Source organism: Mycobacterium sp. MYCO198283 (assembly GCF_021213805.1).
Classification (GTDB): Bacteria; Actinomycetota; Actinomycetes; order Mycobacteriales; family Mycobacteriaceae; genus Mycobacterium.
In genome coordinates, this window is sequence record NZ_JAJQJI010000008.1 from 168,252 (window position 1) to 264,694 (window position 96,443).

98 protein-coding genes, 4 tRNA genes, 1 pseudogene and 1 other annotated feature (1 of these 104 only partly in view) are annotated in these 96,443 nt (G+C 70.1%); of the genes and pseudogenes, 47 read left to right on the forward strand and 56 right to left on the reverse strand.

All coding sequences use genetic code 11. From position 1 onward, the window contains the following. Window positions 1-116, forward strand: partial view of a hypothetical protein gene (locus LV457_RS16405; protein WP_232172419.1) — the 3' end only. Its footprint begins 475 nt before the window's first position; 116 of the gene's 591 nt are visible here — the last part of the coding sequence; the start codon falls outside the window, past its left edge; it ends in the stop codon at window positions 114-116. Here LV457_RS16405 and LV457_RS16410 read toward each other — a convergent pair whose 3' ends face one another. Further along, a complete protein-coding gene (locus LV457_RS16410) occupies window positions 117-1,469 on the reverse strand; it encodes a DUF349 domain-containing protein (protein WP_232172421.1) in 1,353 nt (450 codons plus the stop codon). Between the two features lie 200 nt (window positions 1,470-1,669). Here LV457_RS16410 and LV457_RS16415 point away from each other — a divergent pair, with 200 nt between their 5' ends. The 6 genes from LV457_RS16415 to LV457_RS16440 all read left to right on the forward strand — a co-directional run bounded on the left by LV457_RS16415 (window position 1,670) and on the right by LV457_RS16440 (window position 8,095). Then, window positions 1,670-2,560, forward strand: a complete 891-nt coding sequence (locus LV457_RS16415) for a DMT family transporter (protein WP_232172423.1) — start codon at window positions 1,670-1,672, stop codon at window positions 2,558-2,560. Window positions 2,561-2,570: 10 nt separating this feature from the next. After that, the gene (locus LV457_RS16420) at window positions 2,571-3,287 is read left to right on the forward strand and encodes a hypothetical protein (RefSeq protein ID WP_232172425.1); all 717 of its coding nucleotides are present in this window, start codon (window positions 2,571-2,573) and stop codon (window positions 3,285-3,287) included. Further along, window positions 3,287-4,192 carry a tRNA (adenosine(37)-N6)-dimethylallyltransferase MiaA gene (gene miaA / locus LV457_RS16425; RefSeq protein WP_232172641.1) on the forward strand — a complete coding sequence of 302 codons (906 nt, stop codon included), beginning with the start codon at window positions 3,287-3,289 and terminating at the stop codon, window positions 4,190-4,192. The genes LV457_RS16420 and miaA overlap by 1 nt, the downstream gene beginning before the upstream one ends. A 4-nt stretch (window positions 4,193-4,196) precedes the next feature. Continuing rightward, window positions 4,197-5,069 carry a diaminopimelate epimerase gene (dapF, locus tag LV457_RS16430; RefSeq protein WP_232172427.1) on the forward strand — a complete coding sequence of 291 codons (873 nt, stop codon included), beginning with the start codon at window positions 4,197-4,199 and terminating at the stop codon, window positions 5,067-5,069. 45 nt (window positions 5,070-5,114) lie between these two features. Further along, window positions 5,115-6,530 carry a GTPase HflX gene (hflX, locus tag LV457_RS16435; RefSeq protein ID WP_232172429.1) on the forward strand — a complete coding sequence of 472 codons (1,416 nt, stop codon included), beginning with the start codon at window positions 5,115-5,117 and terminating at the stop codon, window positions 6,528-6,530. Window positions 6,531-6,763: 233 nt separating this feature from the next. Next, a complete protein-coding gene (locus LV457_RS16440; RefSeq protein WP_232172431.1) occupies window positions 6,764-8,095 on the forward strand; it encodes a DEAD/DEAH box helicase in 1,332 nt (443 codons plus the stop codon). A gap of 4 nt (window positions 8,096-8,099) precedes the next feature. Here LV457_RS16440 and LV457_RS16445 read toward each other — a convergent pair whose 3' ends face one another. Continuing rightward, a complete protein-coding gene (locus LV457_RS16445) occupies window positions 8,100-8,981 on the reverse strand; it encodes an SGNH/GDSL hydrolase family protein (RefSeq protein ID WP_232172433.1) in 882 nt (293 codons plus the stop codon). Then, complete coding sequence (locus tag LV457_RS16450) at window positions 8,978-11,269, reverse strand: molybdopterin guanine dinucleotide-containing S/N-oxide reductase (protein ID WP_232172435.1); 2,292 nt, start codon at window positions 11,267-11,269, stop codon at window positions 8,978-8,980. The genes LV457_RS16445 and LV457_RS16450 overlap by 4 nt, the downstream gene beginning before the upstream one ends. A gap of 104 nt (window positions 11,270-11,373) precedes the next feature. On the opposite strand from LV457_RS16450, the gene LV457_RS16455 reads away from it, so the two are divergent. Beyond that, complete coding sequence (locus tag LV457_RS16455) at window positions 11,374-12,531, forward strand: acyl-CoA dehydrogenase family protein (RefSeq protein ID WP_232172437.1); 1,158 nt, start codon at window positions 11,374-11,376, stop codon at window positions 12,529-12,531. 65 nt (window positions 12,532-12,596) lie between these two features. On the opposite strand, the gene lexA is transcribed toward LV457_RS16455, so the two are convergent. Next, on the reverse strand, window positions 12,597-13,286 hold the full coding sequence (gene lexA, locus LV457_RS16460; RefSeq protein WP_232172438.1) for a transcriptional repressor LexA: 690 nt from the start codon (window positions 13,284-13,286) through the stop codon (window positions 12,597-12,599). Window positions 13,287-13,460: 174 nt separating this feature from the next. Between lexA and LV457_RS16465 the strand changes: the two genes are divergently transcribed. Then, entirely contained in the window at window positions 13,461-13,916 is a 456-nt protein-coding gene (locus LV457_RS16465) for a LysM peptidoglycan-binding domain-containing protein (protein ID WP_232172440.1), read from the forward strand. 154 nt (window positions 13,917-14,070) lie between these two features. Then, complete coding sequence (gene nrdR / locus LV457_RS16470; RefSeq protein ID WP_232172442.1) at window positions 14,071-14,535, forward strand: transcriptional regulator NrdR; 465 nt, start codon at window positions 14,071-14,073, stop codon at window positions 14,533-14,535. Between the two features lie 63 nt (window positions 14,536-14,598). Here the strand turns inward: nrdR and LV457_RS16475 are convergent, their stop codons facing one another. Both LV457_RS16475 and sthA read right to left on the reverse strand, forming a co-directional pair. Further along, a complete protein-coding gene (locus LV457_RS16475) occupies window positions 14,599-15,555 on the reverse strand; it encodes a proteasome assembly chaperone family protein (protein ID WP_232172443.1) in 957 nt (318 codons plus the stop codon). A 127-nt stretch (window positions 15,556-15,682) separates the two neighbouring features. Continuing rightward, a complete protein-coding gene (gene sthA / locus LV457_RS16480; RefSeq protein ID WP_232172644.1) occupies window positions 15,683-17,089 on the reverse strand; it encodes a Si-specific NAD(P)(+) transhydrogenase in 1,407 nt (468 codons plus the stop codon). A 175-nt stretch (window positions 17,090-17,264) separates the two neighbouring features. Between sthA and LV457_RS16485 the strand changes: the two genes are divergently transcribed. Next, on the forward strand, window positions 17,265-18,344 hold the full coding sequence (locus LV457_RS16485) for a DUF4192 domain-containing protein (RefSeq protein WP_232172446.1): 1,080 nt from the start codon (window positions 17,265-17,267) through the stop codon (window positions 18,342-18,344). A gap of 4 nt (window positions 18,345-18,348) precedes the next feature. Here the strand turns inward: LV457_RS16485 and LV457_RS16490 are convergent, their stop codons facing one another. From LV457_RS16490 to LV457_RS16500, 3 genes are all read right to left on the reverse strand, one after another. Continuing rightward, window positions 18,349-19,038 (reverse strand): metal-dependent transcriptional regulator, encoded by a 690-nt coding sequence (locus LV457_RS16490; protein ID WP_232172448.1) that lies wholly within the window; start codon window positions 19,036-19,038, stop codon window positions 18,349-18,351. A gap of 124 nt (window positions 19,039-19,162) precedes the next feature. After that, on the reverse strand, window positions 19,163-20,119 hold the full coding sequence (locus LV457_RS16495; RefSeq protein WP_232172450.1) for a sigma-70 family RNA polymerase sigma factor: 957 nt from the start codon (window positions 20,117-20,119) through the stop codon (window positions 19,163-19,165). A gap of 137 nt (window positions 20,120-20,256) precedes the next feature. Beyond that, window positions 20,257-20,709, reverse strand: a complete 453-nt coding sequence (locus LV457_RS16500; protein WP_232172646.1) for a DUF3099 domain-containing protein — start codon at window positions 20,707-20,709, stop codon at window positions 20,257-20,259. A gap of 59 nt (window positions 20,710-20,768) precedes the next feature. Here LV457_RS16500 and LV457_RS16505 point away from each other — a divergent pair, with 59 nt between their 5' ends. Continuing rightward, window positions 20,769-21,008, forward strand: a complete 240-nt coding sequence (locus LV457_RS16505) for a DUF3039 domain-containing protein (RefSeq protein WP_232172452.1) — start codon at window positions 20,769-20,771, stop codon at window positions 21,006-21,008. On the opposite strand, the gene LV457_RS16510 is transcribed toward LV457_RS16505, so the two are convergent. Together LV457_RS16510 and LV457_RS16515 are read right to left on the reverse strand one after the other, a co-directional pair. Continuing rightward, window positions 20,995-21,954, reverse strand: coding sequence for a YihY/virulence factor BrkB family protein (locus LV457_RS16510; RefSeq protein ID WP_232172454.1), 960 nt, complete (start codon window positions 21,952-21,954; stop codon window positions 20,995-20,997). The genes LV457_RS16505 and LV457_RS16510 overlap by 14 nt on opposite strands. 76 nt (window positions 21,955-22,030) lie before the next feature. Then, on the reverse strand, window positions 22,031-22,225 hold the full coding sequence (locus LV457_RS16515) for a hypothetical protein (protein WP_232172456.1): 195 nt from the start codon (window positions 22,223-22,225) through the stop codon (window positions 22,031-22,033). A gap of 119 nt (window positions 22,226-22,344) precedes the next feature. Here LV457_RS16515 and LV457_RS16520 point away from each other — a divergent pair, with 119 nt between their 5' ends. After that, entirely contained in the window at window positions 22,345-22,707 is a 363-nt protein-coding gene (locus LV457_RS16520; protein WP_232172458.1) for a DUF952 domain-containing protein, read from the forward strand. Between the two features lie 91 nt (window positions 22,708-22,798). After that, window positions 22,799-22,996 (forward strand): hypothetical protein, encoded by a 198-nt coding sequence (locus LV457_RS16525; RefSeq protein WP_232172459.1) that lies wholly within the window; start codon window positions 22,799-22,801, stop codon window positions 22,994-22,996. A 54-nt stretch (window positions 22,997-23,050) separates the two neighbouring features. Here the strand turns inward: LV457_RS16525 and LV457_RS16530 are convergent, their stop codons facing one another. After that, window positions 23,051-24,493, reverse strand: a complete 1,443-nt coding sequence (locus LV457_RS16530) for an RNA polymerase sigma factor (protein WP_232172460.1) — start codon at window positions 24,491-24,493, stop codon at window positions 23,051-23,053. Between the two features lie 168 nt (window positions 24,494-24,661). Next, a complete protein-coding gene (gene ppgK / locus LV457_RS16535; RefSeq protein ID WP_232172461.1) occupies window positions 24,662-25,480 on the reverse strand; it encodes a polyphosphate--glucose phosphotransferase in 819 nt (272 codons plus the stop codon). Window positions 25,481-25,646: 166 nt separating this feature from the next. Between ppgK and LV457_RS16540 the strand changes: the two genes are divergently transcribed. The 4 genes from LV457_RS16540 to LV457_RS16555 all read left to right on the forward strand — a co-directional run bounded on the left by LV457_RS16540 (window position 25,647) and on the right by LV457_RS16555 (window position 30,627). Further along, complete coding sequence (locus LV457_RS16540) at window positions 25,647-26,495, forward strand: inositol monophosphatase family protein (RefSeq protein WP_232172463.1); 849 nt, start codon at window positions 25,647-25,649, stop codon at window positions 26,493-26,495. Window positions 26,496-26,699: 204 nt separating this feature from the next. Then, window positions 26,700-28,058, forward strand: a complete 1,359-nt coding sequence (locus LV457_RS16545; RefSeq protein ID WP_232172465.1) for a polysaccharide biosynthesis tyrosine autokinase — start codon at window positions 26,700-26,702, stop codon at window positions 28,056-28,058. After that, window positions 28,055-29,530: an O-antigen ligase gene (locus LV457_RS16550; protein ID WP_232172468.1), complete on the forward strand. Its 1,476-nt coding sequence runs from the start codon at window positions 28,055-28,057 to the stop codon at window positions 29,528-29,530. The genes LV457_RS16545 and LV457_RS16550 overlap by 4 nt, the downstream gene beginning before the upstream one ends. Next, window positions 29,527-30,627: a glycosyltransferase family 4 protein gene (locus LV457_RS16555; RefSeq protein WP_232172470.1), complete on the forward strand. Its 1,101-nt coding sequence runs from the start codon at window positions 29,527-29,529 to the stop codon at window positions 30,625-30,627. The genes LV457_RS16550 and LV457_RS16555 overlap by 4 nt, the downstream gene beginning before the upstream one ends. On the opposite strand, the gene LV457_RS16560 is transcribed toward LV457_RS16555, so the two are convergent. The 10 genes from LV457_RS16560 to cei all read right to left on the reverse strand — a co-directional run bounded on the left by LV457_RS16560 (window position 30,572) and on the right by cei (window position 41,216). Next, on the reverse strand, window positions 30,572-31,636 hold the full coding sequence (locus LV457_RS16560; protein WP_232172649.1) for a glycosyltransferase family 4 protein: 1,065 nt from the start codon (window positions 31,634-31,636) through the stop codon (window positions 30,572-30,574). The two genes, LV457_RS16555 and LV457_RS16560, sit on opposite strands and share 56 nt — an antisense overlap. Before the next feature lie 8 nt (window positions 31,637-31,644). Beyond that, the gene (locus LV457_RS16565; RefSeq protein ID WP_232172471.1) at window positions 31,645-33,627 is read right to left on the reverse strand and encodes a glycosyltransferase; all 1,983 of its coding nucleotides are present in this window, start codon (window positions 33,625-33,627) and stop codon (window positions 31,645-31,647) included. After that, a complete protein-coding gene (locus LV457_RS16570; protein ID WP_232172473.1) occupies window positions 33,617-35,104 on the reverse strand; it encodes a flippase in 1,488 nt (495 codons plus the stop codon). The genes LV457_RS16565 and LV457_RS16570 overlap by 11 nt, the downstream gene beginning before the upstream one ends. Continuing rightward, complete coding sequence (locus LV457_RS16575; protein ID WP_232172475.1) at window positions 35,097-36,002, reverse strand: WecB/TagA/CpsF family glycosyltransferase; 906 nt, start codon at window positions 36,000-36,002, stop codon at window positions 35,097-35,099. The genes LV457_RS16570 and LV457_RS16575 overlap by 8 nt, the downstream gene beginning before the upstream one ends. A gap of 4 nt (window positions 36,003-36,006) precedes the next feature. Next, entirely contained in the window at window positions 36,007-37,320 is a 1,314-nt protein-coding gene (locus LV457_RS16580; RefSeq protein ID WP_232172477.1) for an NAD(P)H-dependent oxidoreductase, read from the reverse strand. 2 nt (window positions 37,321-37,322) lie between these two features. Beyond that, entirely contained in the window at window positions 37,323-37,871 is a 549-nt protein-coding gene (gene rfbC / locus LV457_RS16585) for a dTDP-4-dehydrorhamnose 3,5-epimerase (RefSeq protein ID WP_232172479.1), read from the reverse strand. After that, window positions 37,871-38,917 carry an NAD(P)-dependent oxidoreductase gene (locus LV457_RS16590; RefSeq protein ID WP_232172481.1) on the reverse strand — a complete coding sequence of 349 codons (1,047 nt, stop codon included), beginning with the start codon at window positions 38,915-38,917 and terminating at the stop codon, window positions 37,871-37,873. Before LV457_RS16590 ends, rfbC begins: the two co-directional genes overlap by 1 nt. A gap of 28 nt (window positions 38,918-38,945) precedes the next feature. Beyond that, window positions 38,946-39,605 carry a PIG-L deacetylase family protein gene (locus tag LV457_RS16595; protein ID WP_232172483.1) on the reverse strand — a complete coding sequence of 220 codons (660 nt, stop codon included), beginning with the start codon at window positions 39,603-39,605 and terminating at the stop codon, window positions 38,946-38,948. Continuing rightward, complete coding sequence (locus tag LV457_RS16600) at window positions 39,602-40,399, reverse strand: glucose-1-phosphate cytidylyltransferase (protein WP_232172485.1); 798 nt, start codon at window positions 40,397-40,399, stop codon at window positions 39,602-39,604. The genes LV457_RS16595 and LV457_RS16600 overlap by 4 nt, the downstream gene beginning before the upstream one ends. Before the next feature lie 163 nt (window positions 40,400-40,562). Further along, the gene (gene cei, locus LV457_RS16605; protein WP_232172487.1) at window positions 40,563-41,216 is read right to left on the reverse strand and encodes an envelope integrity protein Cei; all 654 of its coding nucleotides are present in this window, start codon (window positions 41,214-41,216) and stop codon (window positions 40,563-40,565) included. Between the two features lie 161 nt (window positions 41,217-41,377). Between cei and LV457_RS16610 the strand changes: the two genes are divergently transcribed. Then, a complete protein-coding gene (locus LV457_RS16610; protein WP_232172489.1) occupies window positions 41,378-41,680 on the forward strand; it encodes a DUF4193 domain-containing protein in 303 nt (100 codons plus the stop codon). A 9-nt stretch (window positions 41,681-41,689) separates the two neighbouring features. Here the strand turns inward: LV457_RS16610 and LV457_RS16615 are convergent, their stop codons facing one another. Further along, window positions 41,690-42,166: a DUF3093 domain-containing protein gene (locus LV457_RS16615; RefSeq protein WP_232172491.1), complete on the reverse strand. Its 477-nt coding sequence runs from the start codon at window positions 42,164-42,166 to the stop codon at window positions 41,690-41,692. A gap of 25 nt (window positions 42,167-42,191) precedes the next feature. Here LV457_RS16615 and dut point away from each other — a divergent pair, with 25 nt between their 5' ends. Continuing rightward, window positions 42,192-42,656 (forward strand): dUTP diphosphatase, encoded by a 465-nt coding sequence (gene dut / locus LV457_RS16620; protein ID WP_232172493.1) that lies wholly within the window; start codon window positions 42,192-42,194, stop codon window positions 42,654-42,656. Further along, on the forward strand, window positions 42,657-43,373 hold the full coding sequence (locus LV457_RS16625; RefSeq protein WP_232172495.1) for a DUF3710 domain-containing protein: 717 nt from the start codon (window positions 42,657-42,659) through the stop codon (window positions 43,371-43,373). It abuts the gene before it with no gap. A gap of 12 nt (window positions 43,374-43,385) precedes the next feature. Here the strand turns inward: LV457_RS16625 and LV457_RS16630 are convergent, their stop codons facing one another. Beyond that, window positions 43,386-44,090, reverse strand: a complete 705-nt coding sequence (locus LV457_RS16630; RefSeq protein ID WP_232172496.1) for an alpha/beta fold hydrolase — start codon at window positions 44,088-44,090, stop codon at window positions 43,386-43,388. A 135-nt stretch (window positions 44,091-44,225) separates the two neighbouring features. On the opposite strand from LV457_RS16630, the gene LV457_RS16635 reads away from it, so the two are divergent. Both LV457_RS16635 and LV457_RS16640 read left to right on the forward strand, forming a co-directional pair. Beyond that, on the forward strand, window positions 44,226-44,594 hold the full coding sequence (locus LV457_RS16635; protein ID WP_232172497.1) for an OB-fold nucleic acid binding domain-containing protein: 369 nt from the start codon (window positions 44,226-44,228) through the stop codon (window positions 44,592-44,594). Continuing rightward, a complete protein-coding gene (locus LV457_RS16640) occupies window positions 44,591-45,277 on the forward strand; it encodes a DUF3159 domain-containing protein (protein ID WP_232172499.1) in 687 nt (228 codons plus the stop codon). Before LV457_RS16635 ends, LV457_RS16640 begins: the two co-directional genes overlap by 4 nt. A gap of 6 nt (window positions 45,278-45,283) precedes the next feature. Here LV457_RS16640 and LV457_RS16645 read toward each other — a convergent pair whose 3' ends face one another. Next, complete coding sequence (locus LV457_RS16645; protein WP_232172500.1) at window positions 45,284-45,946, reverse strand: TrkA family potassium uptake protein; 663 nt, start codon at window positions 45,944-45,946, stop codon at window positions 45,284-45,286. Continuing rightward, entirely contained in the window at window positions 45,947-46,612 is a 666-nt protein-coding gene (locus LV457_RS16650) for a TrkA family potassium uptake protein (protein WP_232172502.1), read from the reverse strand. A 104-nt stretch (window positions 46,613-46,716) separates the two neighbouring features. Between LV457_RS16650 and LV457_RS16655 the strand changes: the two genes are divergently transcribed. Genes LV457_RS16655 through dxs form a run of 4 tightly spaced genes read left to right on the forward strand, consistent with a single transcriptional unit; the run spans window position 46,717 to window position 53,132 of the window. After that, window positions 46,717-48,711, forward strand: coding sequence for an APC family permease (locus LV457_RS16655; RefSeq protein ID WP_232172504.1), 1,995 nt, complete (start codon window positions 46,717-46,719; stop codon window positions 48,709-48,711). Beyond that, a complete protein-coding gene (locus tag LV457_RS16660) occupies window positions 48,708-49,883 on the forward strand; it encodes a class I SAM-dependent RNA methyltransferase (RefSeq protein WP_232172506.1) in 1,176 nt (391 codons plus the stop codon). The genes LV457_RS16655 and LV457_RS16660 overlap by 4 nt, the downstream gene beginning before the upstream one ends. 4 nt (window positions 49,884-49,887) lie before the next feature. After that, complete coding sequence (nhaA, locus tag LV457_RS16665; RefSeq protein ID WP_232172508.1) at window positions 49,888-51,189, forward strand: Na+/H+ antiporter NhaA; 1,302 nt, start codon at window positions 49,888-49,890, stop codon at window positions 51,187-51,189. Between the two features lie 29 nt (window positions 51,190-51,218). Beyond that, entirely contained in the window at window positions 51,219-53,132 is a 1,914-nt protein-coding gene (gene dxs / locus LV457_RS16670) for a 1-deoxy-D-xylulose-5-phosphate synthase (RefSeq protein ID WP_232172510.1), read from the forward strand. Window positions 53,133-53,147: 15 nt separating this feature from the next. Here the strand turns inward: dxs and LV457_RS16675 are convergent, their stop codons facing one another. After that, window positions 53,148-54,341, reverse strand: a complete 1,194-nt coding sequence (locus tag LV457_RS16675) for a ribonuclease D (protein WP_232172651.1) — start codon at window positions 54,339-54,341, stop codon at window positions 53,148-53,150. Between the two features lie 118 nt (window positions 54,342-54,459). Next, a complete protein-coding gene (locus LV457_RS16680) occupies window positions 54,460-54,996 on the reverse strand; it encodes a DUF3000 domain-containing protein (protein WP_232172653.1) in 537 nt (178 codons plus the stop codon). A gap of 124 nt (window positions 54,997-55,120) precedes the next feature. Here LV457_RS16680 and hemE point away from each other — a divergent pair, with 124 nt between their 5' ends. The 4 genes from hemE (at window position 55,121) to LV457_RS16700 (ending at window position 60,623) form a co-directional block, all read left to right on the forward strand. Continuing rightward, a complete protein-coding gene (hemE, locus tag LV457_RS16685; protein WP_232172511.1) occupies window positions 55,121-56,170 on the forward strand; it encodes a uroporphyrinogen decarboxylase in 1,050 nt (349 codons plus the stop codon). Next, window positions 56,167-57,519 (forward strand): protoporphyrinogen oxidase, encoded by a 1,353-nt coding sequence (locus LV457_RS16690; RefSeq protein WP_232172513.1) that lies wholly within the window; start codon window positions 56,167-56,169, stop codon window positions 57,517-57,519. Before hemE ends, LV457_RS16690 begins: the two co-directional genes overlap by 4 nt. Continuing rightward, window positions 57,516-58,214: a hydrogen peroxide-dependent heme synthase gene (gene hemQ / locus LV457_RS16695; RefSeq protein ID WP_232172515.1), complete on the forward strand. Its 699-nt coding sequence runs from the start codon at window positions 57,516-57,518 to the stop codon at window positions 58,212-58,214. Before LV457_RS16690 ends, hemQ begins: the two co-directional genes overlap by 4 nt. Before the next feature lie 69 nt (window positions 58,215-58,283). Next, entirely contained in the window at window positions 58,284-60,623 is a 2,340-nt protein-coding gene (locus LV457_RS16700; RefSeq protein ID WP_232172517.1) for a bifunctional diguanylate cyclase/phosphodiesterase, read from the forward strand. Here the strand turns inward: LV457_RS16700 and msrB are convergent. The 4 genes from msrB to LV457_RS16720 are packed head-to-tail and all read right to left on the reverse strand — an operon-like array spanning window position 60,583 to window position 64,713. Further along, window positions 60,583-61,011, reverse strand: a complete 429-nt coding sequence (gene msrB, locus LV457_RS16705; protein ID WP_232172519.1) for a peptide-methionine (R)-S-oxide reductase MsrB — start codon at window positions 61,009-61,011, stop codon at window positions 60,583-60,585. The genes LV457_RS16700 and msrB overlap by 41 nt on opposite strands. Further along, entirely contained in the window at window positions 61,008-62,294 is a 1,287-nt protein-coding gene (aftC, locus tag LV457_RS16710) for an arabinofuranan 3-O-arabinosyltransferase (RefSeq protein WP_232172521.1), read from the reverse strand. Before aftC ends, msrB begins: the two co-directional genes overlap by 4 nt. Before the next feature lie 26 nt (window positions 62,295-62,320). Further along, window positions 62,321-63,883, reverse strand: coding sequence for an alpha/beta hydrolase (locus LV457_RS16715; protein WP_232172522.1), 1,563 nt, complete (start codon window positions 63,881-63,883; stop codon window positions 62,321-62,323). A gap of 23 nt (window positions 63,884-63,906) precedes the next feature. Then, window positions 63,907-64,713: a pyrimidine reductase family protein gene (locus LV457_RS16720; RefSeq protein ID WP_374198879.1), complete on the reverse strand. Its 807-nt coding sequence runs from the start codon at window positions 64,711-64,713 to the stop codon at window positions 63,907-63,909. Between the two features lie 25 nt (window positions 64,714-64,738). On the opposite strand from LV457_RS16720, the gene zapE reads away from it, so the two are divergent. Further along, the gene (gene zapE, locus LV457_RS16725) at window positions 64,739-65,773 is read left to right on the forward strand and encodes a cell division protein ZapE (RefSeq protein ID WP_232172526.1); all 1,035 of its coding nucleotides are present in this window, start codon (window positions 64,739-64,741) and stop codon (window positions 65,771-65,773) included. A gap of 4 nt (window positions 65,774-65,777) precedes the next feature. On the opposite strand, the gene LV457_RS16730 is transcribed toward zapE, so the two are convergent. Beyond that, window positions 65,778-66,365 (reverse strand): GNAT family N-acetyltransferase, encoded by a 588-nt coding sequence (locus LV457_RS16730; RefSeq protein WP_374198877.1) that lies wholly within the window; start codon window positions 66,363-66,365, stop codon window positions 65,778-65,780. After that, the gene (locus LV457_RS16735) at window positions 66,353-66,865 is read right to left on the reverse strand and encodes a DUF1942 domain-containing protein (protein ID WP_232172528.1); all 513 of its coding nucleotides are present in this window, start codon (window positions 66,863-66,865) and stop codon (window positions 66,353-66,355) included. Before LV457_RS16735 ends, LV457_RS16730 begins: the two co-directional genes overlap by 13 nt. A gap of 181 nt (window positions 66,866-67,046) precedes the next feature. Here LV457_RS16735 and LV457_RS16740 point away from each other — a divergent pair, with 181 nt between their 5' ends. Together LV457_RS16740 and LV457_RS16745 are read left to right on the forward strand one after the other, a co-directional pair. Beyond that, window positions 67,047-67,496, forward strand: a complete 450-nt coding sequence (locus LV457_RS16740; RefSeq protein WP_232172530.1) for an SRPBCC family protein — start codon at window positions 67,047-67,049, stop codon at window positions 67,494-67,496. Then, window positions 67,483-69,075 (forward strand): NAD(P)/FAD-dependent oxidoreductase, encoded by a 1,593-nt coding sequence (locus LV457_RS16745; RefSeq protein ID WP_308192213.1) that lies wholly within the window; start codon window positions 67,483-67,485, stop codon window positions 69,073-69,075. Before LV457_RS16740 ends, LV457_RS16745 begins: the two co-directional genes overlap by 14 nt. On the opposite strand, the gene LV457_RS16750 is transcribed toward LV457_RS16745, so the two are convergent. Further along, window positions 69,058-69,636, reverse strand: a complete 579-nt coding sequence (locus tag LV457_RS16750) for a restriction endonuclease (RefSeq protein ID WP_232172532.1) — start codon at window positions 69,634-69,636, stop codon at window positions 69,058-69,060. The two genes, LV457_RS16745 and LV457_RS16750, sit on opposite strands and share 18 nt — an antisense overlap. Beyond that, window positions 69,633-70,307: a hypothetical protein gene (locus LV457_RS16755; RefSeq protein ID WP_232172534.1), complete on the reverse strand. Its 675-nt coding sequence runs from the start codon at window positions 70,305-70,307 to the stop codon at window positions 69,633-69,635. The genes LV457_RS16750 and LV457_RS16755 overlap by 4 nt, the downstream gene beginning before the upstream one ends. Before the next feature lie 168 nt (window positions 70,308-70,475). On the opposite strand from LV457_RS16755, the gene LV457_RS16760 reads away from it, so the two are divergent. After that, window positions 70,476-70,646 carry a hypothetical protein gene (locus tag LV457_RS16760; RefSeq protein ID WP_232172536.1) on the forward strand — a complete coding sequence of 57 codons (171 nt, stop codon included), beginning with the start codon at window positions 70,476-70,478 and terminating at the stop codon, window positions 70,644-70,646. A 91-nt stretch (window positions 70,647-70,737) separates the two neighbouring features. Then, the gene (locus LV457_RS16765; RefSeq protein WP_232172538.1) at window positions 70,738-71,451 is read left to right on the forward strand and encodes a GAF and ANTAR domain-containing protein; all 714 of its coding nucleotides are present in this window, start codon (window positions 70,738-70,740) and stop codon (window positions 71,449-71,451) included. A gap of 21 nt (window positions 71,452-71,472) precedes the next feature. Here LV457_RS16765 and LV457_RS16770 read toward each other — a convergent pair whose 3' ends face one another. Further along, entirely contained in the window at window positions 71,473-74,004 is a 2,532-nt protein-coding gene (locus LV457_RS16770) for an RNA helicase (protein WP_232172539.1), read from the reverse strand. Between the two features lie 12 nt (window positions 74,005-74,016). On the opposite strand from LV457_RS16770, the gene LV457_RS16775 reads away from it, so the two are divergent. Next, window positions 74,017-74,169, forward strand: a complete 153-nt coding sequence (locus LV457_RS16775; RefSeq protein WP_232172540.1) for a hypothetical protein — start codon at window positions 74,017-74,019, stop codon at window positions 74,167-74,169. A 113-nt stretch (window positions 74,170-74,282) separates the two neighbouring features. On the opposite strand, the gene LV457_RS16780 is transcribed toward LV457_RS16775, so the two are convergent. From LV457_RS16780 to LV457_RS16790, 3 genes are all read right to left on the reverse strand, one after another. Further along, on the reverse strand, window positions 74,283-74,435 hold the full coding sequence (locus LV457_RS16780) for a hypothetical protein (protein ID WP_232172541.1): 153 nt from the start codon (window positions 74,433-74,435) through the stop codon (window positions 74,283-74,285). A 49-nt stretch (window positions 74,436-74,484) separates the two neighbouring features. Beyond that, entirely contained in the window at window positions 74,485-74,676 is a 192-nt protein-coding gene (locus LV457_RS16785; protein WP_232172542.1) for a hypothetical protein, read from the reverse strand. 448 nt (window positions 74,677-75,124) lie between these two features. Further along, window positions 75,125-75,919, reverse strand: a complete 795-nt coding sequence (locus tag LV457_RS16790) for a hypothetical protein (RefSeq protein ID WP_232172545.1) — start codon at window positions 75,917-75,919, stop codon at window positions 75,125-75,127. Between the two features lie 389 nt (window positions 75,920-76,308). On the opposite strand from LV457_RS16790, the gene LV457_RS16795 reads away from it, so the two are divergent. Then, entirely contained in the window at window positions 76,309-77,475 is a 1,167-nt protein-coding gene (locus LV457_RS16795; protein WP_232172547.1) for a site-specific integrase, read from the forward strand. A 97-nt stretch (window positions 77,476-77,572) separates the two neighbouring features. On the opposite strand, the gene LV457_RS16800 is transcribed toward LV457_RS16795, so the two are convergent. The 6 genes from LV457_RS16800 to LV457_RS16825 form a co-directional block, all read right to left on the reverse strand. Continuing rightward, entirely contained in the window at window positions 77,573-78,412 is an 840-nt protein-coding gene (locus tag LV457_RS16800; RefSeq protein ID WP_232172550.1) for a hypothetical protein, read from the reverse strand. Window positions 78,413-78,578: 166 nt separating this feature from the next. Then, on the reverse strand, window positions 78,579-79,841 hold the full coding sequence (locus LV457_RS16805) for a hypothetical protein (protein ID WP_308192214.1): 1,263 nt from the start codon (window positions 79,839-79,841) through the stop codon (window positions 78,579-78,581). Next, the gene (locus LV457_RS16810; RefSeq protein ID WP_232172554.1) at window positions 79,838-80,194 is read right to left on the reverse strand and encodes a hypothetical protein; all 357 of its coding nucleotides are present in this window, start codon (window positions 80,192-80,194) and stop codon (window positions 79,838-79,840) included. Before LV457_RS16810 ends, LV457_RS16805 begins: the two co-directional genes overlap by 4 nt. A gap of 582 nt (window positions 80,195-80,776) precedes the next feature. Then, on the reverse strand, window positions 80,777-81,742 hold the full coding sequence (locus LV457_RS16815) for an HNH endonuclease (protein ID WP_232172557.1): 966 nt from the start codon (window positions 81,740-81,742) through the stop codon (window positions 80,777-80,779). A 253-nt stretch (window positions 81,743-81,995) separates the two neighbouring features. Then, window positions 81,996-82,982, reverse strand: a complete 987-nt coding sequence (locus tag LV457_RS16820; RefSeq protein ID WP_232172559.1) for an LpqN/LpqT family lipoprotein — start codon at window positions 82,980-82,982, stop codon at window positions 81,996-81,998. Between the two features lie 52 nt (window positions 82,983-83,034). Further along, window positions 83,035-83,409, reverse strand: a complete 375-nt coding sequence (locus tag LV457_RS16825) for a hypothetical protein (protein ID WP_232172560.1) — start codon at window positions 83,407-83,409, stop codon at window positions 83,035-83,037. 575 nt (window positions 83,410-83,984) lie between these two features. Here LV457_RS16825 and LV457_RS16830 point away from each other — a divergent pair. From LV457_RS16830 to LV457_RS16845, 4 genes and pseudogenes are all read left to right on the forward strand, one after another. Further along, window positions 83,985-84,143 carry a hypothetical protein gene (locus LV457_RS16830; protein WP_232172563.1) on the forward strand — a complete coding sequence of 53 codons (159 nt, stop codon included), beginning with the start codon at window positions 83,985-83,987 and terminating at the stop codon, window positions 84,141-84,143. A gap of 44 nt (window positions 84,144-84,187) precedes the next feature. After that, window positions 84,188-85,307 (forward strand): annotated as a pseudogene (locus tag LV457_RS16835) (IS3 family transposase). Continuing rightward, window positions 84,463-84,580, forward strand: a sequence feature (AL1L pseudoknot). It overlaps the preceding pseudogene by 118 nt. A gap of 253 nt (window positions 85,308-85,560) precedes the next feature. Continuing rightward, complete coding sequence (locus LV457_RS16840) at window positions 85,561-86,046, forward strand: hypothetical protein (RefSeq protein ID WP_232172565.1); 486 nt, start codon at window positions 85,561-85,563, stop codon at window positions 86,044-86,046. 36 nt (window positions 86,047-86,082) lie between these two features. Next, window positions 86,083-86,241, forward strand: a complete 159-nt coding sequence (locus tag LV457_RS16845; RefSeq protein ID WP_232172568.1) for a hypothetical protein — start codon at window positions 86,083-86,085, stop codon at window positions 86,239-86,241. 25 nt (window positions 86,242-86,266) lie between these two features. Here LV457_RS16845 and LV457_RS16850 read toward each other — a convergent pair whose 3' ends face one another. The 7 genes from LV457_RS16850 to LV457_RS16880 form a co-directional block, all read right to left on the reverse strand. Further along, complete coding sequence (locus tag LV457_RS16850) at window positions 86,267-86,482, reverse strand: hypothetical protein (RefSeq protein WP_232172571.1); 216 nt, start codon at window positions 86,480-86,482, stop codon at window positions 86,267-86,269. Window positions 86,483-87,216: 734 nt separating this feature from the next. Next, complete coding sequence (locus tag LV457_RS16855) at window positions 87,217-88,182, reverse strand: hypothetical protein (protein ID WP_232172573.1); 966 nt, start codon at window positions 88,180-88,182, stop codon at window positions 87,217-87,219. A gap of 8 nt (window positions 88,183-88,190) precedes the next feature. Continuing rightward, the gene (locus tag LV457_RS16860; protein ID WP_232172574.1) at window positions 88,191-88,664 is read right to left on the reverse strand and encodes a hypothetical protein; all 474 of its coding nucleotides are present in this window, start codon (window positions 88,662-88,664) and stop codon (window positions 88,191-88,193) included. 205 nt (window positions 88,665-88,869) lie between these two features. Further along, a complete protein-coding gene (locus tag LV457_RS16865; RefSeq protein WP_232172576.1) occupies window positions 88,870-89,088 on the reverse strand; it encodes an excisionase family DNA-binding protein in 219 nt (72 codons plus the stop codon). 354 nt (window positions 89,089-89,442) lie between these two features. Beyond that, window positions 89,443-89,517 (reverse strand) — tRNA-Val (locus LV457_RS16870). Window positions 89,518-89,531: 14 nt separating this feature from the next. Continuing rightward, window positions 89,532-89,602: transfer RNA gene (locus tag LV457_RS16875), tRNA-Cys, on the reverse strand. Between the two features lie 27 nt (window positions 89,603-89,629). Then, a tRNA-Gly gene (locus tag LV457_RS16880) sits at window positions 89,630-89,702 on the reverse strand. Between the two features lie 172 nt (window positions 89,703-89,874). On the opposite strand from LV457_RS16880, the gene LV457_RS16885 reads away from it, so the two are divergent. The 5 genes from LV457_RS16885 to LV457_RS16905 all read left to right on the forward strand — a co-directional run bounded on the left by LV457_RS16885 (window position 89,875) and on the right by LV457_RS16905 (window position 94,765). Further along, window positions 89,875-89,946, forward strand: a tRNA-Val gene (locus LV457_RS16885). Between the two features lie 190 nt (window positions 89,947-90,136). Further along, the gene (locus tag LV457_RS16890; protein WP_232172577.1) at window positions 90,137-91,444 is read left to right on the forward strand and encodes an MFS transporter; all 1,308 of its coding nucleotides are present in this window, start codon (window positions 90,137-90,139) and stop codon (window positions 91,442-91,444) included. Continuing rightward, a complete protein-coding gene (locus LV457_RS16895) occupies window positions 91,441-92,427 on the forward strand; it encodes a LacI family DNA-binding transcriptional regulator (RefSeq protein ID WP_232172578.1) in 987 nt (328 codons plus the stop codon). The genes LV457_RS16890 and LV457_RS16895 overlap by 4 nt, the downstream gene beginning before the upstream one ends. A 71-nt stretch (window positions 92,428-92,498) precedes the next feature. Next, window positions 92,499-93,701 carry a cytochrome P450 gene (locus LV457_RS16900; RefSeq protein ID WP_232172580.1) on the forward strand — a complete coding sequence of 401 codons (1,203 nt, stop codon included), beginning with the start codon at window positions 92,499-92,501 and terminating at the stop codon, window positions 93,699-93,701. Next, window positions 93,698-94,765: an ecdysteroid 22-kinase family protein gene (locus tag LV457_RS16905; protein WP_232172582.1), complete on the forward strand. Its 1,068-nt coding sequence runs from the start codon at window positions 93,698-93,700 to the stop codon at window positions 94,763-94,765. The genes LV457_RS16900 and LV457_RS16905 overlap by 4 nt, the downstream gene beginning before the upstream one ends. On the opposite strand, the gene LV457_RS16910 is transcribed toward LV457_RS16905, so the two are convergent. Both LV457_RS16910 and LV457_RS16915 read right to left on the reverse strand, forming a co-directional pair. Beyond that, window positions 94,766-95,548 (reverse strand): SDR family oxidoreductase, encoded by a 783-nt coding sequence (locus tag LV457_RS16910; protein ID WP_232172584.1) that lies wholly within the window; start codon window positions 95,546-95,548, stop codon window positions 94,766-94,768. 34 nt (window positions 95,549-95,582) lie between these two features. Continuing rightward, the coding region (locus LV457_RS16915; RefSeq protein ID WP_232172585.1) for an HNH endonuclease signature motif containing protein at window positions 95,583-96,443 on the reverse strand (861 nt) is incomplete at its 5' end.

Consider the following 96,443-nt stretch of genomic DNA (forward strand, 5'->3'; position numbering starts at 1 on the left):
CCGCGGTGCAGCTGGCCGCCGAGCAGGAGCGCCGGCGGCTCGCCGCCGAGCAGGAGGCGACGACCCTGCTCGACGGGCTGCGGGAGCCCGATCCCCGCCGCGACGACGACTCCTAGCTACCGGCGGCGGTTCAGCGTCCGAGCAGCGGCGTCGGCCCACTCACGCCACTGCTTCGCGCTGGCCTGCGCGGCTTCGGCGTCCTTGGTGCGGCCCGCGGCCGCGGCCTTGGCGGCCTGCTTCTCGAATTGCTCGGCGCGGGCCCGGAACTGTTCGGCGCGCGCCTGCGCCTCCGGATCGCCGCGATCGGGTTCGGCCGCGTCGCGGATGCGCTTCTCGACGGCCTTCAGCCGCTTCTCGAGGTCGGCGGCGCGCTCCCGCGGCACCCGGCCGATGGCCTCCCACTTGTCGACGAGCGTGCGCAGCGCGGCGCGGGCGGCGTCCCGGTCGGACACCGCGACCTTCTCGGCTTGGGCCAACAGCGCCTCCTTGGCCTGCGCGTTCGCCACCAGTTCGGCGTCGCGGGTGGCGGTCGCGGCGTTGCGCGCCTCGAAGAACACGTCCTGAGCGGCCTTGAACCGGCGCCACAGCGCGTCGTCGGTGTCCTTGGCGGCGCGCCCGGCGGCCTTCCACTCCACCAGCAGCTGACGGAACGCCGCCGCGGTGTTCGCCCAGTCGGTGGACGACGAGAGGGCCTCGGCGCGCTCGCAGAGCTTCTCCTTGGCCGCCTTGGCGCCGGCCCGCTCGCGGTCGAGCTCGGCGAAGTGCGCGCCGCGGCGGCGGTTGAACGTCTCGCGGGCCGCCGAATACCGCTTCCACAGCGCGTCGTCGGTCTTGCGGTCGAGCCCGGTGATGGTCTTCCACTCGTCGAGGATCTGGCGCATCCGGTCGCCCGCGGCTTTCCACTGCCCGGTGGTCTGCGCGAGCGCCTCCGCTTCGACGGCCAGCGCCTCCTTGCGGGCGAGCAGCGCTGCCCGCTCCGCTTCCCGACGGGCCCGCTGCGCCTGCGCGGTCTCCTGCGCGTGCTCCTGGATCGCGTCGAGCCGGGCGGTCAGGGCGTCGACGTCGCCGAGGACCGCTGCCGTGGGCAGGGATTCGGCGAGCGCGGCCGCCGCTGCGCGGATCTTTCGGGCATCGCCGCTGCCCGAGGCCAGCCGCGCTTCCAGCAGGGCGATCTCGGTGCTCAGATCGTCATACCGGCGACCGAAGTGCGCGAACGCCGCCTCCGCATCACCGGCCTGCCACGAGCCGATGCTCCGTTCGCCCGCGGAGGTGATCAGCCAGACCGTGCCGTCGGGATCGACCCGGCCGAACCGGTGCGGGTCGCCGCTGGGCGCGGCGACGCCGACGACCGCGGCGGGCCGGGTCGGTCTGGGCACCGGGCGGGCGCCGGGGCGGGGCGCCGGCTTCGGGGTACCGCCGGTCGCCGGCGTGTCCTGCACGTCCTGCGCGCCCGGATCGGTCTCAGCCATGTCCCCACACCTCCGCACGGTCGACCCGCACCTCTGCCGCGCGTCGCGGCGCCCTGCGCACCAGCGGAAACCGGCTGGTCTCCGCACGCACCGCTATTGAAACAAATCGCCGACCGGGACGCCCGTGCGTTGCCGGGCGCGCTTGCGCCCGCCGGGCGCACTGGGCAGGCTGTAGCCCCCGGGGCGCGGTGGAGGTGCGGATGGCCAGGGCGGAGATCGCGGTCGTGCTGGCGCTGGCGGCGGCGCTGTGCCTGGCGATCGGCGACGTCACGCAGCAGCGGTCGGCGCACGAGGTCACCGACGAGCCGGTGGGCAACACCCGGCTGCTGCTGTCGCTCTTGCGCGATGTGCGGTGGTGGCTCGGCGGTGCGGTGGCCGCGCTCGGGTTCGGCCTGCAGGCCGCCGCGCTGGGGTTCGGCTCGGTGCTGCTGGTCCAGGCGCTGCTCGTCACCGCGCTGCTCTTCGCGCTGCCCATCAACGCCCGCATCACCGGCCGCCGCGTCACTCGCCGCCAGTGGTGCTGGGCGGTGGCGCTGGCCGCCGCGGTCGCGGTCGTCGTCACCGTCGGCAACCCCACCGAGGGCACCGCGCGCGGCTCGTGGCAGGACTGGTCGGCGGTGATCGCGGTGCTCGCGCCGGTGCTCTTGGCCTGCGTCGTCGGCGCCCGGCTGCGGCCCGGCCCGGCGGCCGCGGTGCTGCTCGGCGTGGTGTCCGGCGCGCTGTGGGGGGTGTTCGCGGTGCTGATGAAGGGCGTCGTCGACCGGCTCGCCGACGGGCTGGTCGCGCTGCTCACCACGCCGGAGCTGTACGCCTGGGCGCTGGTGGCGGTCGCCGCGACGGCCTGGCAGCAGTCGTCGTTCCGCGCCGGCGCGCTGACCGCGTCGCTGCCCACCATGACGGTCACCGAGCCGGTGGTCGGATCGGTGCTCGGCGTCGTCGTCCTCGGCGAGGCGTTGCGGCCCGACGGTGCCGGCTGGATCGCCCTCGTCGTCGCCGTCACCGTCACGGTCGTGGCGACCATGGCGCTGGCGCGCAGCGAGGCGTCGGACACCCCGGCCCGCGCAGCCGGTGCGGCGCCCGTCGCTCGCTAGCGTGATGGCCGTGCTCGTCGCCGTCGCCCTCGTGCCGTCCGCACCCGTGCTCGTGCCCGAACTCGCCGGCGCCGCGGCCACCGAGACCGTCGAGGTGCGGGCGGCGATCGCCGACGCGGTGGCGGCGCTGCCCGGCCGGTGGGTCGCCGTCGGCGTCGATGCCCGCGCCGGCTACGTCGCCCCGTCGGCGGTCGGGACGTTCGCGGGGTACGGGGTCGACCGCGTGGTGCGGTTGTCGCCGCAGGCCGACAGGCCCGCGGTGTTGCCCCTCGCGGCGCTCATCACCGGCTGGATCCGCGGCACCGCCGCACCGCGGGCCGCCGCCGAGGTGCTGCTCTATCCCGCCGAGCTGAGCGCCGACGACGCCGCCGCCGAGGGCCGCGCGCTGCGGTCCGCGCTGGACGACGCCGACGAGGAGGTTGGCTTGCTGGTGGTCGCCGACGGGCTGCGCACCCTCACGCCGCCCGCACCCGGCGGCTTCGACCCCGACAGCGTGGCCGTGCAGCAGCGGGTCGACGACGCGCTGGCCGCGGGGGACGGCGCCGCGCTGCGCGACCTGCCCGACGCGGTCACCGGCCGGGTCGCCTACCAGGTGTTGGCCGGCGCCGTCGAACACCCCGCCGCGGCGGTCGAGCGCTATCGCGGCGCCCCGTTCGGCGTCGGCTACTTCGTCGGCGCCTGGCGTCCGGCGGGCAGGAGCGAAGCGACCGGGGGATCGACCGAGTGATCCGTCCGGTGGCGATCGTCGGGCCCACCGGCACCGGCAAGTCGGACCTCGGGCTGGCGCTCGCCGAACGGCTCGGCGGCGAGATCGTCAACGCCGACGCGATGCAGCAGTACCGCGGCATGGACATCGGCACCGCCAAACTCCCGGTCGAACAGCGCCGCGGGATCCCGCACCACCAGCTCGACGTCCTCGACGTCACCGAGACCGCCACCGTCGCCCGCTACCAGGCCGCGGCGGCCGCCGACGTCGAGGCGATCACCGCGCGCGGCGTCGTGCCGGTGATCGTCGGCGGCTCGATGCTCTACCTGCAGTCGCTGCTCGACGACTGGCGGTTCCCCGCGACCGACGCGGGCGTCCGCGCCCGCTACGAAGCGCGGCTCGCGGACATCGGCGTGGCCGCGCTGCACGCCGAGCTGGCCACCGTCGATCCGGCCGCGGCGGCCGGCATCCTGCCGTCCGACGGCAGGCGCGTGGTGCGCGCGCTGGAGGTGGTCGAGCTCACCGGCAAGCCGTTCGCCGCGTCGGCCCCGTCGATCGGGGCGCCGCGGTGGGACACCGTCATCGTCGGGCTCGACTGGCCCACCGAACTGCTCGACGCGCGCCTGCGACAGCGCACCGACGCGATGTTCGCGGCCGGGCTCGTCGACGAGGTGCGACGGCTCGTCGCGGTGGGCTTGCGGGAGGGCGCCACCGCAGCGCGGGCGCTCGGATACGCGCAGGTGCTGGCCGATCTCGACGCCGGCGGCGACGGCTCGGGCGCCCGCGAACCGACGTTCGTCGGCACCCGCCGCTACGTCCGCCGGCAGCGGTCCTGGTTCCGCCGCGACCACCGCATCCACTGGCTCGACGGGGCCCGGAGCGGGCACGTGGACACCGTGTGGCGGCTGCTGCGCGCCGTAGTCTGACGGGATGGAATTCGCCAAGGGGCACGGCACGGAGAACGACTTCGTGCTCCTGTGCGACGTCGACGCGACCGTCGACCTGCGCCCCGGCGCCGTGGCCGCGCTCTGCGACCGCCGCCGCGGGCTCGGTGCCGACGGTGTGCTGCGGGTGACGACGGCCGCGGCCGCGCTGCGCGCCGGGGTGTTCGACGAGCTCCCCGACGGCGTCGACCTCGGCGACTGGTTCATGGACTACCGCAACGCCGACGGCTCGCCGGCGCAGATGTGCGGCAACGGCGTGCGGGTGTTCGCCCACTACCTGCGCGCCCGCGGGCTGGAGGACCGCGACCGGTTCGTGGTGGGCTCGCCGGCAGGTCCGCGGCCGGTGCAGCTGCACGCCGCCGACGGCGTCACCGCCGACGTGACGGTTGACATGGGCAAGCCCACCCTGCTGCGCCCGGGGACGGCGACGGTCGGTGGGCGGGAGGTCCGCGGGGTGGGCGTCGACGTCGGCAACCCGCACCTGGCGTGCGTGGTTCCCGACCTGACCGCCGCAGACCTCGCCGCGCTCGACGTCGCGGCACCCGTGGCGTACGACGCCGCCCAGTTCCCGGCGGGCGTCAACGTCGAGGTGCTCACCGCGCCCGCCAACGGCGCGGTCGCCATGCGGGTCCACGAACGCGGCGTGGGGGAGACCCGTTCGTGCGGCACGGGCACCGTCGCGGCCGCCGTCGCGGCGCTGCGCCACCAGGGCGCCGACACCGGCTCGCTGCGCGTGCGCATCCCCGGCGGCGAGGTCACCGTCACCGTCACCGAAGCGACGAGCTTTCTGCGCGGGCCGTCGGTGCTGGTCGCGCGCGGCGAGCTCGCCGAGGAATGGTGGCGCACGCAGGGACGTTAAACGGGATGCATGAACACCGAGCTGCGTGCGAACCTGTATTCGCCTATGACATCGCCCGAATCTTTCCTCGACGACCTCCCCAGCACCGGCGACATGGCGCTGGAGGAACGGTCGGCCCTGCGTCGCGTCGCGGGACTGTCCACCGAACTCACCGACGTTTCCGAGGTCGAGTACCGCCAGCTGCGCCTCGAGCGCGTGGTGCTGGTCGGCGTGTGGACCGACGGCAGCGCCGCGGACGCCGCCAACAGCCTGGCCGAACTGGCCGCGCTGGCCGAGACGGCGGGTTCCGAGGTGCTCGACGGCCTCGTCCAGCGCCGCGACAAGCCGGATCCGTCGACCTACATCGGCTCCGGCAAGGCGCAGGAGCTGCGCGAGGTGGTGCTCGCCACCGGCGCCGACACCGTCATCTGCGACGGCGAACTGTCGCCGGCGCAGCTGAATGCGCTGGAGAAGGCCGTCAAGGTCAAGGTGATCGACCGCACCGCGCTGATCCTCGACATCTTCGCCCAGCACGCCACCAGCCGCGAAGGCAAGGCGCAGGTGTCGCTGGCCCAGATGGAGTACATGCTTCCCCGGCTGCGCGGCTGGGGCGAGTCGATGTCCCGACAGGCCGGTGGCCGCGCCGGTGGCGCCGGCGGCGGCGTCGGCACCCGCGGTCCCGGTGAGACCAAGATCGAAACCGACCGGCGGCGTATCCGCGAGCGGATGGCCAAGCTGCGGCGCGAGATCAAGGACATGAAGAAGATCCGCGACACCCAGCGCAGCCGCCGGGTGACGTCCGACGTGCCGTCGATCGCGATCGTCGGCTACACCAACGCCGGCAAGTCGAGTCTGCTCAACGCGCTCACCGACGCGGGCGTCCTGGTGGAGAACGCGTTGTTCGCCACCCTCGAACCGACCACGCGCCGTGGCGTTCTCGACGACGAGCGCCCGTTCGTGCTCACCGACACCGTCGGGTTCGTCCGGCACCTGCCGACCCAGCTCGTCGAGGCGTTCCGCTCGACGTTGGAGGAAGTGGTGCACGCCGACCTGCTGATCCATGTGGTCGACGGCTCCGACGCCGACCCGTTCGCACAGATCAGCGCCGTGCGGCAGGTTCTTGCCGACGTGGTCGCCGACTACCGCATCGAGCCGGCGCCAGAACTGTTGGTGGTCAACAAGATCGACGCTGCCGACGAGTCCGCGCTCGCCGCCCTGCGCCGCGCGCTGCCCGCTGCGGTGTTCGTCTCGGCGCAGACCGGTCAGGGACTCGACGACCTGCGGCGGTGCATGGCGCAGTCCCTGCCCCCCACCGATGCGGCCGTCGACGTCACCATCCCGTACGACCGCGGTGACCTGGTGGCGCGGCTGCACACCGAAGGCCGTATCGAGGCCACCGATCACACCGGTGACGGCACGCGCATCACCGCCCGGGTGCCGGTGGCGCTGGCCGCCGCGTTGCGCGACTACGCATCGTCATGACGGCCGTCACATGGTGCCCGGCACCCGTCGTCGGTTAGGCTGAGACAACCCCGCAGCCGGACCTACGGCAGCGGTACCGTCGCGGAACGCTTCCCGCCCTCGCAGGCCGGTACGTGCGCATCGCATGAGTCTTCTCGCGGCGATCGACATTGCCGACCGGCAATCTCGCCCATCAGCCGCGCATCCGGTGCTCGCCGCACGCGCGCGGCTACCGAGCCGAAAGGCCCTTTTCGTTGTCTGACGTTTCGTTCTCTGCCCTTGGTGTGCCCGCCGAACTGGTCGGTGTCCTCACCGGCGGCGGCATCATCGCACCGTTCCCCATCCAGGTCTCGACCCTGCCCGACAGCCTCGCCGGGCGCGACGTGCTCGGCCGCGGCAAGACCGGCAGCGGCAAGACCTTGGCGTTCTCGATTCCGCTCGTCGCGCGGCTGTCCCCGAAGGGCCGCCGCCGCAACCACCCGACCGGGCTGGTGCTGGCTCCGACCCGGGAGCTCGCCAGCCAGATCACCGCGACGCTGCAGCCGCTCGCCGCGGCGCGCGGCCTGACCGTCACCACGATCTTCGGCGGCGTCTCGCAGCACCGCCAGGTGACGGCGCTCAACGCCGGCGTCGACATCGTCGTCGCCTGCCCGGGCCGGCTCGAAGACCTGATGGGCCAGCGGCTCATCTCCCTCGACGACGTGGCGATCACCGTCCTCGACGAGGCCGACCACATGGCCGATCTCGGGTTCCTGCCGGGCGTCACCCGCATCCTGTCGGCCACCCCGGCCGGCGGGCAGCGGCTGCTGTTCTCCGCAACGCTCGACAACGGCGTCGACAAGCTCGTGCGCCGGTTCCTCACCGATCCGGTGTCGCATTCGGTCGACCCGGTCGACGAGGTGCCCGCCGTGATGACCCACCACGTGTTCCACCTGGCCGGCGCCGACGCGAAGAAGCAGGTGGTGCACCAGCTCGCGTCGGGCACCGGTCGCCGCATCCTGTTCATGCGCACCAAGCACCAGGCGCGCAAGCTGGCCCGCCAGCTCACCGAGTCCGGGGTGCCGTCGGTCGACCTGCACGGCAACCTCAGCCAGCCCGCCCGTGATCGCAACCTCGCCGCCTTCAGCTCGGGCGAGGCGCGGGTGCTGGTGGCGACCGACATCGCCGCCCGCGGCGTGCACGTCGACGAGGTGGAGCTCGTCGTGCACGTCGACCCGCCCGTCGAGCACAAGGCCTACCTGCACCGGTCCGGCCGCACCGCGCGCGCCGGCAGCGCCGGTGACGTGGTGACCCTCGTGCTTCCCGAGCAGCGCCGCGACACCCAGCTGCTGCTGCGCAAAGCGGGGATCACCGTGGCGCCGTCGACCGTCGGCGCCGACTCGCCGCAGGTGCAGGCGCTCGTCGGTGAGGTCGCCGCCTACCGGGCGCCCGCGCCGCAACCGGCCCCGCAGCAGCCGTCGGGCGCGCCGCGGCGGCGTCGGCCCGCGAAGCCGGCGGGCGCTGTCCGCCAGCACAGTGGTCAGCCGGCCGCGGGTCCCCAGGGCGGCGGCCGGCGCCGCGCCCGTCGGCCGCAGCCGACGCGCTGAGTCCTCACCGCCGCAGGTGGTGCGCGAGCGCCTCGCCGACCGCCGCTGCACCGAACCGGTTCGGGTGCAGCGGCGCGGCGGCGTGCGCGAGCACAAAGCCCTCGATCCAGCGCTGATCCGGCGGGGCGCACATGTCGTGTCCCGCCGAGATCGTCCGCACGTCGAAGAAGTCGACACCCTCGTCGGCGGCGACCTGCCGCTGGCGGTCGTCCAGTTCGTCGACCTTCGCCTGGAAGTAGTCGGCGTCGGCGGGATGGACGGGCTGGGCGGGGAAGCAGCCGCCCGGCCGGATGAAGGTGCCGTACCCCACCAGCACGACGCGGGCATGCGGTGCACGTGCCCGGACCGCGTCCACCAGCTCCGACCAGCCGGCTGCCGCGGCGGTGATGGCCGCCGACACGACGTCGCCGTCGGCGAGTAACTCGGCGGCGCACGGCGGTGCGTCCAGGGCGTCGCGGCGGCACCGGCTGGCCGTCGATGCCAGGTCGACGTCGTTGCCCCCGATGGTGATGGTGACCAGCTGGGTGTCCGCGCCGACGGCGTCGAGCTGCGGCGGCACCGGTCCGGCGAAGGTGCGCTGTGCGCGGTCGACGAGGTCGGGCGTGCGGGCGCCGCTGCAGGTGACGTCGACGAGGCGCGCCGACAGCGCGCGGGCCAGCACCGACGGGTAGTTGTTCGTCGACTTCAGGCAGCCCGTCGGCGGCGCCCGGTCGGGCACCAGCGGCGCCGAGGCCGCCGAATCACCCAGTGCGACATACCGGATCGCTTCCGGTGCCACGGCCGACGACGGCGGCGGGGCCGGCTCGGATGGTGGCGACGGCTCGGGTCGCGGGGCGCTGCAGCCGGCCAGCAGCAGCGCGGCGGCCGCCGCGGCCAGGCGCCTCACGTCGCGGCCACGATCACCGGCGGATCGTGCGCCCGCACCGGCGGCAGCTCGCCGGTGAAGCGTTCGACCTGCACCAGGGTGTGCGCGCCGCTGCAGCCGCGAGCCAGCGACGAGGTGCCGGAATCGTCGGTCAGCACGTTCGGGTTGCCGTGCACGCAGAGCGCGTCGACGTCGACGGGATCGAGCGGGTCGTACCAGGCGCCGGTCGACAGCTGCACCACCTGCGGGCGGAGCCGGTCGTCGATCACCAGCCCGGCCAGGCAGGCGCCGCGGTCGTTGAAGACGCGGACCACCTCGCCGTCGCGCAGTCCGCGAGCCGCCGCGTCCATCGGATGCATCCGGATCGGTTCGCGGCCTTGCACTTTCGAGGCCTGGCTGACGGCGCCGCCGTCGAGCTGGCTGTGCAGCCGCGACGCCGGCTGATTGGCGATCAGGTGCAGCGGATAGTCGCGGGCGCGCGGACCGCCCAGCCAGTCGACGGGTTCGTACCACCGCGGGTGGCCCGCGCAGTCGGGGTAGCCGAAGCCGTCGATGGTGGCCGAGAAGATCTCGATCCGCCCGCTCGGGGTGGCCAGCGGATGGGTGTCCGGATCGGCACGGAAGTCGGAGAGCAGCGTCAGGCCGTGCTCGACGGGTAGCCGCAGCCGGCCTTTGCGCCAGAATTCGGCGAACGACGGCACCGTGAGGTCGAGCCCGGCGGCCCACTCTTCGTACAGGTGCACCAACCACTGGCGCGCCGTGCGGCCTTCGGTGAAGGTCTCGCCGAATCCGAGCCGATCGGCGAGGTCGCCGAACACCCGGTAGTCGTCGCGCGCCTGGGCGTACGGCGGGACCAGTGCCGGCATGGCGACGAGCAGCGGATCGTTGCGGGAACCCGAGAAGTCCTCGCGCTCATAAGGAGTCGTCGACGGGATCACGATGTCGGCGTGTCTGGCCATCGGTGTCCAGTACGGGTCGTGCACCACGATGGTGTCCACGCGGGCGAGCGCGCGGCGCAGCCGAGGCAGGTTCTGGTGGTGGTGGAACGGGTTGCCGCCGGCCCAGTACACCAACCGGATGTCCGGATAGCGCAAAAGCTGGCCGTTGTAGTCGAACGGTTCGCCCGGATGGAGCAGCAGGTCGCTGATCGCGGCGACCGGGATGAACGCCCGCACTGGGTTGACGCCCTGGGGTAGGCGGGGCAGGCGGTGCCGCAGCGGCGCGAGCCCCGCTTCGTTCATCGAGCCGTAGCCGTGGCCGAAACCGCCACCGGGAAGGCCGATCTGGCCGAGCATCGCGGCGAGCGTCAGACCCATCCACGGGGCCTGCTCGCCGAAGCGGGCGCGCTGCAGCGACCAGCTGACGGTGACGAGCGTGCGGTGTGCCGCCAGCCGGCGCGCGAGCGCGGTGAGCGCGTCGGCGGACACCCCGGCGATCGCCGCAGCCCACCGCGGCGTCTTCGGGACGCCGTCGTCGGTGCCCAGCAGATAGCGCTCGAACGCCTCGTAGCCGGTGCAGTACCGGCTCAGGAAGGCGCGGTCGGCCAGGCCTTCGGTCGCGAGCACATAGGCCAGCGCCAGCATCACCGCGACATCGGTTCCGGGCAGCACCGGGTGCCACTCGCAATCGCCGTCGACGTCGTCGCGCAGCGGGGAGAACGACACGATGCGCCCGCCGCGGGCCCGCAGCGCCGCCAGCGCGCCGCGCGCCGGATGTGCCGTGGTGCCGCCGTCGTTGATCGCGGTGTTGCGCAGCGGAAGGCCGCCGAAGCACACGAGCAGGTCGGTGTGCTCGACGATGACGGGCCACTCGGTGCTGCGCGTGAACAGGTCGTCGTGCGTACCGACGACGCGCGGCATGATGACGCCGGTGGCACCGAGGCTGTAGGAGTGACGCGAGGACGTATAGCCGCCCAGCTGGTTGAGGAACCGGTGCACCTGGCTCTGCGCGTGATGGAATCGCCCGGCACTCGACCAGCCGTAGGAGCCGCCGTAGATCGCCTCGTTGCCGCCGGTGTCGACCACGCGTCGTAGTTCGGCGGCGAGGCGGTCCAGCAGCTCGTCCCAGGGGACCGCGACGAAGTCGTCGGCGCCACGGGCGTCGGTGGGCCCCGGGCCGTCGGTGAGCCACCCGCGGCGGACCGCCGGCCCGGCCACTCGAGCACGGTGGCGCACCGAGCCCGGCAGGTTCCCGAGCAGCGGGGACGGGTCGGCGTCCTCGGCGATGGGCGCCACGGCCGCGATGTCCCCGTCGGCCACCTGGGCACGGAATGCGCCCCAGTGCGTCAGGCTCGTGGGGGCGGGGGACATGGCCGGAAGTCTACGGACGGGTCGCGCAGCGCCGCGGTTCGACCAACCGGACGGTTGGTATATCGTCGGGGGCAGATTCCTGACCGATCACCCGGAGGTCCGCCATGGGCGTCGTCAAGTACGAGCGCACCCTCTTCGATTCCGACCACGAGCTCTTCCGCGAGTCCTACCGCGCCTTCCTCGACCGCCACGTCGCGCCGTACCACGACAAGTGGGAAGAGGAGAAGATCGTCGATCGCGACGTCTGGCGGGAGGCCGGCAAGCAGGGCTTCCTCGGCATGGAGGTGCCCGAGGAGTACGGCGGCGGCGGCAACCCCGACTTCCGGTACAACGTGGTGCTCACCGAGGAAACCACCGCGGGCCGATTCAGCGGCCTCGGATTCGGCCTGCACAACGACATCATCGCGCCCTATCTCCTCAAGCTCGCGACCGAGGAGCAGAAGCAGCGGTGGCTGCCCGGCTTCTGCAGCGGCGACATCATCACCGCGATCGCGATGACCGAGCCAGGCACCGGCAGCGACCTGCAGGGCATCAAGACCCGCGCGGTCAAGCAGGGCGATCACTACGTCCTCAACGGCGCGAAGACGTTCATCACCAACGGCATTCACTCCGACCTGGTGATCGTCGTGGCGCAGACCGACCCCGACAAGGGTGCGCAGGGCTTTTCGCTGCTGGTGGTCGAGCGCGGCATGGCGGGCTTCGAGCGCGGCCGCAAGCTCGACAAGATCGGGCTCGACGCACAGGACACCGCAGAGCTGTCCTTCACCGACGTGCACGTGCCTGCGGAGAACCTGCTGGGCGAAGAGGGCCTCGGCTTCATCTACCTCATGCAGAACCTGCCGCAGGAGCGCCTCAACATCGCGGTCATGGCTGCGACCGCGATGGAGACCGTGCTGGAGCAGACCCTGCAGTACGCCAAGGAGCGCAAAGCGTTCGGCAAGCCGATCGGCAGCCAGCAGAACAGCCGTTTCCTACTCGCCGAGCTGGCCACCGAGGCCACCGCCGTGCGCATCATGGTCGACGAGTTCATCCGGCTGTATCTCGACGGCAAGCTGAGTGCCGAGCAGGCGTCGATGGCCAAGTGGTACTCCACCGAGGCGCAGGTGCGGCTGGTCGACCGGTGCCTGCAGCTGCACGGTGGCTACGGCTACATGCGCGAATATCCGGTGGCGCGCGCGTTCCTCGACGCTCGGGTCCAGACGATCTACGGCGGAACCACTGAGATCATGAAGGAGATCATCGGGCGCAGCCTGGGGGTCTGACCCGCTGCGGACGACCGACAGCGGGGCGGGCACGCGATGTGCCCGCCCCGCGTCGTCGTCTGCGCTCAGATCTTGCGGATGACGGTGACGACCTTGCCGAGCACCACGGCGTCGTTGCCCGGGATCGGTTCGAACGCCGGATTGTGCGGCAGGAGCCACACGTCGCCGCCGCGTCGCTTGAACGTCTTGACGGTGGCCTCGCCGTCGATCATGGCCGCGACGATGTCGCCGTTGTCGGCGACGTTCTGCTGACGCACGACCACCCAATCGCCGTCGCAGATGGCGGCGTCGATCATCGACTCGCCGACCACCTTCAGCAGGAACAGCGACCCTTCGCCGACCAGTTCGCGCGGCAGCGGGAACACATCCTCCACCGCCTCTTCGGCCAGGATGGGCCCGCCGGCCGCGATCCGACCCAGCACCGGGACGAAGGTCGGTTCCGGCAGCGCGTCCGACCCCGCGACGTCGGTCACCGGCGCGGCGGGCATCTCCTCGGCAGTCCGGACGTCGACCGCCCGGGGCCGGTTCGGATCGCGCCGCAGGTAGCCCTTGCGTTCCAGGACGCGGAGCTGGTGCGCCACCGAGGACGTCGACGTCAGGCCGACCGCGTCGCCGATCTCACGGATGCTCGGCGGGTACCCGCGGGTGGTCACCGAAGCGCGAATGACCTCGAGGATGGTGCGCTGACGCGCGGTCAGGGCGGCGCCGGCCTCCGACGGAGCTGCCGGCTCGGACGTGTCGCTGCGGTTGCTCATGCGCCGACTGTACTGCGCGTGCCCGACATGTTCAAACATGTGTTCGACGGCGTGTCGGAGGTGTCGGCACTTGTCGGACCCTGCTGTTACAACGAATCGATCACATGTTCGGACATCGAACACGTGATCGAGTACATTCGAACGCACGAGCGAAAGCGAAAGGCAGGCAGGCAGATGACCATTCTCGACGCGAAGCCCCGTCCCGTCCGCATCCCGGCCCGCGACGAGGCGCCGGGCACCGCCCGTCCGGTACGCCGCCCTGCGCAGCGCCGGCCCGGCGGCGAACCCCTCCGCCACCGCGGTCCCGGCGTGGCACGCTCCCGCGCACCGCACCGCCGACGGCCGGTCACCCCGGTGACGACCGTCGCGCTGGGGCTCATGGCGGCGGCGCTGACCGTCTGGCTGGCGGTGGTGGGGCAGTTCGGCCAGGCCGCGGAGCGGCCCACCGCGCCCGCTCCCGACCAGCTGGCCGTGGTGCAGGTGCAGCCGGGGGAGACCCTGTATCACCTGGCGGCCCGGGTCGCGCCGGACGCGCCGGCGGCGCAGGTCGCCGACCGGATCCGCGACTTGAACGAACTCGACTCCGCGGTACTCCGGCCCGGCCAGACGCTCATCGCGCCGATCGGCTGATCCGGTGCGGCCGCAAAGCCGGAGGCGCACAGGCCGGCTCGTAGGATGCGCGGACGCGGAGCGCACGGCGTCGGTCACCGCGCTGCGGGCGGCGCGGGTAGGCTCGGCGGAGTCCGATCCCCCCTCTGGCGCCCGCGGCGGTGAAGGAGCAGTCATGCACTGTCCGTTCTGCCGCCATCCCGATTCGCGGGTCGTCGACTCGCGGGAGACCGACGAGGGCCAGGCGATTCGGCGTCGCCGCTCGTGTCCGGAATGCGGTCGCCGCTTCACCACGGTGGAGACCGCGGTGCTGGCGGTGGTCAAGCGCAGCGGCGTCACCGAGCCGTTCAGCCGCGAGAAGGTGATCAGCGGCGTCCGACGTGCCTGTCAGGGCCGCGACGTCGACGAGCACGCGCTGATGCTGCTGGCGCAGCAGGTGGAGGACACCATCCGCGCCGGGGGTTCGGCGGAGGTGCCGAGCAACGAGGTGGGCCTCGCAATCCTCGGGCCGTTGCGCGAGCTCGACGAGGTCGCCTACCTGCGGTTCGCGTCGGTGTACCGCTCGTTCACCTCGGCCGACGACTTCGAGCGCGAGATCCAGGCGTTGCGTGCCCACCGGCGGGTGTCGGCCACCAGCTGAGCGGGCGACGGTTCGTCGGCCAGCCGCGGACGCGAGGACGGCCGACTCCGAGCCGCCGAACGATCAGGACGGGTCGTCGGCCTCGCCGGTCTGCTCGGCGAGGAACCGCTCGAACTCTGCGCCCAGTTCTTCGCCGCTGGGTAGTTCTTCCTCACGGACCAGCAGCGAGCGGTTCGCCTGTGCGTTGACGAAGGCGTCGAACTGCCGCTCGAGCGCCGTCACCACCTGGGCGACTTCGGGGTTCGACTCGACCTGCTCGTCGATTTTCGCGCGCACCACCGCGGCAGCTTCACCGAGCGCTCCCAGCGGCAGCTGCAGCGACGCACTCTTGGCGACCTGTTCGAGCAGCGCCTGCGCGGCGGCCGGGTAATCGGCCTGCGCCAAGTAGTGCGGCACGTGCACCGTGTAGCCGATCACTTCCTGCCCGTGCTGGGCGAGCCGGTACTCCAGCAGGTTGGACGCGCTGGCGGGCACCTTGACCTCGCCGATCCACGGCTCGTGGTCGGCGATCAGCTCGCGGTTGTTCGCATGAGCTGTCAGGGTCACCGGGCGGGTGTGAGGCACCGCCATCGGGATGGCGCCCAGCCCGATCGTGCGCCGCACGCCGAGCCGCTCGGCGAGCAGCCGGACGGCGGTGATGAACCGCTCCCACTTGAGGTCCGGTTCCAGGCCCGCCAGCAGGAGGAACGGGGTGCCGACGCTGTCGTGCAGGGCGTACAGGCTGAGCTCCGGGTCGTCGTAGTCGGTGAAGTGATCGGTCTTGAACGTCATCATCGGCCGCCGCGAGCGGTAGTCGAGGAGCTCGTCGATGGCGAACGACGCCACGAGTTCGGTGTCGAGCGAGTCCTTCAGGTGCTGCGCGGCCAGCCGGATGGCATGGCCGGCGTCGGAGAAACCCTCCAGCGCGTGAACGAGGACCGGTCCGCGACCGTCCGCGGCGGACAGCTGCGGGGCGGGGAATTCCAGCTCGTACATGCCGGAGTGGTCGGGCCGATAACGCTGCTCGTCGGGTTCTGACATCACTCACCTCCTGCGCCGCGCCGTGGACGCGTCGGGTGTCGTCGATCCGCCACGGCGTTGCCATCGGTATGCGCCGCGCATACCCGCATCACTTCAACGCGACACCTGGCCTCGGGTGTTCCTGCAGTCAGCCGCGGAATTGGGTGAGCGCCCGCAGCTTGTTCATGACGTCCAGGGCAGCGACCTTGTACGCCTCGGAGAACGTCGGGTAGTTGAACACCGCGTCGACGAGGTATTCGATGGTGCCGCCGCAGCCCATGACGGCCTGGCCGATGTGGACGAGTTCGGTGGCGTTGCTGCCGAAGATGTGCACACCGAGCAGCCGCAGGTCGTCGGTGGAGACGAGCATCTTGAGCATGCCGTAGGAGTCGCCGGCGATCTGGCCGCGGGCGAGCTCGCGGTACCGCGATACGCCGACCTCGTACGGGATGGACGCACGGGTCAGATCCACCTCGGTGGCGCCGACGTAGGACACTTCGGGGATCGAGTAGATGCCGATCGGCTGCAGTTCGGTCATGCCCTTGGTCGGCTCCCCGAAGGCGTTGTACGCCGCGAGCCGGCCCTGGTCCATCGATGTGGCGGCCAGCGCCGGAAAGCCGATGACGTCCCCGACGGCGAAGATGTGCTCGACCTTCGTGCGGAAGTCGTCGTCGACGGCGATCCGGCCGCGGTCGTCGACCTCCAGCCCGGCGTTCTCCACGTCGAGGTGCTCGGTCTGGCCCTGCCGGCCCGCCGAGTACATGACGGTTTCCGCGGGGATCTGTTTGCCGCTGCGCAGCGTGGTGACGGTGCCGGCGGATCCGACGTCGACGGCGGTCACCTCCTCGCCGAAGCGGAACGTCACCGCCAGGTCGCGAAGGTGGAACTTCAGCGCCTCGACGATCTCGGGGTCGCAGAACTCGAGCATCGAGTCACGCTTCTCCACCACCGTCACCTTGGTGCCGAGCGCGGCGAACATGGATGCGTATTCGATGCCGATCACCCCGGCCCCGACGACCACCATCGAGGTCGGGATGGTCCGCAGGTCGAGGATGCCGTCTGAGTCGAGCACCCGCTCCTCGTCGAACTCCACCCCCGCGGGCCGGACCGGCTTGGTGCCCGTGGCGATCACGATGTACCGCCCGCTGACGGTGATCCGCTCGGCGCGGGTCGGATCCTCGACCACCAGGGTGTGCGGGTCGAGGAACCGGCCGTGGCCGGTGTAGAGCTCGATGCGGTTGCGCATCAGCTGCGACCGGACGACGTCGACCTCCTTGCCGATGACGTGCTGCGTGCGCGCCAGCAGATCGGCCGGTGTGATCTTGTCCTTGACCCGGTAGCTGGCGCCGTACAGCTCGCGCTGGCTCATACCGGTGAGGTAGACGACGGCTTCGCGCAGCGTCTTCGACGGGATGGTGCCGGTGTTCACGCAGACCCCGCCCAGCATCCGGCCGCGCTCGATCACCGCGACGGACTTGCCGAGCTTGGCGGCCGCGATGGCCGCCTTCTGGCCGCCGGGCCCGGATCCGATCACCACCAGGTCGTATTCCAGCATCGATGCCATGACATAGACATCTACGCCCGTCGCAGATCACCCGTACCCCAACCGGGTCACATCCGCGTGAACAATCTGCGGGCACTCATCCCCAGCGGCGCCGTCATCCACAGCAGCGGTCACCGGGATGCGCCGGCGCCGGGTTCTTGACGGGGGTGGCCGCGACGGTGGCCCCATGACCTCATCACCGTTTCCTCCGCCGTCGGGCCCGTGGTCCGACTTCACCCTCACCAACCCGGCCGCGTTGATCGCCGCGCTGCCTGCCGTGCTCGGGTTCGCCCCGGAGCACTCACTCGTCCTCGTCACACTCGCGCGCGGTGAACTCGGGTCGGTGATGCGTGTGGGACTGTCCGACGACCTGCTCGCGGGCGTCGACCAGCTGGCCGAGGTGGCGTCACGAGCGCGGTGCGACGCCGCCATCGCGGTGATCGTGGACGCGGCCGGCGCCGACTGCACCGTCTGCGGCGATGACCACGCGGAGCTCGCCGCCGCGGTGAGCCGCGCGCTCTCACAGCGGGGCATCGCGCTGTGGGCGGCGCATGTCGTCGATCAGATCGCGCCGGGCGGCCGGTGGCACTGCGCGGACGGGTGCGGTGCCGGCGGCGTGATCGACGATCCGGCGGCGTCGCCGCTGGCCGCCGCAGCGGTGTTCGAGGGGCGTCGGCTCTACGGCCGGCGCGCCGATCTGGAGGCGCTCATCGCAGGCACGGACCCCGCCCGCACGGCGGGACTGCTGCCCGCGATCTCCGCGGAGGCGATGAGCCGCGCGGCGGCCGGCGACGATCCGGCGCGCACCCGCCGCGATGTGCGGACCGCGATGACGGTGGCGGCGCGGCTCGCCGACGGCCGCCGGCTGACCGACCGGCAAGCGGTCCGCCTGGCGTGTGCGCTCACCGACGTCGCAGTGCGCGACACCCTGTACGCGCTGGCGGTCGGCGTGGCGGCGGCTGCCGCAGAAGCGCTCTGGGCAGAGCTCACACGCCTGTTACCGGATCGCTGGCGCGTCGAACCGCTCGTGCTGCTGGCCTTTTCCGCCTATGTGCGCGGCGACGGTCCGCTGGCCGGGATTGCGCTGGAGGCCGCGCTGCGCATCGACGGTGCGCACCGGATGGCGGTGATGCTCGACAAGGCGCTGCAGTCCGGGATGCGGCCCGAGCAGATCCGAGAACTCGGCGCGACGGGATACGCGCTGGCGGAGCGCCTCGGCATACGGCTGCCGGGCCGGACGTTCGCGGGCCGTCGTCGCGCCGGCTGACGTGTCAGACCTTCTCGACCTTGACGGCGTGCGCCATCTCATGGGGGAGCTCCACCTGCTCATGACCGGGAATGAGGATGGCGACACCGCCATGTGGCTGGTTCTCCACGGTGACGCGGGCGTTCGGCACCACCCCGGCGTCCTTCAGGCGGGCAATCAGGTGAACGTCGCCCTGCACATGCTCGGTCAGTTGCCGCACCACCACCGCGACCGGAAAGCCGGACGGCAGCTCGGTCAGCCGCACGAGGTGGCGGTCCTCGGCGCCCAGCGCGTCGATGCCGAGGTCCGAGAGCCCGGGGATCGGATTGCCGAACGGAGAGACGGTCGGGTTGTCGAGCACCTGCACCAGCCGCCGTTCGACGTCCTCGCTCATCACGTGCTCCCACCGGCAGGCCTCGGCGTGCACGTCCTCCCACGGCAGGCCGATCACGTCGACCAGCAGCCGTTCGGCAAGCCGGTGCTTGCGCATCACGGCGATGGCGAGGGTGCGGCCCTTCTCGGTGAGCTCGAGATGACGGTCGCCGGCCACGTGCAACAGCCCGTCGCGCTCCATGCGTGACACGGTCTGGCTCACGGTCGGCCCGCTTTGCTCGAGCCGCTCGGCGATGCGCGCACGCAGCGGAACCACGCCCTCTTCCTCGAGGTCGTAGATGGTCCGCAGGTACATCTCGGTGGTGTCAACAAGGTCGTTCATGGCCGTCCTCCCGGTCGGCGCCAGTCTAATCGGCTGGCTGGCATTACGGACTTCCCTGACCGCGAAACCGGCCGTGTGCCGCCCGCGAGGGGGCAGCACACGGCCGGTTTCGTCGAAAGCGTCGTCAGCTGGCGTAGGAGCGGAGCCGGTCGGCGCGGTCGCCGTTGCGCAACTTGGCCATGACTTCGCGCTCGATCTGGCGGACCCGCTCACGGGACAGGCCGAACAGCTTGCCGATCTGGTCCAGCGTGCGAGGCTGGCCGTCATCGAGCCCGAAGCGCAGGCGAATGACCTGCTGTTCGCGCTCGTCGAGGGTGCTGAGCACGTGCCGAATGTCGGTGTGGAGCAACTCGGCGATGACGGCGTTCTCGGCGGACATCGCCTCGGCGTCCTCGATGAAGTCGCCCAGCGGCGCCTCCTCGTCGCTGCCGACCGGCATGTCGAGGCTCACCGGATCGCGGCTGTGTTCCAGCAGATCGTTGATCTTCTCGACGGGGATGCCCGATTCGGCGGCCAGCTCCTCGTCGCTGGCCTCGCGACCGAGGTGCTGGTGCATCTCACGCTTGATCCGGGCGAGCTTGTTGACCTGCTCGACGAGGTGGACCGGCAGCCGGATGGTGCGGCTCTGGTCCGCCATGCCGCGGGTGATGGCCTGCCGGATCCACCAGGTGGCGTAGGTGGAGAACTTGAAGCCCTTGGTGTAGTCGAACTTCTCCATCGCCCGGATCAAGCCGAGGTTGCCCTCCTGGATGAGGTCCAGCAGCGGCATGCCGCGGCCGGTGTAGCGCTTCGCCAGGGACACCACCAGACGCAAGTTGGCCTCCAGCAGGTGCCGTCGGGCGGCCTCGCCGTCGCGCACGACCATGGCCAGGTCACGCTTGCGGGATTCGCTCAGCCGCTTCTTGGTGTTCAGCAGGTGCTGGGCGTACAGGCCGGCCTCGATCCGTTTGGCCAGTTCCACCTCGTCGGCCGCGTTGAGCAACGCGGTCTTGCCGATCCCGTTCAGATAGACACGGACAAGGTCGGCGGCCGGGCTCTGGGCATCCAAATCTTGGTCGATGCGGCTGGTGGCGTTTGCCATGACGGCCTCCTGATCGGCTCGAAGTGTCAAGCGGTACAACGCTCGAACGGATCAATGAGTTCCCAGGGGTTCGGGCGTTCACACGTCCTGAACTGCGGAAATTCGTCGCCGACCTGAGAATGTCCTGAGAATGGAATTCAGGCGCTCTCATCTTTGGCGCCGGCGGTCCATTCACCGGGCTCCGGTTGCGGTACGGCGTCGACGCCGGCCGGAAGCGACGGGCGCGGTGCGGCGGAGAACAGTGACGGGGCGTCGCGGTGGTCGAAGCGCCGCGGCTCCTCGGCCCGGCGGGGCGGCCGGTCGTTGGCGATCAGCACCGCCATCCACGGCAGCGGGATGGACGCCGCCACGATGGCCAGCGAGATGAGGCCGTTCTCCCAGACGCTGTAGGCGACTGCCGCCAAGATCAGCGCCGGGATGCGGAACGCCATGAGCGACAGGTACTTGCGGACCCGCTGGCGGTGTTGTTCTTCGTAGGGCAGCGCGGCGCCGGTGATCAGAACCGGCTGGCCGTCGTCGTCGAACCGGTATTGCGGGGGATCGCCGAAACCCAGCTCGTCGCCGTGTTTCATCACTCCACTGTTCCACAATGCGGGGGTGAGCACCGCTTCGGTTTATTACGGTCGGCTGACCGGGCACAATTGAGCCCATGGCGACCCAGACCCTTGAGCGCACCGACACCGACGAACGCGTCGACGACGGGACCGACGACGACACCCCTAAGTTCTTCCACTACGTGAAGAAGGACAAGATCGCCGAGTCTGCGGTCATGGGCACCCACGTCGTCGCGCTCTGCGGCGAGGTCTTTCCGGTGACGCGCTCCGCGAAGCCGGGATCGCCGGTGTGCCCGGAGTGCAAGAAGATCTTCGAGAAGCTCAAGAAGGGCTGACCGGCTCGGCTTCGGGCGCCCGGTTCGCCGCCCGCCCGGGGTCGGTGGTACGCCGGCGCAGCCACCGGCCAACGCGGTGTGCATACGGTGCGGGCGCCGGCCACTGCTCCTCGATCGCCGCGTTGAGTTCCGCGCCGATGACGACGGCGAATCCGAGGAAGAACGCGAACAGCGAGAACGCGATGGGCGTCGCGAGCGCGCCGTAGGTGTAGCCGGTACTGGTGATCCACGTCAGGTAGACCCGCAGACCGAGGCTGGCGATGAGGAACACCGTGGACGCGAGCGCCGCGCCGAGCACCAGCCGATAGGACGGCAGCGGCCGGGGCAGCGCCACCCGGTAGAGCGCGGTGACGATCAGGATCAGGGTGCCGGCCAGCACCGGGTAGTAGCCGAATTGCCACACGCTGTCCCAGCTGTCGGGAATCAGGTCGGCGATCTTCTGCGGACCCAGCGCGATCACCGGCATCACGACGACGGCGAGGCCGAGCATCACCACGTAGAGGAACAGCGAGAAGAACCGCTGCCGGACGGGATGGCGGAGCGGCGTCTGGTCGTGGGCCTCGACCACCGAGTCGACGAACGACGAGATGGCCGACGAGCCGGCCCACAGCGAGATGACGAATCCGAAGGACACCACTTCGCCACGGGCGTCCTGCACGATGTCGGTGATGGTCGGCGCGATGATCTCGTTGACCACGCTGGGGGAGAAGAAGTGATCGGCGGCGCTGATCAACCGCTCCTGGATGGTCGCCAGCGTCGTGGGGCCGAACAGCGGGGCGATGTAGGACAGGCTCCCGAGCAGCCCCAACAGCAGCGGTGGGAGCGAAAGCAGGCACCAGAACCCCGCTTGTGCCGATTGCGCGAAGATCGAGTCGTCCCACGCCTTGGTGAGCGTGCGGACCACCACGTGCCAGCCGGGGTGCCGGGTGCGCGGTTCATCGGTCATGACTCGTTCAGCATGACCGATGAACCGCCCGCCACTGCACAGGCGCCGCCGGTGCGGTGCTGCGCGGCCGTCGAACTCAGTCCTGCGCCGCGGCGCTGGTCTCCAGCACGGCCGCCTGTTCGACGAGCTTGGCCTGGTACTCATTCGCGTGGTGCTGGCAGAACAACAACTCGAAACCGGACGGCAGGGTCGCCCGAACGCGAGCCGCGGCGCCGCACCGATCGCACCGATCGGCTTTGGTCAGCTCTGGTCTGGTCAGAGTGGCGGTCATGGCTCCTCCGTTCTCACGTGTCTTCACTGTGTCAGACACTCGGCCGTTCGGCCTTGTTCCCCTGGTGCTCACCGCTGTGGGATCTCTCACCGTCCCCACGTTGCGGCAAGCTGGTCGATGTGGAAGCCACATCCCCGCTCCTGCTACACCTCTGCGGCGCCGACGAGTGGGCCGCGGCCCAGCTGGTCGGTCACCACAGCCCCGAATCGTTGCGGTCCGTCGGGTTCATCCACCTCTCCGCGCCGTATCAGGTGCACCTGCCGGCGAACCGGCTCTACGCCGGCCGCACCGATCTGGTGCTCCTTCACGTCGACCCGGAGCGCCTGGACGCACCGGTGAGGTGGGAACCCGGGGTGGCCACTGACCCGGGAGCAATGGTGTTCCCCCATTTGTACGGACCCCTACCGACCGGAGCTGTGATCCGCGTCACGGATTTCCGTCCCGGCCCTGATGGGGCGTTCGCGCCGTTCACGCAGGGCTGAACTCCGCGATCGGCGATGGCGTCGGCCTCGATATCGATGAGCACGTCCGGTGCGACGAGCGCCGTCGGCAACCTCGGTAAGATCTTCGGCCGTGGGGCGATTCGGTTGGATCATCGGTGCCATCGCGATCATCGCGGCCTACGGCGCCGCCTGGTACTTCTTCAGCGAGCTCCTCAACCCCGCGCAATGGGCGTTCGCCGGCGCGGGGCTGCTCTTGGAGTACCTGATCGTCTGGGCCGCCGCACAGCGCCCACTGGCCGACCAGTCGGGCCGCGCGGTCGACCGCTGACGCGGCGATGTGGTGCCGACGGCGTCTTCGTGACAGCCGTCGGGTGATCGGCCGTCAGTCCAGGTAGTCGCGCAGCACCTGCGAGCGGCTGGGGTGGCGCAGCTTGCTCATGGTCTTCGACTCGATCTGGCGGATCCGCTCGCGGGTGACGCCGTAGACCTGACCGATCTCGTCGAGCGTGCGGGGCTGGCCGTCGGTGAGGCCGAACCGCAGCCGCACCACACCCGCTTCGCGCTCCGAGAGCGTCTCCAGCACCGACTGCAGCTGGTCCTGCAGCAGCGTGAACGAGACCGCGTCGACGGCGACGACCGCTTCGGAGTCCTCGATGAAGTCACCGAGCTGGGAATCGCCCTCGTCGCCGATGGTCTGGTCGAGCGAGATCGGCTCACGCGCGTACTGCTGGATCTCCAGCACCTTCTCCGGCGTGATGTCCATCTCCTTGGCGAGCTCCTCGGGCGTGGGCTCGCGGCCCAGGTCCTGCAGCAGTTCGCGCTGGATGCGGCCCAGCTTGTTGATGACCTCGACCATGTGCACCGGGATGCGGATGGTGCGGGCCTGATCGGCCATGGCGCGGGTGATGGCCTGTCGGATCCACCAGGTGGCGTAGGTGGAGAACTTGTAGCCCTTGGTGTAGTCGAACTTCTCGACCGCGCGGATCAGGCCGAGGTTGCCCTCCTGGATCAGATCGAGGAACGCCATGCCGCGGCCGGTGTAGCGCTTGGCCAGCGACACGACCAGGCGAAGGTTGGCCTCGAGGAGGTGATTCTTGGCCCGGTCGCCGTCGCGCTGGATCCACTGGTAGTCGCGGCGCATCGCGGTGCTCAGCTTTTCGCCCTTGCGGGCGAACTCTTCGAGCTTCTGCGTCGCGTAGAGGCCGGCCTCGATCCGCTTGGCGAGCTCGACCTCCTCTTCGGCGTTGAGCAGCGCGACCTTGCCGATCTGCTTCAGGTACGCCCGGACCGAGTCCGCCGACGCGGTGAGCTCGGCGTCCTTGCGAGCTTGGCGCAGCGCCTCGGATTCCTCTTCGTCCCAGACGAAGTCGCCGGATGCCTTGTCTTTCTCGCTCGGCTCGGCGATGTCCTCGTCGTCGGCAGCGGCGGCGGCCGGTACGACGGTCGCGGTCTCGGCGGGCTCGGCTTCGCGCGCCTCGTCGAGCTCGTCGATCTCGATGTCGCCGTCCACCTCGAGATCGGCGGGATCGGCGGCGTCGAGCTCCCCGCCGTCGAGTTCGGTGCTCTCGAGCTCGTCGCCGTCGTCCTTGGCCTTCGGCGCCGCCTTCTTCGCCCCGCGGGTGCGCCCACCGTCGGCGGCCTTCGCGGCGCGGGGCGCCCGCTTCGTGGGCTTGGCGTCCTCGCCGGCCGCGGTCTTGGGGGCGGCTTTGGCGGCCCGCTTGGCGGGGGCCGACCCGTTGGCCTTCGCCGGGCGCTTGGCGGGCGTCTTGGTAGCGGTGCGCTTCACCGGCTCTTCGGTCGCCGGGCTTGCTTTCGTCGCTGCCACGTCCACCCTTCCAAATCACTTCACGCGCGCCGGACGCCGCCGGGGCTGGTTTTCACCACAATCGGCTTCGTCGTGCGCTATGTCGAATGTCGGCGTCGATATCGGCTGGAGATATTCGCCGCTATCGCTGCAGCGGCCGCCGTCGACCATTGTAACGACCCGGCGGGCTCACGCCTGGCCGAGCGGAATCGTTCCGTGCGTCACGTCCGCCTCGGCGGCCATGGCGGCGCCGACGATTCCGGCGGTGTTCTGCAGCGTCGCGGCGACCACCGGGGTGCGGTTGGTCAGCAGCGGAACCCACTTCTCGGCCTTGCGGCTGATGCCGCCGCCGACAATGAACAGGTCCGGCCAGATCGCGTTCTCGATGGCGACGAGCACCTTGGTGACCTCCGGCGCCCACCGCCGGTAGCTCCAGTCGTTGCGCTCCTTGACCGACGACGCCGCGCGGTGTTCGGCCTCTTTGCCGTCCACCTCGAGGTGCCCGAACTCGGTGTTCGGCAGCAGCACGCCGTTGTGGATCACCGCCGATCCGATTCCGGTGCCAAAGGTGAGCAGCACCACCACACCGGTGTTGTCGCGGCCGGCGCCGAAGCGTTCCTCGGCGAGCCCGGCGGCGTCGGCGTCGTTGAGCACGGTGACCGGCTGTCCGCCGAGCGCTTCGGCGATGACCCCGCGGGCATTGGTGCCGATCCAGGCCTTGTCCACGTTGGCGGCGGTGCGCACGGTGCCGTTGGTGACCACCCCGGGATAGGTGACGCCCACCCGGTCTGTCCAGCCGAATTCCCGGACGACGGCGGCGACCGTGGCGGCGACGGCGTCGGGGGTGGCGGGCTGCGGCGTCGGGAGCTTGAACCGCTCGCCGACGAGCGTGCCGGTGCCGAGATCGACGATGCCGCCCTTGACGCCGCTCCCGCCGACATCGACCCCGAAGCCGCGGCGTTGTGGCAGGGCAACCGGGTCCGCGCTCGACGTGTTCATGGCGGTCATGGCGCTCCTCACGCGGGCTGCGAAAGCGGGCTCTCCGGCGGCCTGCGGCGGCGGTCGGCCCGCTCAACTGTAGTGCGTCGGCGCCCGCCCGGGGTGCTTGGCCGCGAAACCGCGCCGCGGCCCGGGCACCTGGTCCTCGGCGGCGCCGGTGTGCTGCGATGACAGCGTGACCGTGCTCCACGACCCCGCCGAACTCCGGGAAACGGCAGTGCAATTGGCCGCCGAGGCCGCCGCGCACGTGCGCCGGCGCCGACCCGAGGTCTTCGGCGCCGCGGCGGCCGGGGGATCGGTGCGGACCAAGAGCACGCCGACCGATCCGGTGACCGTCGTCGACACCGAGACCGAGCGGCTGCTGCGCGACCGGCTCGCCGCGACGCGACCGGGAGAGCCGGTGCTCGGCGAAGAGGAGGGCGGGCCGTCGGCGCCGGCGCGACCCGGCGCGGTGACGTGGGTGCTCGACCCCATCGACGGCACCGTCAACTTCGTCTACGGCATTCCGGCCTACGGGGTGTCGGTCGCCGCACGCGTCGACGGTGTCTCGGTGGCGGGCGCGGTGGCCGACGTGGCCGCCGGGACGCTCTACGCGGCCGCCCGCGGCGCGGGCGCCCGGGTGCGCGACGCCGACGGCGCCTGGCATCCACTGCGGTGCACCGCCGTCACCGACCTCGCGATGACGCTGGTCGGCACCGGCTTCGCCTACGCCCGCGACCGGCGCGCCCGGCAGGCCGCGGTGGTGGCCGAGATGCTACCGGCGGTGCGAGACATCCGGCGCATCGGCTCGGCCGCGCTCGACCTCTGCGCCGTGGCAGCCGGCCGCCTCGACGGCTACTACGAGCACGGGCTCAAGGAATGGGACTGGGCGGCGGGCGCGCTGATCGCCGCCGAGGCCGGCGCGGCCGTCCGCTTTCCGGCCGATCTGCAGGCCGGCGCCGTGGTGGCCGCCGCGCCGGGCGTCATCGAGGCGCTGACGGCGCTCCTGGCCGGCCGCGGCGCCCTCGACGGCCTGCCCGGATAAGCGCGCCGACCGCGGCGGACCGGTCGTCCTCCTGGTCTTTCCGCGCAAAGGTGCGTTTTCAGCAAACGTTTAGTACAGTGCTCCTCGGTTGCACCGTTTACCCGCTCAGCTGCGCTTACCCGGCTTGCGACCAGCATAATTCGTTTGCGAAGACCGTCACAGTGAAGGCTCAGCCGCCGCGGTGACGAACTGGGAGGAAAGCCGGTGGACTTCCGCACTTTCGTACGCATCGTGGCCGCTCGCTGGCGCGTCGCGGTCCTCGCGCTGGTGGTGTGCCTCCTGGGCGCCGGCGCGGTGACCGTCCTGCAGACCAAGACCTACGAGGCGTCGGCGACAATCCTGATGTCGTTCTCGGGCACCACCACGGTGAACGAGGCGTTCGAGGCCACCCAGGTCTCGCAGCAGCGGCTGTCGTCCTACGCCGACATCGCCGGTGGCCGCACCGTCGCGCAGCGCGCGATCGACCAGCTGGGGCTGCCGCTCTCGGTCGACGAGCTGATGAAGAAGACGACGGTCAGCTACGCGCCGGACTCCACGGTGTTCACCCTCACCGTCGCCGACTCCGACCCCGAGCGCGTCGCGATGCTGGCCAGCGCCATGGCCAACCAGTTCACCGCCCTGGTGCCCGAGATCGAGGCGACCGTGCGCGGTCAGCCGGCGGCGACCCAGGCGTCGGCCACCGTCGTCGAGCGGCCGGTCGTCCCGGAACACGCCGTCAGCCCGAACCCGGTGCGCAACCTGGCGCTGGGTCTCGTCGCCGGCGTGCTGGTCGCGATCATCGCCGCGCTGATCCGCAACACCACCGACCGCACCGTACGCACCCGCGAGCAGGTCGACGAGATCACCGGTCTGCCCACCCTGGCCGCGCTGCCCGGCCCCGACGGCGGCAAGACCGCCGACGCGTGGTTCGGCGCCGGCGGGCCGATGGACGAAGAGATGCGGGGCTTCCGCGCCCGGCTGCGCAACCTCTCCGGGCAGCAGACGCGCACCCTGCTCGTGACCGCGCCGGCCTGCGGTGCGGGCACCACCACCACGGCTCTGAACCTGGCGCTGGCCTTCGCCGAGACCGGCGAGTACGTGCTGCTGGTCGAGGGTGACACCCGGCAGGCGGTGATCGCCGACCTGGTGGGCGTGCGCAGCGAGAACGGCCTGGCCGACGTGCTGGCGAACCGCGACGCACTCGACTACGCGATCTGCTCCACGCCCTACGCCAACCTGTACGTGCTGGCCGCCAACGAGCCGGCCGGCACCGACCCGAACTTCGGCGCACCCGTGCTGCCGGAGATCCTGGAGAAGATGACCGGGCTGTTCGACCGGATCATCGTCGACGGGCCGCCGACGCTGGCCACCGCCGACTCCGGCCTGCTGTCGGCGGCGTGCCGCGCCACCGTGCTGGTGGTCCGGGCCGGGCGCAGCACGCTGGACGACGTCGAGACCACGCTGCACGACCTGCGCGCGGCGGGGGGCAAGGTCATCGGCACGGTGCTCACCGCCGCCCCCGTGCCCCGGCACACCAAGGCCGCCGCGCGCGCCTACCAGGCCCGGGTCGGCAGCACGGCGTGACCGCCGAACCGCAGCCCGGCCGCGGTGCGCTGCGGTCGGCCCTCGTCGCCGCGGGCTTCCTGGTGGCCTGCTTCACCGCGGGCGTCCTGGCGGTCCGCTCACTGACGCCGGGGATCATCTTCATCGGCGCGCTGGCGTGCTTCGCGGTCTTCCTGATCCGGCCGTTCGGGATGGTGTGGATCGCGGTCTTCCTCGCCTGCGCCTCGCTGCCCGCCGCCGTGCACGTCGGCAAGGTGATCGGTCCGTTCTCGGTGTACGTCTACCAGGCGGCGGTCCTCGCCGCGGTGGTGTTCCTGATCGTCGCGCTGCGCCCGCGCGCGTCGTGGTTCGTCCTCCCCGGCCTCATGGCGCTGACCGTCGGATACTTCGCGATCATGGGCGCGTCGGTGGGCAACGACGCCGAGCGGGTCGCCTACGAGGCGACCTACCTGCTGGAGATGGTCGCAGGCTTCGTGCTCGCCGTGTTGATCGTCGCCGACCGCGGTGAGCGGTCGGTCGCCGAGACCGCCAAGGTGCTGGCGGTGGTGCTGTGGTTCTCGGCCGGCATGATCGTCGCCAGCTCGCTGACCGGCCTCAAGCTCGCGGGCCGCACCGAAAGCCTGTCCGACATCACCGGCAGCGCCGATTCCGTGCGGCTGCTGACCGCCAGTCAGATCCCGGCCATGGCCGTGCTGCTGGCGCTGGTGGCAGTGCAGATCGTGGGGCGCGTGCGGCCCGTGTGGTTCCTCGCGCTCGGCGTCCCCGCGCTCGTCATCACGCTGCTGTCCTTCTCCCGCAGCATCCTCATCGGGCTGGCCGTCACCGCCATCGTCGCGATGCTCGCGCAGGCGGGCTTCGGCGCGGTCCGGCGCACCGCCGTCCTGGTGTTCGGCGCGGTCGTCGCCTTTGCGGTGACGGTGCCGCTGTGCTTGTTCCTGCTCCAGCACACCGAGCCCGGCGACTGGTTGGCCGGCCAGGTCGACGCGTTCAGCCACCGGGTGCTGGGCGGGGTGTCCTCGAACGCGCTGGCCGAGGACTCCTCGGCGCAGGCGCGCGTCGCCGAGAACGACAACCTGCTGGCGGCGTTCCAGGACGCGCCGGTGTTCGGTCACGGCATCGGCTACGCCTACCAGCAGCCCTTCGGCAAGCCCGGCACCTTCACGTCGACGCTGGGCACCACCTACGCGCACAACTTCTACCTCTGGTGGCTGGTGAAGGCCGGGGTCGTCGGCATGGCCGGCTTCGCCGTGTTCGCCCTCGTGCCGGTCGCCAAGGCGCTGCGCGCCGGGCGCCCGGCGGCCCGCAGCGCCGCGGCCGTCGGCGTGGGGCTGCTGGCGGTGTGCGTGGTCGACCCGTTGCCGCTCAACCTCACGAACGCCCTGGTGCTCGGCGTGGCGCTGGGGGCCTGCTTCGCGCTGGCGGACCGGCGCGACGACACGCCGCAGGACCTGCCGGCCGCCGGGGAGTTGACCCCCGCCGGCGGCTCGGCGTGAGCGCCCTGCGCGTCCTGGTCGTCGGGCCGGCGCCCGCGTCGGCGACCAGCCGCGGCGGCATGGCCACCGTGATGTCCCAGCTGCTCGACCACCCCGACCCGGGCGTGTCGATCCGGGTGGTGGCCACCTACGTCGATGCGCCCCCGCTGCGGCGGCTCGCGGTGGGCGTGGCGGGCATGATCCGGGCGGCCGCGCTGGTGCTCGCCGGCCGCGCCGACGTGCTGCACGTGCACCTGGCGCACGGCGGCAGCGTCGTCCGCAAGGCGGTGCCGCTGCTCGCGGCGCGGCTGACCGGGGTGGCCACCGTGGTGCACGCCCACAGCTACGACTTCCCCGGCTGGTTCGACCGGCTGCCGCCGGCGCTGCGGCGGCTGGTGGTGGCGGCGTTGCGGGCCGACCACTGGCTGGTGCTGGGGGAGCGGCTGCGCGAGGATTACCGCGGCCGGCTCCGGCTTCCGTCGCAGCGGATCTCCGTGCTGCACAACGCCGCCCCGCTGCCCGAACCGCGTCCGGCGCCCCGGCGGACCGGCGCGCAGCTGCACCTGGTGTCGCTGGGCCGCCTCGGCGCACGCAAGGGCAGCTACGACCTGGTGGCCGCCGTCGCCGCCCTGCCCGGGTCGGTGCGCGCGCGGTTGCGGGTGAGCCTGGCCGGGGACGGCGACGTCGAACGGGTGGCCGCCGCGGCGGCCACCGCCGGTGTCGGCGAGACGGTGTCCGTGCTCGGCTGGGTCGGCGCGTCCGAGCGACACCGATTGCTCTGCGACGCCGACCTTTTCGCGCTGCCCTCCTACGAGGAGGGTCTGCCGATGGCGCTCTTGGAGGCGATGACCTACGGGCTCGCGCCGGTGACCACACCGGTCGGCAGCATCGCCGAGGTGGTCCGCGACGGCGTCGACGGCCTGCTGGTGCCGCCCGGGGACCGTGCCGCGCTCACCGCGGCGCTGCAGCGGCTGGTCACCGACGACGCGCTGCGGCGCCGGCTCGGCGCCGCCGCGGCGGACCGGGCCGGGGACTTCGGCCTCACCGCCTGGTACCGGCGGCTCAGCGCGCTGTGGCAGGAACTGGTCGCCCGCGAGCGGCAGCCCGCGTCGTCTTGAGCACCGTGTGCAGCGCCTCGGCGGTGTGGTCGGCGGTGAACCGGCCGGCGTAGTGCCGGGCCGCGGCGGATCCGCGCCAGGCCGCGGTCTGCGGGTCGGCGAGGTCGTCGAACAGTGCGGTGAGCCCCGCCACGTCGTCGATCCCCACCGCGCGGCCGCCCGGCGGCTGGAACTCCGGCAACGCGCCGGCCGTCGACGCCAGCGGCGTCACGCCGAGCTGCATCGACAGCACCTGCACCCCGCTCTGGGACGCTTCGCGGTAGTGCACCACCGACCCCTTGGCGCGGGCAAGCACCTCGACCACGTCCCGGTAGCGGAAATTGCCCGGCAGCCAGCGCACGCGGCCCGGCAGCGAGCGGGTCACGCCGTCGCCGAGCAGCACCAATTCGTCGCCGCGCCAGCCGGGACCCGCGACGTGCGACGACCAGGCGTCGAGGACGACGTCGAGGTTCTTGTACGGGTTGAGCCGGCCGAACATGACGAAGTCGCGGCGCTGCGCGGCGGGCGCCAGCGGCGGCACCAGCGCCGGATCGAGGTCGCTGCACAGCGGCACCGGATACACCGGCATCCCCGCGACGTCGCGGCGGTCGGCGATCCGCGCTGCCACGTACCGGCTGTAGACGACCGTCGCCGTCGACGACGCCGCCCACCGGGTGAACACCGACTGCTTGAGGCTGGGAAGCCGCTCACCCGGATCGCGCAACACGTCGTCGTGGACGATCTGGACCCGCGGCAGCCGGCCGGCAAACGCGATCCACCGCGGGTCGTGCACCAGTTCGGTGACGGCGATGTCGGCGGCGAAGTCAAGGATCCGGCGCCGCGCCGCCAGGCTGGCCGGCCAGGTGGAAAGGGTGCGCAGCCGGGTGTCGAGCACCAGCTCGTAGTCGCGTGCGGTGTCGGACTCCGGGTGCGCGTCCGTCGTCACCAGCAGCACCTGCACGCCGCGGCGCTGCAGCGCTTCGGCCTGCACGCGTGCCAGGGGGCGCATCCACGGCGAGAGCCACAGCACGCGCAGCGTCACAGCACGCCGCCGATCGCGTCGACGTAGGCGTCGGTCATCGACTCGACGGTGTAATGGGTGCGCATGCGGTCGTAGCCGCGCCGGCCCAGCTCGGCGAGCGGCGAGGGATCGGCGAGCAGCGGGCGCAACGCGTCACCCCAGCCCGCGACGGACACCGGGTCGACGAGCACGCCCGCGCGCCCGGCGTCGAGCATCTCCGGGATGGACCCCACCGCCGATGCGGCGACCGGAACGCCGCGGGCCATCGCCTCGAGGATGACCATCGGGAACGCCTCCCACCGGCTCGGCACGCAGAGCAGGTCGGCGCCCGCCAACGCCGGTTCCGGGCCGGCGCACCAGCCGTGCCAGTGCACCCGGTCGCCCAGCTCCGCCGGCGTGGCCGCCTCCAGGCCGGCGCGGTCGGGGCCGTCGCCGTAGATCGACAGCGTCCACGGCAGCTCGGGCATCGCTGCCAGCGCCTCGATGAGCCAGTGCGGGTTCTTGTGCTCGTCGATCCGCGACAGCATCACCAGGTGCAGCGGATCGCCGGGCGCGCGCCGCGGACGTGCCGGCGGGTCGGCGGCCAGGTCGGCGGCGGCCGACACGCCGTTGGGCGCGACGAACATCGCGCCGGGCAGCCGTCGCCCGCCCGCCATCACCTCGGCGTGCGACGAGGACAGCGCCAGGTAGCCGTCGGCGCGGCGCATCCCCGCGGTCAGCGCCGAGGAGTTGTGGGCGGCGCACAACCAGCGCCGCGACCGGCCCGCGGCACGCCACAGCGTGGCGAAACCCGTTTCGGTGCGGGTGTTCCCGGTGATCACGACGGCGGGGCCGGCCGGGATGTCGAGCACCGGCGCCCACCACGGCTGGCGGACCAGCCGAACGCTGTGCGGCACGTCGCGGGCGACCGGGCCGAAGCGCTGCAGGCACACCAGCGTCACCGGGTAGCCGCGCCGGTCCAGTTCGGCCGCCAGCAGCGCTTTCTGCCGTTCCGCGCCGCCGTACCCCAGCCGGTTGGTGGTGATGACGATCTGCGGCAGGCCACGGCGACGGCGGGACCGGCTGCGGCGCAGCGCCGCTCGCTTCGAGCGCTGGATCCGCTCGAGCGCGGTGGTGCCGGCGAGGTAGGCGTCGGCATGGTGCACGCCGTGGGAGTGCTCGAGCAGCAGCGCGAGGTTGGCGCGCAGCAGGTCGTCGGCTCGGCCACGCTCGGCGCGCCGGACGGGTGCGCCGTGCGCCGATCCGCCGTCCCCGGGCTCGCAGCCGTGCTCGATGCCGAGTTCGTCGGCGAGCAGGACCCGCCACCCGGCTCGTCGTGCCCGCGCCTGCCAGTCGGTTTCCTCGCCGTAGAGGAAGAATTCCTCGTCGAACCCGCCGAGGTCGTTCCAGGCGTCGCGGTTGACCGCCAGGCAGGCGCCCGAGAGGTAGCCCTCGATCGGTTCGTCCTCGGCGGGTTGACGGGCATACAGGTGGGACAGCGGCGTCCCGCGCAGCCGGTCGGCATAGCCGGCGTCGGCGACGAGCGCGCGCAGCAGGCCGCGCCGGCGCATGGCGACGTCCCAGTTTGCGCCGCCGGCGCCGGCGTGGTCGCGCACCAGCGGTGACACCGCCGCCACGCCGGGCTGCTGCAGCAGCGCGCGGGTGCGGTCCAGCGGACCCAGCAGCGAGGCGTCGGGATTGAGCAGCAGCAGGTCGTGCGTCGGCGGGACGTGCTCGACGAGCGCGTTGACGGCAGCGGCGTAGCCGAGGTTGCGGGGGCCGAGCACCCAGTGCGCCTCCGGGTGACGCGCGGCGAGCTCGCGGCGGCCCGGGTAGCCGTCACCGGTGTTCTCGTAGACGTAGACCGGCAGCCCGGGCAGGTGTTCGGCCACCCCGGCCAGGCACTTCTCCACCAGGTCGTGGCTCTTGTAGGTGACGATCAGCACCGCCAGCGGGCGTTCGCGGCGCGGTGCGCGCGGCGACGGTGCCCGCAGATAGGCGCGCTCGAGGTCACGGGGCATGGTCGGCCTCCTGTCGGCGGGATGCGCGGCCGCGCACTGCGGCGGTGACGGTCGAGAGCCTGATGGGGCCGACCGCCAGCGTGGTGGCCGCGAAGACGGCGACGGCGGCGCCCGCCGACACCAGGACGTGCTGGTGGGCGAGCAGCACCGCGGCGGCCGCGGCAGCGGCGGCGGGCACCAGTACCCGCAGCGCGTAGCCGGCCGGCGGCCGGTACCCGCAGACCCGGTGCAACCGGGTGCTGGCGATTGCCATACCGAACAGCTCGGTGCAGATCAGCGCCGTTCCCGCGCCGAGCGCGCCGAAGCGGCCGACCAGCGCCAGGTTCAGCGTGACGTTGAGCGCAAGCGTCGCCACCGACAGCCGGAGCAGGAACCTCTGGTGGTGTGCGGCGAACAAGCCCTGCCCCAACGTGCCGGTGACGAAGCGCAGCGCGATCGCGACGAACAGCAGCGCCAGCGCGGGCGCCCCACGGTCGACGAAGTCGGCGTCACCCAGCCACGCGATCAGCGGCTCGGCCAGCGCCGCCCCGACCACGGCGACCGGGATGGCCAGCAGGTACATGGTCTCGACGCTGCGTCGCAGGAACGCCGCGAACGCCGCGCCGTCCCGTGCGTACAGCTCGGTCGCCGTCGACAGCGTCGACTTGAGGAAGAACGTGGACAGCACCTCGGTGTTGAAGGCGATGGTCAGCGCCAGCCCGTATACGCCGACCTCGGCGGGGTTGCTCAGCAGCGACAGGATCACCCCGTCGGCGCGCCAGTACAGCACCGCGATCACGATCACGCCGAGCTGCGCCAGGCTCTCCCGCAGCAGGCCGGCGGCTTCGCGCGGCGCGAACACCGGCCGCAGCGAAATGTGCCGGGAGGCCGCGACGCCCTGCACCACCAGCTGAACGGCCGGCGGCACGAGTTGTGCGACCGCGAACCACACCAGGCCCGCCCCGCTGTGGACGAACCACGCCACGGCCGCCAGCGTGCCGACGCGACTGACCAGATCGGACACCGCGACGGCGGTGAACCGGACCGTCACCATGAACACCGGCTCGAACCGGCTGGTCATCGTCGCCATCACCAGCGAGGACGCCAAGACGGCGAGCATCGCTCGCACATCGGTGTCGTCGTAGAGCAGCCAGCCCGTCCCGGCGGCGGCCACGGCCAGCGGCAGGCAGTACACCAGCGAGAGCCCGCTGTTGACAGCGGTCAGCCGCTGCAGGTCGCCGCGACCCGACGTCACCCGCCGCACGATCACGGTGCCGATGCCGAGGTTGGTGAGGCTCGTCCACAGGCCGATGAAGACGACGGCGGTGGTGAGCTGGCCGTAGCGGTCGGGGCCCAGGTACCGGGCGGTCATCGCCACCGACGTCACCGAGGCGACCATGCCGGCGCCGCGACAGAGCAGCTGCACCGAGAAGCTGCGGGCGACGCGCCCGTCGGAGACCGCCGCCGGGGTCACCGTGGCGGTGCCCGGTTCAGCCATGACGGGCGTGCGGAACCGGCTCGGCGACGGCGCGCCTGGTCGGCAGCGTGACGACGCGCTCGTCCGCCGGCTCGGGCTGCGATCTGGCCGCGACCGGGGCGGGTTCGCCGGCGTAGTAGACGCCCGGGTAGTAGATGAGCTGCGCCCGGCCGGCGCGCAGCAACGACACCGGCCCCTGGACGAGGTAGCGGCGGAACAGCCGGCGCGGTTCGCGGGTCAGCCGGTGCAACCACTCCAGTCCGACGCGGCGCATCCAGTCCGGCGCCCGCTGCGTCTTGCCGGCCATGAAGTCGATGGCCCCGCCGAACGGCAGGAAGATCCGGGCGCCGGTGGCCGTGCCGTACCGGTCCACCCAGTGCTCCTGGCGCGGCTTGCCGAGGCTCACCACCAGGATGTCGGTGCCCGCGGCCCGGATCTGCGCCGCCAGCAGCGGCGACTGCTTGTCCACCACCTCGGGGTCGGGTGCCCACATGCCCGCGATGTTCAGCGACGGGTACTGCCGGGCCAGCGCGGCGCGCAACAGCTCGTGGGTGTGCGGCGTGCCGCCGAAGAAGCCGACCCGGCACCCGCGGGCGCTGGCCAGCTCGAGCACGCGGGGCAGCAGGTCCGCGCCGGTCACCCGCGGCCAGGGCTGCGAGGTGAGCACCCTGCCGCGCAGCGCGACCGGCGCGCCGTCGGCCAGCAGCAGCCATTCGAGGCCGCCCGGTCCGGTGGCGCCCAGCCGGCGGAAATGGTGCAGGTGGTCGAGGTTGACCGAGCCGACGGCGAGCCCGCGCGCGGTCGCCGCCTGCAGGCGGGTGGACACGATGTCGAGCACCTCGTCGGCGTCGCGGCGCTCGACGATGGTGCCGCTGATCGCCATGCGGACGGTGACGGAGGAAGTGGCCGGAGCGGTCATGGCGTCAGGCGGTGACAGGGAGACCGGGCGGGGTGCCGACCGGCAGCCGGCGCTGCGCGTCGAGCAGCTCGTCGACGAGGCGGCCCGGCGGCACCGCGACGTCGTCGTAGGTGATCGTCGCGTCCTTGGGGACGTCGCGGGTGAGCACGCAGCCCTCCGCGGCGCCGATCGGCAGCAGGCGCTCGTCGCGCACGATGTGGGCCTTCTCGGCTTCGCCGTAGTAGTGGTAGCCCCCGAGCCGGTCGAGCACCGTGCCCGCCCGCAGGTCGGTCTTGGCGGTGGTGACGGCTTCGACGTGCCGGGTGGGCAGCGCCCGCACGGTCGGGTCGCCGAGCAGCACGGCCCGCGCCGCGGTGATCGGCACCTCGAAGTGGCACAGGTGGTAGGGCGTGTAGAAGCTGTACAGCGGGCCCTTGCCGAGCTTGTAGAGCTCCAGGTAGTGCTGCTGCTTCGGGTCGTCGTGCGCGCCGAGCACGTAGATGCCGGGGTTGGGGTTGGCGTACACGACGTAGTCGACGGCGCCGCCGAGTGCGCGGAGCTCGTCGACGTCGTAGCGCTCGGTCAGCTCGTCGACGTGGCCGTGGTGGTCGCGGCCCAGCATGCCGCGGCGGTGCACGCTCATGCCGGTGGCGTTGGCGACGATCGACTGCTCGACGCTCATCTTGGTGCCGTCGGCGAAGCTGGTCACCATCCACGGGTCCTGGCCCCAGCGCCGCGCGAACCCCTCCTGGGTGGTGGGGTTGCGGTACGGGTCCTGCAGGCCTTTGATGTTGCCGCTGACCAGCGGCGTCACCCCGATGCTGCGGACGAACCGGATCAGGTTCAGCTGCACTCCGGGCTGGTCGCCGTCGCAGCCGGTGAACACCACGCCCGCGGCGTCGGCCCGCCGGCCCAGTTCGGCGCCGACGGTGGCGTCGACCTCGGCGTTCATCAGCACCAGGTGCTTGCCGCCGGCGAAGCAGTCGAGCGCCAGCCGGCAGCCGAACTCCACGGCGCCGGTGACGTCGATGACGACGTCGATGCCGTCGGCCTGCGTGATCGCCCGGAAGTCCTCGGTGACGGCGGTGACGCCGCGCTCGATGGCCCGCTGCAGCTGGGGGAGCCCTTCGGCGGTGACGGCGTCGGTGTAGCCGGCGTCGACGAGCGCCGTGAACGCCTTGTCGGGGCGTCGCACTGCGATCGCGGCGAGCTCCATGCCCGGCACGCTGTTGACGATCTGGTTCACCAGCCCGCGGCCCATGAATCCGCAGCCGGCCATGGCGACCCGGACGGGCCTGCCCTCGGCGGCGCGCTGGGCCAGCAAAGTGTCGACGGCCATCATCATTTCGCGACGCTCCCTTCGTAGCGCACGACCGGCCAGGCGGCGTCCTTGTCGGAGATCACCGACACCGGCAGCGGCCAGGAGATGCCGAATTCCGGGTCGTCCCAACGGAATCCCTGTTCGCCGGCCGGGGCGTAGGGCCCGCTCACCTGGTAGATCACCTCGGTGTCGTCGGCAAGGGTCTGGAAGCCGTGCGCGACGTAGGGCGGCAGGAACAGCGCCCGGTGGTTGTCGGCGGTCAGCTCCACCATCACGTGCTTGCCGTAGGTCGCCGAATCCGGCCGCACGTCGACGGCGACGTCGACGATGGCGCCCCGGGTGCAGCGCACCAGCTTCGCCTCGGCGTACGGCGGCACCTGCCGGTGCAGGCCGCGCAGCGTGCCCCGGGTGCGGTTGAACGAGATGTTGGTTTGCGCCACCGCGGGGTCGAGCCCGTGGGCGGAGAACTCCTCGGCGCAGAACGACCGCGCGAAGAACCCCCGCTCGTCGCGGTGCGGTGCGATGTCGACGACGGTGACGCCGTCGACATCGGTGGGCGTGTAGCGCATCAGCGGTCCTTCCAGAAGAGTTGGTCGTCGACCTGGCCCGTCTTGAGCAGGTGTTCGATCTGCTTGAGGCGGGTGTGTCCGCGGCCGGAGAACGTCTCCGGCTCCATCGCGATCGCGGTGAACACCCGGTGCAGCTGCGCGGCGCCGGCGGCGACGTCCCACTGCGCGCGGAACTCCGGGAACACCTCGCGGATGCGCCCGAACGCCACCCGGTAACTGCGGTTGTCCGCGCTCGGGGGACCGAAGGTGACGTCGCAGCCCGGGAATTCGGCGGCCACCGTCTCGGCGATGTCGCGCACGGTGCGGTTGTTCTCGTCGCTGCCGACGTTGACCACCAGCGCGTGCACCACCTCGCGGTCGGCGCGCAGTGCACACCGGATGGCCTGGGCGATGTCGAGCGCGTGCACCAGCGGCCGCCACGGCGTGCCATCGGAGGTCATCGCGATGCGGTGCTCGGTCCACGCGAGCCCGGCGAGGTTGTTGAGCACGATGTCGAAGCGCATCCGCGGCGACGCGCCGAAGGCGGTGGCGTTGCGCAGGAAGGTGGGGGAGAAGTCGTCGTCGGCCATCGCGGTGAGGTCGCGCTCGACCAGCGCTTTGCATTTGGCGTAGGGCGTCAGCGGGTTGATCGGGCTGGTCTCGTCGACCGTGCCGTCGGCGATGCCGTAGACGCTGCAGCTCGACATGTAGACGAACCGCGTCACCCCGGCGCGTTTGGCGCATTGCGCCAGGTGCACGCTGCCGCGGTGGTTGACGTCGAAGGTGACGTCGCCGATCAGGTCGCCGATGGGATCGTTGGACAGTTCGGCCATGTGCACCACGGCGTCGAAGCCCCGCAGGTCGTCGGCGGTCACGTCGCGGATGTCGCGGACCAGGGTCTGCGGCGTGGTGGCCGGCGCGGCGATGCCGGTGAGGTGTTCGGCGGCCAGCCAGCCGTCGCGGTAGTAGCCGGTGTCGAGGCCGACGACGTCGTGGCCGTCGGCGATCAGGGTCGGGGCGAGCAGGCAGCCGAGGTAGCCCTCGGTGCCGGTGACCAGTACGCGCATGCGTCCTGCCTTTCGGTGGGTGCGCGCGTCAGCGCGGCGCGAAGTGGAGGGTCAGGACGGCCTTCTCGACGACGAAGGCCTCGGCGTAGCGCTGTTTGCACTGCACGCCGCGGGCGCGCATCAGTCCCAGGAACGCCTCGTCGTCGAACCAGTCGTGGCCGGTCTGCGACGGGTAGCTGTTGTGCAGCAGCGAGCACTTGCGGCGCGCGGTGTAGTCCGGAATCGGCTGGTAGACGGTGGTTGCGGGCAGGTCCGACTCCCACTTGAGGATCTCGTAGCCCAACACCAGGTGATCGCGGAACTCGGTGGGCACCAGCTCGCCGAGCAGCCGGTGGTCCTGGTGGCGGTCGCCGCGCTGCGGCGCGAACACCACGTCGGGCGCGCAGCTGCGGCGAAACGCGGCGAGCTGTTCCTTGACGTCGTTCCAGTGCTCGGGCAGCCGCCCGTCGGGAAACCCGGCAACCGTCAGGTGGACCTGCGCCGGGCCGCACATGGCGGCGAAGGCCTTGCGTTCCTCGGCCTCGCGGTCGGTGCCGCCCCCGCTCAACACCAGCGCGTGCACCTGCAGGTCGGGGCGGTGCCGGCTCAGCTCGATCAACGTCGCGCCCGCACCGATGGCGATGTCGTCGCAGTGCGCGCCGACGACGGCCACCGAGCTCACCGCCTGCGCGGTGGCCAGCGAGATCACGCGCCGGCTCCGACGGGTTGGCGCGCCTCCCACACCATCCACGGCCGGACGCCGTTGCGGTAGCTGGCATCGAGCTCAGCACGCTCTTTGAAGGTGTCGGCGGGCTTCCAGAAGCCGTCGTGGCGGTATCCGATGAGCTTGCCGGTGCCGGCCAGTGCGCCGCAGGCGTCGGCCACCAGGTCGCCGTTCTCCGGGATCAGGTCGATGACGTCTTGCCGCAGCACGAAGAAGCCGCCGTTCTCCCAGATCGGGAACTGGCTGACGGGCACGATGTCCTTCACCTGGCCGTCGGAGGCGACGTCCACGCAGTGGAACGACGACTGCGGGGGTACGACGAGCATCGAGGCACTCGCGCCGGCGCTCACCACGGTGTCGACGATGTCGTCGAGCGGGGCGTCGCTGAGCACGTCGGCGTAGTTCGCCAGGAAGTATTCGTCGTCGCCGAGGTGTTTGCGGATGCGGCGCAGCCGCTCACCGATCGGCGACTCCAGACCGGTGTCGGCAAAGGTCACCGTCCAATCGGAGATGTCGGAGTCGAGCAGCTCGACGTTGCTGCCGCGCAGCACGAAGTCGTTGGACTCGGTCTCGCGGTAGCTGAGGAAGAAGTCCTTGATCTTCTCGGCGCCGTAGCCGAGGCAGAGGATGAACTCCTTGTGTCCGTAGTGCGCGTAGTAGCGCATCACGTGCCACAGCAGCGGCCGCGGGCCGACCATCTGCAGCGGCTTGGGGATGACGTCGTCCTCGGCGGTGCGCATGCGCATGCCGTAGCCGCCGCAGAAAAGCACAACTTTCATGACGCGCTCCTAACCGGTTTCACCCGTGGCGGTGCAGGGGCGTCCTCGATCGGCCCCTCAGCGAGCGCGTGCACGTGGTCCGGGGTGCGCCGGAACGCGGTAACGCTACTTGCCGGTTAGGACTATAGCGATCACCGCGAAGTTTGCAAACTTTGCCAGAAACTCAGCAGGGCGACGAATGAATGTCCCTGATGAGCGCCGGGTCGACCGGCGTGGCGGACTCCGGGGCGAGCGCCGCGAGCACGGCGTCGACGTCGTCGCTATCGGCCAGCGCCTCGAATTGGGTGCCAAGTGCCAGGTCGACGGTGTCGTCGGGGCGATCGTCGCGAATCAGCTCGAAGCAGGGCGCGACCGTCCACACCGTGGCCGCCGCCGCCTGGCCGGTGGCGCCGAAGCGGATCTGACCCTGGCAGTTCAACCGCGAGTTCGCGTACCGGTCGTCATTTGCCGCGGTAGGCGGAGCGAAGCCCATTTCCTTAAGCGAGCCGGCCACCTCGGCCGCCTGGCCGCCCTCGCCGCTGGCGTTGAGGACGCGGACCTTGGTGTCGAGCAGCCGGGCCGGCATGACGTCGACCATCGTCGAGCGCGGTACCTGCTCGCCGAGCGGCACCGCCGGCGTTCCGTCCGCGGGCGGAGGCGGCGGATTGCAGGGGGTGGCCACGGCCACCTCCTCGGTCTGGGAGAGGGCAATCGCCCACACGACCGTCGTCAGCAGTGCGAGAACCGCCAGCGCGACGAGGCCGGGCAGGTAGTTGCGGCGTTTGAAGGGGCGGCCCTTGGCGTCGAAGGCCGAGCCCTCGGTGATCAGCGATACCACCTCTGCACTCTAGGACGGCTGCTAGCAGCCACCACGGCCAACTGGCGAGCAACTGTGATCCAAATCACAGATGACGGGGAGGTCATCCGGGCACGATCCGTTAGGCGGATGCGTTCGAGGCTGGTACAAACCTCTGCTGCAACACCTACGAGGGGATAGACATGGCGACCGACTACGACGCCCCGCGGCGCACCGAGACCGACGAGGTCTCCGAGGACTCGCTGGAGGAGCTCAAGGCGCGGCGCAACGAAGCGCAGTCGGCGGTCGTCGACGTCGACGAAACGGAGACCGCGGAGTCGTTCGAGCTGCCCGGCGCCGACCTCTCCGGTGAGGAGCTGTCCGTCCGCGTCATCCCCAAGCAGGCCGACGAATTCACCTGCTCGAGCTGCTTTCTGGTGCATCACCGCAGCCGGCTGGCGAGCGAGAAGAACGGCGAGCTGATCTGCACCGACTGCGCGGCGTGACGCCGCCGGTCAACTTCGCAGCGCCGCCAGCACCTGGTCGGGCCGGCGGCTGCTGACCAGCCAGTAGGGCGTGGGGTCCTCGGGGTCGTCGAGCACCACGAGCACCAGATCACCGACCCAGGCCCGGTGGAGCACGAACGCGGCGGGATCGAGCTGGCGGCCGAGCGCAGCGGACTTCGCGGTCCTGGGCACCACGGCGCACCGCTCGATGACGTCGGCCGGCAGGTGGGCCGGGCCGGCCTGCAGCTCGACGACGCCGTCGCGGCTGACCACCGCCACCTCGACGCGCCCCAGCCACACCAGCACCGCGGCGGCGACGGGCACAAGCACCGCGAACGGCACCCAGTCGGGCAGGGTCCGCACGCCCTGGTTGACCTCCAGTGCGATCACCGAGGCCACCCCCAGGGCCGGCGGCCACCACCACCACGGCACGGTGAGCCGCTCGCGGTACCGCACCGACACCGAGGCTGCACGCGTACCGGACACGCGGCTCAGAGTAGTCTTGCGCCTCGTGCCGACCCGCCTGCCGGTGGTCCGTCTGGACCCCGAGTTGCCGATGCCGGTGCGGGCGCACGCGGGGGACGCGGGGATGGACCTGTACAGCGCGACCGACGTCGAGCTGCGCCCCGGCCGGCGGGCGCTGGTCGGCACCGGCATCGCCGTCGCGATCCCCGAGGGCATGGTCGGGCTGGTGCACCCGCGTTCGGGGCTGGCGTCGCGGCTGGGGCTGTCGATCGTCAACGCGCCGGGCACCATCGACGCGGGCTACCGCGGCGAGATCAAGGTGGCGTTGATCAATCTCGATCCCGCGAGCACTATCGAACTACGGCGTGGTGACCGCATCGCGCAGTTGCTCGTGCAGCGGGTCGAGCTGCCCGAACTGGTCGAGGTCGCCTCGTTCGACGAGGCCGGGCTGGCCGAAACCACCCGCGGCGAGGGCGGGCACGGTTCCTCCGGAGGACATGCGAGTCTTTAGATGGCAGCAGCGAACGACGCAGCAGTGAACGATAGCGACGCGGACCCGACCGGCGACGACGTGCCCGACGGCCCGTTCGACATCGACGACTTCGACGATCCCGAACAGGCCACGATCGGCCGGCTGGACCTCGGGTCGGTGCTCATCCCCCTTCCCGAGGCCGGTCAGGTGCAGGTCGAGTTGACCCAGACCGGCGTGCCGAGCGCGGTGTGGGTGGTGACGCCGTACGGACGGTTCACCGTCGCGGCGTTCGCGGCCCCGAAGAGCGCCGGGCTGTGGCGCGAGGTGGCCGGCGAGCTGGCCGAGGCGCTGCGCAAGGACTCCTCGACGGTCAGCATCGAGGACGGCCCGTGGGGTCGTGAGGTGGTGGGCCGCGGCGAGCACGTCGTGCGCTTCATCGGCGTCGACGGGTACCGCTGGATGATCCGCTGTGTCGCCCACGGGACCGCCGAGGGCATGGCGCAGCTGGCCGAGATGGCCCGCGCCGCGCTCACCGACACCGTCGTCCGCCGCGGCGACACGCCGATGCCGGTCCGCACGCCGCTGCCGGTGCAGCTCCCCGAGCCCATGGCGCAGCAGCTGCGCGCGGCCGCCGCCCAGGCCGCCGCCCAGGCGGCCCACCAACCCGCGGAGCAGGCGCCGCCGCCGGAGCCCACCGCGCGGCGCAGCGCGCAGGGTGAGGCGATGCAGCAGCTGCGCACCATCACCGGCGGCTGAGCGCCGGTGAGATCAGCCGGCGGCGTCGGCCAGCGCGGCCAGGCACGCCGCCCCTAGCGCGGCCGGCTGCCGCCCGAACTCGTCGAGCGTGACGGTGCGCAACGCACCGCGCGGCGCGGCGGCCGCCCACTCGACACCCACCTCGAGGGGATGGACCGGGTCGTCGACCGCCGCCACCACCCCGAGCGGCGCGGCCAGCGCCGCCAGCTGCTGCGGGGTCGGCGCGCGGTAGGACGCGGCGGCCGTCATCGCGTCGGGCAGGTCCGGCCACTGGCCCACCCAGGAGCGGGTCAGTTCGTCGGCCAGCCACGGCGGGCTCGTCGCGCGCATCTGCTGCACCGCGGCGGTGAGCCCGTCGCGGCGCAGCGCCTCCGCCGAGTACCGGGCGGCCATGGCCGCGGGTGCGGTCACCGGCGACCCCGACCAGGCGGGCAACGCCGCCAGCACCGCGATCACCCGGCCCGGATGGCGCAGCGCCCACGCGCACGCCACCGCCGCGCCGATCGACACCCCGCCCACCGCGATCGGCTGCCCGAAGGCGGCCTCGTCGAGCGCGGCCAGGTAGCCCTCGATCAGCCGGCGCGGCTGCGGGCAGACGGCGACCACGACCGCGCCGACGTCGTGCAGCGGACCCGAAAAGGCCCGGTAGACGTAGTCGTCGTCGGACCCGGTGCCGGGCAGCAGCACCGCCGGGACCCCTCGCAGACTCACCGCCATCCTGCGATCGTGCCCGCCCCGTCGGGACCCGTCGCGACCGGGCCGGACCGGACGTGGAAATACCGCCGCAACAGGTCTACGGTGGCGGGAGCGGGCCCTCCTCGGGCCTGCTCGAACGATGTCTCAGGAGAGGCCATGGCTACGGCCGAACGGTATCTGCGGCGCCTCACCCGTCGGCTCACGGAGGACCCGGAGCAGCGGGACTGCGAAGAGCTGACCGAGGAGATCGCCAGCACCGGCGCGCAGCGCGCCATCGACTGTCACCGCGGCCAGGAGGTGACCATGGTCGGCACGCTGCGCAGCGTCGAAGCCAACGCGAAGGGCTGCGGCTGCGGCGTGCGGGCGGAGCTGTTCGACGGCACCGACACCGTCACGCTGGTGTGGCTGGGGCAGCGCCGAATCCCCGGCATCGAGTCCGGTGGCCGGCTGCGGGTGCACGGCCGGCTGGGCACACTCGACAACGGCGGCAAGGCGATCTACAACCCGCACTACGAAATTCAGTGACCGCCGGCCCGTCGGCGGCGGTCGTCCTCGAGCAGCTCGGCGGTGTGCGCGGCCTGGTGTACTCGTCGCTGCCGGTCATCGTGTTCGTGCCGGTGTCGTCGGTGTTCGGCCTCACTGCGGCCGTCGCGGCGGCGCTGGGCGTCGCCACCGTCATCCTGCTGGTGCGGCTGCTGCGGCGCGAATCGGTGCAGCCCGCCGTCTCGGGCTTCGTCGGCGTCGGCATCGCCGCGCTGATCGCCTACCTCGTCGGCGAGAGCAAGGGCTACTTCCTGCTGGGCATCTGGAGCTCGCTGCTGTGGGCCGTCGTGTTCGGGGTCTCGCTGGTCATCCGTCGCCCGCTGGTCGGCTACATCTGGGGCTGGGTCAGCGGTCACGGCGACGACTGGCGCCGGGTGCGGCGCGCCCGCTTCGCCTACGACCTGGCGACCCTGACGTGGGTCGCGATCTTCGCGTTCCGCTTCGTCCTGCAGCACTATCTCTACGACGCCGACGAGACGGGCTGGCTCGGGGTGGCCCGCATCGCCCAGGGCGTGCCGTTGACCGCCGTCGGTGCGCTGGTCACCTTTTTCGCGATCCAGGTGGCGCGCCGGGCGATGCCGGCCGCGGAGCCGGCCGTCGCGGACGGCGCCGATCACGGTGCTGACCACGACGACGACGCGACCGAGGCGCAGCGCCGGGTGTGAACCGCGTCAGCGGTCGTTCTGCAGCACGACGCCGAGCAGCGCGTCCTCGGACTCCGGCGCCGCCACGAACAGCAGTTCGTCGCCGCCTTCCAGCGGCTCGTCGGGTTCGGGCACGATCACCCGCGGGCCGCGCAGGATCGTCACCAGCGAGACGTCGCGCGGCAGCTGCAGCCGGCGCACCGGCTTGCCGCCCCACGGCGTGTCGCCGGGCAGCGTGATCTCGACGAGGTTGGCCTGACCCTTGCGGAACTCCATGAGCCGCACCAGATCTCCCACGGCGACGGCCTCCTCGACCAGCGACGCCAGCATACGCGGCGTGGACACCGCGACGTCGACACCCCACGCCTCGTCGAACAGCCACTCGTTGCGCGGGTCGTTGACGCGCGCCACCACCCGCGGCACCGCGAACTCGGTCTTGGCGAGCAGGCTCACCACCACGTTCACCTTGTCGTCGCCGGTCGCGGCGATGACGACGTCGAACTCCTCCAGGCGCACCGCCTCCAGCAGCGACAGCTCGCAGGCGTCGCCGAGCCGCCACTGCGCGGCTGGGATGGCGTCGGCGTCGACGTGGCGCGGATCGCGTTCCAGCAGGGTCACCTCGTGGCTGACCACCAGCTCCCGCGCGATCGACCGGCCGACGGCGCCCGCGCCCGCGATCGCTACCTTCACCTAGGGCTCCTCGCTCGGCGGCAGCGCGGCGATCGCCAGCGCTTCTGCGGCACGACCCGACACCGCCGCCACGTACACCTGGTCGCCGGCCTGGATGACGGTCTTCGGTTCGGGCAGCAGCCCGCTGCCGAACCGGATGAGGAACGCCACCCGGGCGCGGGTCGCCGCCTCCAGCTCGGTGACGCGGCGGCCCACCCAGCGCTCGTGGAGCGCCGCCTCGGCGACCGCCACGTTGCCCGACGGGTCCCGCCACTTCGTCGTCCCGCTCTCGCGGGTCAGCAGGTTGAGCAGCCGGTCGGTGGTCCAGGGCACGGTGGCGATGGTCGGGATGCCGAGGCGCTCGTAGACGGCGGCCCGCTTCGCGTCGTAGATCCGGGCGACCACGCGGTCGACGCCGAACGTCTCACGCGCCACCCGCGCCGAGATGATGTTCGAGTTGTCGCCCGACGACACCGCCGCGAACGCGCTGGCGTCCTCGATGCCGGCGCGCAGCAGCACGTCGCGGTCGAAGCCCATGCCGAGGACCCGCTCACCGGGAAACTCCGCCGACAGCCGGTTGAACGCGGTGGCGTCCCGGTCGATGACGGCGACCTCGTGCCCCACCCGCGACAGCGCGCCGGCCAGCGACGCGCCGACCCGGCCGCAGCCCATCACCACAACGCGCACCGACCCGTCCTCCCGGATGCCGCGGCTCGGTCTCCGATGAGCCTGTTCACGCCACTGCTGTGCACCGTACAGCGGCCCCACCGGTGGGCCTAGTCTTGGACCTCGTGTCCAAAGTATCGACCGCCGCCCGCCGGCTGGTCCTGGGTCGGCCGTTTCGCAGCGACCGACTGGCGCACACGCTGCTGCCCAAGCGGATCGCCCTGCCGGTGTTCGCCTCCGACGCGATGTCCTCGGTCGCCTACGCGCCGGAGGAGATCTTCCTGGTGCTCTCGGTGGCGGGCTTGACCGCCTATTCGATGACGCCGTGGATCGGTCTCGCGGTCGCCGGCGTGATGCTCGTGGTGGTGGCGAGCTACCGCCAGAACGTGCACGCCTACCCATCGGGCGGCGGCGACTACGAGGTGGTCACCACCAACCTCGGTCCGACCGCCGGGCTGACGGTCGCCAGTGCGCTGCTGGTGGACTACGTGCTCACGGTGGCGGTGTCGATGTCGTCGGCGATGTCCAACATCGGATCGGCAGTGCCGTTCGTCGACCACCACAAGGTGTGGTTCGCGGTGGCCGCGATCCTGCTGCTGATGGCGGCGAACCTGCGCGGGATCCGCGAATCCGGAACCGCGTTCGCGATTCCCACCTACGCCTTCATCGGCGGCATGTTCCTCATGCTCGGGTGGGGCTTCTTCCAGATCTACGCCCTCGGCAAGGACCTGCGCGCCGAATCAGCGGATTTCGAGATGCACTCCGAGCACGGCGAGGTGCTGGGGGTGGCGCTGATCTTCCTGGTGGCGCGCGCGTTCTCGTCGGGATGTGCGGCGCTCACCGGCGTGGAGGCCATCAGCAACGGCGTGCCCGCGTTCCGGAAACCGAAGTCGCGCAACGCCGCCACCACACTGCTCATGCTCGGCGGCATCGCCGTCAGCCTGCTGCTGGGCATCATCATGCTGGCCGAACGCACGGGCGTGCAGATCGCCGAACATCCGCACGAGCAGCTGGTGGGGGCGCCCGCGGACTACCACCAGAAAACGCTGATCGCGCAGCTGGCCGAGGCAGTGTTCGCGGGCTTCCCGCTGGGCCTGTGGCTGATCGCCGGTGTGACCGCGCTCATCCTGGTGCTGGCGGCCAACACCGCGTTCAACGGCTTCCCGGTGCTCGGCGCGATCCTCGCGCAGGACCGCTACCTGCCGCGGCAGCTGCACACCCGCGGCGACCGGCTCGCGTTCTCGAACGGCATCCTCTTCCTGGCCGCCGCCGCGGTGGCGTTCGTGGTCGCGTTCCGCGCCGAGGTGACCGCGCTCATCCAGCTCTACATCGTCGGCGTGTTCGTGTCGTTCACGCTCAGCCAGATCGGCATGGTGCGGCACTGGACGCGGCTGCTGGCCGAGGAGAACGATCCGGCCGCCCGCCGTCGGATGATGCGGTCGCGGGTCATCAACACCATCGGATTGCTGTGCACCGGTGCGGTTCTGGTGGTCGTGCTGGCGACGAAGTTCGTGGCCGGCGCGTGGATCGCCATCGTCGCGATGACGAGCCTGTTCGTCATCATGAAGCTGATCCGCCGCCACTACGACACCGTGGCGCGCGAGCTGGAGAACCAGGAGGCCGAGCGCGGCGACGTCGTGCTCCCGAGCCGCAACCACGCCGTGGTGCTGGTGTCGAAGCTGCACCTGCCGACGCTGCGGGCGCTGTCCTACGCCCGCGCGACGCGGCCCGACGTGCTGGAGGCCATCACGGTCAGCGTCGACGACGCCGAAACCCGCGAGCTGGTGCACAAGTGGGAGGACAGCGACATCTCGGTGCCGCTGAAGGTGGTGGCGTCGCCGTACCGGGAGATCACCCGGCCGGTGCTCGACTACGTCAAGCGGGTGACCCGCGAGTCGCCGCGCACCGTGGTGACGGTGTTCATCCCCGAGTACGTCGTCGGCCACTGGTGGGAGCAGCTGCTGCACAACCAGAGCGCGCTCCGCCTCAAGGGCCGGCTGCTGTTCGAACCCAACGTGATGGTGACGTCCGTGCCCTGGCAGCTGAACTCGTCGGAGCGGCTCAAGGCCCTCGAACCCCAGCACGCGCCGGGCGACGCGCGGCGCGGGTTCCTCGAGTGAGCGCCGAGCTCACGCTCGTCGTCGGGGATCCGGCCAACGGCGGCAGCTGCGTGGCCCGCCACGAGGGCCGGGTGGTGTTCGTCCGGCACGCGCTGCCGGGGGAGCGGGTGCGCGCGCGCGTCACCGATGCGCGCACGGCGTTCTGGCACGCCGATGCGGTCGAGATCCTGGAGCCCTCGGCCGACCGGATCGCGCCGCTGTGCCCGATCGCCGGTGTCGACGGGTCCGGTTGCTGCGACCTGTCGTTCGTCGACCCGGCCGCGGCGCGCACCCTGAAGACGGCCGTGGTGGCCAATCAGCTCGCCCGGCTCGGCGGCCAGCACTGGGACGGCCAGGTGCAACCGCTGGGCCCGTCGGCCACCGGCTGGCGCACCCGGGTGCGGCTCGCCGTCGACCCCGGTGGCCGGCCCGGTTTCCACCGCTATCACAGCGAGGAAGTGGTCACCGACCTGCGGTGCGGCCAGCTGGCGCCGGAGTTGCTCGACGGCCTGGCGCTGTGGCGGTTTCCCGTCGGCGCGGCGGTGCACGTGGTCCGCGACGACGACGGCCGGCGCCACGTGGTGCAAGCGGGCCGCGACGTGCGGACCGAGGTGGTCGAGGGCGGCTACGAGGCGACCCACCGCGTCGGCGGTCGCACCTGGCGGGTGCCGGTGACGGCGTTCTGGCAGTCCCATCCCGCCGCGCCCGCGCGCTACAGCGAGCTCGTCGGTGAGTGGGCCGAGCTGAGCGACGGCCAGACGGCGTGGGATCTCTACGGCGGCGCGGGCGTGTTCGCGGCCGTGCTGGCCGACGCGGTCGGCGAGCGGGGCAGTGTGCGCAGCGTCGACACCTCCCGGCTGGCGGGCCGCGCGGCCCGCGAGGCGCTCGCCGACAGCCCGCAGGTCGAGGTGGTGACGGATTCGGTGAAGCGGGTGTTGCAGCGCAACGAGCCGCCGGCGGACGTGGCCGTGCTCGACCCGCCGCGCACCGGCGCCGGCCGCGAGGTCGTCGAGGCGCTGGCGCGCGCCGGTGTGCCGCGCATCATCCACATCGGATGTGAGGTGGCCGCCTTCGCCCGCGACGTCGGCCTGTACCGCGAGCACGGCTACGCCGTCGCGCGACTCGAGGCGTTCGACGCGTTTCCGCTCACCCACCACGTCGAGGGCATCGCGCTGCTGACCCGGGAGCGCTGAGGGCGTGTCCCGCACCCTGCTGTCCCGCGGCTCCTGGCGCGAGACCTCGCGGGTCACCGAGATCCTGCGCCGCGAGACCGTCGGCGGCGCGGTGCTGCTGGTCGCCGCCGCGGCCGCGCTGATCTGGGCCAACTCGCCGTGGTCGGCGGCCTACCACTCGCTGCGGGACACCCGCGTCGGCGCCGACGTGGCGGGGCTGCACCTCGACCTCACGCTGGGCACCTGGGCCGCCGACGGGCTGTTGGCGATCTTCTTCTTCGTCGTCGGGCTGGAGCTCAAGCGCGAGTTCGTCGCCGGCGACCTGCGCAGCCCGGCGCGCGCGGCGCTGCCCATTGCGGCCGCGGTGGGCGGCATGGTGGTGCCGGCACTGTTCTTCGTCGGCTTCGCCACACAGGGCGATGACGGCGCGCTGCGCGGCTGGGCCATCCCGACGGCCACCGACATCGCGTTCGCGGTCGCGGTGCTGGCGGTGATCTCGACGCATCTCCCGTCGGCGCTGCGCACGTTCCTGCTGACGCTGGCGGTGGTCGACGATCTGCTGGCAATCACCGTGATCGCGGTCTTCTACACCGAGCGGATCGACGTCACGGCGTTGGCGCTGGCCCTGATACCCCTCGCACTGTTCGCGGCATGTGTCCGGCGCCGGATCCGCAGCTGGTGGCTGCTGGTGCCGCTGGCCGTGGCGACCTGGGTGTTCATGCACGAGTCCGGTGTGCACGCCACGGTCGCCGGGGTGCTGCTGGGGTTCACGGTGCCCGTGCCGAGAAGCGACGCCGCGGGCGGACCCGACGCCGGGCCCGGGCTGGCCGAACACTTCGAGCACCGCGTGCGGCCGATCTCGGCCGGCGTCGCGGTGCCGGTGTTCGCGTTCTTCGCCGCCGGCGTCACCATCGGCGGCCGCGACGGCCTGACGACGGCGCTGACCGACCCGGTCGCGCTGGGGATCGTGGCCGGGCTCGTCGTCGGGAAGACCGTCGGGATCTTCGGCACCACCCGGCTGTTGTCCGCCGCCACCCGAGCCACCCTGGACCCGTCGCTGCGGTGGGTCGACGTCTTCGGCGTGGCGCAGCTGGCGGGCATCGGGTTCACCGTGTCCTTGCTGATCGGTGACCTCGCCTACGGCCAGGGGTCGGCGCGCGGCGACCACGTGAAGGTCGCCGTGCTCGCCGGGTCGTTGCTGGCGGCGGTGCTGGCGGCCGTGGTGCTGCGGCTCCGCAACCGCCATTACCGCGCCGTCGCGGAGCTGGAGACCCGCGACGACGACCGCGACGGCACGCCCGACGTGTACCAGTTCCGGAACGACTGAACCCCGCCGCAGGTGCGTAGACTGGCCGGATGCTTGATCAGATCCGCGGTCCTGCTGATCTACAGCGCCTTTCGCAGCGGCAGCTCGGCGAACTCGCCGACGAGATCCGGCAGTTCCTCATCCACAAGGTGGCGGCCACCGGCGGGCACCTCGGGCCCAACCTGGGGGTCGTGGAGCTGACCCTGGCGCTGCACCGGGTGTTCGACTCGCCGCACGACCCGATCATCTTCGACACCGGCCACCAGGCCTATGTGCACAAGATGCTCACCGGCCGCAGCCGCGACTTCGACACGCTGCGCAGGAAAGACGGGCTCTCGGGCTATCCGTCGCGCACCGAGAGCGAGCACGACTGGGTCGAGTCGAGCCATGCCTCGGCCGCGCTGTCCTACGCCGACGGCCTGGCCAAGGCGTTCGAGCTCGCCGGGCACCGCAACCGCCACGTGGTGGCGGTCGTCGGCGACGGCGCCCTCACCGGCGGCATGTGCTGGGAGGCGCTCAACAACATCGCGGCCGCCAACCGGCCGATCGTCATCGTCGTCAACGACAACGGCCGCAGCTACGCACCCACCATCGGCGGCTTCGCCGAGCACCTGGCCGCGCTGCGGCTGCAGCCGGGCTACGAGCGGGTGCTGGAGAACGGCCGGCGGGCGGTGCGGGGCGTGCCCGTCATCGGCGAGGTGTGCTACCAGGCCATGCACAGCATGAAAGCCGGCATCAAGGACGCGCTGGCGCCGCAGGTGCTGTTCACCGACCTCGGCCTGAAGTACGTCGGCCCGGTCGACGGCCACGACGAGCACGCGGTCGAGGTGGCGCTGCGCAACGCCCGGCGCTTCAACGGCCCGGTGATCGTGCACGTCGTCACCCGCAAGGGGATGGGCTTCGCGCCGGCCGAGAACGACGTGGCCGAGCAGATGCACGCCTGCGGGGTCATCGATCCCATCACCGGTGCGGCCACCAAGGTGGCGGCGCCGGGGTGGACGTCCACGTTCTCCGACGCCCTCGTCGCCTACGGCGCGCACCGGCGCGACGTGGTCGCCATCACCGCCGCCATGCCCGGACCCACCGGCGTCGCCGCGTTCGGCGCCCAGTTCCCCGACCGGCTCTTCGACGTCGGCATCGCCGAGCAGCATGCGCTGACGTCCGCCGCCGGGCTGGCGATGGGCGGCCTGCATCCGGTGGTCGCCATCTACTCGACGTTCGCGAACCGGGCGTTCGACCAGATCATGATGGACGTCGCGCTGCACCGGCTGCCCGTCACGCTGGTGCTCGACCGCGCCGGGGTCACCGGCAGCGACGGCGCGAGCCACAACGGCATGTGGGACATGGCCATGCTCGGCATCGTGCCCGGCATGCGGGTCGCCGCGCCGCGCGACGCCACCCGGCTGCGCGAGGAGCTCGGCGAGGCGCTCGACGTCGACGACGGCCCCACCGCGCTGCGATTCCCGAAGAGCGATGTCGGCGAAGACATTCCGGCGCTGCAGCGGCGCCACGGCGTCGACGTGCTGGCGCTGCCCGCCGACGGGCTCTCCGACGACGTCCTGCTGGTGGCCGTCGGGCCGTTCGCCGGCCTGGCGCTCGCCGCGGCCACGCGGCTGCGCAAGCAGGGCATCGGCGTCACGGTCGTCGACCCGCGCTGGGTGCTGCCGGTGCCCGACGAGGTGGTCCGGTTGGCCGCCGCGCACAAGCTGGTGGTCACCGTCGAGGACGGCGGCGTGGCCGGCGGTATCGGTTCGGCGGTGTCGGCGGCGATGCGCCGCGCCGAGGTGGACACCCCGGCGCGCGACGTCGGCGTCCCGCAGCGGTTCCTGCCGCACGCCTCCCGCGGCGAGATCCTCGCCGAGATCGGCCTGACGGACCAGGACGTCGCCCGCCAGATCACCGGCTGGATCGCCGCGCAGAGCAGCGCCGCCACCGCCGCCGGCGAGGTCCGCGAGCGCGCCTGAGCGCGCGCGGCCCGCTTACTCCGACAGCGCCGCGGCCAGCGCGGGAACGACCAGTTCCCGCTGCCAGGGCCGCGCGCCGCCGTCGCGCAGGAAGTCTTCGATGGCGCCGGCCACGTCGTCGCCGCCGACGCCGTCCCAGCACAGCCGGCGCAGCAGCTCGGGGGACAGCAGGTTCTCGCTCGGGACGGTCACGCGCTGCGACACCTCGGCGATCGCGGCGCGCGCCTTGTCCAGCCGCGCCGCCGCCTCGGGCTTGCGGCGGCTCCATCGCACCGCGGGCGGGGGTCCCGTCGGCGGTTCGGCCGGTTCCGTCGGCTCCGGGTGCTCGCGTGCCCGCGCCAGCGCGTCGAGCCACACCTGGGCGCTGCGCCGCTGCTTCGACCCGCCGAAGATCGGCAGCGCCGTCAGCTCCGCGGCGGTCTTCGGGTCGGCGACCGCCGCGTTGACGATCGCGGCGTCGGGCAGGATGCGGCCCGGCGCAATGTCGCGGCGCGCCGCGATCTGGTCGCGGATCTGCCACAGCTCCCGCACCGCCGCCAGCCCGCGCGGGTCGCGGATCTTGTGGATGCCCGAGGTGCGGCGCCAGCGGTCCCGCCGCGTCGGAGCCGGCACCGCGGTGCGCAGATATTCGAATTCCTGTGCCGCCCAATCGGTTTTGCCCTGTTCGGCCAAGACCGCCGCGACCGCGTCACGCAGTTCGATGAGCACTTCGACGTCCAGTGCGGCGTAGTTGAGCCAGGCGTCGGGCAGCGGGCGTTTCGACCAGTCGGCGGCGCCGTGGCCCTTGGCCAGGCCCAGCCCGAGCAGCCGCTCGACCATGGTCGCGAGGTTCACCCGCTCGAAGCCCGCGAGCCGGCCGGCCAGCTCGGTGTCGTACAGCTCCGGCGGCCGCAGGCCGACTTCCGCCAGGCAGGGCAGGTCCTGGTCGGCGGCATGCAGGATCCACTGGTCGGTGGACAGCACCTCGGCGAGCGGACGCAGCACCTCGACGGTGTCGCCGGCGCCGTGGCTCACCGGATCGACCAGCACCGTCCCGGCGCCGGCCCGCCGGATCTGGATCAGGTAGGCCCGGTTCGAGTACCGGAAGCCCGACGCACGCTCGGCGTCGACGGCGAATGCGCCGGATCCCGACGCGAGCCGGTCGGCCGCGGCGGCGATGTCACGCGCGGTGACGGAAAGCTCGGGCACCCCATCGGCGGGCGCGAGCAGCGGTGTGACCGCAGGCTCGGCGGGCTCGTCGGCGCTGTTGTCGGCGTTGTCGTCGCCGTTACGGTTCGGCTCCGCGCTGTTCGACACGGCATGTCACTTTACGGGCGGGTGGGTGCGGTCAGGCGCGCGAGCGGGACCCGAGGCTGGTGACGCCGACGGGCGGCAGGCCGGCGGCGTGCTCCAGCACGTCGCAGAATGCCTGCACGTGGCCCTGCAGCGACAGGTCGTTCGCCGTCCACGACGCCCGCAGCTCCAGCTGGTGGGCGCGCGGCGGGCCGGAGATGTCGCCGTAGCGGACCGACGTCGTAGCGGTGACGGTGCCGCCGAGCGCGGTGACGCCGCCCGCCCGGCTCTCCAGTGCCTCGGCGAGCCAGCTCCACGCCACCTCGGGCAGCAGCGGGTCGACCGCCTCGCTGGCGTCCAGGTCGGCCTGGATGTAGGCGACCAACCGCATGGTGCCGTCCCAGGCGTCGGCGCCGTCGGGGTCGTGCAGCAGGATCAGCCGGCCGAACGCGTCCCCTTCGGACCGTTCGGGCACCACCTCGGTCTCGGGGTGGCGGACCTCGGCGCCCAGCGCATAGCTGTACGGAGCAAGCCGCTGCGGCGGCCGGATCGGACCGAGCTCGATCTCCGGGCGGACGGCCGCGGCGTTCATCGCCGCCACCGCCGTGCGGAACTGCTCGGGTTCGGCTGCGGTCACGCCAGCAGACGCTAGACCTGCCGGCCGCGCTGCGGGCGCAGGCGCGCCGCCGCGCACGCACATGGCAGCATGGGAAGCGATGAGCAACCGCCGTGAGCTGCCCGAATCGCCGTATCTGACCGCCGCGAACGGGCGCAAGCCGCGCCACGTCCCGGTGTGGTTCATGCGGCAGGCGGGCCGCTCGCTGCCGGAGTACCGGGAGCTGCGGGCGCGCAACACCATGATGCAGGCCTGCTTCGACGCCGACCTCATCACCGAGATCACGCTGCAACCGGTGCGGCGACACGGCGTCGACGCCGCCATCCTGTTCTCCGACATCGTCGTTCCGCTGCGCGCGGCCGGCGTGGACGTCGACATCGTCCCCGACGTGGGGCCGGTGATCGGCACTCCGGTCCGCTCGGCCGGCGACGTCGACCGCCTGACGCCGCTGCGCGCCGAAACCGTCGAGCCGGTGGCCCGCGCGGTGACGCAACTGACCCGCGAGCTCGGGGAGGTGCCGCTGATCGGGTTCGCCGGAGCGCCGTTCACCCTGGCGTCCTACCTGGTGGAGGGCGGACCGAGCAAGCACCACGACCGCACGAAGGCGATGATGCTCGGCGACCCGGACACCTGGCACGCGCTGATGGCGCGGCTCACCGACATCACGGTCGGGTTCCTCCGGATGCAGCTGGCCGCGGGCGTCGACGCGCTGCAGCTGTTCGACTCCTGGGCCGGCACCCTGTCGCTGGCCGACTACCGCCGCCACGTGCTGCCGCACAGCGCCCGGGTGTTCGCCGAGCTCGCCGACGCACGCGTGCCGATGACGCACTTCGGGGTCGGCACCGCCGAGCTGCTCGGCGCGATGGGGGAGGCGGGCGCCACCGTCGTCGGGGTCGACTGGCGGACGTCGCTGGCGGACGCGGCGGCGCGGGTGCGGCCGGGCACGGTGCTACAGGGCAACCTCGACCCGGTGGTGCTGCTGGCCGGTTGGCCGGTCGTCGAGCGGGAGGTGCGACGGGTGGTCGACGACGGCCGGCGGGCGGTGGACGCCGGCGCCGGCGGCCACATCTTCAACCTGGGCCACGGCGTGCTGCCCGCGACGGATCCCGGCGTGCTCACCGAGACGGTGTCGCTGGTGCACGCGTTGTGACGTCGTACTGCGTCGTCGGCGGCGGCATCGCGGGCCTGACGGCGGCGTACCGGCTGCGCCGCGCGCTCGGCGACGACGCCACCATCACGCTGTTCGAACCCGCGGACCTCGGCGGCATCCTGCAGACGCGGGAGCTCGCCGGACACCCCGTCGACGTGGGCGCGGAGGCGTTCGTCGCCCGCCGGCCCGAGGTGCCGGCGCTGCTCGCCGAGCTCGGCCTGGCCGACCGGCGGGTCGAGACCACCGGCGCCCGGCCGCTGATCTACAGCGAAGGCCGGCTGCACCCGCTGCCCACCGGCACGGTGAACGGGATACCGGCTGCGCCCGAACCGCTCGCCGGACTCGTCGACGACGCCACGCTGGCGACGATGCGCGACGAGCCGGCCCGGCCGATGCGCTGGGCGCGCGGCGCGGACCCCGCCGTCGGCGAGGTGGTGGCCGACCGATTCGGCGACCAGGTCGTCGCGCGCTCGGTGGACCCGATGCTGTCCGGGGTGTACGCCGGTTCGGCGCGCACCATCGGCATCCGCGCGGCCGCCCCGGGCGTCGCCGCCGCGCTGGACGCCGGGGCTGCGAACCTCACGGCCGCGGTGGCGCAGGCGTTGCCGCCGGCGACCGGCGCTCCGGTGTTCAACGCTGTGGCCGGCGGCTACCGCGTGCTCGTCGCCGAGCTGGTGCGCCGGGCCGCCGCCGACCTCCAGCGCGCCGCGGTGACCGACCTGGTGTCCGACGGCGGCCGGTGGCGGCTGCGGGCCGGCGACCGCTGGTGGTCGGCCGACGGTGTGGTGCTGGCCGTGCCGGCCCCGGTGCTGCCGGTGCTGCTGGCCGACGCGGCGCCCGCGGTTGCTGCCGCCGCGGCCCGCATCCGGGCGGCGTCGTCGGTGGTGCTCGCCATGGCGCTGCCCCCCGACACCGCCTTGCCGCAGCAGTCCGGGGTGCTGGTAGCCACCGGCGAGCCGCTGCACGCCAAGGCGATCACGCTGACCAGCCGCAAGTGGGGCCGCGGCGGTGACGTCGAACTGCTGCGGATGTCGTTCGGCCGGCTCGGCGACCAGGTGGCCCGCGCGGTGTCCGACGAGACGCTGCGCGGCTGGGCGCTCGAGGACCTGCGGACCGTGTTCGGCCTGTCGGTCGAGCCGATCGCGGTGGCGACCGCCCGCTGGCTCGACGCCATGCCGCAGTACGGACCGGGCCACGCCGGGCTGGTCGCCGAGCTGCGCGGCGGGCTCCCGCCCGGGCTGGTGCTGGCCGGCAACTTCCTCGACGGGATCGGCGTGCCGGCGTGCGTGGCATCGGGGACCGCGGCGGCGGCGGCGCTGCGGACGGTAAGTGGCACGATGGAGCCATGACCCGGCTCGATTACGACGCGCTGAACAGCACCATCCGCTACCTGATGTTCTCGGTGTTCGCGGTGCGCCCGGGCGAGCTCGGCGACGACGACCGCGCCGCCGTCGTCGACGACGCCGCGACGTTCCTCAAGCAGCAGGAGGAGCGCGGTGTGGTCGTGCGCGGCCTCTACGACATCGCCGGCATGCGCGCCGACGCCGACTTCATGATCTGGACGCACGCCGAGCGCATCGAGGACCTGCAGGCCACCTACGCCGATTTCCGGCGCACCACCACCCTGGGCCGGGCGTGCACCCCGGTGTGGAGCGCCACCGCGCTGCACCGGCCCGCGGAGTTCAACAAGAGCCACATCCCGGCGTTCCTCGCCGGCGAGGAACCGGGCGCCTACATCTGCGTCTACCCGTTCGTCCGCTCCCTCGACTGGTACCTGCTGCCCGACGACGAGCGCCGGCGGATGCTCGCCGAGCACGGGATGGCCGCCCGCGGCTACAAGGACGTCCGGGCCAACACCGTGCCCGCGTTCGCGCTCGGCGACTACGAGTGGTTGCTGGCCTTCGAGGCGCCCGAGCTGCACCGCATCGTCGACCTGATGCGCGATCTGCGCGCCACCGACGCCCGCCGCCATGTGCGCGAGGAGATCCCGTTTTTCACCGGCCCGCGGGTGGCCGTCGAGCAGCTCGTCGAACGGCTGCCGTAGCGGCTCCGCCGGGGCGTCCGCCAGAAGTTTGCTAGGCTGCCGCGGAGTGCTTGGATCGGAGTGACGCGCGTGCCGCTGCCTACCCTGTCGTTGCGGCAGCCCGCGCAGGCTGTCGCGGTTGCCGCGATCGTGGTGGCGGCGGGCTTCGTCGTAACGCTGCTCGGTGGCTGGAGCCGCGACCCGGCCTTGTGGTGGCTCGACGAGTTGACGTTCATCGTCCCCGGCGCCTTCGCCGCCGCCTGCACCGGCTGGGCGGCGCGCGCCGAGTTCGGTCGCCGCCGGATCGCCTGGACACTGCTGACCGCCGGCCTGGTGGCGTGGACCGTCGGGAACCTGGTGTGGATGTACTACGAGTCCTACCTGCGCCAGCCGCCGTTCCCGTCGCCCGCCGACATCGGCTACCTGGCGTTCCCGGTGTTCGCCGGGATGTCGTTGTTGATGTTCGCCGCCCACGAGTGCGGGCCGTACCGGGCCCGGTTGCTGCTCGACGGCTGCATCGTCGCCGGTGCGCTGTTCGTCGTGTCCTGGGCACTGGTGATGCGCACCGTCGTCGAGAGCGCCGAGCGCCCCACCCTCGCGACCGTGCTGTCGCTGGCCTATCCGGCCGCTGACGTCGTCGTCGTCACCATGGCGGTGCTGGTGCTCACCCGGGCGCGGGGGCGGCGGCGCGCCACCCTGCTGTTGCTGGCGTCGGGGCTCGCCGCGGTGGGAGTGTCCGACACGGTCTTCGCCTACCTCACCGCGCACGACCGCTATGTCAGCGGCGGCCCGACCGACGTCGGCTGGGTGGTCGGATTGCTGCTGCTGGCGATCGCCGGCCTGCTGGAGCGGCGCCTCCCCGCGGGCGACGAGGATCTGCCCATGCACGTGCCGTCCTGGATCGGGTTGTGGTTGCCCTACGTTCCGCTGCTGATGGCGGGCGTCGTCGTGACGGTCGAGTACGTCGACGACATGCGCACCAGCCCGGTGCTGCCGGTGTCGCTGGGTGTGGTCACCGCCGTGCTGATGCGGCAGTTCGCGGTGGTCCGCGAGAACCGCCGGTTGTTGACCACGGTCGCCGAGCAGGCGCTGCGCGACCCGCTCACCGGCCTGGCGAACTCCGGCTCGTTCAACGAACGCCTCGCCGACGCGCTGCGCCGCCGGCAGCGCACCACGTCGGTGGCGGTGCTGGTGCTCGACCTCAACGACTTCAAGCTCATCAACGACAGCCTCGGCCACCACGCCGGCGACGAGGTGCTGGTCGAGGTGGCGCGCCGCCTCCGCCGGTGTGTCGCCGACCACGACGTGGTGGCCCGGCTCGGCGGCGACGAGTTCGCGGTGCTGGTCCAGTCACGGACCGACCGGGGCGAGTGGATGGCCGAGCGGGTGGTCGAGGCGTTCGACGACCCGATCATCGTCGACGATCAAGAGCTGGTGCTGCGGGTGAGCGTGGGGTTGGCGGCCGCACCGCCCCGCGACCGCGACCTCTCGGCGCCCGAACTGCTGCGCCGGGCCGACACCGCGATGTACGCGGCCAAGCGGCGACGCACCCGCGGTGTCGCCCAGTTCAGTGCGTCCATGCCGCCGGCCCGGCCCAGCCGGCCCGCCTCGGAGGGCGGCGCCGCGCAGGTGCGGCTGCTCGGCGAGCTGCGCGAGGCGATCGAACAGGTGGACCTGTGCCTGGTCTATCAGCCGAAGGTGCGATTGAGCAGCGGAGAGGTCGTCGGCGTCGAAGCGCTGCTGCGCTGGCCGCACGTCGAGCGGGGGATGCTGCCGCCCCAGGAGTTCCTGCCGCTGGTGCGCCGCCACGGCCTGATGCGGTCCATCACAGACCTGGTGCTCGACCGTGCGCTCGACGAGGCGGCGCGGTGGCAGGCCGGCGGCTACGGCGTGCCGGTCGCGGTGAACCTGTTCGCGCCGTCGCTGGTGCACCGCCAGCTGCCGGGGCAGATCCTGCGCGCGCTCGCCGACCGGGGGCTGCCGGGCGGGGCGCTGACCGTCGAGATCACCGAGGACCTCTACCTCGACGACATGGCCCGGTCCCGCGCCGCGCTGCAGACGCTGCGGGAGCGCGGCGTGCAGATCGCGGTCGACGACTTCGGCAGCGGCTATTCGGCGCTGCGTTATCTGCGCGAACTACCGATCGACGAGTTGAAGCTGGACCGCGAGTTCATCACGCCCGTGGTCGCCGACGCCCGCGCCGGTGCGCTGGTGCGCAGCGTGATCGACCTGGCGCACGGGCTCGGTATCACCGTGACGGCCGAGGGCGTCGAGGACGGCGGGACCGAGCGCCTGCTGCGGACGTTCGGCTGCGACGTCGCGCAGGGCTACCACTACAGCGCCCCGCTGGACTCCGACGGAATCCGCGACCTGCTGCGGCGTCGCCGCGTCACGAGCCCGTCGGCACCAGCCGCAGCGAAATCGAGTTGATGCAGTAGCGCTGGTCGGTGGGCGTCGAATAGCCCTCGCCGGTGAACACGTGGCCGAGGTGGCTGTGGCAGGTGGCGCACAGCACCTCCACGCGCCGCATGCCGAGCGAGTCGTCGGTGCGCAGGATCACCGCGTCGCTGTCGGCCGGGTCGAAGAACGAGGGCCAGCCGCAGTGCGACTCGAATTTCTCGGTGCTGCGGAACAGTTCGGCGCCACAGGCCCGGCACTGGTAGACACCTTCGGTCGTGGTGTCGGTGTACTCGCCGGTGAAGGGCCGCTCGGTGCCGGCGCGGCGCAGCACGGCGTACTCGGCGGGCGTGAGCTTCTCGCGCCACTGCGCGTCGGACAGCTCCAGTTTGGGGCGGGGGAGGTCGGTCCCAGAGGTCATGCGTCCACGGTAGCCCTGGGCGCAGCCGGCGTCATCCACGGCGGATCGATGCCGTCGGCGAGCCGGTCGTCGGCCTTGGCGTCCAGGTAGCGGAAGTACAGCACCGAGCAGACGACGATCATCAGCAGCGACCAGCCGTAGGTGACGCGCAGGTATTCGAGGAAGCGGCCGGTCACCATCCAGTGGAACAGCAGCCACTTGTCCAGCGCCATGAACCCGTAGATCGCCGCCCAGGCGGGCCAGTTGCGCAGCACCGAGTTCGGCAACACCACCGTCATCAGGAACGGGAACAACATCATCGAGTAGTACGCCTGGCCCAGTGACGTGACGAGCCAGGACGTCGTGAGCAGCACACCCGACGATGTCAGCAGCCAGAACCGCTGGTCCCGGGTGCGGTAATAGCGGTACAGCAGCCACAGCGACACCACCGCCAGCAGCACGAACAGCAGCCGCAGCGCCCACATCAGCCAGAACGGCAGGCCGAAATACAGCCCGTTGCCCTGGATGGAGCTGTTGAAGTAGTCGCGGGTGCCGAGGATGTAGGGCACCGTGCGGCGGATGAAGTTCATCGGGTCGTTGACCAGCGGCCAGGCCGCCGCGTTGAACAGCAGCGGCACCGCGAAGGCGGTGACCAGCGGGCGCCACTGCCGGTTCAGCAGCGGCAACAGCAGCAGCGGCGCCAGCGAGGGTTTGACCACCAGGGTGAGCCCGATCGCGACGCCCGCCAGCCACTGCCGGTTCGTGCGGCCGTCGAGCAGCCACCGGAAGAACAGCACCTCCAGCAGCAGCATGACGCCGTTGATGTTGGTGAACACCAGCGTGTTGGTCACCGACTCGGTGCAGAACATCGCCAGCAGCAGCGCCGGGGCGGCCACCGAGGCGAGCGTGTAGTCGAAGAGCCGCAGCAGCAGGTAGGCCGCGAGCAGGATCGCGATGACGTTGAAGGTGATGAACCAGTACCGGGCCGCGTCGACGGGCAGGTAGCCGAACGGCGCGAGCAGCAGGGTGCCGCCGGGCGGATAGAGGTAGTGCGGGTCGACGTGGTCGAAGTGCTCGTTGTAGATGTCGACGCCGCGCTTGAAGTTGATGACGGCGGTGTACACCGGCCCGAAGTCGTCGGTGATGTAGCCGTTGGTCGCGAGCACGTAGCTGCGGTGGATCACGGTCAGGATCGCCAGCGGCCACAGCGCGCTGCGCAGCACGGACGCGACGCTCGGCGGTTCGGTGCGCGGGCCGAAAAGGCTGAGCAGCCGGCCGCTGCGCCCGGAGACGGGTTCTGCCACGGGTGGCAACCTACACCGGCGAGTCGTCAAGCCGGGCAGAAGATGTCGGTGCCCGGCAGGTCGCCGGTGTCGAGGTAGCCCAGCAGCGGCGGCGCCGCGCACGCGGTGTACACGGCCGCGCCGTGACCGATGCCCTGCCACATGACGCGCCGGCTCGTCGCGCCGGCGTTGATGATGGCGGCGGCCGTGGCGCCGAGCCCGTCGGTGCCGACGATCGGGTCGTGCTCGACGCCGAGCAGCAGCACGTCGGTCTTGAGGTCGCGCGGGGCCTGCGGTGCGGTGCCGCTCGGCCAGTTGAGGCAGTCGACGAGGTTCAGCGCTGCCACGCTGCCGAACTGCGGGTAGACCTTGCCCCACTCGACGACCAGTTCGCGCACCCGGTCGGGGGTGGGCCGGTTCAGCGAGTCGCTGCAGCCGTTGACGAACTGCCCGTCGGTGTCGCGCAGCGATTCCGCCCGGTTCACCAGGTTGTTCAGTGCGTTGGTGTCGCCGCCGCGGGCCTGGGCGAGCGCCGACGCCAGCGCGGTGGTGGTGCCGACGCGGTCGGACTCCGGATAGCCCAGGGCGGTGACGATTGCGTCGGTGACCGCCGCGGTGGACGGCGCACCGGGGCCGTTGCCGCGTGCGGTGGCGAGCAGCCCGTCGAGCGCCGGCTTGGCGTTGGCCCCCAGCGCACAGTCCGGCAGCGCGGCGCACTGCTGCGCAAACGCGTCGAAGGCGGCCTGCTGCCCCTTCACCTCGGTCTCGGCGGCCGCCTCGGCGCTGACGCCCGGTGCGATCGGCGAGTCGATCACGAGCCGCGCCACCTTGCCCGGATGCAACCCGGCGTAGGCCATCGCGACCTGTCCGCCGTTGCCGATCCCCAGCAGCGCCAGCGCGGGGACGTCCCACTTGCTGCGCAGCTTCTCGAGGTCTTCTGCGGCGTGGGCGTTGTCGTACGCCGAATCTCCGGGGGCGATGACGTCGGTGCAGCTGGTGGTGGCCGTGCGGCTGATCTCGCCGAGGGTGGCCACCGGGTCGTCGCCGGGCAGGGTCTGCGCCTGGTCGCGCATCTCCTGGCTGTCGAAGGTGTCGCGGCACGTCAGCGCCCCGGACAGGCCCATGCCGCGCCGGTCGACGGCGACGATCGGCCGCTGTGCCAGGAGGTCGGCGCCCGACCGGGACAGCCACTGTGGCAGCTGCAGCGACGTGGCGATGTCGGAGCCGGTGGTGAGCACCAGCGGAGCCGCGTCGGCGGGCGTGCGGGGGCCGCTGGCCCGCACGACGCCGATGGTCACCGATCCCGGGGCGCCGTTGATGGAGTCGAGGTCGGCGTCGAAGGACGCGCATTCCAGCCGTACCCCGCCCGCCGGGCGCACACCTGCGTCGGTGAAGAGCCGCGACGTGCACTCCGACCACGACAGGTCGTTCTTCGGAGGCTGCAGTGGCGGGGGACCGTCGGTGGGCGGGGCCGTCGTCGGCTCGTCGGCGCGGGCGCCGCCACCGTCGTCGACGACGTAGGGCGGGGTGGACGACAGACCGGGGGCGCAGCCGGCCAGCAACGCCGTGAGCACTGCGAACGTGCCGAGGAGGCGCGCGTGCCGGACCATGGCGACCACAGTAGCGGCTGCGCTCAGCCGGTCCCGGTCGCGCGCAGGTAGCGCAGATAGAGGTAGCCGTCGGGGTCGGTGAGCTGGTGTGCCAGCCGCAGCGGGCTGCGCACCGCGGCCGCCCCGGCGCTGACCCGGGTCGAGCTCCCGCCGACCAGCAGCGGCGACAGCGTCAGGCACAGCTCGTCGAGCAGATCGCGCGCGACGACCCCGCCGAGCAACCGCGGGCCGCCCTCGGTGAGCACCCGCAGGAGCCGCCGCCGGCCGAGCGCGGCGAGCACCGCCGCTTCGTCGACGACGTCCGGGTCGGTTGCCGAGCCGTCGATGACCTCGGCCAGCGCGCCCAGCCGGTCGCGCGCGGCGGGGACCGCGCGGCGGGTGGTGACGATCAGGGGCCGCACCTGCGTGGCGGTGAAGGCGGCGGCGTCCGGGTCGAGCGCCCCGGACCGGCTGACGATGGCCAGTGGCGGGAGATCTGTCTGGCCGCGGTCGCGGCGGGCCCGGCGCTGCTCGTCGGTGAGCGTGACGCCCGAGTAGCCCTCGCCGCGCACGGTGCCGGCGCCCACCAGCACGACGTCGGCCAGCGCCCGCAGCGTGAAGAACACCGCCCGGTCGCCGCGGCCCGCGAGCGCGCCGGACTCGCCGCCGACCGTCGTGGCGCCGTCGGCGGAGGTGATCATGTTGGCGCGCACCCAGCAGTGGGTGAGCCCGTCGGGGTAGCGGTAGAGCTCGGTCAGTGCGGCGTCGTCGAGGGTGGCGCCGGCCGGCTGGAGCACTGTCAGCTGCGTCGGCGCACCGACCCGCTCGTCCTCACCGGCCACGAAGACGATTGCAGCACGTCGCTACAGTGCCAGCATGCCTGGCCCCTCCGCCGACGTCGGCGCGCTGGTACAGCGGCATCCGTCGGTGACGCCCGAGCGGTTGGTCGCCCAGTTGGTGCCGCCGCCGACGTTCGTCGACGTCAGCTTCGACAGCTACCGGCCGGATCCGGCCGAGCCGAGCCAGGCCGCCGCCGTCGAGGCCTGCCGGGAGTTCGCGCGGGAGGCCCGGCGGCGTCGCGCGGGGAAGAAGAAGCTGTTCGGCCGCCGCGAGGTGCTGCCCGGTGCGGGCCTCTACCTCGACGGCGGGTTCGGCGTCGGCAAGACGCACCTCTTGGCGTCGATTTATCACGCGCTGCCCGAGGACGCGTCGAAGAAGGCGTTCGCGACGTTCGGCGAGCTGACCCAGCTGGCCGGGGTGTTCGGGTTCACCGAGTGCATCGACCTGCTCGGCGACTACGTGGTGGTCTGCATCGACGAGTTCGAGCTCGACGACCCCGGGAACACCACGCTGATGTCGCGGATGCTGTCCGAACTGGTGGCGCGCGGCGTGTCGATCGCCGCGACCTCGAACACGCTTCCCGAGCAGCTCGGCGAGGGCCGGTTCGCCGCGCAGGACTTCCTGCGGGAGATCAACACCCTCGCGGCCATCTTCCAGACGGTGCGGGTGGAAGGGCCCGACTACCGGCACCGCGACCTGCCGCCCGCGCCCGAATCGCTCAGCGACGACGAGGTGCGCCGTCGCGCCGCCGGTGTGCAGGGCGCGACCGTGGACGATTTCGACGAGCTGTGCGCGCATCTGGCGAGGATGCATCCGTCGCGCTATCTGACGTTGATCGAGGGCGTCACGGCGGTGTTCCTCACCGGCGTCCATCCGATCGACGACCAGAACGTGGCGCTGCGGCTGGTGGCGCTCACCGACCGCCTCTACGACGCGGGCATCCCCGTCGTGGTGTCGGGCGCGAAGCTGGACACGATCTTCAGCGAGGAGATGCTGGCCGGCGGCTTCCGCAAGAAGTACCTGCGGGCGACGTCGCGGTTGCTGGCGCTGACGAACGCCCCACTGCCGTAGGGGTTCACAGCAGGCGCACCATCACGTGGTCGTGCTCGAGCTGCTTCCCGACGCGAAACGTCCTGTCACCGGTGCGGACGAAGCCGTGTTTGCTGTAGAACCGCTGCGCGCGCAGGTTACGGCCGTTGACGCCGAGCCAGACGCCGGCCGCGCCGCGCGCTCGGCAGGAGTCGAGCGCGGCCGCCATCAGGGCCGCCGCCACACCGCGGCCGTGGTGGCCGGGCGCCACGTACATCTTCGAGATCTCGATCGCCGGCCGGAACGTCACCGCGCGCCGCACGTCGTCGGTGTCGGCGACCCCGCAGACCAGCATGGTGTAGCCGACGATCCGGTCGGCGTCAGCGTCGGCGTCGATGGCCACGAGCACCGCGCGGCCGGGGTCGGCGAGATGGTCGGCGAACCTCGCCGGCGTGAAGTTGGCGGCGACAAAGGCGGCGATGTCGTCGTCGGTCAGCGACGGCGGGCAGGCCAGCGGGAACGTCGCCGCCGCGAGGGCGGCCAGGTCGTCGACGTCGGCGGCCGTGGCGGCGCGGATCAGCGGAGCGACCTCCGCGGCGTCGGCGGCGGTGTGTCGGGACGTCAGAGCGTCCACTGGGCGAGGTGCATGCCCGTGCGGACCTCGCGCAGCACGATCCAGCGGATCGGCTGCCGGTAGGCGTCGAAGTAGACGCCGCCGGTGACGGTCGACCCCTGCGGCGCCCGGGTCAGCTGGTATTCGAGCAGCGCGTCGGGGTTGTCGGTGTGCTCGGCGATGTAGCCGTCGGCGCCCGGTGCGACGCCGGTGAAGGTGAAGTGCGTGGCCATCGCGTGCGGCGTCGGGACGTGGACCGCCTGCACGGTCACCTGTGCGCGGTAGAAGTTGTCGCGGCCCGGCTGCGTCGGCGGGTCGACGCCGCCGGGGAGGGGCACCGGCACCAGGTCGTGGACGGTGACGTCGGCGACGATGTCCTGGTACTGCACCCGCAGCGTGTCGCCGATCCGGCCGAGCGGCGACAGCCGCTCCTCGTCGGGCGTCGCGGCGCCGACGGGGGCGTAGGCCAGGGCGAGCGCGGCCAGGATGCCCGTGACCACGATCGCGCACCACCGCCGCATAACGCCTCCTGGTCGCCAGGATCCTGTCAGGGCACATGATGGCACACCGGCGCCCGGCGCCCCGGGGTAACGCACGTCATGGTTTGTTCACTCGCGGCAATGAGAACGGCGGGCGGTGGGTATGCGTGGCGCGATGGTGCTTCGACGGATCTGCTCTCACCGCAGGAAGGACAGCGACACTATGACCGTCACACGCGAGACCACCGCGTCCCGCGCGCAGGTGTGGGACGTGCTGGCCGACGGCTGGACCTACTCGCAGTGGGTCGTCGGCAACAGCCGCATGCGCGCCGTGGACGCCAATTGGCCGGCGCCGGGCTCGAAGATCAAACACTCGGTCGGGGTGTGGCCGCTGCTGCTGAACGACGAGACGACCGTCGAGAAGTGCGTGCCGCGAAGCGAGCTGGTGTTGCTGGCCAAGGGCCGGCCGTTCGGTGAGGCGCGCATCACGCTCAAGCTCACCGACCTGCCCGACGGCGGCTGCCGCATCGAGATGACGGAGGTGCCGGTGAGCGGCATCGGCCGGCTCGTACCCGACCGGCTGGCGCTGGCCGGCGTGTACCCGCGCAACCGCGAGTCGACCTGGCGGCTGGCGGCGCTGGCCGAGCGGCTGGTGCCCGGTGACGTCGAGTAGCGCCGACGCGGTGGTGATCGGGGCCGGGCACAACGGCCTGGTCGCCGCCGCCATGCTGGCCGACGCCGGGTGGGACGTGGTGGTGCTGGAGGCGCAGCCCGAACCCGGCGGCGCGGTGAAGAGCGCGGAGCTCACCCCCGGCTACGTCACCGACCTGTACAGCGCCTTCTATCCGATGACCGCGGTGTCGCCGGCCATCGCCGCGCTTGAGTTGGAGCAGCACGGCCTGCGCTGGACGCATGCGCCCGCCGTCGTCGGGCACGCGCGCTCCGCCGAGGACGACGACGCGCCGGTGATCTGGCGCGACATCGACCGCACCGCCGCCGACCTGGCGCGCCGGCATCCCGCGGACGGCGACAACTGGATGAAGGTCACCTCCTGGTGGCGTGGCATCCGGGAGCCACTGCTGGAGACGCTGTTCTCGCCGTTCCCGCCGGTGCGCGGCGCCGCCCACCTGCTGCGGCGGGTCGGCCCGGCCGAGGCGGTGCGGCTGGTGCGGCTGCTCGTGCTGCCGGCGATGGTGATGGCCGACGAGCTGTTCGACGGCCCCGACGCCAAGCTGCTGCTGTTGGGCAACGCGATGCACGCCGACGTGCCCGTCGACTCGCCGGGCAGCGGCATCATGGGCCTGCTGCTCACGATGCTGGCGCAGGAGGTGGGCTACCCGGTGCCCGTCGGCGGCGCCGGCCAGCTCACCGCGGCGCTGGTGCGGCGGGCCGAGGCGGCGGGTGCCCGCATCGAGTGCAACCGCGAGGTGACCGGGGTGCAGGTCAGCGGCGGCCGGGCCACCGCGGTCACCACCGCCGACGGCGCAACGGTCCGGGCGCGGCGGGCGGTGCTCGCCGACGTGACCGCCCCCAAGCTGTTCCGGGACCTGCTTCCGGCGGACGCGGTGCCGCAGCGGCTGCGCGCCGAGCTCGACCACTTCACCTGGGACACCCCGGTGGTGAAGGTGAACTACGCGCTGCGCGAGAAGATCCCGTGGCGGTCGCGCAGCCTGTCGCAGGCCGGCACGGTGCACCTGGGTGCGGACGCCTTCGGCCTCATCAGGTGGATGGCCGACATCAACACCAACGTCGTGCCCGAGCATCCGTTCATGCTGTTCGGCCAGATGACCACCTCGGACCCGTCCCGGTCGGCCGACGGCACCGAGAGCGCCTGGGCCTACACCCACATGCCGCGCGAGGTGCACGACGACGCCTCCGCCGAACGCCTCGCCGACGCGGTCGACCGGGTGCTCGAAGCGCACGCGCCCGGCTTCTCCGACCGGGTGGTGTTCCGCAACGTGCAGCGCCCGTCGGACCTCGAGGCCTCCAACGCCAACCTGCACGACGGCGCCGTCAACGGCGGCACCGCACAGGTGCACCAGCAGCTGATCTTCCGGCCCTATCCGGGTTTCGGCCGTTCCGACACCCCCATCGAGGGGTTGTTCCTCGCGAGCGCGTCGGCCAGCCCGGGCGGCAGCGTGCACGGCGTATGCGGCCGCAATGCGGCGTCGGCGGCGCTGTCGTCGGGCAGCAGGTTCAGCTGGCCGCGCCGCAAGCTGACCGCGTCGGTGATGTCACTGCTCGAGCGCTGAGGCATTCAGCCGTCGCAGCGTGCGCGGCAGGTCGCCGAGGTGGTGCCCGTCCACCAGGACACAGCCGTGCCGTTCGGCGAGCCGCTGCGCCGCCGGCGTGAACGCGTGATTGGTGACGACCATGGTCGCCGTGCAGTCCTGCATCGGTGCACCCGCCACCACCTCCTGCACGGCCGCCGCGCCGACCGGCCGCGCCTGCCGCTTGCACTGCACCGCGATGCGGTGCGGCCGCGCCCCGACGATCAGGTCGACACCCCAGTCGCCGGTACGTGGCGTCATGATCACCGGCAGGCCGCAGCGGCGCGCGATATGGGCGACGTGGTCCTCGAATTGCTCGCCCGTCATCGCCTCGATCGCCCGGTTGCGCGGCGGCGTGGGCGCCGGCGCCGTCAGGGCCCCTTCGAGCGCGCCGCGCAGGAAGTGGGGGAGCAGCAGCAATGCCAGTGGCGCGCCCGCACCGATCGCCAGCGCCCAGCGTGCGTCGGCTCCCTGCGAGAACGCAACCGTGGCGGCCAGCACGGCTGCAGTACCGCCGCGAAACAGGCTGCGTCCCAGCCTCATTGACGACGGCGTTCACTGCGCCATATTCCGTAGTCGAGGTCGGTGGCGGTCATGTCGAGCCGGTTCGCCGCCTGGCTGACGGCCTCGACGGCGAGATCGGCGTCCACCGAAGGCAGTTCGAGCGCGCGCGCCACGAACCGGCGGACCATGCGGTCGGGTTTGACGCCGTCGACGCCCGCGAGCATCTGCACGTAGTGCCAGGTGACCCCGGAGGACTGGCCGGGCACCCGCCACCACGCCGCGGCGGCATCGGTGAGGCCGCCGGGTTGCTTCGCCGCGGCACGGAACTGCTGGGTGGTGTCAAACCCGTTGTCGTGCAGGGCGTGTGCAGCCGCCTCGATCGCCGCCGCCTTGAGCGGCGAGGTGGTGTGGCTCGACGTCCGGTTGCGGTTACCGATCGCCTTCGCCCACTGCTCCGGCCCGCCGACGTCCGCGAAGGTCTTGAGCAGATCCCCGACGCCGTCGGTGTCCGCGTCAGCATGTTCGCGCTCCCGGTGCTCCCGGTATCGACGCACCACGTTCTGGACGCTGGTGTAGCGCACGCCCGTCGACTGCACGGCGTCGACGACGCAGAGCGCCAAGCTGTTCGGATAGCCGCCGGGGGCTTTTGCGTCTGTCAGTTCTTCGCAGTGGGCGACCAGAGCGTCGAGCTGCGCGATGTTCGGCATCATGGCCCGAGCGTGGCACGGGGCACCGACAACGGGGGTTCGGATTCGGTCGAGTCGCCCCGGACGCACCCGCCGCGGCCGCTGGTTTCTCCTGCATGTCGCAGACGAGCCGGCTCCGCTGTTCGCCGCCGACAATCTGGTGCGGCTGTCGTTGGCCGAGAACCGGCTGCGGTGTTCTCCACCGTGTCGGGCGCCGTGCTGCTGGTCTGGGTGTCGTCCCCGGCGATCCTGGAGACCGAGCGCGATTACCCGGTGACCGCGACCGGACGCATCATCGCGGTGTCGCTGATCGGCGGCATCAGCCTGTTGGGCACCATCGCGTTTTGGATAGGCAGCGGGTAGATCCCGGGCCGGTGGCCCAGCCGATCCGTCGTTACCTCGGGTCACCCTGACGCTCCAGCTAGGCTTCCCCTCGACGAGTGAGGGGCGACCGGTGGGCAATCAGAGGTTCGAATCCGAGATCAACGGGGCGATCGCGCGCCTGGCGCGGTCGTTGCACAGCCATCAGGTCGCCGAGCTGGAGATCGAGGACCTGTTGCTGGAGGTGACCCGCAGCGCGACGGACATGCTCCCGGGCGTCAAACATGCCGGTGTGACGCTGGTGACGAGCAAGCGCCGCAAGCCGCAATCGCTGGCCGCCACCGGGGACATCCCCAAGCAGGTGGACGCCCTGCAGGAACGTCACCAGCAGGGGCCGTGCCTGGAGTCCATCTGGGACCGCCACACCGTGCTCGTCGACGATTTCGAGAACGAAAGCCGCTGGCCGATGTTCGTCGCGGACCTGCTGTCGCAGACGCCTGTCCGCTCCTCGTTGTCCATCCAACTCTTCACCAACGAGCGGGAGCTGGGAGCGCTGAACCTGTACTCGGATACGGCGCATACCTTTACGGCGGACATCGAGGAGGTCGGTCTGGTCTTGGCGACGCACGCGGCGATCGGTCTGGCCAGTGCCCGGCGCACAGACGAGCTCTACAGCGCGCTGGCAAGCCGCGACATCATCGGTCAGGCCAAGGGCATCATCATGGAGCGCTTCGACGTGAACGCGGTGCGGGCGTTCGAGCTGCTCAGGAAGCTCTCGCAAGAGACCAACACCCCGTTGAACGAGGTCGCTCGCCGGCTCGTGCAGCGCGACCATCCATCGGAATAGCCGCGTCCGTCCCCGAACCGATCAATCCAGCCGGCCCGCATCCACCAGTCGGAGCACCGCGACGCCCGCGTCGTCGCATGCGGGGAGATCGACCTCCACCTCGAAGCCCCAGTCGTGGTCGCCGGCCGGGTCGTCGAGGATCTGCCGCACCCGCCACACATCGGGTCGGCGGTCGATGATCAGCAGCGCCGGTCCGCGGGCGTCGGCACCAGTGCCGGCGTCGGCGTGTTCGGTGAAGTAGGCCTGCCCCACCTCCTCCCAGCGCTCGGCCGGCCAGCCCGCCGCGGCGTCCAGTTCGCCGAGCTCGTGCCAGCGTCGGCGGGCGAACAGCTCCACCCGCCGGAACAGCGCATTGCGCACCATCGCCGTGAAGGCCCGCTCGTTCCCGGTGAGCGGTCGGGGGCGGACCGTTGCCGCGACCGGCGCCTCGAGCGCCGGGTCGGGGGCCGTCAACTGCTCCCACTCGTCGAGCAGGCTCGAATCGACCTGCCGCACCAGCTCTCCCAGCCATTCGACGATGTCGGTGAGCTCGTCGGTCCGCGCGGCAGCAGGCACTCCGGACCGCAGCGCCTTGAAGGCGTCGGACAAATAGCGCAGCACCGCCCCTTCGGATCGGGTGAGGCCGTAGTAGCTCACGAATTCGCGGAATGTCATTGCCCGCTCCCATATTTCGCGGACCACGGATTTCGGTGACAGCGCAGCGTCGGCGGCCCAGGGGTTGCTGCGGAGGTACACCTCGAAGGTGTGGTGCAGCAGCTCGTCGAGCGGCTTCGGATACGTGATGTCGTCGAGCAGTTCGATACGTTCGTCGTATTCCATACCGTCGGCCTTCATCCCGGCCACCGCCTCGCCGCGGGCCTTGTTCAGCTGCGCGGCCAGTATCTGGCGCGGGTCTTCGAGCGTCGCCTCGATGACGGACACGACGTCGAGCGCAAAGGAATCGGCCACCGGGTCGAGGACGTCGATCGCGGCGAGCGCGAACGTCGAGAGCGGTTGGTACAGCGCGAAATTCGACGGCAGGTCCACGGTCAACCGGTAGCGCCGCCCGTCGGGTTCCGGTGTGGCGAGTCGTTCGATGACACCGGCCTGCAGCAGCGAGCGGGCGATACCGATCGCCTCGCGGACCAGCCGCAGCTGTCGCTTACGGGGCTCGTGGTTGTCGAGGAGCAGCCGCCGCATCGCCGCGAACGGATCACCGGGGCGGGCGACGACGTCGAGGATCATGGCCGTCGAGACGCGCATGTGACTCGTCAGCGGTTCCGGCGGGGCGTCGACGAGCCGGGTCATGGTCTGCTCGCTCCATGGCACCATGCCCTCGGGTACCTTGCGGCGCACCAGCTTTCGCCGCTTCTTCGGGTCGTCGGCCACCTTGGCGAACTGTTTGAGGTTCTCGACTTCGTGGTCCGGCGCCTGCACCACGACGGTGCCGGCGGTGTCGTAACCGGCACGGCCCGCGCGACCGGCGATCTGGTGAAACTCTCGCGCGGTGAGCAGCCGGCTGCGGGTCCCGTCGTACTTCGACAGTGCCGAGAACACGACGGTGCGGATCGGGACGTTGATACCGACCCCGAGGGTGTCGGTGCCGCAGATGACCTTGAGCAGGCCGGCCTGCGCGAGTTGTTCGACGAGCCGGCGATACTTCGGCAGCATGCCGGCGTGGTGCACGCCGATGCCATGGCGCACCAGCCGCGACAACGTCGACCCGAACGCCGTCGAAAAGCGGAACGCGCCGATGAGATCGGCGATCGCGGCCTTTTCGGCCTTGGTGCTGACGTTGACGCTCGTCAGCGCCTGGGCGCGTTCCAGCGCCGCCGCCTGGGTGAAGTGGACGACGTAGATCGGCGCCTGCCGGGTGTCGAGGAGGTCGCCGATGGTTTCGTGCATCGGTGTGGTGGCGTAGCTGTAGTAGAGCGGCACCGGCCGTTCGGCGTGGGCGACGAGGGCCGTCGGGCGGCCGGTGCGGCGGGTGAGGTCGTCGCGCAGGAACGTGACGTCGCCCAGGGTGGCCGACATCAGCAGGAATTGGGCGCGTGGCAATTCCAGCAGCGGCACCTGCCAGGCCCAGCCGCGTTCGGGGTCGCCGTAGAAGTGGAACTCATCCATGACGCACAAGCCGATGTCGGCGTATTCGCCTTCGCGCAACGCGATGTTGGCGAGCACCTCGGCGGTGCAGGCGATGATCGGCGCCTGTGCGTTCACCGATGCGTCGCCGGTGAGCATGCCGACGTTCGCGGGGCCGAACACCCCGCAGAGCGCGAAAAACTTCTCGCTGACGAGCGCCTTGATCGGTGCGGTGTAGTAGCTGCGTTTTCCGGCGGCCAGCGCCGCATACTGCGCTCCCGTTGCGACCAGCGACTTACCCGAGCCGGTCGGCGTCGCGAGGATGACGTTCGCGCCGCTGAACAGCTCGATCAGCGCCTCTTCCTGCGCGGGGTAGAGCGGTGTGCCGGCCTCTTCCGCCCAGGCGGCGAACGAGGTGAACAGCTCGTCGGGGTCGCTCTGGGCGCGCAGCGCTGTCAGGTCGTGGGCGTCGTCGACTAGGGGAGTGGGCATCGTGGGTCCAGGGTGCCTGATGGGGCGCTGATGGAGGACCTCTTGTTACACCCGCTGCTCGACGCCGTCGAAGCCGGCGAACCGGTCACCGTATCGACGTGGCACGCCGGCGGCCGGCGGTGGACAGGCACCGGACGGTCGGCGCCGGTGTTCAACCTGCCGTGAAACGTGCCCGGCGGGCAGGCTGCTGACCGCCGTGACGTGCCCGATGCTGAGGTGTCATCCGACGATCGGGTGCGGCCCGCTGGTGACCCGTCGGTGGGCTAAGTAGGGGCGCATCAGTCGAGCAAGTGGCCAAATCCGCTGTGCCGAATCGAGTACTCCATCATCGGCGTCGGGCGGTTCGACCTCAACCATCCGCCGATGGCCCGTTCTTGTGCGTCAGGCGCGGCGTTCTCGAGTCCCTCGCGGCGCAGCAGCACCGCCACCATGGTCGGCTGATACTCGTCGGCAGCTACCAGATGCAGGTCATCAGGGAACCTATCCACGGTCGCCCGCCCCCTGCAGTTCCTGGTTGGTGATCGCGTCGAGTATCAGCGGCCGGACGTCATCGCTGAACCAGGCGTCGGCGCCAGCGCGGATGTCTTTCAGCAGGCCGGCCGGCAGCGGCGTGCAAGTCTCGAGCACTGCGATCACGAGCGCCGCGTCAGACTCGCCGAAGTTCAGCTCCATGTCGATCCGACCGCGCCTGTCCGTTCAGGTTCCTGCTGTAGCCGGCTTGGCCTAGGAAGAGCGGCGTAGACGTTACCACCGTCGTGGTGACGGTGACGGTGACGGCAGCAACGCGAGAACGCGCAAGTTCACACTATGCGCCAACCGTGAGGTTTTCCCAATATGCACTCTTGCTGAACACTCCCGAAGACGAGCTGTTGATGAAGCTTTCCGCGATGCTCGCCTGCTTGCATTGCAGAGCGACCCGAGCGCGGAAACGGCCTCGAATTCGTTGCTCGACCGGGATCCACCGGCTGACGCATGAAGGTCATGCTCGCCGTTCAGTTGACAAATTACTGCGGTTATCCGGCGCGGAGCGAGCTCAGCGAGGGCGTTCGTGAGCACAGGCGTCTGCTCCACTCTCGGCCACGTCAGCACAGGCGTGCGGTGAAGGTACGGACTGACGTCTTTAAGGCGGCGGATTGCCGATAGCTGTCATATCGGACGCAGGTGGCTTGCCCAGCAGGCCGAATTTAAGGTCCACGGCACCGGTTGCCTTATCAACGAGAACGGCGGGAGCGTCCATAAGCGGGCCGCCAGGCGTAATAACCGCCACCTCGTAGAGGTTGTTGTTTTGCCAGCCGTATTCGGCGATGGTCGCGTCGGGACCGAAGTACTTGCGCACGCGAGCGTCGAGTGCGGCAAGTTCGCGAGCGATGGCGAATGTTATGCGGACGGTTGAGCTTTCAACCATGATGTCGATCGCGAACTCATACTCAGCATCGAACAGGCACTCGAGCGCATCACGGCGACTTCCGTCGTCCAGCCCCGGCCACGAAGGCCCGACCATGCTGTACGCGAAGCTCTTCAGCTCTCGCAGGCTGTCGTACGGTGCGTCAGCTGTATCGCTACGTTCGGCTTCGACCGCCGCCGGAGGCGGGACGTCTACCGGCGGCGTTGACGGCGACACAGTCCTTTCGCCTTTCGGCTCGTCGCACCACCAGCAGACGTGCGGGCAGCAACCGCGGGCTGCTCGTGGCGCTCTGCTCAGGGGACGTTGCACGGCCGCACGGCCCGCGGCGACAAGATGCTCGCTCAACGGTGCAGTGGTGCTTAGCATCACGCTGATGGCCCTGCTGTAGACGCCGTAGATTATCTCGTCGACAACTTCATCCCGGTGACTGTCGTCGAGTCCAGGCCACGCCGGGCCGACCATGCTTCGCGCCAGCTCACAACGCGGCGAGTCGGGTGCGATCTCTTCCATGGTCTCAGTCTGAACGGCTGGGCTGACATGCCCATATGTCGGGTCTGCCGCCGATGTGCTGCACCGCGCATCGATGTCGGCGCCGGGTGCACCCCGCTTCTAGGTTCAGCGGCGTGCGCGCGAAGATCAGCGATAAGCCAAGGTTCGCAGCCCGAGCCCCCAGGCCTACCGAGCCTCACCTGCGTAAAGCTTGGTGCGCGATACTGGGATTGAATCCCATTTCATATTTGCTACGATTGAGATCTTGATCAGCACAAACCGTGGAAATCGGTTATCAGCAGTGGATTTCACGTGCGGAAGGGTGCGGAAGGCAGTGTGCTGTACTTAGCCCACAGATAGCCCGTGGGCACTCCTCAGCCCACATTCCACCCACCACGAAAGGCCACGCCATGGCACGTACATCAGGCACGTTCGGAACCGTCGAGCAACTCCCCGGCGGGCACTACCGTGCTCGCTTCACTGGTCCCGACGGACGTCGGTACAAAGCACCCACGACGTTCCTGACCAAGGGGGACGCTCGGGCCTGGCTCTCTCTCCAGCAGGCGGACATCATCCGCAAGGCCTGGACGCCGCCGGAGACCACGCCCACGGTCGACCGAAAGCTGACGTTCCGGGACTACGCCACGGTGTGGCTGGACAACCGGCGGGTGAAGGGCGAGGCGCTCAAGGTGCGCACCCGCGATCATTACGCCTGGCTGCTCGCCGAGCACATCTATCCGACGTTCGGGGCCATGCCGGTCGGTTCGATCACCGCCGACGACGTGCGGGCCTGGCACACCAGGATGGGCGAGAGCACCCCGACGGCGCGGTCGCACGCCTACGGCCTCCTCAACGCGGTCATGAATACCGCCGTGGCCGACGGCAAGGCGGCGTTGAGCCCGTGCGTCATCCGGGGCGCTGGCACCTCGCGGCGTGTTCACAGGATCCGCCCCGCCTCGCTGCCCGAGCTGGAGGCGCTCACCAACGCCATGCCCGCGCCGTATCAGGCCATGATACTGCTCGCCTCTTGGTGCGCTCTGCGGTTCGGTGAGCTGACCGAGCTACGGCGCAAGGACTTCGAGCTGTCGACGTTCACCGAGCGCGACGACCAGGGCCAGGAGGTGGCCGTTTACGAGGGCCTGATTCACGTCGAGCGGGCCGTGGTGCGGGCCGGTGAGGGGTACGAGGTCACTTCACCCAAGAGTGACGCCGGGACCCGTGACGTGGCCATCCCGCCCCACCTGGTGCCGGTGCTCCAGGCTCACCTAGGGACGCACGTAGGGATAAGGGGAGACGCGCTCCTGTTCCCCGCCAAGCACGGCGGGCACCTCGCACCGGCCACCCTCTACCGCCGGTTCTACACCGCCCGCACGGCGGCGGGTCGTCCAGATCTGCGGTTCCACGACCTCCGGCACAGCGGTGCCGTGCTGGCCGCGCAGACCGGGGCCACGCTTGCGGAATTGATGGCCCGCCTCGGACATTCGACCCCTCAGGCCGCTATGCGATACCAGCACGCGGCACAGGGAAGGGACCGACAAATCGCGGCGGCGCTGTCAAAGATCGCTCTAGCGCGATAATCATGCGCGGATTTCTGCTGGTTTTCGCCGCGAATCAGGGCGTTCCCAGTGGAACGGTCAAGCCGGGCGTTCCAGCGGTGATGCACTCCGTTGGAAGTCAGTGGCCGAGGATGGTCTCCATCCGCGCCTCCAGGCTTTTCGACAAAGATGCGAGTCCTTCACCATTGTTGAGGTAAGCGATGTACCGCAGATGTCGGAGGTCGAAGGGTATGTCGTCGTGACTTTGTGTAATCAAGATGACCTCGCGCCCGAGCGTGTGCGCGATACCCACCTCATAGAACACGTTCGGATTTCGCCCGGTGCAGTCGCAAACGACCATCCTCGAACTATCAATCAAGGAGACGACATCCTGGATAATCGATGGATCCTCCCAGATGTCGTCAGCCCTCCTGCATCGAAGTCCCACTGTTTCAGCCGCTTGCTGAATGCACTCGTACACCGGGGTAAAGCCAGGAGCAAAGGGCATCATCGCTGATGCCTGAGCAGGGTCAATGTTCTCATGCTCTGCGATCTGGAAGACCGTCGGACGCTGCCGCCGCGGTCGAACTGTACGCAGTAGAAACCGGTACAAATCGACGTCTTTCACAGCCCAGTGATTGCGCGAGAACTCGAAGTCATTGCGCATATCGACGGCAATTCGGTTTGCGTAAATGGCGCTGTTTCGCAGCGGAGGAACGTCTGGGTCGATGACGTACTCAAACGAGATGTCTCTGCCGATGGCGCGTGCTCTACGGATCTGGCCTACGCGTGCTATCTCGTCATCAGTGCCTTCTTGCATAAAGAGGCACGGCAACGCAGTAAGCAGGTCAAGCCGGAGGCTTCTCGAGGGGCGAAACTGCTCGGCAATGACTTGGTCGGTGTACTCCAGTATCCGTTCGATCGGCATCGTTTCGACACCAGTATCCCAATCGCCCGACCGCATTATGAGGTTGAACACCGTACCCGTGCCCCCTTACTTATTTCGATTCCCCGGGGTGCGCCGCACCAGGATAGAAGCCGTGCACCGGTTCCAGGTCGACCTTGGGATCGTGTTGCTACGGGCTCTGCCGTTCGGGTCGCGAATGACGCGTGACGTACCAATGACAAGGTCGGCGACCACGCTCCTACGCTGACGCCTTCAAGCCCTTGTAGATGATTGGCACCAGTTCGGCGAGCAGCTTCTGCGACAGGTCGGCGTTGTTGATGATCTGGGTCGAGAGGTCTTCTGAGGACGCCATGGCCCCGATGACCGCCGTCATGAACTCGCTGTGCAAATCTGGGCTGGCCGAGAATTGGGCAAGAGAGTTGTGTTGCGCTTGCTGCTGCAGGGTCTCGCTCTCTTCGAGGCGTTCCTTCACGTGGGTGACGACGTTCCTCACACTCGAATTCGGGTGGTCGCCGGAGAACAAGTCGTTTATCTTCTCGATGACCTCGGCAAGGGCCACCAGCTCGGGGTCTTTGACGCTACCGGTCCCGGCTTCCTTGGCCGGTTCGAGCGGCACACCACCGGCGAGCTTGCCCGAGGTTGAGCCTTGCTCATGTTGGGCGGTGTAGTCAAAATCCACCGTGGACAGGTCGATCTCATGCTGGAGTTGCTCGGCGGTGATGACGGGAGCCAGGTGGCGCAGGTAGATGGACAGCTTCTCCAGAGACAGGTCTTCGTAATTGAAGATCTGGGACAGGAAGTCGTACTGCCGGAGGAACGTGCCGACGTCCTTGCGGAACATGATGAGTTCGTCCCGCGCCGGTTTGTCGTTGGTCTCGATAGCGGTGCGTTCACGGTCGCGGAAGCGGTCTCGGGCCGGAGTCACCCACTTCGTCAGCGCATTGTTGCCCTTCTTGGCCAGGTAGTCGGCGACCAGGCCGTCGATTTCGGATTCCTGGTAGATCGCGGCGGCATCGAGCTTGGACATGGTCTCGTGCACGATGTTGCGATCGGTGACGTCTGCGAGCGTGGTGGCCTCGTAGTACGGCTCGAACGCCTCGACGATCTCCTCGGCACCGTTGGCAAAATCCAAAACGAAAGTCTGATCCTTGCCCGGAGCCACCCGATTCAGCCGGGACAGCGTCTGCACCGCCGCCACCCCCGATAGGCGCTTGTCGACGTACATCGCCACCAGCAGCGGCTGGTGGAAGCCGGTCTGAAACTTGTTCGCCACCAACATCACCTGGTACTCGTCGGTGGCGAAGGCGTCCCGCAGGTCGCGGCCCTTCAAGCCCGGATTCATCAGGGCCGAGGTTTCGGTGGCCTTCTCTACCCCTGAGTCGGGGTCGGTGACCTCGCCGGAGAACGCCACCAAGGCCGCGACGTCGGTGTAGCCCTGCTCGCCGACGTACTTGTCGAAGGCCAGCTTGTAGCGCACCGCCGCCTTGCGCGACGAGGTCACGACCATGGCCTTGGCCCTGTCGGTGAGAGATCGACACCCAGTCCACCTCCGCGGGCAGCCGGTTTCTTGACGCCTGCCGGCACTTCAACACGGGCACCATCACGCACGATGAACTCGTCACCACCACCGCGCTTCTCGGCTTCAACAATGTCATTGATGCCTTCCACAAGGTGGGCGACGGAGACGTCGAGACACTTTTCTCGACGAGCGCAAGCAGACGCGCTGCGCGCCATCCGGTTCACCGACGAGCTGCTCGCGCTGGCCTCCGATGCCGATGTAAAGCAGCCGTTGGAGGCCGAAACCGAGTCCCGCTGGCGGCTCGTCGAGAGCACGTGGCACGAGAAGAGGTCCACCGGCTCGATGCTGCGGGTGGTCTACGACCGACCCTCCAAGATGATCGTGCGCGGCATGCTCGGTCACCGCCGGTCGATTACCTGGGTGCGTCCGGGTCTGAGCGGATACCAGTCGAGTGCCTGCTTCTATTGCGGTGCGCCGGTGACGCCCCTTCTGGACCTTGAACACTCCGCCGACGTCGACCACTACTTCCCCCACATGCTGATAGCGCGCGGCGTGTTCCTTGATCTCGACGATGTCTGGAATCTCGTGTTGGCGTGCGCAGTTTGCAATCGAGGACCGGCCGGGCAAGTTCCATCGCCTTCCCCACGGCGACTTCCTCGAGCGGCTCTGGCAGCGCAACGAGCGGCTGATCTCCAGTCACCATCCACTGCGCGAAGCGGTCATCGCGGCCACGGGGAGAACTCCGGAGGCGCGGCTCGACTTCGTGCGCTCGGTCCAGACCCGCGGGACCGAGCATGCCCGAGCGGACTGGAGACCCCCACGTTGACCGGTGGCAAGCTCGTCCGCGACCTCATCCCCAGCATCATCCGCGAGTCGGGCAGGCCAGCCAAGTCAGTGCGGCGAGCCGAACCTCGTGATCAGTCCGTGTCCACGGAGCTCCACTTCGCACGTGCGGCCGCCGCGTGAATGCGGAGATACTCGGCCTTCGGTCTGACATCAGGCTTGGGCAGCATGGGGCCACCGTGAAAGCGCCAAACCTCCGGGTACTTCTCGAGGCCTGGCCGCACGCCGACGCGCCATTCGTCGTCGGGGTCGATCAGGATTTCGTACCGGTCGAAGAGGGCATGGAGGTCACGACGGAGGAGCAGCCCACCGGCGAGGTCGTGCTTCGGTTCATCGGCGTACCGATATAGATGAGCGGCGTCGAGCATTGCGCCCGGTAATGCACCAGAGATTGCGCAGCAGTGCCCGAAGCGGAGCAGCATCTCCTCCCTGAATCGCTGCTGCCCGACGCGGGCCTTCCCGATCACGCCATAGAAACCACCTGGCAGGCTCTTCGACTTCTCCGATGCCGAGCTCCACCACAGGTCACCCAGCGGCTGCGCCTGTTCAAGGATTCCCCGAATAGTCTCGAAGTCGAGCTCGCGAATCGAGTTCTGCCGGGCTCGACTTAAGAGGGCTGATTCAAGCGCGCTCTTCGGCATCCCGAGATCGAGTTCCTGCCATGTCCGCTCGTAACTTGCGCGGAAGAAGCTGATGTTCTCGAGCATCTCGATGTCGGGATGGTCAAATTCGGTCAAGCAGATAGTGCACCGGTACCGCGGCTCTTGAGTCTTCCGCATGTGGAACTTTGTCCTGCTGCAGTTCGGGCAGCGGAAGCGCTCCTTCTTGTCGGGCCACTCTACGATGGTGTCGATCCACGACACTCCAAGCACAAAGTCGCTGTCCCACAATACGATCAGGTCGCCGGATTGAAGGCTCCTGCCGTTCGCCACCGTCTCGTCCCAGGTGTAGCGCTGGCCGAGGACATCTTCGTAGCCAGCGTTGCCCATGTAACTGCGTTCGGCTTCATCAACGGCAAGAAGCGTCCATGCTCTGCTCATGAGGGCATTCTGCGCGTGCTGGCTGTCCGGGATTGCGAATCCCAGCGGCGGCAGGCCGTCAGCGGAACCTGATTAGGTGTGTGCCGTGTGAGACCTGGAGCGCGCGGATTCCTGCGCGAGGACAAGCGCCTGCAGTACTCCGACTTCGATGCAGCGATGGAATTATTCAACCCCGGCGTGAAGCAGGCACTCCCGACGTCGTCCAAACTGCTGCACATGCAACCATTCCGCCGCGCCGTGCGCCAAAAGCGCATCAAAGGGCTATCTCTGTCTCAGTGTTGATCGTCCGGAACGCTTCAGTGGCTACCGACGCCTGCGTCGAGTCATTCGCCGCCAGCAGCCTCAAAAACAGGACGTACAAGCCACCCCTTCCAGGTATTACGACCGTCTTTTGAGCGATTAGCTTTCGGGCGCCGTCGTCGCTGACATAAGATCCCGAGAGCCCGGTTGCCCTGTAACCTTTCAGATTTTCGTTTGGATTCTCCGAGCTCGCCTGAAATTCGCGAAGATTCTTCAGGGAGTTTGGTGCATATTGCAAGATTAGGTCGGCGCTGTAGTTGCCGGTCAGCCTCACGTAGACCGCGGTGATGGTAGGCGGGTCGGAAGCGAATCGCGGGTCGGCTGAAACGATCTGACCAAAAGTATCCGGTGGGCGATTGTCGCTTGCCTTCCAGCCGGGGATTGGGGGGAGCTTCACGAGCGGCGCGCCAGGAAGGGTGTCGTTGCCGGTAATCGGAAGCATGGTGATACCAGCTTGCTCGCGGTAGTCGTTGATGGTGGTGGCGTGACCCGTTGCACCGGTTGACGTGACTGCGGTCGTCGACGCCGGTGGTGTATTCGTCGCTGCTGCAGTTCTGGAAGGCGATGCCGTAGTTGTGGCTGCAGCGCGGGTGTCTGTTGATTCGAGCAGTGCATCGATGCATCCCTCGATGACATCGCTCTCGACATACTCCGGACTCGGCCCCGACACCAGAGGTAGCCCGTCAGTCGAGGTTTCACAGACGGTGCGTTCAGAGTCGTCCTGATTACCTCCTAATTGCGCATCGGTAGCCCGTAGCGCCTCTCTTAGGGTGCGAGCCGAGACACTGATCTCCTCGTAGCCATACCGATAGGATTCTTTGTCCCTTTCCTGCACTCCTGAGCAGGCGACAGCAGGTACCAGCAGACCGGTTACTGCAACGAGGACGATCAGCCGAATGCTCTGAACGGCGATTCTCAACTGAGCTTCGAAAGCGGCCATGGCCTGAGATGAATGCGCCTGGTGCTTCATCGTGTTACTGCCCGTTCTGCTTTCACGGAGCCGGAGATCCCCTTCCGGAAGTCAACTTCACCACGGTAGCGCATTCGGCATTCGGCATTCGGCGTTCGGCAATGACGGGGCCATCCTCGTCGGTGTACGTGACGAACGACGCCACTGTTCCGTCTATGAACCTGTTGACGATGGAAGCGCTCACCTCGACCTGTTGGTGGATGCCGACCGAGACAGCCTCGATGATGTACTCGCCGACTCTGAACTCGCCGTCGATCCACTGGTCGGGAGGTAGATCGGCGGCCTCGGCTTCGAACTTGTCGCAGAGTTCCTCGTAGGTCTGGAGGGGCTGCTCGGCCGTCCGGTAGAGCGTTACGGTCGAGTTCGCCCTCTTCGCCCTCTTCCTGCTCGATGTCATCAACCCTGCCCACAGGGCAAATGTCCCGCACGGCACCAACATCAACTTGTGAGTGAGCCTGCCTCCGCCTAGCCCTGGATCGATGAACCGGGCACTGCTTCTCCCAGCGGCACAGGAGGCGCGATCCTTGGGGTTTCTTGGTCGGCTCTACACCACTTCTACAGGTTCGTTGGCGCTCCGGACCCCACCCTCGATGGTGACGGGTGATGAGCAACCAGCCCTAGCAGATCCGCATCGTCGCAGATCCGGCGCCGGAATCGCTTATGCCTTTGCGAGAATCCCGATCAGAGCGGCGGGATTCGGAGCGAGTGGGGGACGATGTGGCGCAGCCGTACCGGCTTTGGAGTGGTGGGCGGTACTGGTGTGATTACGAATTGCGCATCGAGTCGGGATTTCTTCCGGCGATATGCAGCCTCTTCCCGCCCGACTGGCTCGGTGGCGCTTAACAGCTGGTACTTGACGTTCAGCTCATGCCGGAGCCTCGATGGACCACGCGGACCATGGGGTACATCGGTAAGGGTCGACAACCAAACGCTCGGCTACTCGACAGCGACCGTGCGTTGGCGTCGGCCGAAGTGACACGCAGGATCGTCGCCTCCGGGTATGCGCCCTCGACCGCTGCTCAGGTCTACGCCTACGAGTACGACGGCTGGCATGGCATCGACTTCAGGCCCAACGTGCGCATCGGTCTGGGCGATCCCCACGACCGCGACACCGATCAACGACCCTTCTGAAGTACCCCAGGTTTTGTTCCGATCCGTATAGGAGGATCAGGAGCATGCCCCGTCAGTATTCGATGGAGTTTCGTGATCGTGCGCTGCGGTTGCTGAACACCACGATGGAAGCCTCGGAAGTGTCTGAGTTCGAGGCGATCAAGTCTGTAGCCAGCAAACTCGGGATCTCTGAGGAGTCGGTGCGCCGGTGGCGGCGCAAAGCGCAGGTTGATGCCGGTGAGCGTCCCGGTGTCACCAGCTCCGAGCACGCCGAAATCCGCAAGCTCAAGCGTGAGGTCGCCGAGTTGCGCAGGGCCAACGAGATTCTGAAGTCTGCGTCTGCGTTTTTTGCAGCGGAGCTCGACCGCCCCGCGACGAAATGATCGCGTTCATCGACGCACATCGCGATCAGTTCGGGGTCGAGCTCATCTGCGGTGTCCTGCGGGCAGCAATCACCGGTTTCCTCACCTCCCGTGGCTACCGGGCCGCGAAGGCCCGCCCGCCATCAGACCGCGCGATCAGCGATGAACTGCTCATCGCCGACCTCAGGATCGTCCACGAGGAGAACTTCTCGGTCTATGGCGTCAAGAAGATGCATCACGCCATGAAACGGCGGGGCTGGTCGACCGGCAGTTCAGCGCGCCGGCGCCGAACCGGCTCTGGGTTGCCGACATCACCTTTGTGCGGACCTGGCAGGGGTTCTGCTACACCGCGTTCGTCACCGACGCGTGCACCAAGGCCATCGTCGGGTGGGCCGTCTCGGCGACGATGCGCACCGAGGACCTGCCGCTACAAGCGTTCAATCACGCTGTGTGGCAGGCGAACTCAGATTTATGTGAGTTGGTTCATCACTCCGACCTCGGGTCCCAATACCTATCGCTGGCCTATACCGACCGGCTCGCCGAGCTCGGGATCGCGCCCTCGGTGGGGTCACGCGGCGATAGCTATGACAACGCCCTCGCCGAGGCGGTCAACGCTGCCTACAAGACCGAGCTGATCAACCGCGGCAAACCCTGGCGCAGCGTCGATGACGTCGAGCTGGCCACCGCCGCCTGGGTCGCCTGGTTCAACGCAGAACGCCTGCACCAATCCCTCGGCTACCACACCCCAGCCGAACACGAGGCCGCCCTCACCGGCACCTCACACCCCGTGAGCCAGCCAACCCCGGCCCTCACAACCAACTAGGAACAAAACCTGGGGTACTTCATTCCTGCGCCCCCTACACAATGTTGCCGCGCTCCTCCTTCGTCCAGGTCACTCGGGAGGACGAGCACTTCGATGCCCTCGCGAAGTACGGCCCCAGCACGGGCACGGGCTTCTATTCGTAACCCTTCACGAGAGCCACCCAGACCGGAGGGGCAAGCCGTATGTCGACGCGCGGATCGACGACGAGCGGGTAGGGCAACTGACACCACAGACCAATCAGCGTTTCCTGCCGATGATCAGACACCTGCGCGACAGGGGCCTGCTCACCACACGCTGGGAAGACATCACCGACTCCGCCGTCGCGGCCGAAGTCCGCGTCAATGCCATCAAAGCCAACGAAGCTACCGCCAACGTGCTGGGCGGTCCACCCGTGACCATCCCACCCCTGATATCCGCTTTGCTTGACCCGTCGCGTTACGACCTGACACCGATGCGCGAGTGGCTCAGACCACTACCGCCCTCTACCAGCGAGCCACCGATACCGCAAGAGCCACCGGACGGCTTGGTCCTCCGGTTCCAGAAGGGCGGCGGACGTTACTGCTACGTGGCGGTGCGACGAGGCGAGCGATGGCAGACAACTGCGAACTGGGGCTCGATCAACGAATCGATGCGCTGGCAGGATATGGCGATTCGAGTCCGCAAGTTCGAGATCGCGACCGGGTCGTCGCCGGTACAAGTAGACGACACGAGGGTCCGTGAACACCGCGCCGTCGTATGATTCACCGTCAACGGCCTGTACCTGGCGGCGATCAACGTGAGTGAAGACGTCGGCCACGACGGGGATTGGTACACCACCATCTCCGTCGAGGCCGAGCGCAACCTACTTTTCGGCGACTACGCCGACTGGTCCGATATCGTGGAACACGGTTATTATCCACAGGTAGGTACGTCCTGGGTGCAGCTCACGAAATGACCGGTCCGACCTCAGCGCGTCGGCATCACCAGCAGTCGCAGCGGAGGGCGTCCTCCTCATCCTCGACTTCCACACTCTCGATGATGCCGACCTGCATTGCCTCGATGATGTAGTCGTTGACGTCCCAGCCGCATCGCCAGGTTTCTTCGGGCAGTGTCGCTGCCTCCGCGTTCAACACCTCGACCAACTCGTCGAATGTGTACACATCGTCGCTCATCAAGTAAAGGGCGTCGGGATTCAATAGGGTCTCCTTCGGGTGGCGTCGGGTGGCGTCAAATACCGGTCCATTGCCGCATGAATTACCATTGACCCAGACACCTTCAGCTAATTCCGAGATTACTACACTAAGCACAGCAGCGGTTTGGGGGATCGAACAGGCGGATCGCGGCTACTGTGAGCCTCCGCCGCAGTTCATAGCTGGAGGGTTGCGTACCAACGCCGAGCGGAACCCTCGTGTAGTTGACTAAGTTGCTTAACTTTTTAGCTAATTTGGAGCTTTGCGGCGAACCGTAACTATCTCTCGGTGATGATTTACTGACGTCGCTTTCCGCGATACCGGTTTGGGTCGCTTGACTCTCGCACCATGCCTCTCGGCTACACCGAATCCTGTATCGAGGGCGGCCAGTCCCTGCAATGGCGACCTGAGTCCGGTCACGGCATCTCCTGGGCCTGAGATTATCTGTGGTTGGCGAGCCGTTCGGCCAGAGACTGCACGTTGCGAACCCGGTCATCTGATTGGCCTAAAGGACGGTCCTTGGCAGAGCGGTTCGTGTCGCCGAGCGTCCGAGAGGCCCTCAGACGTCGAGCCTCCGAGGCCTCGCTGGACCCACCATCCGCAGTCTGACCACTCGGCCCGCCGTGAGGCAAACAGGCCCTCGTCCGGTTCTTCCAGGAGTCGCTCGGCAGGTCTAACTCGGTCTCTGCCTCGAATCCACCTTCGCCGAGAAGCCAAGAACGTATGCCAGTGCAGTCCCATCACCCAGGGCTTGTCCCTTCAGCACCCATTCGCTGTAGTCGCTCGCGAATCCCCTCATGCCTCTGGCGATCCTGTTGTAATTGGTGGCCATCGGTGGATCGCCGCGCCCCGGCGGAGCCGGGGGCGGTGGGTCGAGTCTTTTTCCCGGTCGAGTCTTTTTCCCTGGAGTCTTTCTCGAAAGAGTCTTTCTCCTGCACGGTCTCCGTACTACGGTCCACGATCTCCGTACTACGGTCCACGGTCTCCGTACTGCGGTGCACGATCTCAGTACTTCCCACGTCAGAGAGGAATTTCGAGTCCACGGTGTCGGTACTTCGCAGATCAGCGAGACTCCGGGGGAGGGTGCCATAGCGATTCCGTTGAGCCTTGAACTTGGGGCGGTCGACCTCGATCAGTTGCCTGCGCTTAAGTTCCTCAATCGCCCCGCTAACGGTGCCCTTCGACGTGCGGCATTTGCGGGCGATGTCCTCCAACCGCAGTGTCTTCTCCACGTCTTTGACCTCCAAGATGGTCACGTAGACCATCAGCACAGCCGGTGGAAGTCCCCCGAGGAGAACCCAATTCGGGACCTTAGTAAAAGGCTCCAGACCTTCGTCGTCGAGAACGGAGGCGAAGTGGTACAGACAAGGGCGGTTCTGTCCACGGGAATCGCGTTTAATCTCGCGGTGCACATTCTCCAGCGCCCTAATGGCGTCTTCGACGGTCCGCCGCTTCCTGCCGACGCAGGCGGTTACGGTATTCACCGACGGGCGTGCACCTTCACGCATATTCCCGAAACGGCGAAGGTGCAGATAAGTCGACGCCTGGGTCGGCGTCAACATGCCCAGCAGACGATTGGGGAAAGGGGTATAGCCGCCCGCGTAGTAGTCGCCGAAGTTGCGGAACCTTCCGTGCGAGATGGCTGTATCTTCTATGGCGATTAACGGTGCCCGACGGCACGCCAGCCGCTCTTCCAGACCACTCACAGTGTCCGTCACCTCGGTCGCTTTGACGGCATAAGAGACAGTCCTGTTTGGTCGTCGAGATCGCGAAGATGACGCTCCAGCGCCGTCTCGACCATGCCGTGGGTCACAGGACCACCAAGCATCATTCCCGCGACTTCGCAGATCACCGGCCAAAGCGTCTCGAGCTCTTCCTCCCACGATATTTCCCATTCTCGCCCTTCGATCGAATAGCCGGTGGCCTCGGCGAGGTCGGGCCAGCGCGACTCGTATCGGGCTGCGTCGCCATCGACCTCCACGTCCGCCAAATACCATTGCCACGCGGCTTCAAGGGCTTCGTCGAAATCGTCGATCTCAGGGTCATGCTCAACCATCCATCTCGCCTGTGCCCAGGGTCCGGCGAATGTGACGAAGGGTCGATGCTGGTAGGGAGTTCTGTGGCGGGTGATCCCATTGTGCGGAACCGTTGGATCGGTCAAGTAGGGGTCGACGAAGAACAGGTCCACCAAGTCCCCACCGCGTAGCACTGCTGCTACCGCGTGACCGGCCTCATGGTGAGCGGTCTCTCTCTGCAATCTCCTAATCGCCAGGGTCCTTACCGCCTCGGCGCGCTCGCGGTTGAGGCCGACGCCCAGCCGGTAGTCGAGGTCCGGTTGATTAGAACTGTCAGCCGGTCGCGGTCTTCCTGCTGCCGGCGTGGAATACAGTCGGTCATCGCCCCGCACCTCCACCTGTTGGAGTCATGGCCGCGTCGATATCGTTGAGGTCAATACGGATGAACCGAGGATTGAGCCGGTAGCCGGTCAGCCGACCATCGGCGATCATCTGGCGGATGGTCCGAGTGGTCACGCCGAGGTAATCGGCGGCCTCATATTGGGTGGCGTAGCGACGGCGCTGAGAAGGTGCGGGGTCGTTTCGATGTACGGGCATGTGGCCTCCAGGCGGCACAAGGAACTGTGTGCGGCGACCGCTGTCTGATGGTGACGCGGTGCTCTTCCTGGTTGGCCATCCTCGGACCCTGAGGGCCTAGGCTCCGGGCACCGTCCCCGCCCATCCTCGGCACTGCTGACCTAGGGCGACGACGTTGCACGCATGGGCGTGCTGCGGAGAATTATGCCATTCTGCGGGGCGCTGCGCCAATGCTCTAGCAAACTAGAACAGTTGGTAGATAGGCCTATCTGACACTACACAGGCGGCGAATGCCCTGGTGAAGTGTTTGCCCATTCTTTGCCCACAGGGTGCGAAAGCGGGTGTCAGTTGTAGCGTCTGAACTGCGGTAATGCGTGGTGCGCGATACTGGGATTGAACCAGTGACCTCTTCCGTGTCAGGGAAGCGCTCTCCCGCTGAGCTAATCGCGCCGGGTCGTTCTCGGAGGTGGAGACGGGAATCGAACCCGTGTGCACGGCTTTGCAGGCCGTTGCCTCACCACTCGGCCACTCCACCGCTGGGGTTGATGCCACCACACCTTCGAGCGGATGACGGGATTCGAACCCGCGACCCTCACCTTGGCAAGGTGATGCGCTACCAACTGCGCTACATCCGCGTGCCACGGGCGAGATCGTCGCCCGTCGCGATGCACGACGATAGTCCACCCGAGCGCGGCGGCACAAATCACCGATCGGCGTCGGCGACGGGCTCTCGTCGCCGTCACAAGCAGTGCGTCGGCCTGCGAATTCAGGCCCAACCGGGCAACCGTGTTAATGTCTGACGTCCCCGGTCTCGTAGCTCAGGGGGAGAGCGTCCGCCTCACACGCGGAAGGTCACTGGTTCGATCCCAGTCGGGACCACTCTGAGAAAACGTGCCGGTCAGCCCGGCTGCGTAAACCCGCACGAGTGCGTCGGCTCACCGCCGGCAGACTCCACCGAAACCGGCGCGATGGTGAACCGCCTTCCAGCCGGCCGGCGACGTCCGGATCGACTTACGCGCATAACCGTCACGAGTAGGCTGCCCTCGCAAGACAGGAGAGGCGGATTTCCATGACGGTCGACGAAACCCGCCAGCAGACGTCCACGGTGCGCAAGGCGATCACCGGCGCCTCCATCGGCAACGCGGTCGAGTGGTTCGACTTCGCGATCTACGGCTTCCTCGCCACCTACATCGCCGCCAACTTCTTCCCGAAGGGCGACGACACCGCCGCGCTGCTCAACACCTTCGCCATCTTTGCGGCGGCGTTCTTCATGCGGCCGCTCGGCGGATTCGTCTTCGGTCCGCTGGGGGACCGGCTGGGCCGACAGCGCGTGCTGGCGCTGGTGATCCTGCTGATGTCCGGCGCCACCATCGCGATCGGCCTGCTGCCCACCTATGACGCGATCGGTGTCGTCGCGCCGCTCCTACTGCTGATACTCCGCTGCCTGCAAGGCTTTTCGGCGGGCGGCGAATACGGCGGCGGCGCGGTCTATCTCGCCGAGTATGCGCAGCACCGACGCCGCGGCTACACCGTCACCTTCATCGCCTGGTCCGGGGTGCTCGGCTTCCTGCTCGGCTCCATCACGGTCACGCTGTTGCAAGCGGGCCTTCCCGCGGACGCCATGGAGTCCTGGGGTTGGCGCATCCCGTTCCTGATCGCCGGCCCGCTCGGGCTGGTCGGCCTCTACATCCGGCTGCGGCTCGACGACACCCCGGAGTTCACCGAGCTCGACCGCGCCGACCGCGTCGCGTCCTCCCCGCTGCGCGAAGCCGTCACGACGGCCTGGCCGCAGGTCCTGCGGGTCATTGGCCTCTTCATCGTCTTCAACGTCGGCTACTACGTCGTCTTCACCTATCTGCCGACCTACCTCATCAAGACGCTGCGCTTCTCCAAGACGGCGTCTTTCCTCTCGATCACGCTTGCCAGCCTGACGGCGCTCATCCTGATCCTGCCGCTGGCTGCCCTGTCGGACCGGATCGGCCGGCGCCCGCTGCTGCTCGCCGGTGCGGTCGGCTTCATCGTGCTCGGCTATCCGCTCTTCGCGCTGATGAACACCGGCTCGGTGGCTGCCGCGATCGCGGCGCATTGCGTGTTGGCCGCGATCGAGTCGACGTTCGTGTCGGTGGCGGTGACGACGGGTGTGGAGATGTTCGCCACCCGCGTCCGCTACAGCGGCTTCTCGATCGGCTACAACGTGTCGGTCGCCGCGTTCGGTGGCACCACGCCGTACGTCGTCACCTGGCTGACCGCCGAAACCGGGAACGCGATGGCGGCTGCCTGGTATCTGATTGCCGCCGCCGTCATTTCGGTCGCGACCGTGCTGACCGTCGCCGAGTCGGCCGGCCGGCCGCTGTCTGCCGGCACCGGGGCGCCATGACGGCCGGGAAAGCGCGCCCCACCAAGGCCGATGTGGCGCGGCTGGCCAAGGTGTCGACGGCCACGGTCAGCTACGTGCTGAACAACGTTGCCGGGCAGACGATCTCGCCGCAGACCAAGGCCGCGGTACGGGAGGCGGCCCGTCAGTTGGGCTACCGGCCGAACCTCGCAGCCCGCAACCTCGCGGTCGGCGCGAGCGGCGTCATGCTCTACATCGTGCCGCGGATGTCGCTGGGGGAGTTGCCGATCGAGGTGGGCAGCCGACTGACGGTTGCGTTGGCCCGGCACGGCATCGTGTTGTCGCTGCAATTCGAGACCGAGGACGGCCGCAACGTCGTCGACGCCATCGCCGCCCTGGATCCCGTCGCGGTGACGAGTGTCTTCCCGCTGGAAGGCGATGCGCTTGCCGCGGTCACGGCCGCCGGCATTCCGCAGATCCACCTGGGCAGCCACCAGCTGCGGGCGATCGGCGCGCTACACGAGAGCATCGGCGAGCTGCGCATCGACCACCTCGTCGAGCGTGGACACCGCCGGATCGGGTTCGCCTACGCCGACACTCCGAAGCTGCGCCCGCTGGGCGACTACTGGCTGGCGGGCCTGCGGGACGCGGCACGCCGACGCGGACTGCCGGACCTCGCGGTCGGCACCGTCGCCACCGACGGCAGCGACGCGGCTGACGTGGTGAGGGGATGGGTGCGTGACGGGGTGACCGCGGTCTGCGCCCAGAGTGACGAGACCGCGTTCGTCGTCCTGCACGGGTTGCGCCAGGCGGGGCTGCGCTGCCCGGGTGACCTCGCCGTGATCGGCGTCGACGCCATACCGCTCGGTGCCGTGAGCGGACCGCCCTTGACCTCGGTGGCTTTCGACGCCAAGGCGATCGTCGACGTCGCGGTCGCGGCGATGATGGCCGAGCTCGGCTACCCCGCCGACGACCAGCCCGGCGGCGCCGGCGTCGCGCAGCTGGTCGTGCGCGCAACCACCTGACCGCCGCCGCAACTTACGCGCGTAACTCGCCGTGTGTAGGCTCACTCTCGCGCGACGAGAGGCGGATTACCATGACCGTGACGACGACGAGCGACGTCTACTTCGATCCCTATGACGTCGACCTGAACCGCGACCCGTATCCGGCGTTCAAGCGGCTCCGCGAAGAAGCGCCGCTCTACTACAACGCCCAACACGACTTCTATGCGGTGAGCCGCTACGACGACGTCTGCAAGACGCTGGTCGACTGGGAGACCTTCAGCTCCGCCAAGGGCGCGATCGTGGAGCTCATCAAGGCGAACATCGACATTCCGCCGGGCACCGTGATCTTCGAGGATCCCCCGATCCACGATGTGCACCGCAAGCTGCTGGCGCGCATGTTCACGCCGCGCAAGGTCAACGCGCTGGAGCCGAAGATCCGCGAGTTCTGCGCGCAGAGCCTCGACCCGCTGGTCGGCGAGAAGCGCTTCGACTTCATCACCGACTTCGGCGTGCAGATGCCGATGAAGGTCATCAGCTCGCTGCTCGGCATCCCCGAGAACGACCAGGAGATGATCCGCGACTACGGCAACGCGCAGCTGCGCACCGAGGCGGGCAAGCCGATGGACGCCGCCTCGAACGGCATGGTGACCGGCGAGATCTTCGAGGCCTACATCGACTGGCGTCGGGACAACCCGTCCGACGACATCATGACCGAACTCCTCAACGTCGAGTTCACCGACGAGACCGGCGCGGTCCGGAAGCTGCGCCGCGAGGAGCTGCTCGTGTACCTCAACGTGGTCGCCGGCGCCGGCAACGAAACCACCACCCGCCTGATCGGCTGGGCCGCCAAGGTGCTGGCCGAGCATCCCGATCAGCGCCGCGAGCTGGTCGAAAATCCCGCGCTGATCCCGCAGGCGATCGAGGAGCTGCTGCGCTACGAGCCGCCGGCGCCGCACGTCGCCCGCTACGTCACCCGCGACGTCACGCTCTACGGCCAGACCGTTCCGGAGGGCAGCGTCATGATGATGCTCATCGGCGCCGCCACTCGTGATCACCGCCAGTTTCCGCCGGACGGCGACGTGTTCGACATTCACCGCGAACCTCGCCAGCACCTGGCGTTCAGCGTCGGCACCCACTACTGCCTCGGTTCGGCGCTCGCGCGCCTCGAAGGCCGCATCGCCCTCGAGGAGATGCTCAAGCGCTTCCCCGAGTGGGACGTCGACCTCGACAACGCGGTCCTGTCGCCCACCTCGACCGTCCGCGGCTGGGACTCGATGCCGGCGATCTTGGCATGACCGCGGCCGCGCTCGAGGTGCCGCAGGACTGGGACGCCATCACCCCGGAGTGGATGACGAGCGCGCTGGCCGGCCGCCATCCCGACGCTCGCGTCGAGGCGGTGGCGGTGCTGCTGCGCGACGACGGCACGAACCGGCGCGCCCGGCTGGGACTGACCTACAGCGCGGGCGACGGCCCCGCGACCGTGTTCGTCAAGGGCGTGGATCCCGGCCACCGCGAGCTGATCAAGCTGACCAGCGGCCTGTTCCACGAGCCGCGACTGTTCAACGCGAACGTCGAACTGCCGCTGGAACATCCGCTGGTGTATGCGGCGCCGATCGACGAGGCGGCCGAGGACTTCGTCCTCGTCATGGAGGACCTGGCGGCCCGCAACGCCGACCCGCGCGACGCCACGCGGCCGCTGACCGTCGAGCAGGCGGCCAGCGGCGTGCGTGGGCTCGGCCGCATGCACGGCCGGTTCTGGGGTGAGCGGCTCACCACCAACCCGGCACTCGACTGGGTCGAGCCCTTCGTGCCGTGGGAGGGCATGGGTGCCGCGCCGCTGGGCGAGGCGCAGCGGCGGCTCGGCGACGACGCTCCCCAGGCGGTGCTGGCGCTGACGATCGAGGGCCTGATCGACGACATCTGGAAGCCGTACATCCGCAGCCTGACGACGACGGCGCCGACGCTGCTGCACGGCGACCCGCACATCGGCAACATCTACCTGCTCCCCAGCGGCGAGGTCGGCTTCCTCGACTGGCAGGTGGTGCGTCGCGGTAACTGGTCGCTGGACCTCGGATACTTCCTGCAGGGCGCGCTGACCATCGAGGACCGGCGGGCTGCCGAACGCGAGCTGCTCTCCGAGTACCGCGACGCGCTCGGACTGCCCGCCGACGAATTGCCGTCCGAGGACGACCTCTGGCTGCGCTATCGGGCGTCGGTGGCGCACGGCCTGACGCTGTGGCTGTGCACGGCCAGCGCCGGCGAGCTGTGGCAGCGCCCCGACATCGCCATTGCGCTGGCTCAGCGCTACTCGGCGGCGTATGCGGACCTGGAGTCGGCCGAGGCGATCGCCGCGCTGTAGCTACAGCTGCAGGCCCGCGGTGGTGCTCAGCCCGCCGTCGACCGGCAGCACCGCGCCCGTCACGAAGTTCGACGCCCGCGAGGCGAGGTAGATCGCCGCGGCGGCCATGTCCTCGGTGCGGCCAATGCGCTTCACCGGGGTGTTCGCCGCCAGCTGGTCGCCCACCGCGTCCAGCGTCGCGGCCATCATCTTCGACGGGAACGGCCCGGGCGCAATGGCATTCACCAGCACGTCCGGCGCCAGCGCATACGCGAGGTGCCGCGTCAGCTGATGCACGCCGGCCTTGGACGCCGAATAGGAGTAGGTGCCCAGCCGCGGCACCGTCAGCCCGTCGATCGAGCCGATGTTGATGACGCGGGCCGGATCGTCGTCGCCCACCGCCGCCTTGAGGAGTGGGTGCGCGAGCTGCGTCAACACGAACGGCGACTTCACATTCAGTGTCAGCACCTTGTCGAACGCCGCGGGCGGGAAGCTCTCGAACGAGGCGCCCCACGTCGCACCCGCGTTGTTGACCAGGATGTGCAGCGCGGACTCGCGAGTGCCCACCTCGTCGATCAGCGCCCGGCAGCCGTCCTCCGTGCTGACGTCGGCCGGAATCGCATACACCTCGCCGAACTCCGAGAGCCGCTCGGCAGCGGCGGTGCAGGCGTCGGGCTTGCGCGACGAGACGTACACCTTCGCGCCGGCGCGTAGATAGCCTTCGGCGATCATCAGGCCGATGCCGCTGGTGCCGCCGGTGATGAGCGCCGTCTTGCCGGCCACCGAGAACAGTTCGGGGTACATGCCCGCAATCTAGGCCATCGGCCGCACACGCCGGTCAAGCGGCGTGGCGGAGGATTTCCACGCCGATGCGGGTTTCGATCCAACTGGTCGACACGGTCCAGCCGGGGAGGGGTGGTGCGGTGGATCGGTATCGGGCGCCGGTCGGTGTTCGCACGATGGTGAGGTGCCGGCCGTCGTCGTCGGTGTCGGGGTGGGTGCGCCAGCCGGGTGCTTCTTTGGTGTAGTTGCAGTGTTCGCACAGGCCTTGGCCGTTGGCGGCGCTGGTCGTGCCGCCGCGGTGGTGCGCGGTGATGTGGTCGTGGTGGCGGATGGGGGCGTCGCAGTAGGGGGTGCGGCAGCGCTGGTCGCGTAGGTCGATGAAGTCGGCGAGGCCCTTGGGGAAGGTGCGGGTGCGGGCGTCGAGCTTCACGAGTTGTCCGGTGGCCGGTGCGGCGTAGAGACGGCGCAGGGTGGCTGCGGAGCGCGGGTCGCGGACGGCAGCGTCGACGAGCCGGCAGGCGATGGCGGCGGGGACGGGGCCGTAGTCCGTGACGTGGGCGGGTTGGTCGCTGCCGCCGAGCAGGGTGTCGTCGGACACCACCAGGTTGACCGCGACGGGGACGGGGGCGTCGGCGGGTCGGCCGGTGAGGCGTTCGACGAGGGTGTCGGCCATGATCTGGCCGCGGGAGCGGTGGTCGTAGGTGATGTCGGCGGCCCGTTTCAGTGCCGCGTACACCGCCACGCCCTGTGTCACGGGGAGTAAGGCGGTCAGGTAGGTCATGGTGTCGGGCGCGGGCCGGAGGGTGACGCAGCGATCGGCCGGGGCGTTGGCGGCGCGGTCGACCACGGCGTGCGGGTCGAGCCGGTAGGCGATCTTCTTGGCCTCGGCCGCCACCCGCCGATCACCCCAGCCGGT

Bases quoted from the DNA above. Each gene is read 5' to 3' on its own strand.
- LV457_RS16410 (WP_232172421.1), bottom strand. From the start codon at position 1,469: ATGGCTGAGACCGATCCGGGCGCGCAGGACGTGCAGGACACGCCGGCG.
- LV457_RS16415 (WP_232172423.1), top strand. From the start codon at position 1,670: ATGGCCAGGGCGGAGATCGCGGTCGTGCTGGCGCTGGCGGCGGCGCTG.
- dapF (WP_232172427.1), top strand. From the start codon at position 4,197: ATGGAATTCGCCAAGGGGCACGGCACGGAGAACGACTTCGTGCTCCTG.
- hflX (WP_232172429.1), top strand. From the start codon at position 5,115: ATGACATCGCCCGAATCTTTCCTCGACGACCTCCCCAGCACCGGCGAC.
- LV457_RS16450 (WP_232172435.1), bottom strand. From the start codon at position 11,269: ATGTCCCCCGCCCCCACGAGCCTGACGCACTGGGGCGCATTCCGTGCC.
- LV457_RS16455 (WP_232172437.1), top strand. From the start codon at position 11,374: ATGGGCGTCGTCAAGTACGAGCGCACCCTCTTCGATTCCGACCACGAG.
- lexA (WP_232172438.1), bottom strand. From the start codon at position 13,286: ATGAGCAACCGCAGCGACACGTCCGAGCCGGCAGCTCCGTCGGAGGCC.
- LV457_RS16465 (WP_232172440.1), top strand. From the start codon at position 13,461: ATGACCATTCTCGACGCGAAGCCCCGTCCCGTCCGCATCCCGGCCCGC.
- nrdR (WP_232172442.1), top strand. From the start codon at position 14,071: ATGCACTGTCCGTTCTGCCGCCATCCCGATTCGCGGGTCGTCGACTCG.
- LV457_RS16475 (WP_232172443.1), bottom strand. From the start codon at position 15,555: ATGTCAGAACCCGACGAGCAGCGTTATCGGCCCGACCACTCCGGCATG.
- sthA (WP_232172644.1), bottom strand. From the start codon at position 17,089: ATGCTGGAATACGACCTGGTGGTGATCGGATCCGGGCCCGGCGGCCAG.
- LV457_RS16485 (WP_232172446.1), top strand. From the start codon at position 17,265: ATGACCTCATCACCGTTTCCTCCGCCGTCGGGCCCGTGGTCCGACTTC.
- LV457_RS16490 (WP_232172448.1), bottom strand. From the start codon at position 19,038: ATGAACGACCTTGTTGACACCACCGAGATGTACCTGCGGACCATCTAC.
- LV457_RS16495 (WP_232172450.1), bottom strand. From the start codon at position 20,119: ATGGCAAACGCCACCAGCCGCATCGACCAAGATTTGGATGCCCAGAGC.
- LV457_RS16505 (WP_232172452.1), top strand. From the start codon at position 20,769: ATGGCGACCCAGACCCTTGAGCGCACCGACACCGACGAACGCGTCGAC.
- LV457_RS16510 (WP_232172454.1), bottom strand. From the start codon at position 21,954: ATGACCGATGAACCGCGCACCCGGCACCCCGGCTGGCACGTGGTGGTC.
- LV457_RS16515 (WP_232172456.1), bottom strand. From the start codon at position 22,225: ATGACCGCCACTCTGACCAGACCAGAGCTGACCAAAGCCGATCGGTGC.
- ppgK (WP_232172461.1), bottom strand. From the start codon at position 25,480: ATGACCGCCATGAACACGTCGAGCGCGGACCCGGTTGCCCTGCCACAA.
- LV457_RS16565 (WP_232172471.1), bottom strand. From the start codon at position 33,627: ATGCCCCGTGACCTCGAGCGCGCCTATCTGCGGGCACCGTCGCCGCGC.
- LV457_RS16570 (WP_232172473.1), bottom strand. From the start codon at position 35,104: ATGGCTGAACCGGGCACCGCCACGGTGACCCCGGCGGCGGTCTCCGAC.
- LV457_RS16575 (WP_232172475.1), bottom strand. From the start codon at position 36,002: ATGACCGCTCCGGCCACTTCCTCCGTCACCGTCCGCATGGCGATCAGC.
- LV457_RS16580 (WP_232172477.1), bottom strand. From the start codon at position 37,320: ATGGCCGTCGACACTTTGCTGGCCCAGCGCGCCGCCGAGGGCAGGCCC.
- rfbC (WP_232172479.1), bottom strand. From the start codon at position 37,871: ATGCGCTACACGCCCACCGATGTCGACGGCGTCACCGTCGTCGACATC.
- LV457_RS16590 (WP_232172481.1), bottom strand. From the start codon at position 38,917: ATGCGCGTACTGGTCACCGGCACCGAGGGCTACCTCGGCTGCCTGCTC.
- LV457_RS16600 (WP_232172485.1), bottom strand. From the start codon at position 40,399: ATGAAAGTTGTGCTTTTCTGCGGCGGCTACGGCATGCGCATGCGCACC.
- LV457_RS16610 (WP_232172489.1), top strand. From the start codon at position 41,378: ATGGCGACCGACTACGACGCCCCGCGGCGCACCGAGACCGACGAGGTC.
- LV457_RS16625 (WP_232172495.1), top strand. From the start codon at position 42,657: ATGGCAGCAGCGAACGACGCAGCAGTGAACGATAGCGACGCGGACCCG.
- LV457_RS16630 (WP_232172496.1), bottom strand. From the start codon at position 44,090: ATGGCGGTGAGTCTGCGAGGGGTCCCGGCGGTGCTGCTGCCCGGCACC.
- LV457_RS16635 (WP_232172497.1), top strand. From the start codon at position 44,226: ATGGCTACGGCCGAACGGTATCTGCGGCGCCTCACCCGTCGGCTCACG.
- dxs (WP_232172510.1), top strand. From the start codon at position 51,219: ATGCTTGATCAGATCCGCGGTCCTGCTGATCTACAGCGCCTTTCGCAG.
- LV457_RS16680 (WP_232172653.1), bottom strand. From the start codon at position 54,996: ATGAACGCCGCGGCCGTCCGCCCGGAGATCGAGCTCGGTCCGATCCGG.
- hemE (WP_232172511.1), top strand. From the start codon at position 55,121: ATGAGCAACCGCCGTGAGCTGCCCGAATCGCCGTATCTGACCGCCGCG.
- hemQ (WP_232172515.1), top strand. From the start codon at position 57,516: ATGACCCGGCTCGATTACGACGCGCTGAACAGCACCATCCGCTACCTG.
- msrB (WP_232172519.1), bottom strand. From the start codon at position 61,011: ATGACCTCTGGGACCGACCTCCCCCGCCCCAAACTGGAGCTGTCCGAC.
- LV457_RS16715 (WP_232172522.1), bottom strand. From the start codon at position 63,883: ATGGTCCGGCACGCGCGCCTCCTCGGCACGTTCGCAGTGCTCACGGCG.
- zapE (WP_232172526.1), top strand. From the start codon at position 64,739: ATGCCTGGCCCCTCCGCCGACGTCGGCGCGCTGGTACAGCGGCATCCG.
- LV457_RS16735 (WP_232172528.1), bottom strand. From the start codon at position 66,865: ATGCGGCGGTGGTGCGCGATCGTGGTCACGGGCATCCTGGCCGCGCTC.
- LV457_RS16740 (WP_232172530.1), top strand. From the start codon at position 67,047: ATGACCGTCACACGCGAGACCACCGCGTCCCGCGCGCAGGTGTGGGAC.
- LV457_RS16750 (WP_232172532.1), bottom strand. From the start codon at position 69,636: ATGAGGCTGGGACGCAGCCTGTTTCGCGGCGGTACTGCAGCCGTGCTG.
- LV457_RS16755 (WP_232172534.1), bottom strand. From the start codon at position 70,307: ATGATGCCGAACATCGCGCAGCTCGACGCTCTGGTCGCCCACTGCGAA.
- LV457_RS16770 (WP_232172539.1), bottom strand. From the start codon at position 74,004: ATGCCCACTCCCCTAGTCGACGACGCCCACGACCTGACAGCGCTGCGC.
- LV457_RS16780 (WP_232172541.1), bottom strand. From the start codon at position 74,435: ATGGTGGCGGTGCTGCTGCGCCGCGAGGGACTCGAGAACGCCGCGCCT.
- LV457_RS16785 (WP_232172542.1), bottom strand. From the start codon at position 74,676: ATGGAGCTGAACTTCGGCGAGTCTGACGCGGCGCTCGTGATCGCAGTG.
- LV457_RS16790 (WP_232172545.1), bottom strand. From the start codon at position 75,919: ATGGAAGAGATCGCACCCGACTCGCCGCGTTGTGAGCTGGCGCGAAGC.
- LV457_RS16795 (WP_232172547.1), top strand. From the start codon at position 76,309: ATGGCACGTACATCAGGCACGTTCGGAACCGTCGAGCAACTCCCCGGC.
- LV457_RS16815 (WP_232172557.1), bottom strand. From the start codon at position 81,742: ATGAGCAGAGCATGGACGCTTCTTGCCGTTGATGAAGCCGAACGCAGT.
- LV457_RS16820 (WP_232172559.1), bottom strand. From the start codon at position 82,982: ATGGCCGCTTTCGAAGCTCAGTTGAGAATCGCCGTTCAGAGCATTCGG.
- LV457_RS16825 (WP_232172560.1), bottom strand. From the start codon at position 83,409: ATGACATCGAGCAGGAAGAGGGCGAAGAGGGCGAACTCGACCGTAACG.
- LV457_RS16840 (WP_232172565.1), top strand. From the start codon at position 85,561: ATGATCAGACACCTGCGCGACAGGGGCCTGCTCACCACACGCTGGGAA.
- LV457_RS16865 (WP_232172576.1), bottom strand. From the start codon at position 89,088: ATGCCCGTACATCGAAACGACCCCGCACCTTCTCAGCGCCGTCGCTAC.
- LV457_RS16890 (WP_232172577.1), top strand. From the start codon at position 90,137: ATGACGGTCGACGAAACCCGCCAGCAGACGTCCACGGTGCGCAAGGCG.
- LV457_RS16895 (WP_232172578.1), top strand. From the start codon at position 91,441: ATGACGGCCGGGAAAGCGCGCCCCACCAAGGCCGATGTGGCGCGGCTG.
- LV457_RS16900 (WP_232172580.1), top strand. From the start codon at position 92,499: ATGACCGTGACGACGACGAGCGACGTCTACTTCGATCCCTATGACGTC.
- LV457_RS16905 (WP_232172582.1), top strand. From the start codon at position 93,698: ATGACCGCGGCCGCGCTCGAGGTGCCGCAGGACTGGGACGCCATCACC.
- LV457_RS16910 (WP_232172584.1), bottom strand. From the start codon at position 95,548: ATGTACCCCGAACTGTTCTCGGTGGCCGGCAAGACGGCGCTCATCACC.